Raw genomic sequence first — 87,134 nt, forward strand, 5'->3', positions numbered from 1 at the left:
GACCAGCTCGGCGCGGCGCGCCGGGTCGAGGCCGCCGCGGAGACGGCCGTACAGGTCGATGACCTCGCCGCCCGACAGGTTCCGCCACAGCGTCACGTCCCCGGGGACGTAGGCGATGCGTCGGTGCACCTCGACCGTGTCCGTCCACGGGTCGCAGCCCAGCACCTGCGCGGCTCCGGAGTCGGCGCGCAGCAGGCCGAGCAGGACGCGGAGGGTGGTGGACTTGCCGGCGCCGTTGGGGCCGAGGAAGCCGTGCACCTCACCGGTCTCGACGTCCAGGTCGAGGCCGTCGAGGGCGTGGGTGCCGCCGAACGACTTGTGGAGTCCGGAGACGCTGATTGCCTTCGTCATACTTCGGAACGTACGCTTCTTTCAGAAATTTGTGAAGTTAAGGAAGTGTATGAAGCCCCGTTAGGGTGGTGGCCATGACGGATGCGGTGGGGCGTGACCAGGAGGCGGTCTCGAAGTTCGTGGAGAGCTTCGCCGCACAGCTCGTCGAAGCCGGGATGCAGCGCATGCCGGCCCGGGTCTTCGCCGCGCTCCTGTCCTCCGACGAGGGCACCATGTCCTCCGCCGAACTGGGCGAGCAGCTGCGGATCAGCCCCGCCGCGGTCTCCGGTGCGGTGCGCTATCTCGCTCAGACGCACATGGTCTCGCGCGAGCGGGAGCCCGGTTCACGCCGCGAGCGCTACCGGGTGCACGGTGACCAGTGGTACGAGGCCCTGACCAACCGTGAGGCAGTCCTCAAGCGGTGGGAGGTCGCCCTGCGCGAGGGTGTCAGCAGCCTCGGCGCCGACACGCCCGCGGGACGCCGTATGGCCGAGACGCTCGCCTTCTTCGAGTTCGTCGAGGGCGAGGTCGCGGCCATGATGGAGCGGTGGCGGGTGCACCGCCAACAGCTTTTCGGCGACTAGGAGTTGAGGGGCTACCGCTCCTTGGTCTCCTCCAGGACCGTCCGCCCCAGCAGCAGATACCGTTCCGGTGAGCGTCGCTTCAGGTACTGCGCGTACCCGATGCCCAGTGCCGCGACCGCCGCGACCAGCCACGGCGTGGCCTTCAGGACGAGGGAACCCGACTCCGTACCGGCCGCAGCTCCCATGTTGGACACCAGCAGGACGACCACGGCGAGCATCGCGACACCGCCGACCAGCGGGGCGGTGAACGTCTTGAACCAGTGGCGGCTCTCCGGGTGGTGCGTGCGGAAGTACGCCAGCACCGCGAAGGAGCACACGGCCTGGACGATCAGGATCGCCATGGTGCCGAGGATGGCGAGCAGGACGTACGTGCCGTTGTACGGGTCCTTGCCCGCCGCCGCGAAGGCGAGGAGCAGGAGTCCCGTCACGACGGTCTGCACCAGGCCCGCGATGTGCGGCGAGCCGTGCCGGGCGTGGGTGCGGCCGACCGTGTTCTTCAGCGAGGGCAGGACGCCCTCGCGGCCCAGCGCGTACATGTAGCGGGCGGCGCAGTTGTGGAAGGCCATGCCGCAGGCCAGCGAGCCGGTGATCATCAGCCACTGCATGACGTCGACGGCCCAGTGGCCGACGTACTGCTCGGTCGGCCCGAAGAAGAGCTGGAGGGGGTTGGCGGTGGCGACCTTGACGGCGTTCGACTCGCCGGTGCCCGAGATGGCCATCCAGGAGACGAACACGTAGAAGACGCCGACGCCGAGGACGGAGATCATCGTCGCCTTGGGGATGATCTTCTTCGGGTTGCGGGACTCCTCGCCGTACATCGCCGTCGACTCGAAGCCGACCCACGACCAGAAGGCGAAGAAGAGGCCGAGTCCGGCGGAGGTGCCCTTGAAGGCGTTGACGGGGTTGACCGGGTCGAGGCTGAAGCCGTTCGGGCCGCCGCCGTGGAAGGCGACCGAGATCGCCATCGCGGCGAGGATCGTCACCTCGGTGGCGAGCAGGACGACGAGGAGCTTCTCGGCGACCGAGATGCCGAACCAGGTGCCCATCGCGTTGATCGCGAGCATCAGGATCGCGAACGCCCACCACGGGATGTGGAGCCCCGTCTGGTCCTTCAGCGTCCCCGTCGCGAACGTGGAGAAGATACCGATGAGCGCCGGTTCGAAGACGACGTACGCGAAGGTGGCGAGCAGTCCCGAGGCCAGGCCGACGGTGCGGCCGAGGCCGTAGGAGATGAAGCCGTAGAAGGCGCCCGTCGAGGTGATGTGCTTCGCCATCGAGGTGAAGCCGACGGAAAAGATTGCCAGGACGACCATTGCGACGAGGTAGCTCGCCGGGGCCCCGATGCCGTTGCCGGAGGACACCATGAAGGGCACGTTGCCGGTCATGGCGGTGATCGGCGCGGCGGTCGCCACGGCCATGAAGACCACCCCGAGCAGGCCCACGGCGTTGGCCTTCAGTCGGTGGACCGAGCCGTCCCCGTCCGTGTCCGTCGCCGGGGCGACTCCTTCGTCCACTGCCATCGGATGGCCCCTCTCCTTGCCCGTTCACTGTGTGTCGAACCGGAACTCTGTAGGCCGAATGAGTCGAGCAAGGGTCTCGGGGCGTTAAAAGTTTGTCAACCAGACCTTTAGAAATCTGGCGGCAACACGTGGCTCGTAGCGTCGCCGCATGAGCTATTCGTCCGTGCTCGGTGGCCGACACCACCGCTTCGAGAGCCTCGCCCGTCTGCTCGCCGCCGCGAGCCCCGAACGCTCCGGTGACCGCCTGGCCGGACTCGCCGCCGCGTCCGAACAGGAGCGGGTCGCCGCGCGCTGGGCGCTCGCCGAGGTACCGCTCGCGGACTTCCTCGCCGAGCCGCTGATCCCGTACGAGGCCGACGACGTGACCCGGCTGATCCTCGACACGCACGACGCGGCGGCGTTCGCGCCGGTGGCCTCGATGACGGTCGGCGGGTTCCGTGAGTGGCTGCTGTCCCAGGCGGCGTCCGCGGAAACGCTGGCCGCCGTGTCACCCGGGCTCACGCCCGAGATGGTCGCGGCGGTCTCCAAGCTGATGGGCAACGCGGATCTGGTCGCCGTGGCCCGCAAGGTCAGCGTGGTCACCGCGTTCCGCTCGACGATCGGACTGCCGGGGCGGCTGGCGACCCGGCTCCAGCCCAACCACCCCACCGACGACCCCGCGGGCGTGGCGGCGGCCCTGCTGGACGGCCTGCTCCTCGGCTCAGGCGACGCCGTCATCGGCATCAACCCGGCCACCGACAGCCCCAGGGCCGTACGGGACCTGCTGGAACTCCTCGACGGGGTGATCGGGCGGTACGAGATCCCGACCCAGTCCTGCGTGCTGTGCCATGTCACGACGAGCGTGGACCTGATGGAACGCGGCGCCCCCGTCGACCTGGTCTTCCAGTCGATCGCGGGCACCCAGGCGGCCAACGCCTCCTTCGGGGTGACGCTGGGTCTGCTCGACGAGGCGTACGAGGCGGCGCTGAAGCTGGAGCGGGGGACCGTCGGCACCAACGTCATGTACTTCGAGACCGGGCAGGGCAGCGCCCTTTCGGCGGACGCGCACCACGGGGTCGACCAGCAGACGGTGGAGGCACGGGCGTACGCGGTGGCCCGCCGCTACGACCCGCTGCTCGTCAACACCGTGGTCGGCTTCATCGGGCCGGAGTACCTCTACGACGGCCGGCAGATCCTGCGCGCCGCCCTGGAGGACCACTTCTGCGGCAAGCTGCTCGGGCTGCCGATGGGCCTGGACATCTGCTACACGAACCACGCGGACGCCGATGACGACGACGTGGCGACCATGCTGACCATGCTCGGCGTGGCCGGCGCGTCCTTCGTGATCTGCACGCCGGGCGGCGACGACATCATGCTCAACTACCAGTCGGCCTCTTACCACGACGCCCTGTACCTCCGTGAGGTCCTGGGCCTGCGCCCGGCACCGGAGTTCGAGAACTGGCTCGCCTCGATCGGGCTGCTGGACGAGCGGGGCGGCATCCGCGAGGTCTCCGGAGAGATCCACCCGTTGACGGCGATCGCCGGACGGGAGTCGGCGGCGTGAGCGAGATGACCGTGCAGGCAGACATGACGGATACGGCCGTACAGGCGGAGGGAGTCGGTGGCATGACCGAAGTGGCCGTACAGGCAGGTGAGTTGTGGGCCGAGCTACGGCTGCGCACGCAGGCCAGGATCGGTCTCGGCCGGGCCGGCTCCGCGCTTCCCACCCGGCACCGCCTCGAACTCCAGGCCGCCCACGCGGCGGCCCGGGACGCGGTGCACTCGCCGTTCGAGCCGGACGTCATCGCGGCGGGGCTGGCGGGTACGCCGACGGTACGGGTCCGCAGCGCGGCGGCCGACCGGCTCACCTACCTCCAGCGGCCCGACCTGGGCCGCCGCCTCGATCCGACGGACCGTGCGCACCTCCCGGTGGGGGAGTGGGACGTGCTCTTCGTCGTCGCCGACGGGCTCTCCAGCCGGGCGGTGCACGAGCACGCGGCGGCGGTGGTGCGCGGGACGACGGCCCGCCTCGGGGACTGGCGCGTCGCCCCGGTCGTCCTCGCCGAACAGGCCCGCGTGGCCCTCGGCGACGACGTGGCGGCGGCGATGGGCGCGGCGATGGTGGTGGTGCTGATCGGCGAACGCCCCGGCATGTCGGCGGCGGACTCCCTGGGCGCGTATCTGACGTACGCGCCGAAGCCGGGGGTGACGACCGACGCCGACCGTAACTGCCTGTCCAACATCAGGCCGCCGCTGGGACTGTCGTACGAGGGCGCGGCGGCGAAGCTGGCGGGGCTCATGGGGCGGGCACGGGAGCTGGGACGCACCGGCGTGGAACTCAAGGACAACAGCGATCACGGTGAGGCGGTCGAGCGCCTGCCCTGAGCAGCCCTGGGGCGGCCACCCTGAGCAGCCGTCCCGGAGGGCTCACCGCCTCTGCTCTGACGCGCCCCGCGAAGCTCACCGCGACCGCCGTGACCGCCCCGCGGAGCTCACCGCGACCGCCGTGACCGCCCCGCGGAGCTCACCGCGACCGCCCTCACCCGTCCCGGTCCGTCCCGGTCCATCCCGTCCCGCGGAGCTCACCGCGGGACCGTGAGTCGCAGTGCCCCCTCCCGTACCACCCAGGTCCGTCTCCGTACCGGTCCCGCCACCCCGGTGTCCGCCCGGTAGCGGAAGTCCGCCCCCGTGACCGTCACCGTCCTGCCGGAGGCAAGCAGCGGGGACGCCTCCGCGCCCACCGACAGCGGCCGCACCTCGACCGAGGCCAGGCCGTTGCCGGAGCCCGGGGTGACCGACACCGCTTCCAGCGGCTGGTCCAGGTCCACCAACATGACGCCGTCGACCTCCACCCGCAGATGGGCGGGGCCGGGAGCCGGCACGAACGGCTCCCGGGCGGGCCGGGCCGGCACCAGGGTCCGTACCAGCGACTGGTAGGTCCGCAGCCAGGGCCGTCCGGCCTCCGTCGCCCCGGCGGGCTCCGGGATCCACAGGGGCGGGATGCGCAGCGTGCCAAGCACCACCCCGTCGCTGTCGTCGACCAGCAGGTCAAGCCGCCGCTCGGCGCCGTCCAGCACCGCCCGCGAGGCCGCCACCGCCCCCGTCGGCAGCCCCAGTGCGCGGGCGACGCCCAGCATCGGGCCCACCGGCACCATCGACAACACACATTGCGCCAGTTCCCGCTGCCGGTGCAGCAGTACCACCGCCCGCATCAGCGCGCGGTCGTCACCGACCACCACCGGCCGCCGGGAGCCGCGCCGGGCCAGTGCCCGGGCGAATTCCTCGGGCCCCTCCGGCAGGCACACCTTTGTCGCCGCACCCGCGCTGAGCACGTCTTTCACGATCCGTACGGACTCGCCGTCGGTCTGCCGGGCGACCGGATCGATCACTACGAGCAGCTGATCGGAAGTCGCGGAAGTCGCCACCTCGGCCATGCCTCGCTTCCTCGGGTAGCATCTTTGTGCAAGAGCCCCTTGCGCTATTGCGCCAGGGGCTTCGTCTATTCCGGGGCATCCGGGTCCGACGGACAGCGGCCGACGACGGCCGTTGGTGCACGCGACGGTGAACCGTACGCGTACATCCCTGACCTTGGACATGCCCCGCCCGGAAGGGGTGTACGCGCGTGCCCGCACTTGTGCTGCTCGGTGCTCAGTGGGGTGACGAAGGCAAGGGAAAGGCGACGGACCTGCTAGGTGGGTCGGTCGACTATGTGGTGCGCTACCAGGGCGGCAACAACGCCGGCCACACGGTAGTCGTGGGCGATCAGAAGTACGCCCTCCACCTGCTCCCTTCCGGAATCCTGTCTCCGGGGTGTACCCCGGTCATCGGCAACGGTGTCGTCATCGATCCATCGGTCCTGTTCTCCGAGCTGAACGGACTGAACGACCGCGGCGTCGACACCTCCAAGCTCCTGATCAGCGGTAACGCCCACATCATCACGCCGTACAACGTCACCGTGGACAAGGTGACGGAACGCTTCCTCGGAAAGCGGAAGATCGGCACGACGGGGCGTGGCATCGGTCCTACCTACGCGGACAAGATCAACCGCGTCGGCATCCGCATCCAGGACCTGTACGACGAGTCGATCCTGACCCAGAAGGTCGAGGCGGCCCTCGACGGCAAGAACCAGCTCCTCACCAAGGTCTTCAACCGCCGGGCCATCGAGGTGGAGCAGGTCGTCGAGGAGCTGCTGGGCTACGCCGACCGGCTGAAGCCCTACGTCGCCGACACGGTCCTGGTGCTCAACCAGGCCCTGGAGCAGGACAAGGTCGTCCTGTTCGAGGGCGGCCAGGGCACGCTCCTGGACATCGACCACGGCACGTATCCCTTCGTCACCTCGTCGAACCCGACCGCGGGCGGTGCCTGCACCGGCGCCGGTGTCGGTCCGACGAAGATCAGCCGGGTCATCGGCATCCTCAAGGCCTACACGACCCGTGTGGGCTCCGGCCCCTTCCCCACGGAACTCTTCGACGCGGACGGCGACGCGCTGCGCCGCATCGGCGGTGAGCGGGGTGTCACCACCGGCCGTGACCGTCGCTGCGGCTGGTTCGACGCGGTGATCGCCCGTTACGCGACCCGCGTCAACGGCCTCACCGACTTCTTCCTCACCAAGCTCGACGTCCTCACCGGCTGGGAGCAGATCCCGGTCTGCGTGGCGTACGAGATCGACGGCAAGCGCGTCGAGGAGCTCCCGTACTCCCAGACCGACTTCCACCACGCGAAGCCGGTCTACGAGAACCTCCCCGGCTGGAGCGAGGACATCACGAAGGCCAAGACCTTCGCCGACCTCCCGAAGAACGCCCAGGACTACGTCAAGGCACTGGAGGAGATGTCCGGCGCCCCGATCTCCGCGATCGGCGTGGGCCCGGGCCGGGACGAGACGATCCAGGTCAACTCGTTCCTGTAAATCCCTTTTGTTCGTCAGCTGTTGGGCCGGTCATGGACATCCTTGACCGGCCCATGGCTTGCTCCTGGTTTCGCGCGCAACCGGCGGGACGCGACTATCTACGCGGGTAGTTCCCTCTCTCCTCCCTCGCCACCCCCAGGAGCCCTGCCATGCCCGTCAGTCCCATGAACCGCCGCGCGTTCGTGAAGAAGTCGGCCGTCACCGGGGCGGCCGTCGCCGCCGCGGGCAGCGTCGCGGCGGGGCCCGCCGAGGCCGCCGAGCAGCACCACAAGCCGGAGAAGAAGAACCGCACCTGGACGTTCTCCGTCCTCGGCACCACGGACCTGCACAGCCACGTCTTCGACTGGGACTACTACCTCGACAAGGCCTACAGCGACAAGACCGGCAACTCCGTCGGCGTCGCCCGGGTCGCCACGCTCATCAAGCAGCAGCGCGCGGCCAAGGGCGAGGAGCACGTGCTGCTCGTCGACGCCGGCGACATCATCCAGGGCACCTCCCTGGCGTACTACTTCGCGCGCGTGCAGCCCATCACCGACAAGGGCGCCCCGAAGCACCCGATGGCCGTCGCCATGAACCACATGCGCTACGACGCCGCCGCCCTCGGCAACCACGAGTTCAACTACGGCATCGAGGTGCTCCGCAAGTTCGAGAGCCAGTGCCACTTCCCGCTGCTCGGCGCCAACGCGCTGGACGCGAAGACGCTGAAGCCCGCCTTCCAGCCGTACACCGTCAAGCGGATCTGCGTCCCCGGCGCCCCCGACATCAAGGTCGGCATCCTCGGCCTCACCAACCCCGGTATCGCGCTGTGGGACAAGGACAACGTCAGCGGCAAGATGGTCTTCCCCGGCCTGGTCGAGCAGGCGAAGAAGTACGTGCCCCGGCTGCGCGCGCTCGGCTGTGACGTCGTCTTCCTCACCGACCACTCGGGCCTCGACGGTTCCTCGTCCTACGGCGACGAGCTTCCGTACGTCGAGAACGCCTCGAACCTCGTCGCCCAGCAGGTCCCCGGCATCGACGCGATCCTCGTCGGACACACCCACGTCGAGGTGCCGTCGTACACCGTGAAGAACGACGAGACCGGCGAGGACGTGCTCCTGTCCGAGCCGTACTGCTGGGGCTACCGGCTCAGCGTCTTCGACTTCGAGCTGGAGCTCGTGCGCGGTCAGTGGAAGGTGACCAAGAAGACCGCGCAGACCCTGAACCCCAACACGGTCGACGAGGACCCGGAGATCAAGAAGCTCCTGGAGGCCGACCACGAACTGGTCGTGAAGTACGTCAACACGGCCGTCGGCACCTGTACCGAGGACCTCTCGGCGGCGGAGTCCTGCTGGAAGGACGTCCCGATCATGGACTTCATCCACCAGGTCCAGATGGACACCGTCAAGGCGGGACTCTCCACCGCCGACGCCGCCCTCCCGCTCATCTCGGTCGCCGCGCCCTTCTCCCGCACCGCCGACATCCCCGCGGGCAGCGTCACCATCAAGGACATCGCCGGGCTCTACATCTACGACAACACCCTGTACGGCAAGAAGCTCACCGGCGCCCAGCTCAAGGACTACCTGGAGTACGGGGCGAAGTACTACCACCAGGTGCCGGCCGGCACCGCCGTGGACACCTCGACGCTGACCAACGCCAACAGCTTCTGGGACTACATGTACGACACCGCCGCGGGCGTCTCGTACGACATCGACATCGCGCAGGCGGAGGGTTCGCGGATCAAGAACCTGTCCTACAACGGCACTCCTGTCGCCGACGACCAGGTCTTCGTCGTCGCCGTCAACAACTACCGGGCCAACGGCGGCTCCGGCTACCCGCACATCGCGGCCGCCGACATCGCCTACAGCTCCACCAACGAGATCCGCCAGCTGATGATCGACTACGTGACGTCGAAGGGCGCCCTGGACCCGAAGGACTTCGCGGTCACCAACTGGAAGCTGACGCAGGGCGGTACGGCGGTGTTCTCCTGAGGCCGTAGGCCGCCGAAGCAGTCGTAGTCGTAGTCGCAGTCGTTGAAGTTTCGCCGACTGAAGGCGCGATAAGCGCAACCTGTCAGCAGGCCATGCTTATTTCTTCGATATGCGTCGCACATCTCCCAAAGGGGACGTGGCCCGGACGCGCGCGCATTGAACTGTCAACAATTTTGCTGGTAGTTCTCTCGTTCAGCGCGCGCGTCCCACCCAACCTCGTCCCCAGGGAGTGTTCGTGAGCAGGGAAAGAACCAGTCAGGCGCGCAAGCGGCGCACATGGCGGGCCGTGGCCGGAGTCGCCGCCGGTGTCGTCCTCGTCGGTGGTGGATTCGTGGCGGCGAACGCCGCGACCCCCGGCAACTCGAAGGCTGCGGCCCACTTCGCGGTGGACAAGAAGGCCACCGGTACCGCCGCCGTGGTCAGCGCCGCCAACGCGTTCCTCAACACGCTGGACTCCGACCAGCAGGCGGACACGGTCCTGGACTTCAGCCAGGCCAACGCGACCGCCTGGTCGAACCTGCCGTGCGGCGGCAGCTGCCGTCCCGGCATCCAGACCGGCTCGCTGACCGACGACCAGCTCACCGCCCTGCAGAACGTGCTGAAGGTGGCCCTGGGGTCCGGCAAGGACACCGGCTACGAGCACGTCATGCAGACCCTCGCGGCCGACGACGTGCTCGCCTCCGCGCAGAGCACCAGCTCCTCGTCCGCCGCCCCGACGGACGCCCCCTCGGCGGACCCGACGGCCACCTCCACGGCCACTTCCACAGCCACGGACGTTCCGACCGACGTCCCGACCGGCACCCCGCCCTCGGGCGGCCCCGGAGGCGGTGGCGGCGGTGGCGGATACGGCAGCGGCGTCTACTTCCTGGCGTTCCTCGGCACCCCCTCGGCGACCGGAACCTGGCAGCTGCACTTCGGCGGCCACCACCTCGCCGTGAACATCACCTACAAGGACGGCAAGGTCGCCGGCGCCAGCCCGTTCTTCAGCGGCGTCGAGCCCACCACCTGGACCGACGACGACGGCACCACGTACTCCCCGATGGCGAGGTTCCGCGACGGCCTGCTCAAGGTCACCGGCAGCCTGACGACCGAGCAGCTGGCCACCGCCAAGCTGTCCGAGTCCTTCGGTGACGTACTGCTCGGCCCGGGCAAGGACGGCCAGTTCCCGGCGACCAAGGAGGGCATCAAGGTCAGCACGCTGTCGGCGAAGCAGAAGAAGCTGGTCCTGGAGGCCATCCACCCCTGGGTCGCCAACGTGGACGACGCCACGGCGAAGAAGCTCATGAAGACGTACGAGCACGAGCTGAACCAGACCTACCTCAGCTACTCCGGCGGCACCGGTCTGGACACCCAGGGCGACTACGTCCGGATCGACGGCCCCAGCGTCTGGATCGAGTTCGTCTGCCAGGACGGCGTGGTCTACCGGGACCAGATCCACTACCACACCGTGTACCGCGACCACACCCGCGACTACGGCAGCGAGTTCTCCTTCTCATGACCGGACCGCGAAACTGGCTGACCACAGCGCTGCGCTGGGTTGCCGGGATCGCGATCGCGGTACCGGCGGCGCTCCTCCTCGGGGCGTCGCCGGCCGCCGCGCATCCGATGCCGCACTCCGTGGTCCGGCTCGACGTGTACGAGCACTCGGTCTCCGCCCGCCTGGAGATCCCCGTCGACGAGTTCGCGCGGGCCAGCGGGATCGACGTGTCCGAGAAGACGCTGACCGCCCGCACCGGCGCCGTCCGCGCCTACCTGGTGGCGCACATCCACCCCACCGCCACCGACGGCCGGACCTGGCAGGTCAGCATCGGCCGCCTCAGCCTGAGCCAAGCCGTCCAGACCGGCACCGGCACCTACCGCGAGCTGGCCGCCCGCGCCGAACTCACCCCGCCGGCCGGTGCCGACGTACGTCACTTCACCTTCGGCTACGACGCCGTCGTCCACCAAGTCATCACGCACACCGTGCTGGTGACGGTCCGACAGGACTGGGCGGCGGGGCAGGTCGACGGCGAGGGCACCACCCAGGTCGGGACGATCCGCGTCGACACCCGGACCATGAAGGTCCCGGCGCTCAAGGTCGATCTCGGCGCGGGCAGCGCCTGGCGGGGCTTCGTCGCCATGCTCGAACTCGGCGGCGACCACATCCTCACCGGCACCGACCATCTGCTGTTCCTGCTCATCCTGCTGCTGCCCGCCCCGCTCGCGGCCAGAGCCGGGCGCTGGGACGGACTGGTCGGCGCCAGAAGCGCCCTGACCCGCATCGGCGGCATCACGCTCGCCTTCACCGCCGGTCACTCCATGGCGCTGGCCGCCACCGCGCTCGGCCGCCTGGACATCCCCGGCCGGCCGGTCGAGGCGTTCATCGCGGCCAGCATCCTGGTCGGCGCGATCCATGCCGTCCGACCCCTCTTCCCGGGCAGGGAGGCGCTGGTGGCCGGGGTCTTCGGGCTCGGCCACGGCATGGCGTTCTCCTTCGTGCTCGCCGAAATGCAGCTGACCACAGGCCAGTTGGTGACCAGCCTCCTCGGCTTCAACCTCGGCATCGAACTCGTCCAGCTGCTGCTGGTCTGCCTCGCCCTGCCGTCGCTGCTCGTCCTCGCCCGGCTGCGGGTCCAGCCGGTGCTGCGGCTGACCGGCGCGGTGCTCACCGGCACGGCGGCCCTCGGCTGGCTCGCCGACCGCCTTGGCCTGCCCAACCCGGTTGCCCGGGTCGCCGACAGCGCCGGATCCCATACGGCGGTGCTGCCGGCCGCGCTGACTGCGCTCGCCGTGGCCGCGCTGGCCGCGACCGCCTGGACGCGGGTCGTCCGCAGGCGCACACGGCCCGCCGTGCCGGACGGCATACCGGCACACCCAGAAGCCCCCGCGTCGAAGCTCGCGGGCACGCCGTGAGCACGACGGGTCCCCGGCCGTCCGGCCGGGGACCCGCTCCGTTCACCGGTGCTCAGCAGCTGTTCGCCCAGATGTGGGAGTCACCCCGGTCGTTGGCGACGCCGTTGTAGCCGACCTCCTGGCCGGGGGCCAGACAGATGGTCATGGGGCCGAGCTGCTGGGCGGAGGCGTACACCTTGACGTGGTCCTTGATGCCGGGGCCGGAGATGCCGTGGTTCGCCCACGAGGAGTCCTGGTCGGCCATGTTCCCCTCCCACCAGCCGTCGTCGCCGGTCCACTCGATCTTCTGGCCCTGGAAGTTGGCGTCCGTCCACGCGCAGAAGTTCCCGCTGCCGCAGGCCGCCGCCTGGGCCGAGACCGAGGTGGCGAGGACGACTCCGGTGGCGAGCAGTCCGGCGGACAGGACGGCGATGAAGCGCTTCACTGGTTTCCTTTCGGGTGGGTGCCCGGGTGGCTGCCCGGGTGGGTTGTGCCCGGATGGGTGGTGCCGCCGCCCTTCAGCAGGGCGGTCGCTGTGGTGAGGGCATGGGCGCGCAGCCGTCGCCACTCCGCGATCTCCGCGCGGTGCGCGGCGCGGACCTCGGCGAGCGGACGGCCGGTCCTCGCGGCCTCGGGTTCCAGGTTGTTGACGACGACGGACGTACGGAACCAGCGGGCCTGGTCGCCGTAGAGCTTCTGCTGGGCTGCCGCGAGACAGCCGTCGGTGTGGGCGCGGACCGTGTAGCCGGTGGGCAGCCGGAGCGACAGCTCCGCCTCACCGGCGCCGAACAGGGCCTCGGACACGTGCTGTTGATCCGACGTCGCGGTGAGACCCCGACGGGTCAGGCAGTCGTCGGTGAGTTTGCGGGTGGCCGCCTTGACGACGTCGTCGGCGCTGGGCGCCGGGCGGGCCGTGCAGGCGGTGAGCAGAGCGAGGAGGACGGCCAGAGCCGTCGTCGTACGAGGACGCATGGGCGGATCGGTGGGCGGGTCAGCCGGCCTCGCAGCCCATCGTGGTGTCACTGACCCCGTCGAACTTCGTGGCCCAGGCCCAGTTGTCGGAGTAGTCGTCCGGCCGGATCGCCCGGTACAGACAGGCGCCGCCGCCCTGGAAGCTGATCGCGTACACCGTGCCGGGTGCGTGCGAGTCGAAGGAGTACGCGTGCCGCTTCACCCGGGGCTCCGCCTCCTTGTATCCGGGTGGCGCGTAGTCCCAGGCGCCGCCCGGTCCCATCTGCCCCGGCTCGGCCCAGAAGTAGACATGCCCCGGCGGTACGGCGGCCGCGTGTGCGGGCGGGGCGGCGAGGGGCATGAGGGCAGCGAGGAGGACCGGGATGATCAAGGCAGGGCGCATGCGCGCTGCATGCCCAGCCGATTGTGGGCGTATGCGGACATTCACCCGTTCAGTGGATCATCGTGCCCGGTGTCGGTGAGAGCGCCGGTGCCGATGGCGCACGAAACCCCGGCGTCCACAGGGCAGTTGGCTGCCGGGTGGACACCGGGGTGCGGCGCTTCGAGCCGTGGGGCTTCAGGCCGTGGGGTGCGGTCGACGGCCGCTGATGCTCCGGTACGCCGCCCCGAGCACCGCCGCGTTCACCACGGCGCCGGCGGCGATCCCGGCCCAGGCCAGAGCACCGGGCAGCATCACGAACAGCAGCGAGGCCGGGGCCGTGACCAGGAACGCCCAGACACCGGCGAGGCTCGCGTCGGCGTGCTCGACGAACAGTGCGTCCACACCGACCCAGCCGATGACAGCGGCCACGACGGCCAGGTAGCCGAGGGAGAGCGGGTTGAGGAAGAAGCGCGAGCCGGTCATCTGGACCCCCAGGAAGGCGTGTCGGAGCTTCGGGCCCCGCTTGTGGTCCCCACGATGCCGGGTGACGGGAGCCGCCGCCTGAGTAGCGGTACTCAACCTCCGGGACCGGGTACCCAGGCCCCCCGCTGTGCCCGGCCCCGCAGGGTGAACGTCCGTGCCGCGCACCCCGGCACACCCTCCCCGCCGTCGGCAGCCCCTCCGAACCGCGCTCGCCGTCCGACGCGCGGGAGGGGTCCACACAGGAACCCGCCCGCGCGGGCCGCACGCGCAGGCCGCGGCTCAGGTCCTCGCAGGGGATCGCCGTCCCTGTCACGGCCGTAGCGGACCGGGGGGCGGCCCAACTCGTAGGTGGAACTGACGTGTTCGCACGCGCGGGGGCGGTAGCGGCCAGGCGAGACCGCAGGCCGGATCGATCACCGTCCGTCTGTGGGTGGGAAGACCCCGTCCCGCCCACGAAGGCCGCGTCCGGGTTTGCCGGTCCGCCGCGTCGGCGGGGGCGGGCCGCACGCGCAGGTCGTGGCTCAGGGCGGATGCCTTGGCGAACGGTATGGAGGCACCCCCCGGGGCCAACGAGGGAGAAATGGTGCATATGGGAATACCCTGGGAGCGTGCATCGGCGTGTGTCGATCCGGAGAAGGTGAGTGCGATGCGCGTATTGCTCAAAGTGGTCATGGACACGGAGAAGGCGAACGAGGCCATCAGCCACGGCACCCTGCCGAAGCTGATCGAGGCGTCGCTGGAACAGATCAAGCCCGAAGCGGCCTACTTCACCGCCGAGAACGGCCAGCGCACCGCGTACCTGTTCTTCGACATGCAGGACAGCTCGCAGATGCCGGTGTTCAGCGAGCCGTTCTTCATGAACCTGGGTGCGAAGATCAGCTACACCCCGGTGATGAACTACGAGGACGTCCAGAAGGGGCTCTCCCAGCTGGGGCGTTGACCTCGGTTGACCTCAGCCGACCTCAGCTGAAGATGATCATCGAGCCCTGGGCGAGGCTCCTCGTCGCCGCCGCGTGCAGCCCCAGCCAGACATGGCGTTCACGGGCGAAGGGACTGGGGTCGTACGGCGCGGGCACGGCCGGTTCCTCCAGCTCCGTGGGAGCGCGCGGCGGCTCCGGCGGTGCCGGGGGATTGGCCGGATCGATACCGATCACCGGGGCCACGAGCTCCAGTTCCCGCAGCAGGGTCTGTGAGGAGCCCAACGGGCCGCCCCCCGCGAGGAGTTCGTCGTTGGCCAGCGGGTGCGGGAAGTCGACGGGGACGTACGCGCCCGCGTGGTCGTAGTGCCAGACCAGATGGGACTGCTGGGCCGTCGTCTCGAACATCTCCAGCAACTGCTCGTAGTCACCGCCGAGTTCGTCGACCGGGGTGACCGGGAGCCCGCAGACCTGGAGCAGATAGGCGCGCCGCAGGAAGTGCAGGGCGTCGTAGTCGAAGCCGGCCACCGGGGCGACCTCGCCGGCCAGGCCCGGCATGTACTGGTACACCGGCACCGGCGGCAACCCGGCCTCGGCGAGCACCTTGTTGTATTGCGCGAGTTCCTCGGCGAACGGGTTGTCCGGGGTGTGGCACAACACGTCGACGAGAGGCACCAGCCACAGGTCACAGGCCAAAAGACAGCTCCTCGGATACTCGCGGTGCGCGGATGTCATCACACGGTGGTCATGGCAGGGTAATCGGTGGGGCGCCGGGAGGGAGCCCGTCGTTGGGGAGTCGTATCGCAGTCGTATCGCAGTCGTAGGGACCGGGTGCAGGACCCATACCCGTGCGGGACGCGCTCAGTCGGCGGTGGAGCCCTCGATGAGGGTCAGATAGTGGCCGTTGTAGGTGGTGAGGAGTTCGCGGGCGGTGGCGGTGTCGCGCGCGTGGAGGGCGTCGGCGATCTCGGTGTGCCCGGACCACAGGCTGCCGCGCAGATCGGTGAACCGGCGCAGATGCTGGACCGTGCACACCCAGGTCTGCACCCGCAGCCGGTGCAGGAAGTCGGCGAGGTAGGTGTTGCCGAACAGGATGCTCAGCTCACGCCAGAAGCGCAGGTCGTAGCCGATCAGTACGGTCAGCTCGCCCGCCACGGCGGCCCGCCGGGCCTCCTCGCCGCGTCGCCGTACGCCCGCGACGGCCGCGGCGGTACGGGGCTCGTCGAGCTGCTGGAAGATCCGGTGCCCGGCGTCGAGCGCCTGGAACATGCCGTCCGTGACCAGGCTGCGGGCCTCGATCATGCCCCGGAAGTCGGCGAGGGAGTACTCGTGCACATGGAAGCCGCGGTGCTGGTCGGCCTCCAGGAGCCCCTGCGCGGACAGGTCGACGAGTGCCTCGCGGACCGGGGTCGCGGAGACGCCGTACTGCTCGGCGATCTCCTTCACCGTGAACTCCTGGCCCGGCTGGAGCCGGCCGGCCAGCACCTCGTCGCGCAGTGCGTCCGCGATCTGCTGCCGCAGCGTGCTGCGGGTGACGGTACCGCTGCCAGTGCTGCCGGGCATCGTCGGGGCGCCTCCCTCACGCGAGTGCAAATGGCGTGCTCGTACATATGTCTACGAGCACGCCACCTTACGCGTTCGAAGGCCGGGAAAGTTTACTCCGTGTATTCGTCCGCCACGGAGAGCGCCGTGTCCAACGCCGCCAGCCCCTCCTTCAGCTCGGACTCGCTCACGTTGCACGGGGGCACGACGTGCGTCCGGTTCATGTTGACGAACGGCCAGATGCCCTGCTTCTTCGCGGCGGCCCCGAACGCGGCCATCGGGGCGTTCGCCTCACCCGCCGCGTTGTAGGGCACGAGCGGCTCGCGGGTCTCCTTGTTCTTCACCAGCTCAAGGGCCCAGAACATGCCCACGCCGCGCACCTCGCCGACGCTGGGGTGCCGCTCGGCGAGTTCCCGCAGCGCGGGTTCCAGGACGGCCGTACCGAGGTGCTTGGCGTTGTCGACGACGCCCTCCTCCGCCATGACGTTGATCGTCGCGACGGCGGCGGCGCAGGCGAGGGGGTGCCCGGAGTAGGTGAGCCCACCGGGATACGGCCGCTTCCCGAAGGTGGCGGCGATCTCCTGCGAGATCGCGACGCCACCAAGCGGCACATATCCGCTGTTGACGCCCTTGGCGAAGGTCATGAGGTCCGGTACGACCCCGAACAGGTCGGCCGCGAACCACTCACCGGTCCGCCCGAACCCGGCCATCACCTCGTCGAGGATGAAGACGATCCCGTACTTGTCGCAGATCTCGCGGACCCCGGCGAGGTAGCCGGGCGGCGGAACCATGATCCCGGCGGTTCCGGGGATGGTCTCCAGGATGATCGCGGCGACGGTGGCGGGCCCCTCGAAGGCGATCGTCGTCTCCAGGTGCTCCAGCGCCCGGGCGGTCTCCTGCTCCTCGGTCTCGGCGTAGAAGCGGGACCGGTACAGGAAGGGCGCCCAGAAGTGCACGACCCCGGCGGAGGCGCTGTCGGAGGCCCAGCGCCGGGGGTCCCCGGTGAGGTTGACCGCCTGCTGCGTACCACCGTGGTACGACCGGTAGGCGGACAGCACCTTGGGCCGCCCGGTGTGCAGCCGGGCCATCCTGACGGCGTGCTCGACGGCGTCGGCACCGGCGTTGGTGAAGAAGATCTTGTCCAGGTCCCCGGGAGTCCGCTCGGCGATCAGCCGGGCCGCCTCGGACCGCGCCTCGATCGCGAAAGCGGGCGCGAACGTCGTCATCGTCGCCGCCTGCTCCTGGATCGCGGCGACGACCTTCGGGTGCTGGTAGCCGATGTTCGTGTAGACGAGCCCGCTGGTGAAGTCGAGATAGCGGTTGCCGTCGTAGTCCCAGAAGTACGACCCCTCCGCACCGGCGACGGCGAGCGGGTCGATGAGCTCCTGCGCGGACCAGGAGTGGAACACATGAGCACGGTCCGCGGCCTTCACGGCGGCGCCGACCTCGGGGTGTGGCTGAGGGGTCATACGAGCGAGCGTAAATGTCCGCGATACGGAAGCGGTATGGGCGTCCTGTCTGTGGACGGGGGCTGGATACGACACTCTGTCGATCCCGCCGGGCCTCGGCTGGTCCTCCGGCGGCGGAGTCGCACGAGCTCCGGCTCACCGCGACCGCGACGAGCAATCCCGGAGCATGGGCACCACACTCCCCACCAGCTCAATAGTGTTGGCCCGGCCGCTTGTCCGATGGGGCCTTCTGCTCGATGCTCAGTTCCAGGTGGCCGTTGTGCACCAGGCCTGTTGCCGCATCGCCGCATGCGAAATCGCCGCATGCGCATTGGCAGGGCGCCCCGGTGCAGGCCTTTCACCGCGACGTACACGACGGGGGGACGCAGGTGCCGCTCACAGACCCCGCGCTTCAGCGACGCAAACTGCGGGACCAGTTGCGCCGACTGCGCGAGTCGGCCGGATTCACCCAGCGGGACGTGGCCAACGAGATGGAGTGGTCGCTCTCGAAACTGATCAGGATCGAGTCCGGCCGGAACGGCATTTCCATCACGGATCTGCGGGCCCTGATAGCCCACTACAACGTGACCGACCAGGACCAGGTGGGCCGGCTGATCGCCATGGCCCGGGCGGCCCGGGAACGCCCCTGGTGGGACCGGTACCGGGACATCGCGGACCCGGCCTTCCTGCTCTCCCTGGGGTACGAGGGCGCCGCCTCGATCATCCGCACCTTCGAGCCGATACTGGTGCCGGGCCTGCTGCAGACCGAGGAGTACGCGCACGAGGTCCTGCGGCTGACGAGCACGCCGGAGCAAGTGGACATGCGAGCTGAACTCCGGTTCGAACGACAGGAGCGGCTGTTGCGCCCCGACGGGCCACAGCTGCACTTCATCCTCGACGAGAACACCGTCAGCCGGATGGTCGGCGGCCCCGCCGTGATGCGCCGTCAGGTGAGGCGTCTCAAGGAGCTGGCCGACCACCCGCAGATCTCCTTACGGGTCCTCCCGTTCGGCGCGGGCCTCTACCGCAACTTCCGGACCTCCTATGTCCTCTTCGAGTTCGAGGACCCGGAGGAGGACATCGTCCTGTACATCGAGCGGTCGAACGAGGAGGCCATCGTGCGGGAGGGAGTCGACTGGGCCGAGGACGACGCTCCCGCACGTTTTCTGGAGACGTTCTTCGATATAGAGCAACTTGCCCGGCTGGAGAGCACTCCGCCCATCCTCGACTCCGCCCGCAACCGGATTTCGCAGATCAGCTCCGCGGAGTCCGATCCTCCCGATGTGGAGGAAGCGGGCTGAGGGGTTCAGGGCTCAGGAAAGAATTCCAGCAGTTCGGGGAAAACGTCAGCACGGAACCGTCCGGATCCTTTGAGTCGCGCACCAGGATGGATGCAGAAAAGGCTACCTCTACGCAATTCCCCTGCGCACTCTTGCTGCTCTTGCGCCACTTCAGTGAGGAGTCGGCAGATGTGATCATTAAAGGCTCCGGGAGATAAAACGAGTAACCATACCCGAATGGGCTGGGATATGTGGCCCGCGCGCACGCGCGAGCTGGTCACCCTACAGGCAGAAAGGGGCTGCTGCGTGCCCATTGGTGTGTCGTTTCGATGTCTGTACGGATGTCTGCCCAGGTGACCGAGGGCTTCGGTGCGGGCAGGGGGTTTTCCACCCGGATGCCGAGCTCCACCATGACCCGTCCGGGCGTCAGGCGGGGCCGGGAAGCGGTTCTCGCGGGTGATCATTCTGCGATACGGCCGACTGCCACCTGGCACTTCGCCTGCGCTGTTCACCCCGAGACAGCCGCGCGCCAGCGCGCTGGTGGGCGGCTGGCGTTGGGCGTGACGGCTGAACGAAAAGCAGCGATCTGCCACTTGCCACATAGCTTCGAGGCCTAGATACTGATGGCAGAGATATTCGCTGCTCATGTCGATGGGCGGCCACGGTTCGCGGCGGCTACCGCGGATCATGAGCGAATCACCCCAATCGCCCAGATTGTCGAGCGACTGGTGGTGATTCGCTCTTCTTTTTTTGCTGATCACCTTCTGGCTGCTCTGGTGTAATTCACTTGTGGCGTGTGAAAATTGCATTGCAGGTTCGATTGAAGCTGCAATACGACGGGACGCTTATGTCTCTTGATTCTCTGGAGGAGGTGATTCTGGATGTATAGGGAGCTGGGCAAGGTCGTGGCCGACGCCATGCAGAGCTGGGCCAAGACGGTGCGGCTGTGCCTGTTGATCGCCGTGGTAGCCGCCGCGGCGATGGCTGCCCTGCATGTCAGGTGAGCGAGGGCGGTCCGTCCTCACGGGTAGCGAATATCTCGTCGGCGCCGGGCGAATGAGTCCTCGAGCGTCAACCATTGACAGCATGCTGCCTTTTTGACAGCATGCTGTCGTGTGATTGGCTCGGATCGAGGAGAAGCCGTGAGCGTTAGCCGCAAGCCCGTGCATCTCGCCGTGTACGACACCTTCGCCGACTGGGAGACGGGGTACGCCACGGCGTATCTCGCCCGGGCCGGGTACGACATCCTGACCACCGGCCCCGCGCGCGAGCCGGTGACCTCCGTCGGGGGTCTGCGGGTGCAGCCCGACTACGCCCTGGACGACGTACGGCCCTCCGACAGCTCCCTGCTGATCCTCCCGGGCGCCGACCTCTGGGACACCGGCGGCGACCTGGCCCCCTTCGCCCGCAAGGCGCGGGAGTTCCTCGACGCCGAGGTTCCCGTCGCCGCGATCTGCGGGGCCACCGCGGGACTCGCGCGCGAAGGACTGCTCGACGAACGGGATCACACGGGCGCAGTGTCCTTCTATCTGGCGGCCACTGGGTACGACGGCGGCGAGCGGTACGTCGACGCGGACGCCGTGACCGACGGCGGGCTGATCACCGCCGGACCCACCGAGCCCGTCGCGTTCGCCCGGGAGATCCTCCGGCTGCTCGGGGTGTACGACGGCGAGGTGCTGGAAGCCTGGTACCGGCTGTTCCACGACTCCGACCCGCAGGCGTACGCCGTGCTGGAGAAGGCGGCCGCGCAGTGAGCCGGGAACGGCAGGAACTGCTCAGCCGCAGTGCGCTCGGGGTGTTCCGGCTCAACGGGCAATTCCTCGGCGTGGCCGATGAGTTGGCGGGGCCCGCCGGGCTCACCGCCGCCTGGTGGCAGGTGCTCGGCGCGGTGCTCGGCCAGCCGTTGCCGGTCTCCGGGATCGCCCGGGAGATGGGCATCACGCGGCAGAGCGTGCAGCGGATCGCCGATCTGCTGGTGGAGCGGGAGCTGGCCGAGTACCGGCCCAACCCCGCCCACCGCCGCGCCAAGATCCTCGCGCCGACGGCGCAGGGGCGGGCCGCCGTGCGGCGGATCGACCCGGGGCACACGGCCTTCGCCGACCGGCTCGCGGAGACGTTCGGGGAGGCCGAGCTCGCCGAAGCCGTCGCGATGCTGGAGCGGCTGTCCAAGGTGCTGGACCAGCTCTCGACGGACGGCGGGCGGCCGTAGACACTGGTCTTCCGGCGTGCGGGGGTGCGGTCTCGGGGGAGGGCCTGCGGTGGAGGAGTCCGAGGAGCACGCTGCCGCCGATCCCGAGCACGGTCACTCCCGGCAACGCCCCTCGCCCGGCATGTACCTGACGCCGTACGCGCCCGAACCGGAGGAGGAGCCGGGGTCCCGCAGCCGTCCCGTCACGGCCGCCCTCGTCGCCGTCGCGCTGGTGGTCGCCGTGGGTGCCGGTGGAGCGGTCTACGCCATCCTGGAGGACACAGGTCCCAGCGTGACCCCGACGGCTCCCTCAGTGCCGGTATCGCCCTGAAGTCCCCTCGCGCGCAAGCCGGTTGAATGCCGCGCGACCCTCGTCCAGCCGACCCGGCTCGCACAGCCGTACGGGCTTGGTTCGAGCGCTGAATACCGCGTGCAGATGGACAACCCGATCGGCGACGATGCCCGGCTCGGGCGGCCCGACGTCAGAACTTGGCCTCTTCGACGAAGCACCTGGCATGTCGGACGCCACCCTCTCGCCTACCTCGACGAGGGCACGAGCCGGAGCGTGATCCGAGAACAGCGCACCCATTTTCAGCCCGTCCGGCGTTTGAGGACGAGGCCCTTCAGGGCCGATGGGGGTCTGGGGGCGTAGCCCCCAGGGACGGGACGGGAAGGGGCGGTGGGGGCGAAAGGCCTCGGGCCCGCCCCGAACACCACTGGCGCTCACCGAGGCTCGGGCGGCCGTTGCCGGGGCATGTTCGGGCGGGCGGGTGGGGCCGGAGGCAGGGGGAACCGGCCCTGGGCGGCACCCGGGTCCTGACGGCCGCCGGACGTCACCGCGCCCTGGATGCCCATCGGGGCCGAACCGTTGCGGAACTCCACGATCCAGTCCGCCGTCTCGACGCGGATCAGCTCGGTGACGTCCTCCGAGAAGCGGCGCAGGACGCCCAGACAGCGTTCGGTGGCCTCGGCGGCCGTGCCGTCCGTGGGGCCGAGGACCTCGCGGACGCTCTCCGACGCCCAGTCGAACTGCAGCACCTGCAGCCGGCGCTGCACGGCCTGCGCGGTGGCCACGTCCCTTATCCACCCGGACGTCACCCCGAAATACCGGTCCACGGCCACACAGGCCACCGCGAGCAGCAGCGCGAGGTAACCCCAGGGCGCCACCTCGCCCCCCGTCACCCCCGTCAGGTCCAGCAGCGGCAGCACAGCCCCGGTCACCGCCCCCACCGCGGCCCCGCCCCGCAGGACCCGCGCACCCCGCCGCTTCCACACCCGGTCCGTGAGATACCAGGCCGCCGTCTCCAGCGCCCCGCGCTCCGCCCACCGGTACAGCTCGTTCAGCCGCACGGCGGGCTCGCCCCAGTCCCCGAGCGGAAACGTCCGTCCGGCCAGATCGGCCTGCCCGTCCTGCGGCGGGCCTTCGGGCTGCATCTCCGGCTGACCCACCCGGCGCTCCCTACTGATCGGTCACCCTGCGTGACGCCTGATGCTGATGTGCCGGACCCTTCCTACCGCCCAATGGGTGGCGAAGGGGGTGCTTTGGCCGCTTTTCCGCTCGGAAGGAGGCCTTGATCAGGTATAGGCCTTCACATCGACTCACTCGAAAGAGTGCCGGGGCGACGGCTGCGTGGAACACGTAGGCTCGGAACAGACGGAAGACCAAGGCGGAAAGCACAGGAGCTGATCGTGATCCCCGGTGGTGGCCAGCCCAACATGCAGCAGCTGCTCCAGCAGGCCCAGAAGATGCAGCAGGATCTGGCGAACGCGCAGGAGGAACTCGCCAGGACCGAGGTCGACGGCCAGGCCGGCGGCGGCCTGGTGAAGGCCACCGTCACCGGTGCCGGCGAGCTGCGCGCGCTGAAGATCGACCCGAAGGCGGTGGACCCCGAGGACACCGAGACCCTCGCGGATCTGGTCGTCGCGGCGGTCCAGGCGGCCAACGAGAACGCCCAGACCCTCCAGCAGCAGAAGCTCGGCCCGCTCGCCCAGGGGCTCGGCGGCGGCAGCGGCATCCCCGGACTGCCGTTCTAGGAGCGGGGCCTGCCTATCGGAGACGGGCACCGGCCAACTAGCGTAAGCACCGCAAGGAACCCAGGAAGGACGGCAGTCCGTTGTACGAAGGCGTGGTCCAGGACCTCATCGACGAACTGGGGCGGCTGCCCGGCGTCGGTCCCAAGAGCGCCCAGCGGATCGCTTTCCACATCCTGCAGGCGGAGCCGACCGACGTACGGCGTCTCGCGCAGTGCCTGATGGAGGTCAAGGCGAAGGTCCGCTTCTGCGCGACCTGCGGCAACGTCGCCCAGGAAGAGCTGTGCAACATCTGCCGCGATCCCCGGCGCGACCTCACCGTCATCTGCGTGGTGGAGGAGCCGAAGGACGTGGTCGCGGTCGAGCGCACCCGTGAGTTCCGCGGCAAGTACCACGTCCTCGGCGGCGCGATCAGCCCGATCGAGGGTGTCGGTCCGGACGACCTGCGTATCCGAGAACTTCTCGCGCGGTTGGCCGACGGGACGGTCACGGAGCTGATCCTGGCCACCGACCCGAACCTGGAGGGCGAGGCCACGGCGACGTACCTCGCCCGCATGATCAAGCCCATGGGCCTCAAGGTCACCCGCCTGGCCAGCGGCCTCCCGGTGGGTGGCGACCTGGAATACGCGGACGAGGTGACTCTCGGCCGCGCCTTCGAGGGGAGACGACTCCTAGATGTCTGACGCCACACTGCACGCGACCGCCCAGGACCCCGACGACTTCGCGGTCCAGATCGCCGACCAGGTCGAGAGCTTCCTGGTGGCCACCAGGGAGGTGGCGAAGGGCGACGAGCCGGACTCGGCCGTCCCGTTCCTCCTCCTGGAGGTCTCCCAGCTCCTGCTGGCCGGGGGACGCCTGGGCGCCCACGAGGACATCGTCCCCGACGAGCGCTACGAGCCCGACCTGGGCCCCGAGGCCGACGTGGACGAACTCCGTCTGAACCTCGCCCGGCTCCTGGAGCCGATCGACGTCTACTCCGAGGTCTTCGACCCCTACGAGCCCCGCAAGGCACCCGTGCCGGCCCGGATCTCCGACGACCTCGCCGACGTCATCGCCGACCTGCGCCACGGCATGGCCCACTACAAGGCCGGCCGCACCTCGGAGGCCCTGTGGTGGTGGCAGTTCTCCTACTTCTCCAACTGGGGCTCCACGGCGTCCGCGACCCTGCGCGCCCTGCAGTCGGTGGTGGCGCACGTCCGCCTCAACCAGCCCCTGGAGGAACTGGACGGCCTCGACACCGACCAGGCCGTGGGCGACGAGACGCTGGAGTTCGAGGCGGGCAGGGTGATGGTGGAGGAGATCGCGGGGCCGCTGGGCCTGCGGCAGTCGTCCACATAGCGGCTCCACCCTGTCCGATGTGACGGGCGTCATACAGAAGGCTTCTGAAACGGCGTAATGCGCGGGCCCCTCCGGTGGTCGCACTGCACAACGGCCACACCCGGCCCGTGCCACCGCCCACTTGGAGCCCCGCCATGCACGTCACCCTCCAGCAGCCGACAGGCGCCCGCCTGATCACGGCCAGGGACCAGGAGATCGCGATCCCGGCGACCCTGCGCTACACCTCCGCCGACCCGCCTGCCGTGCACATCGACTTCCCGCCGCATGTCACGGTCGACGGCGAGGTCGCGACCTGGACCTTCGCCCGGGCCCTGCTGGGCGAGGGCCTGCGCACCCCGGCGGGCATCGGCAACGTCCGTGTCCGCCCGGCCGGTTCGGGCCACATCCACGTCGAGTTCCACGCCCCCGAGGGTGTCGCCGTCCTCAGGTTCGCCTCCGCGGACCTGACCCGCTTCCTCGCCCGCACCTACACCGTCGTCGCGCCGGACGAGGAGACCGTGGGGGCGGAACTGGACCACGGGCTGGTGGCGTTGTTCGGGGGGCGGGTGTGATCCGCGTCGGCTCCCGGACCGGCGCGCTGTCGGCCCCGCGGGCGTACGCCCTCGGCCACCAGCTGCGGGGGGTCCGCGAGGAACAGGGCCTGACGCGCGCGCAGGTGGCGGTGACGGCGGACTTCTTCCCGGCGTGGGTCGCGCAGATAGAGGGCGGCGAGATCCACGACCTGGAGACCCTGCGCGAATACGCCCGCGCGCTGGGAGCGCGGATCAGGGGGACGCGCGCCGCGCGCCTACGGCGTCCGTGACCACGGCGGTCAGGAGCCCGGCGTCGACGTACGGGGCAGTCGGCGTCGGCTCGTTGTACCAGCGCGGGGGCCAGGTGTTGCCGTCCGGCGCGGGAGCCGATGTGCGTGACGGTCTGCGAGCCCCGCTCGCCGAAGGCCCGTACGCCGAACCGGACTTCGCACGCCGCTGACGTTCGGCAGCGCACGGGGCCAGGTGTTGCCGTCCTGCGCGGGAGCCGATGCCTGAGGGCCTGCGAGCCCCGCTCGCCGAAGGCCCGTACGCCGAACCGGACTTCGCACGCCGCTGCCGTTCGGTGCCACCGTCAAGCTCCCCGAGCCGGGCCCGCCCCTCAAGGAGTTCGCGGACTGATCACAGGCCCCAGAGCCCCTTCCCGACGGTTGTGATCCCACCCGTCAGGGCGAGCAGCAGCACCAGCAGGCGGGCCCGCTTCTCCGGGGTCCGGGAGGCGAGGCCCCGGCCGATCAGGCCCCCCGTCGCCATCGCCGCGCACACCAGGGCCCACCGCGTGCCGGTCAGTTCCGGCACGCCGTTCGACGCCACGGAGAAGGCGTTCACGATCACGCCGTAGAACATCGCGTTCGGCACGAACTCCCGTACCGTCCAGCCCGCGTTGAGGGCGTAGAGGGAGAACGGCGGGCCGCCCACCCCCGCCGCGGAGTTCATGAAGCCGCCCGCCGCGCCCGCGAACACGGCGCCCCGTGTGCCGCGCAGAGCCGCCGCCCGCGCGCCCCGCATGACGAGCAGCACCGCCACCGTGACCAGGCCGCCCATCACCAACAGCAGCCATGGCTGGGGCAGTCGGCGGGTCAGCCAGGTGCCCGCCGGGACCGTGCAGGCCGCCGCCAGGCACAGGGGCAGCATCGCGCGTGGCCGTACCAGGCGCCATCCGCCGGCCAGGCCGGCCAGGCAGATCACCCCGGCCGCGCAGTTGGCGAGGACCACCCCTTGCGTCGGGCCGAGGAGGAGGACCAGAGCCGGTACGGAGACCAGCGCGAAGCCCATTCCCGTGAGCCACTGCACCGAGGAGCCGAGCAGCACGATCCCCGTCAGAAGTACGTCACCCGTCACCGTCATGGTGTACCGCGCTACACCCCCGGTCCGGGAGAGCACCCCCTCGTGACCGCCCCTCGGAAACGGGATCGTTGATCTCGAAAGCGAACCCCCAGCCGAAGGAAACGACCATGAAGTCCCTGCTCTCCTCCACCCCCGTCCTCTGGTTCCTCTTCCTGTTCAACCTCGTCGTCGCGGCCGCCGCCCCCTTCGTCGTGGACGGCGCGCAGGGTGTCATGACCGCCGTGGGGATGGGCGTGGTGTCGCTCGGGGCCGGTGTCGGCCTGCTGCGCGGAAAGCGACCGGGCGGTCACACGGCGTGAATTGGGTCCGTGCTGTCTCCGCCCTGTATCTGGGCTGCACGGGCCCTAACCGGCGCGAAGAGAGGCTGTAGTCACTTCACCGCACCACCGCACCGCACCACCTCTCACCGCACTGGAGACAGCGATGACCCGTCGTTCCATAACCAAGCGCGCAGCCATCGTCACGGCCACCGCCCTCGTCGCTGTCGGCACCGTCGGCACCGTCGCGGCGACCGCCGGTCCCGAGCACGCGAAGAAGCCCTCCAAGAAGCAGATCGCGGCACTGTTCACCACGTGGAACGCGGCCCTGCAGACCGGTGACGCCGACAAGGTCGCGAACCTGTACGCGAAGGACGCGGTGCTCCTGCCCACCGTCTCCAACAAGGTCCGCACGAACCACGCGGAGATCGTCGACTACTTCGAGCACTTCCTGAAGAACAAGCCGGTCGGCAAGAAGGTCCAGACGATCGTCAACGTCCTCGACAGCAACTCCGCGATCGACACCGGCGTCTACGAGTTCACGCTCACCGACCCGAAGACCGGCGCCAAGCGCGTCGTCGACGCCCGCTACACCTACACGTACGAGAAGCTGAACGGCCAGTGGAAGATCGTCAACCACCACTCCTCGGCGATGCCCGAAGGCTGATCTCCACCTTCAGTCCGCCCCCGGGCGCGTCCGCCAGTGCCACGGTTCCGCCGTCGTCGGTCACCAGTTGCTTGACGACGGCGAGGCCGAGCCCCGAGCCGGAGCGCCCGGTCAGGCCCTGACCGCGCCAGAAGCGGTCGAATGCACGGGACTTCTCCGAGTCGGACATGCCGGGACCCTCGTCCAGCACCGACAGCACCACCGCATCCGCCCGTGACGAGACCTCGACGGTGATCCTCCCGCCGTCGGGCGACACCTCCAGGGCGTTCGAAAGCACGTTGTCCAGCACCTGTTCCAGATGGCCGGGGCTGGCCAGCACAGACGGCCGGCCGTCGACAACACTCCCCCTGAGCGCGATGGTGACACCGCGCTCGTCGGCGGCCGGTCTCCACACCGTCAGCCGTTCGTCCACGATGTCCGTCAGGGCGAGCGGTTCCGCGGCCGTCACCTTCGCCTCGGCACGCGCGAGGACGAGAAGGCCGTTGACCAGGCGGCTCATCCGCACCACCTCGGCCGTCGCCTGCTCCACGTCCTCGCGGACGAACTCGTCGTCCACACCGTCCGCGATGTTGTCGAGCGACAGGCGCAGCGCCGTCAACGGCGTCCGCAGCTGATGCGAGGCGTCCGCCACGAAGATGCGCTGCGAGGCGACCAGTGTGTCCAGGCGTTCCGCGCCCTGGTTCAGGGTGCGGGCGAGGGTCTGGGTCTCCGGTGGGCCGGTCACCGGGGAGCGGGCGGTCAGGTCGCCGTCGCTGAACTTGCTCGCCATGGCGTTGAGTTCGCGCAGGGGGGCGGTGATGCGGCGGGCGGCGAACGCGCCGATCGCGGCGGCCGCCGCGAGGACCAGCACGGCGAGGGCGGCCCGGAAACCCCAGATCTGCCACAGGCGCCTGGTCATGTCCGAGGTCGAGTAGACGATCCGGACGGCCGCGTCCCCCTTCGCCGGGACGGTGACCGTCAGATGCTTGCCCCAGACGAAGTCCGCACCCCAGTCCGTCGTCGCCTCGTCGTCCCGCACGGCCCTGGTCAGGGCCGCGTCCGGAGTGGGCGTCGGCAGCTTCGGGTCGCAGTGGGCGGTGGGGGTCGCCTGGACGTCGCCGTACGCCGTCGCCACCTCGGTCAGCGCCTCGCAGGAGGTGCTGGTGCCGCTGCCCAGCAGCAGTGCCATGGTCGTCGCCTCGCGCTTGACCGACGACTCGGTGTCGTCCCGCAGCTGCGAGGTGAGCGTGAACGCCACCGGCACCGTGAACAGCAGGATCGCCACCGCGACCAGCAGGATGTAACTCCGGATGAGCTGCCGGTTCATGACACCCCGTCGTCCTTGACGATCTCCAGCCGGAAGCCCACGCCCCGCACGGCCTCGATGCCGATCGCCCCGGCGAGCTTGCGCCGCAGCGCCGCCACATGCACGTCCAGTGTCTTGGTCGGCCCGAACCAGTTCGCGTCCCAGACCGCCTCCATGATCTGCTCGCGCGACATCAACGCGCCCGGCTCCTCGGTGAGGAAGGCCAGCAGGTCGTACTCCTTGGGCGTGAGGGGCACCTCCTCGCCGTCGAGGCGGACCCGGGCGGCCTTGCGGTCGACGGTGAGGCGGGAGCCGTACCGGTCGGGGCCCGCGGCGGCCTCGGTACGGGGCTGCGCGCGGCGCATCACGGCTCGTATCCGCGCGATGACCTCCCGCACGCCGAACGGCTTGGACACGTAGTCGTCGGCGCCGAGCTCCAGGCCGACCACCCGGTCCGTCTCGTCGCTGCGCGCGCTGATCACGATGATCGGCACGTCACCGCGGGCGCGCAGTGCCCTGCACACGTCGAGGCCGTCGGTGTCGGGCAGGCCGAGATCGAGCAGTACGACGTCGTAGGGCCCTTCGTGGCTCAGCGCGGCCCCGCCGGTGGAGACCCACTCGACCTCGAACCCGTACCGCACCAGGCCGCGTCTGAGGGACTGGGCGACCGGCTCATCGTCTTCCACCAGGAGTACGCGCACAGCCGCACCCTATTCCTTGAAACTTAATTCACACCCGTCACGCAGGTTCCACATGGGTGCGCGGCGCGGTGTGTGACCTGGTATGCGCTGCGGTGTGTGACGTGGTGCACTTTTCCCGGAGCTCCCCGATGGGCATGCGCTGACCTGGGTGTCCGAAACCGCGATGTCTCACCATGCGGTACCGCGGAAGTGAAAATCGGACACTCGTTAAACTGAGCCGACACACAGGACTGAGCGAGGAGCGCACGTGGGCCTTGTCGTGCAGAAGTACGGAGGCTCCTCCGTAGCCGATGCCGAGGGCATCAAGCGCGTCGCCAAGCGAATCGTCGAAGCGAAGAAGAACGGCCACCAGGTCGTCGTCGTCGTTTCCGCGATGGGCGACACGACGGACGAGCTGATCGATCTCGCCGAGCAGGTATCTCCGATGCCCGCCGGGCGTGAGTTCGACATGCTGCTGACCGCCGGAGAGCGGATCTCCATGGCGCTGCTGGCCATGGCGATCAAAAACCTGGGCCACGAGGCCCAGTCCTTCACCGGCAGCCAGGCCGGCGTCATCACCGACTCGGTCCACAACAAAGCCCGGATCATCGACGTCACGCCGGGCCGTATCCGTACGGCGCTCGACGAGGGCAACATCGCCATCGTCGCCGGCTTCCAGGGCGTCAGCCAGGACAAGAAGGACATCACCACGCTGGGGCGCGGCGGCTCCGACACCACCGCCGTGGCGCTGGCCGCCGCCCTCGACGCCGAGGTGTGCGAGATCTACACCGACGTCGACGGAGTGTTCACCGCCGACCCGCGCGTGGTGAAGAAGGCCCGGAAGATCGACTGGATCTCCTCCGAGGACATGCTGGAGCTGGCCGCGTCCGGCTCCAAGGTGCTGCTCCACCGCTGTGTGGAGTACGCCCGTCGCTACGACATCCCGATCCACGTCCGCTCGTCCTTCTCGGGACTGCCGGGCACCTGGGTCAGCAACGAGAATCCCAAGTCGCAAGGGGACCAGCAGGTGGAGCACGCCATCATCTCCGGAGTCGCCCACGACGTCTCCGAAGCCAAGATCACGGTCGTCGGCGTCCCGGACAAGCCGGGCGAGGCCGCGGTGATCTTCCGCGCGATCGCCGACGCGGAGATCAACATCGACATGATCGTGCAGAACGTGTCGGCCGCGTCGACCGGGCTCACCGACATCTCCTTCACCCTCCCCAAGACCGAGGGCCGCAAGGCCATCGACGCCCTGGAGAAGGCCAAGGGCGGGATCGGCTTCGAATCGCTGCGCTACGACGACCAGATCGGCAAGATCTCCCTGGTCGGCGCGGGGATGAAGACCAACCCGGGCGTCACCGCCTCGTTCTTCCAGGCGCTGTCCGACGCGGGCGTGAACATCGAGCTCATCTCGACCTCCGAGATCCGCATCTCGGTCGTCACCCGCCAGGACGACGTCCCCGAGGCCGTCCGGGCCGTGCACTCCGCCTTCGGGCTGGACTCCGACAGCGACGAGGCCGTCGTCTACGGGGGCACCGGCCGCTGATGGCCGCAACCGTACGGCCGACGCTCGCCGTCGTGGGAGCGACCGGAGCCGTCGGCACGGTCATGCTCCAGATCCTGTCCCAGCACGCGGACGTCTGGGGCGAGATCCGCCTGATCGCCTCCCCGCGCTCGGCCGGCCGCAAGCTGGCCGTGCGCGGCGAGCAGGTCGAGGTGGTGGCCCTGTCGGAGGAGGCCTTCGATGGGGTCGACGTCGCCATGTTCGACGTACCCGACGAGGTGGCGGCGCACTGGGCGCCGGTCGCCGTCGCGCGCGGTGCCGTCGTCGTGGACAACTCGGGCGCCTTCCGGATGGACCCGGACGTGCCCCTGGTCGTCCCCGAGGTCAATCCGCACGCGGCCCGGAAGCGGCCGCGCGGAATCATCGCCAACCCCAACTGCACGACCCTCTCCATGATCGTGGCCCTGGGCGCGCTGCATGCCGAGTTCGGGCTGCGGGAGCTGGTGGTGTCGAGCTACCAGGCCGTGAGCGGGGCCGGGCGCGCCGGTGTCGAGACACTTCGGCAGCAGCTGTCCCTGGTCGCGGGCACCGAGCTCGGCACGCACCCCGGTGACGTGCGGCGGGCCGTCGGCGACAACACCGGGCCGTTCCCGGAGCCGGTCGCGCTGAACGTCGTACCGTGGGCCGGGTCGCTGCGCGAGGACGGCTGGTCCTCGGAGGAGATGAAGGTGCGGGACGAGTCCCGCAAGATCCTCGGACTGCCCACCCTGCCGGTCGCCGTGACCTGTGTGCGGGTCCCCGTCGTCACCGTGCACTCCCTCACCGTCCACGCCCGCTTCGAGGGCGAGGTCACCGTCCGCAAGGCGCGCGAGATCATCGCGACCGCCCCCGGGGTCGTCCTCTTCGACGATCCGGCGGCCGGCGAGTTCCCCACCCCCGCCGACGTCGTCGGCACCGATCCCACCTGGGTGGGGCGGGTCAGGCGGGCCCTCGACGACCCCACGGCGCTCGAACTCTTCGTGTGCGGAGACAATCTGCGCAAGGGCGCGGCACTCAACACCGCGCAGATCGCGGAGCTCCTGGCGGCCGAGTTCGGGTGACCTCCGTCCGGCGGCACATTGCCGGTCCGCACAGGTGCCCACCGGAAAAGCCCTGGCCATGGCCGAAACGCTTTGTAGGATCTGTGGACGACATGTGGTGCGACTAATGGTCCGAACCACTTGATCCCAGGCGCTTCGGCGTCCGAAGATTTTCCTCCCCGTTCTCCGCAACCGTGCGAAGGGCGGGGAGCGTCTTTGCGAACGCCCTTTCAGGGGGCGAGGGGATGCGTGCGAGGCGTGGGGACGCCTCGGTCATTCAGGACACAGGGGAAGAGCGGGTAGGGCATGAGCACGTTTGACGCACGGTCAGTTGTGCTGCCTGAGAGAAGATGGGCGGACGCGTACAACCCTCACCGGGGTGAGCGTGTCCAACTGGCGTGGCTCAGGTACTCGAATTCCGCGCCGCGCCGAGCGGCGCGGCGGTCCTCAGGCCCCGGTTGCCCGGGGCGCCCGGCGGCATGCCGGTGATCGCCCCCATGCCCGCAGCGCGGCCCACGCGCATACCCAGTCAGCGTGACGGCATCGAGGAAGCCGCGGCGGGAACCACCGTCGACCACCTCACCGAGACCTACCGGGCGCACTACCGCTCGCTGCTGGGTCTCGCCGCTCTCCTGCTCGACGACACCGCCTCCTGCGAGGACGTCGTCCAGGAGGCCTTCATCCGCGTCCACTCGGCGCGCAAGCGCGTCCGCGACCCCGAGAAGACGCTCGCGTACCTGCGTCAGACGGTCGTCAACCTCTCCCGCTCGGCCCTGCGCCGGCGCATCCTCGGACTCAAACTGCTGTCCAAGCCGATGCCCGACATGGCGAGCGCCGAGGAGGGGGCCTACGACCTGCTGGAACGCGACTCCCTCATCAAGGCGATGAAGGGCCTGCAGCGCCGCCAGCGCGAGGTCCTGGTCCTGCGCTACTTCTCCGACATGACCGAGGCCCAGGTCGCCGATACGCTCGGCATCTCGCTGGGCTCCGTGAAGGCGTACGGCTCCCGCGGGATAGCCGCGCTGCGGGTCGCCATGGAGGAGCCGGTATGAGCACGGACGGCGACCCCCAGGAACGGCGCCATGAGCCCTACGCGTGGCGAGAGCCGACATGGGCGGGCAAGCAAGAGCACAAGCAATCACACGCTGGGAACGGAACTGTGAATCACGGCCCCGAAGATCAGAGCTCCACGGGGGAGTTCGACTCGGACGAGCTGGCACTGCGACGCCTGCTTCAGCAGGCGGTCCAGGAGATGGAGCCACGGGACGGCACCCTGGACCATCTCCGCAAGGCGGTCCCCGCCCGGCGGGCACGCAAGCGGCAGGCCCTCGTCGGCATGGCGGCCGCGGCCCTCTTCTTCGGCACCGCTGTCCCCGCCGTGGTGCACGTCTCCGCCACCAACACCAATGCCAACACCTCCAACGCCGGGCACACCTCCCAGATGCAGGGCGGCGCGGGCCAGGGCAAGGAGACGGAGGGCGGCGAGTCCACCTCCGGCGGCTCCTCGGGCAAGACCGAGGGCAAGGGCAAGGGCGAGACGAAGGGCGACCAGAAGGGCAAGACCGCCGGCGCCACGAACGGCACCGGTGGCGGCGCGGACCCGTCCGCCTCGACCGAGGCGAGCGCCCCGGCCTGCACGGCCGCAGAACTCGGCACGCCCACCGCCACCACCGACGTGGCCGACTCCGCCGGGACGGTCTACGGCACCTTCCACGTCACCAACGGCTCCACCGCCGCCTGCACGGTCACCGGCCCCGGCACCGTGACAGCCAGCCCGCAGGGCGCGGCGGACGGCAGCAAGATCGGCGCTCTCCGGCATGTCTCGGGTGACGCGGCGGCAGCGCTGCCCGACCCGGCCCAGGAGGTCTCCCAGCTGCTGCTGCAGCCCGGTTCCTCCTACGACGTGAAGTTCGCCTGGGTGCCGTCCTCGACCTGTCCCACGTCGGACCCCTCGACCGAGCCCACCCCCACGCCCACGACCTCCCCGGACACCTCCTCCGGCGAGGGCTCCTCGACCGGCGGCGACACCGGCACCTCCACCCAGCTCGTCAGGGAGGACGGCGCGACCGACGGGAGTGTCCTGGTGACGAACACGACGGCGGTCGGACCGTCGGTGTCGACGACCGTGTCCAACGCGTGCGCGGGGACCGTGTACTGGACGGGCGTGCTGACCTCGTCGTGACGGCGTGAGCCGGCCTCAGGCGGTCGCCTTCTCCTGGGGCTGGTCCCGCTCCTGCCGAGGCTGCTCGTCGTCCGGGAGGATGCCCAGTTCGGCGTCCCGGACGAACTCCACCTCGCGGCGCAGCAGACGGAACCACATGAAGACCACGAAGCCGGCGAAGACGAACCACTCGCCGGTGTAGCCGAGGTTCTGGAACGCCTTCAGGTCCAGCCCGCTGTCGGCGGGCGCCGTCGCCGGTACGGCCGTCATCCCGGCGTCGGCGGTGTTGAGGGTGATCCACGCGTCGTACACGCCGTACGGCACGAGGTTGATCAGCGAGGCCGCGCTGATCGCCGCGGTCTGCCCGGCCGGCAGGCCGCCCTGTGCGCTGACGCCGTTGTCCCCCGGTGTCTCGGACGCCTGGAGCGCTCCGGTGACGGTGACCTCGCCCTTCGGCGCGGCCGGGACCTTCGCCGGATCGGGGGTGCCCGGCAGCCAGCCCCGGACGACGGGCAGGGCCTTGCCGCCGTCAATGCGCAGCAGCGTCAGGACGTAGTAGCCCTCGCGGTCGTCCAGTTGCCGGTCGGGGACGAGTAGTTGCCTTGCGTACCGCCCGGTCGCGGTGACCTGCTTGCCGGACGTCACCTTGTCCACCGGTAGCAGCTCGGCCAGGGGGCGCGGGGTCTCCCGCCCGTCGGTGACGACCGACTGCTCGGCGTCGCGGCTCTCCGTCATCCGGTCCTCGAACCGGCTCAGCTGCCAGGACCCCATGAAGATGCAGAACGGGATGGCGAGCAGCACGAAGACGTTGATGCCGAACCAGCGGGGCGTCAGCAGAAACCGGTACACACTCCCACGGTACGGGGCCGTCCCGGGAGATGGGGGCGCGGGGTCAGTACCGCTCGGTCAGGTGATCGCGGCCCGCGGGCGGCTCGTACGGCTCCGGCCGGCTGTGTCGATATGCGCCTGCCGGCGCGTGGCCATAATGGTGGATATGAGCCCGCTCTCGTCGCCGGTGAAGAACGAGACGGCGTCCATCTCCTCCGGGCCCACACTGAAGCGGGCCCACGTGACGACCTGGCCCGGCTCGGCTCGGCGACGATCCGCTCGACCCGCAGGTGCCAGTCGCCCGGGTACTCCCGGTTGAACTCGACGAACCGCTCCCGGCCGCTGATGCGCTCGCGGGTCTGCGGCAGGGTGTAGACGACGTCCTCGGCCAGGGTTTCGGCGAAGGCACTCCAGTCGCGGGCCTCGGCAAGCGCCCAGAGACTCTCCACGGTCCTGCGCAGCTCGGTCATGGGGACGAGTCTGCACCCCGCCACTGACAACGGGCCCTGGCAGGCCCTCGCGCCCTGGTCGGGCGGGGTTCGGGTAAGCGGGCGGTAGAAGTTTTCCACAGGCTGGGGACCTCGCCTTCGGATTGTCTGTGAGGGCGGGCAGTATGGGGTCATGACTGAGAGCAACGGGTCCGCCGCAGCCGAGCGGAACGACGATGTGCCGGACTGGGAGAAGCGCTTCCGGGCGCCCCGGGTGTCCCTGCCCGACTGGGCGGAGGACGCCCCGGACCGCTCCCTGTTCGTGTCCAACGCCACGGGGACGTACGAGCTGTACGCCTGGGACAGGGCGACCGGCGGGCAGCGCCAGGTGACGGACCGGCCCAACGGCACCACGGACGGCGTGCTCTCCCCGGACGGCGCGTGGATCTGGTGGTTCGACGACAAGGACGGCGACGAGTTCGGCGTCTGGCGCCGCCAGCCCTTCGCGGGCGGACCGGACGAGCTCGCCGCGCCGGGCCTGGACGCCTCCTACCCGGCGGGCCTTGCGCTGGGCCGGGACGGCCGTACGGCGGTCGTGGGCCGCTCGACCGACGACGAGGGCACGTCCATCCATCTCGTGCGCTCCGGCGAGGAGCCGGTGGAGATCTACCGGCACCGCGAGTCCGCGGGTGTCGGCGACCTCTCCCACGACGGCTCGCTGATCGCGGTCGAGCACACCGAGCACGGCGACGCGATGCACTCGGCGCTGCGGGTCGTACGCCCCGACGGCAGGACGGTCGCCGAACTCGACGACACCAAGGGCGGCGCCGAGGAACTGGGCCTGGAGGTTCTCGGGTTCGCGCCCGTCGACGGCGACACCCGGCTGCTCATCGGTCACCAGCGGCGCGGTCGCTGGGAGCCCCTGGTGTGGGACGTGGCGACGGGTGAGGAGACCGATCTCGCCCTGGACCTGCCCGGTGACGTGGGCGCCGAGTGGTACCCGGACGGCACGGGCCTGCTCGTCGCGCACAGCTTCGAGGCGCGCAGCGAGCTGTTCCGGTACGACCTGGCGAGCGGCAAGCTGGAGAAGGTCCCGACCCCGCCCGGCTCGGTCTCCGGGGCGACGGCCCGCCCCGACGGCAGTGTGGAGTACCTGTGGTCCTCCTCGGCCGAGCCGTCGGCGGTGCGCTCGACGACGGGTGAGGTGGTCCTGGACCCGCCGGGCCTGAAGTCCCCCGGTTCGGTGCCGGTGGAGGACGTGTGGGTGGAGGGGCCGGGCGGCCGGATCCACGCGCTGGTCCAGAAGCCGGCGGGAGCGACGGGGCCGCTGCCGACGGTCTTCGACATCCACGGCGGCCCGACCTGGCACGACAGCGACTCGTTCGCGGCGGGTCCGGCGGCGTGGGTGGACCACGGGTACGCGGTCGTCCGGGTCAACTACCGCGGTTCCACGGGGTACGGGCGGGCCTGGACCGACGCGCTCAAGCACCGGGTCGGGCTGATCGAGCTGGAGGACATCGCGGCGGTGCGGGAGTGGGCGGTGAGCTCGGGTCTCGCCGATCCCGCGCGTCTCGTCCTCACCGGCGGGTCCTGGGGCGGGTACCTCACCCTCCTCGGTCTGGGCACCCAGCCGGACGCGTGGGCGCTGGGCATCGCGGCGGTCCCGGTCGCCGACTACGTCACGGCGTTCCACGACGAGATGGAGGCGCTGAAGGCGATGGACCGCACGCTGCTGGGCGGCACGCCGGAGGAGGTACCCGAGCGCTTCGAGGCGTCGTCACCCCTGACCTACGTGGACCAGGTCAAGGCCCCGGTGTACATCTCGGCCGGCGTCAACGACCCACGGTGCCCGATCCGGCAGGTCGACAACTACGTGAAGCGGCTGGAGTCGAGGGGAGCGGTGCACGAGGTGTACCGGTACGACGCCGGTCACGGTTCGCTGGTGGTGGACGAGCGGATCAAGCAGGTGAAGCTGGAACTGGACTTCGCGGAGAGGTATTTGGGGTAGCGGGGGCGGACTTTCGGCTGCGGGTGCGTGGGGGCTGGTCGCGCAGTTCCCCGCGCCCCTGAGTGGGCACAGCTCGGCCGACTTCAAGTGCATCCACCCAGGGGCGCGGGGAACTGCGCGACCGGCCCCCACCGGCCCGCGGCCCGCAGCGAACGGCTATGCCCCCACCCGTCCCCGCCGCCCCAGCAGCTCCGCCAACCCCCGCCGGGTCGCCGCCAGCACCACCCGGTCCGAGCCGCGCAGCACATACGTGTCCGGCAGATCCCACGCCAGCCCGGGGGAGTCCCCCGACTCCTCCCGCGCCAGCACCCGCCAGGACCCGGCCCGGAACGCCTGGCCGACCGTCTTCCCCTCCAGCTGGGGATGCCCGCCCACGTCCACAGCCGCGAACAGCAGCACCCGCCGCTCGACGGGGAACGCGCCCAGGATCTGGCGCCCCATCATCGCCCCGGCGAAGGCGGGAGCCGCCAGATGGGACACACTCCGGCTGCGTGTGGACGCATGGGGGTGCGCCGCCCGCAGGGTGCGGTACACCGCCGTCGCGAAGTCGTCGTCGTACAGCCGCAGGACCACCCGCAGATCGGGCCGCACGGCCCGCGCGTACAGCACGGCCTCCAGGTTCGTCGTGTCCGCGCTGGTCACCGCCATCAGCGCGTGCGCCCGGTGGATCTTCGCGGCCTCCAGGACGCCCTCCTGGGTGACGTCCCCGAGGACCACCGGCACGCGCAGTCGCCGGGCCGTGGCCAGTCCGCGGGCCTCGGGGTCGGACTCGACGCAGACCACGGGGATGTTCAGTTCCCGCAGCCGGGTCAGCACCCGGGTGCCGATCTTGCCCAGCCCGAGCAGCACGACGTGTCCGCCCAGTCCGCGGGGCGGTTTGCGCAGGGAGGACACGGTACGGAAGGTGCCGAGTGCTTCCAGGACCGCGGCGAGGAGCACCGGAAGGAGCAGCAACCCGACGAGCCCGGACAGGAGTTGGAGGATCTGCCGGCCGACGGACTCCCCGATGGCGGGGTCGTCGATCGCGAACAGGTCGAGCAGTGTCAGATAGAAGGCGCTCAGCGGATGGATCCCGGTCACCAGCCACAGGGCGACGGCGAGCGCGAGCACACACCCCGCCATTCCGGCCAGCGACCAGCGCAGCCGCCGCGAGAACAGCGAACCGAACCAGGGCAGTACACCCCGGCCGTCGGGCAGCGAGGGCCCGGCGTACGACACCTGCTCCAGCACGACGGTCGCGCGTCCGTCCCCGGCGCGTACCGCCGCCGCGTCCGGCAGCAGTGTCGGTCCCTGGTCCACGCCGGGCTCGGCGCTGTCGGTCGGCGAGAGCAGGGCCAGCGTGGCCAGTCCGGGAGCGGAGCTCACCCCGTCCCGGGCCGGGGGCCGTTCGACCGCCCGCAGCATCAGCCCGCCGGTCTGGAGTACCTTGCTGGTGCCGGTGAGGGCGGTGGCGGCCAGCGCGGGCGCGGCCGTGTCGGCGTCGGACAGCACGGTCGTGGAGGCGTCGAAACCGGCGCCGCCGTCCGTGCCACCGTCCGTGTCGCCATAGGCCAATGCGGCGGCCTGGTCGAGGAGTTCCTCGATGTGCTGGCCGAGCCGCCGGTTGTAGAGCCGCAGGACGAGCCGCAGCCGGGGGTTGAGGCGGCGGGCGGTGAGGGCGGCGCGGATGTTGGTCTCGTCGTCGTCGTACACGAGCGCGAGCGCGTCCGCCCGCTCCACGCCCGCCCCGGCGAGCGCGGCCTCGTTCGGCTCGGCGGCCTCCATCACCCGTACACCGCCCGGGGGTTCGGCACCGGGGGCGGTGCCGCTGGGGTTGCCGACGGCAGCCGCGCTCCCGCTCCCGTTCCCGTTGCCGGTCAGGCCGACGGCCGCGTTGACCATCCGGTCGAGCAGCGCGGACGCGGCCCGGGCCCGTACGACCACCGGTGGCCGCACGGACCGTTCGGAGGCCGGTACGACGAGCGTGACCTGCTCGCCGTAGACCCCTCTGAGCTCGGCGGCCAGCCGGTGCGCGAGCCCGTCGTCCCCGCACACCACCATGTGCGCGGCCGCGCCGTCCGGCAGCCCTGGACTCTGGTTCGGAACGCTCCCCACGAGGGAGAAGACTGCCTCACCGGGACGGATGGTGCCACGTCCGGGGCCCCGGGCCGCTTCGAACCGTCAAGAAATCCCCAAACCCCCGCGCACACTGAGCAAACGGACCTTCGCCGCCGTACGCACCGGCAGGGGAACCAGCACCTCACCACCGGAGGGATCCCGGCCGTGGCCGTCACCAAAGCACCCCCGCTCACGCGGGCCACCGACGAGGACCGGGGCCCGGCACCCGATCCGGCGCCGGACCCGGAGGAGCGGCGCCTCAACTCCCCTCTCGTGCTGACCCTGCTGATGCTCCTGATGGTGCTGTGCCAGGGCCCGATCCGGGAGGCGCTGGGCGCGCCGGTCATGCAGAGCTGGATGACGGTGTTCGTCGCCGTGCTCGTCCAGGCGCTGCCCTTCCTGGTGCTCGGGGTGCTGCTGTCGGCGGCGATCGCGGTGTTCGTGCCGCCGTCGTTCTTCGCCCGCGCGCTGCCGAAGAACCCCGTCCTCGCGGTGCCGGTGGCCGGGATGGCGGGCGCGGTCCTGCCGGGCTGCGAGTGCGCGTCCGTGCCGGTGGCCGGGGCGCTGGTGCGCAGGGGCGTCACCCCGGCCGCGGCCCTCGCCTTCCTGCTCTCGGCCCCGGCGGTCAACCCGATCGTGCTGACCGCCACCGCCGTGGCCTTCCCCCGCAACCCCGAGATGGTCGTGGGCCGGCTCGTCGGGAGCCTGCTGGTGGCGTGCGTGATGGGCTGGCTGTGGCTGCGCCTCGGCCGTGCCGACCTGCTGAAGCCGCCGGCCCGGGAGTCGTACGAGGGCCAGGGCAGGGGCGCCGCGTTCTGGGGCTCGGTGCGGCACGACGTGATGCACGCGGGCGGCTTCCTCGTCGTCGGCGCGATGGCGGCGGCGACCCTGAAGGCCGTGGTCCCGCAGACGTGGCTGCGCACGGCGGCCGAGAACCCGGTGATCGCCGTGCTGGCCCTGGCCGCCCTCGCGGTGGTGCTGTCGATCTGCTCGGAGGCGGACGCGTTCGTGGCGGCCTCGCTCACTCAGTTCTCGCTGACCGCACGGCTGACCTTCCTGATCGTCGGACCGATGATCGACCTGAAGCTGTTCGCGATGCAGACGGGTACCTTCGGCCGCGCCTTCGCCCTGCGCTTCGCCCCCGCGACCCTCGCCGTGGCGATCGTGGGCTCGGTCCTGACCGGGGCGGTGCTGCTGTGAACCGGCAGGCACAGTCGGCGGTCCTCTTCGTCCTCGGCGCGGCCCTGCTGCACGCGGGCCTCACCGACCTCTACCTCCGCTACGTCAAGGCGGGCCTGCGTCCGCTGGTCCTGGCGGCGGGGGTCGTCCTCATCGTGACGGCACTGGCGACGGCCTGGTACGAGTGGCGCCCGAAGCGAGCCAAGGCGTCCGACGGGGACGGTCCCCACGGCGACCACGACGGTCACGGCGACCAGGGCGACCACGAGGAGCACGCCCACCGTGAACCCCGTGTTTCCTGGCTCCTCGTCCTCCCCCTCTTCGCCCTGATCCTCGTCGCCCCGCCGGCCCTCGGCTCCTACAGCGCCATGCGCACCGGTACGGCCCTTCAGCAGTCGTTCGGCTATACGAAACTCCCCGAGAGCGGCCCCGTGCGGCTGAGCCTCGTCGACTACGCGGGCCGCGCGTACTACGGGCACGGCCGTGACCTCGTCGGCCGGCAGGTCGTCGTCACCGGGTTCGTCGCCCTGGACCACTCCGGCGCGCCCTACCTGGTCCGTATGGCCCTCAACTGCTGTGCCGCCGACGCCCAGCCGGTCAAGGTCGGCCTGACCGGCAAGATCCCGCCGGTACTCCAGCCGGACAGCTGGCTCGAGGTCACCGGCACCTACACGGCCGAGCGGACCAAGGACACGGTGAACGGCGGCCCGATCCCGTATCTGAGGATCACGCAGGCCAAGCCGGTCCCGACACCGCACGACCCGTACGACGAGACCTGGAACAACTGAAGGGTCGTCCTCAGCGACCGCGCGTCGCCGCGAAGGCCTCGTCGAGCAGGGTGACGAGGTCGAGGTGGCCGTCGGACGCGGTCCAGTGGGCCAGGGCGACGTTGAGGCAGTTCAGCGCGGCCCCGGCCAGGACGGTCTGGGCGAGTGTCGGGGGTCCCTCGGTACCGGCGCGGTCGGCGAGGGCCGCGACCAGGGCGGGCCGCCAGCTGTGCTGTTTCTCCAGGTGGCGGGCGCACAGGGCCGGGGTGTCGTAGACGAGGCGGGTGGTGGCGAGGGCGCCGGCCGGGTCCTCGTGGTAGCGCCCGATGACCGCGTCCAGGGCGTGGCGCAGTGCCGTCCAGTCGTCCTCGTCGGCGGGGCGGGCCCGCAGCGCGTCGGCGACCCGTCGGTCGTGGCCCTCGAAGGCGCCGAGGACGGCGTCCTCCTTGGTGCCGAAGTAGCGCAGGAAGGTGCTGCGGGAGACCCCGGCCGCCGCCGCCAGGTCGTCGAGCGTGACCTTGTCGAACCCCTCGCGGCGGAACAACTCGAATGCCACCTGGGCGAGTTGGGCCCGTACGGCGGCCCTGGCGATGTCTCTCGTGGTCGTACGCGCGGCTCCGGTCACCCGCCGATCCTACCGTCCGGGATGAACCGGCCTTGCAGGAGTGGGTCTCGGTCACTAGTGTGACACTGGGTTTCACATCTAGAACTTGGCCCCAGGAAGGCTCGAGCATGCCCCAGACCCTCGGCATCATCGGCAGCGGCATGATCGGCGGCGCGGTGGCCCGGCTCGCCGTCGCCGCCGGACTCGATGTGGTGGTGAGCAACTCCCGCGGCCCCGAGAGCCTTGCGGGCCTGGTCGCGGAACTCGGTGAGCGAGCGCGCGCGGGCACCGCCGCGGAGGCCGCGCGCGCCGGTGACCTGGTCGTGGTGGCCGTACCGCTGAAGGCCCGCGACTGTCTCCCCGTCGCCGAACTGGCCGGGAAGACCGTGATCGACGCGACGAACCACTACCCGGACCGGGATGGCCGCATCGCCGCTCTCGACGCGGGTGAGCTGACCTCCAGTGCGCTCGTGCAGCGGCAGTTGGCCGGGGCGACGGTGGTCAAGGCGTTCGCCACCATCGACTTCCTCCACCTGGGCACCCTCGCCCGCCCGGCCGGAGCCGCCGACCGCAGTGCCCTGCCCGTCGCGGGCGACGACGCGAGCGCCAAGGCGGAGGTGACCCGGCTGCTCGACCTGCTCGGATACGACACGGTCGACGCCGGCACCCTCGCCGACAGCGGGCGTCTCGCGCCCGGCAGCCCGGTGTACGTCCAGCCGTACCTGGGGGGAGCGGCCACAGGGGCTGAGCCCGGAGGAGGCCCAGCGCTGGTTCCTGGCCTCGCCCGGTGTGCCGGTGCCCGCAGCCCGGGTCAGGGAACTGATCGACACCGCCCACTGACACCGCCACTCACGAAAGACCCACGATGACGACAACGACGACGATGGCGATGATCGAGATCCCGACCCGGGACGGCACCGCCGATGCCTACCTCGCCCACCCGGACAACGGCGCCCCGCACCCCGCCGTCCTCCTCTACATGGACGCCTTCGGGCTGCGCCCGCATCTGAAGTCGATGGCGGACCGGCTGGCCGCCGCGGGTCACGCCGTGCTGGTCCCCAACGTCTTCTACCGTTCCGGCCGCGCACCCGTCGTCGAACTCCCCGAGTTCATCAACCCCGCCGAGCGCCCGGAGATCATCCGGGACATCGGTCCCGCCGCGCGGACCCTCACCCCCGAGGGGGCCATGGAGGACGCCGCCGTCTACCTCGACTGGCTGGCCGCCTCCCCGCTGACGGTCGACGGCCCCGTCGGTGTCACCGGCTACTGCATGGGCGCGGGCCTCGCCCTGCGCACCGCCGGGACCCACCCCGACCGGGTCGCCGCGGCGGCCGGGTTCCACGGGGCGTACCTGGCCACGGACGCCCCCGACAGCCCGCACCTGCTCGCCGGTCACATCAACGCCGAGCTGTACTTCGGCCACGCCGACCAGGACTCCACCAATCCCGCCGACCAGATCGCCCGCCTGGAGAAGGCCCTCACCGAGGCGGGCGTCGAGCACCGCAGCGAGGTCTACGAGGGTGCCCGCCACGGCTTCACCCAGGCCGACACGGCGATGTACGGGGCCGAGGCGACGGACCGTCACTGGGAAGCCCTGCTGGACCTGTTCGCGCGGAGGCTGTCCGGCTGATCGCCTGGCCACCGTCGTCCCCCTGCGCCGGGCCGCCGAGGGGTACGACGTCAGCGTCCGCTCCCGCAGCAGCCGGCGCAGGGAGTCGGTGGACAAACCGGAGGCCTTCCGTCAGCGGGACCGGGCGACGGTGGCCGCCACGTCCTGCCGAACCCCCACAAGCCCTTGCCGTCGCAGGACCCTCCCCCTAGCCTGCAATCTGACGACCCATCAGATACCCGCTAGGGGGCAGGCAATGGCCGTCACCACCGAGAGCGGAACCGGATCCGGAACGGGACCCGGAACCAGGGACATCCCCAAAGTCATCAGCGTGGACGATCACGTGATCGAGCCCGCGCACCTCTTCGAGACCTGGCTCCCGGCCAAGTACCGGGACAGGGGGCCGAAACCGCTCACCGCCGGCATCGGGGACCTCGCGTACGTCGGCGGGAAGTACCGGTTCACCACCGATCCGGAAGGCCAGCTCACCGACTGGTGGGAGTACGAGGGCGACCTCTTCCCGTACAAGCGGATCATCGCCGCCGTCGGCTTCTCGCGCGACGAGATGACCCTCGACGGCATCACCCGCGAGCAGATGCGGCGGGGCTGCTGGGACCCGAAGGCCCGGATCGAGGACATGGAGATGAACCATGTCGAGGCCTCCCTGTGCTTCCCCACCTTCCCGCGGTTCTGCGGACAGACCTTCTCCGAGGCCAAGGACAAGGAGGTCGGGCTCGCCTGCGTGCGCGCCTACAACGACTGGATGGTCGAGGAGTGGTGCGGGGACAGCGGGGGGCGGCTGATCCCGCTGTGCCTGATCCCGCTGTGGGACGTCGAACTCGCGGTCGCGGAGATCCGCCGCAACGCCGCCCGGGGCGTACGGGCCGTCACCTTCAGCGAGATCCCGACCCATCTGGGGCTGCCGTCGATCCACTCCGGCTACTGGGACCCGTTCTTCGCCGCCTGCGAGGAGACCGGGACGACCGTCAACATGCACATCGGCAGCAGTTCGCAGATGCCGGCCGCGTCCCCCGACGCCCCGCCCGCCGTCCAGGCCTCCCTCTCCTTCAACAACGCCATGGCCTCGATGATGGACTTCCTGTTCTCCGGGGTCCTGGTGAAGTTCCCGCGGCTCAAACTGGCGTACAGCGAGGGCCAGATGGGCTGGATCCCGTACGCCCTGGAACGCGCCGACGACGTCTGGGAGGAACACCGCGCCTGGGGTGGCGTCAAGGACCTGATCCCGGAGCCGCCCTCGACGTACTACTACCGGCAGATCTTCTGCTGCTTCTTCCGCGACAAGCACGGCATCGAGGCCATCGAGACCGTCGGCGTGGACAACGCGACCTTCGAGACCGACTACCCGCACGTCGACTCGACCTGGCCGCACACCAAGAAGGTCGCCGAGGAGCACGTGGCCGGCCTGTCCGAGGAAGTGACCTACAAGCTGCTGCGGGGGAACGCGATCCGGATGCTGGAGCTCGACTTCGACAAATGAGCGGGAGGTCCACGCGAACGCGAACGTGACCGGCCCCGCGGTGTCCAGGTCAGCAGCAGGCCGGTGTCCTCGGGGGCGGGCAGGACCAGGCACGGAAACGCCCGACCGCTGGCGACGGGGGATGCACCAGCGGTCGGGCTGTGGCCAAGACTAACAAGGCTGTCCGGAGAGCGGGAGCGGACGGCTCGGCTGTGGTGAGAAGTTGTGAGCGGGATCACGTCGCGCGGGTCAGTCGCACGGCGGATCGTACGAGAGCCGCGGCAGGTACTTCTCCCACTCCTCGCGGGTCAGGACGTTCCCGGTCGCGGCGCAGATGTGGCTGATCGCGTCGTCGACGTCGAGGTCCCACAGGCGGACGGTGTCGGAGCCGCTGGACACCCCGAGCATGCGGCTGTTGGGGCTGAAGGAGAGGAAGTTGCCGGTCTTGGCGTTGGGGCTCATCGACTGTCCGATACTGCGGCCCTTTGCCGGGTCGGACACGTCCCACAGCCGGACCGTGTTGTCGTTGCCGCCGCTGGCCAGGGTGCGCCCGTCCCTGCGGTACGTCAGCGACACGACCGCCTCGGTGTGACCGGTGAGCGCGGCGCCCGCCCGGCGGGCTTCGGCCGGGTCGGACACGTCCCACAGCCGGACCGTGTCGTCGTCACCGCCGCCGGCCAGGGTGGTGCCGTCCGGACTGTAGGCGAGCACGTTGACCGGACCGGTGTGCCCGGTGAGCGGCCTGCCGAGGGCGACGGGCGGACGGGTGGCCCCGAGCTTCCACAGCCGGATCGTGCCGTCCGCGCTGCCGCTTGCCAGGGTGGTGCCGTCCGGGCTGAAGGCGAGGGCGTTGATGTAGCCCTTGTGGCCGGTGAGGGGCGCGCCGAGCGGCCGCGGATGCGCCGGGTCGCCGACGTCCCACAGCCGCAGGGTGCGGTCGGTGTAGGCGGTGGCCAGGGTCTTCCCGTCCGGGCTGTACGCCAGCGCGTCGGGGCCCATGAACCGGGTGCGCAGCTCGATGGGGGAGCCGTAGGGGGCCGGGTGGGCCGGGTCGGTGACGTTCCACAGGCGCACGGACTGCCCGCCCGTGGTCACCGCGAGCGTGTGGCCGTCGGGCGAGAACACCTGGGCGCGCCTGCCGGTGTCCCCGGGCAGGAACGGCCTGCTCAGCAGCACCGGCCGGGTGGGGTCCCGGACGTCCCACAGCCGGATCCGGCCGTCGCGCGTGGCCGTGGCGAGCACCTCGCCGTCCGGACGGAACGCCCCGCTGCCGCCGACCATGTCCGAGGTGGGGATCGACCACAGGCGCACCTTGCTGTCGCCGCTGCCGGTCGCGAGCGTACGGCCGTCGGGGCTGAAGCCCAGCGCGTACATCTCACCGCTGCTTCCGGCGAGCGGCTCGCCGACCTGTGAGGGGTACTCCGGATCGCTCACGTTCCACAGGCTCGCCGTGCTGTCCGCGCTGGCGGCGGCCAGCATCGTGCCGCCGGGACTGAAGGCCACGGACCAGACGGGACCGGTGTGCCCGGTGAGCGGCGAGCCGAGGGGACCGGGGTCGGCCGGATCGGCCACGTCCCACAGCCTGACGCTGTCGTCCGCGCTGCCGCTGGCGAGCACGGTCCCGTCCGGGCTGAAGGCGACCGAGTGCACCAGGCCGGTGTGCCCGGTCAGCACCCGGTCGTACGCCGTCGGCCGCCGCGGATCCGTGGTGTCCCACAGCCGGACCGTGTCGTCGTCACCACCGGCCGCGAGCATGTGCCCGTCCGGACTCCATGCCACGGAACGCACGGCGGCACCGGAACCGGTCAGCGTGCGGGGCGGCTCGTTCGCGTCACGCATGTTCCACAGCCGTACGGCGCGGTCCTCGCCGGCGGAGGCCAGCGTGCGCCCGTCCGGGCTGAACGCGATCAGGTAGATCGTGCCGCGGTGCCCGGCCAGGGGAGCGCCGAGGGGCTTCGGGTGGCGCGGGTCGGTGATGTCCCACCGCCGGATCGTCCCGTCGTCCCCGGCACTGGCCAGGGTCCTGCCGTCCGGGCTGAACACGGCGCTGCTCACCCAGCTCGCGCCGCCGACGAGAGGCTTGCCCAGCGCCTCGGGGTGACTGCGGTCGCTGACGTCCCACAGGCGGACGGTCCTGTCGTAGCTTGCGGTGGCGAGGAGCTTGCCGTCCCGGCTGAACGAGGTGAGGTAGACGGCGCCGGTGTGGCCGGTGAGCGGGGTGGCGAGCGGTGCGTTGACGATGGAGATCAGCCGGGTGTTGGTGCCCTCGTCGTCGGGCCTGAGGCCGTGCGCGACCAGGTCGATCCGGGCGGACAGCGACGGATCCGTGTACTGGACGCGGTCGGCCTCCGCGACGACCTGCTCGAACACCGCGTCGTTGCGCTGCTGCCAGGCCACCACCGCGGACCCGACGGCCACCATCGCGAGGACGACCAGCGCCGACACCGCGCCCCGGGCGATCAGGACGGTACGGCGGCGCATCCGGACCGAGGCGGCCAGGAACTCCACCGCGCTGCGGGTCAGCAAGGTGTCCCCGGCGGACTTCGCCCAGGTGCGCGCCTGCTCCAGCCGCGACCCCCGGTACAGCAGCGAGGAGTCGCGGTGAGAACCCTCCCAGGACCGGCCGTCCTCCTCGATCCGCTGGCGCAGCAGATGGTCGCTGCGGTCCTCCTCGATCCACGCGCGTAGCCGCGGCCACGCCGTCAGCAGGGCCTCGTGGGTGATCTCCACGGTCTCCGCGTCCAGGGTCACCAGGCGGGCGCGCACCAGCGCCTCCAGGGACTCCTCCGTCTTGTCCGGGGCCGTCGACTCCGCGGCCAGCTGACGCCGGGTGCCGCGCCTGCGGGTGGCCTGGGTGTCCTCGCCGAGGCGCACCAGGCGCAGCAGCAGCAGCCGGGCCGCCGTGCGCGCCGCCGGGTCCAGCGCCGTCCAGGCCCGCTCGGCGGTCGCCGCGACCGCGCCGTGGATACCGCCGGCCGCGCGATAGCCCGCCAGGGTCAGCCGGCCCGCCTTGCGGCGCTGCCAGGTCGCGAGGAGGGCGTGCGAGAGCAGCGGCAGCACACCCGCGTCGTGCGCTCCGCGCGGACCGCCGGCGCTCACCTCCCGGACGATCAGCTCGGCCAGCCCCGGCTCCAGCTCCAGACCCACGGCCCGGGCCGGACCGGTCACGGCCTCGCGCAGCTCCCCGCCGGTCAGCGGCCCGAGCACCATGTGCCGGTGCTGGAGCGCGTCGGCCAGCTCGGGGTGGTCCAGGCAGCGCTCGTAGAAGTCGGCGCGGATACCGAGGAGCACGAGGGCGGGCGCGGGCGTGTCCGGCCCCTCCGGTGTGCACGCGGCGTGCAGCAGCCGGACGAACGTACGCCGGGCCGTCTCGTCCGAGCAGAGCGTGAACACCTCCTCGAACTGGTCCACGATCACCACCGGCCGGGCGGCGGCGGCCTCGTGCCGAGCCCACGAGGCGACCGCTTCCCGCACGGCGGAGGCGAATTCGGGAGGACGGTCGGGTACGTCACCTTCTATACCGGAAAGGGCGGTTTCCAATTCGGGTATACGACGGGTCAGTTCCGTCATCGGATCGGTACCCGGCACGAGCTGGAGGATCGTGTGGCCGCCGTTCTCGGCGTCACCGCCCAGCGCGCCCGCCTCCAGGGCGGTCACCAGACCGGCGTCGAGCAGCGAGGACTTGCCCGCGCCCGAGGCGCCCACGAGCATCACCAGCCCGCCCGTACCGGACTCGGCCGCCGAACGCAGCAGCTTGACCAGTGCCTCCGCGCTTCGCTCCCGGCCGAAGAACCAGCGGGCGTCCTCACGCCGGTAGGAGGCCAGACCGCGGTACGGGCAGACCCCGGCCGTCGTCGCGGATGTGGCGTCGGCCGGGGGACCTTCGTCCTCCTCCGGCGACACCGCGCGCTCCCACAGCCGCTGCCACTGCCCCAGGTCGTACAGTCCGGGCACGACAGGGGTGGGACTGATGCGCCGCGCCTCGGGAATGAGGATGTGCAGCACGGCGGTCAGCGCGGTGAACTGAGCGGGTACGTTCCGGGCCCGCCGCCAGTCGCTGATCCGCTGCGCGGACACCCGGACGGGCCGCCCCCGTTCGTCGACACGCTGGAGCCGGCCGACTCCCTCCGACACCCGCTTGAGTGGCGGATTTCCGGCCTCCCGGTACAACAGGGCGAGACGTTCCGCGAAGGCTGTGCGTGCCCCTGAGTCGGAACTCAAGGTTCCACCCCTTACTTCCCTCGCGGTAATCCGGACCGGAAAACTCACTTTATACGGCTGACCTGCGGCGACGCATTGTCTCCAAGACCGGGACCCCCTCTGTGGGCCCCTGCCTGGCAGGATCATGAGTCCATGGCGCGGCCACCTGCCACGCCATCACAGGCCATCAGTCCGGCCCCCTGTGTGCCACCCAGCGCGCCGAACGTTCTCGGTCAGATTCCGTCCACGGTCCACCGCTTCCTCCGGTACCGGTCCCCACGAGGGGAGGGACCGGTACCGGACGAAGCGGGACGATCACCGTGCCGCCCTACACTGGGCCGGACACATGCGGCGGAGGACGGAACGGAGCGGACTGTGGCGAAGGTCGTCGGCGCTTTCCAGGACCCGTCGGCGGACGTGCTCGCCGAGGCGGCCGCCGCGTTCGGACTCCTCGCCTCCGCCGCCCGGCTGCACATCATGTGGGCCCTGTCCCAGGGCGAGAGCGATGTCACCCACCTCGCCGACCGCGTCGGCGGCGCACTGCCCGCGGTCAGCCAGCACCTGGCGAAACTGAAACTCGCCGGCCTCGTCCGCGCCCGCCGCGAGGGCCGACGCCAGGTCTACTACGTCGACGACCCCGACATCGTGACCGTGGTCCGCGTCATGGTCGGCCAGCTCACGGCCCGCGAGACCTCCACCACACCGACGGACCGACTGCGCGAGGCCGGTGCCTGAGGAGCCGGAGGCGCGGGAACCGGTGGGCCGGTCGGCTGAGGCGCCTGCGGATTCGGCTCCGGGTGCGGGTGCGGGTGCGGGTGGGGGTGCGGGTCCGGGTTCGGGTCCGGGTTCGGCTCCGGGTTCGGGTCCGGGTTCGGGCTCGGCTCCGGCGGGGACGACTCCCGCCGCGCTCGCTGATCCGGCTTCACCGACGTCTGCGCGGGCCGTCCCGGGTCGCTCGGAGACTGGGCCGACGATTTCGTCCGGGCCGACAGTTCCGTCTGGGCCGACGATTTCGTCCGGGGCGACGGTTCCGTCCGGGGCGACGGTTCCGTCCGGGCCGTCGCCTGCGCCCGGCGTCCTGGCGGCCGAGTCGGCGCCCGGGCTTGTCGTTCCGACAGGGCCCCTGGGCGACCCCGCCGCCCCGGCCGAGTCGCTGCCCGCGTTGGTCGTTCCGAGTGGGACGCCGTCCGATCCCCCTCCTGCTCCGGTCCTGCGGGTCGTCCCCGCTGCGGTCGGCGCCGACCCGTCCGCCCCCCGCCGCGGATCCGGCACGGCCCCTCCCGCCACCGGCCCTGACCAGGCTGTTTCCTCCGCCGCCGGTCTCCTGGAGGTGTTCCGCCAGCTGGGCAGCGGTCCGCGAGGGCTGACCGAGGCGCAGGCCGGGGAGCGGTTGGCGCGGTGCGGGGCGAACGTGGTTCCGGACGGCCGGGCCCCCTCCTGGCCCCGGCTGTTCGCCCGCAGCCTGCGCGAGCCGTTCACCGCTGTGCTGCTCTGCCTGGGACTGGTGTCGGCCGCGGTGCTCGCCTGGGGCACCGCCTCGGTGATCCTCCTGCTGGTCGTCGTGAGCTGCGTGCTGCGCGCCTCCGGCGAACACCGTGCCGGACGCTCCACGGCGGGACTGCGCCGACTGGTGGCCCACACGGTCACCGTCCAGCGCCGGGCCCACGACGACACGCCACCGGTCAGCCGGGAGATCCCGGTCGAGGAACTCGTCCCCGGCGACGTCGTACGGCTCGTCCCGGGCGACCTGATCCCCGCGGACGTACGACTGCTGCGTTCGACCGGACTGACGGTCCACCAGGCCGCGCTCACCGGAGAGTCGGCACCGGTGGAGAAGTCCGCGGACGCCGACACGGATGACGCCGACGGGAACGACGACACGACCGCCAAGGGTGTCCTCGCGCACCCCCGGCTCTGCTTCCAGGGCAGCAGTGTCGCCTCCGGCAACGCCACCGCCGTAGTCACCGCGACCGGCGCCGGCACCCTCTTCGCCACGGCTCACCGCCGTACCGGAAAACCCCCCGCCACCGCCTTCGAACGTTCCGTCCAGGGCGTCTCCTGGATTCTGATCCGCTTCGCCCTGCTGACCCCGCCCCTGGTGCTCATGGCGAACGCCGCCCTCCGCGGCCGCGGCCTGGAGACCCTCCCCTTCGCCGTCGCGGTGGCGGTCGGGCTGACCCCCGAGATGCTGCCGGTCCTCGTCACCGCCTGCCTGGCCCGCGGCGCCGCCCTCCTCGCCCGCACCCACGGCGTCATCGTCCGACGGCTCCCCGCCCTGCACGACATCGGCGCCATGGACGTCCTGTGCGTCGACAAGACCGGCACCCTCACCCAGGACCGCCCGGTCGTGGACCGCGCGCTGGACGCCGACGGCCACGACGACCCCGGCGTGCTGCGCTGGGCGGCGGCCGCCGCCTGGTGGTCCCTCCAGCTCGCCGACCTGCCGGCCCCCGACGCCCTGGACGAGGCGCTGCTCGCCGCCGCCGACGACGACGCGGTCATGGCGTACGACGGCGTCACGGCCGTCCCCTTCGACCCGGCCCGCCGCCTGGCCACCGTCGTCGTCCGCACCCCCGGCCGGCTCGGCACGCACACCCTGATCACGAAGGGAGCGGTGGACGCCGTACTGCTCCGCTGTTCCCTCCCCGAAGACGAACGCACCCGACTGCGCGAACTCGCGGACGCCCTGGCCGCGGACGGACTGCGCGTCCTCGCGGTGGCCACCACCGAACGCCCCGCGGGGACCCTCCCCGACGAACGCGGCCTCACCTTCCGCGGCCTGGTCACCCTCCGGGACGACCTCGCCCCCACCGCCGCCGAGGCCCTCGCCGGACTCGCCGGACAGGGCGTCACCGTCAAGGTCCTCACCGGCGACCATCCGGGCACCGCGGTCCGGGCCTGCCGTGATCTGGGGGTGCCGGTGGCCGGTGTCGTCACCGCCGACCGCCTCGACACCCTCACCGACCCCGAACTCACCGCACTGGCCCGCCGTACGACCGTCTTCGCCCGCTGCACCCCCGACCACAAGACCCGCGTCACCCGAGCCCTCCAGGCAGGCGGCCACACAGTCGGCTTCCTGGGCGACGGCGTCAACGACCTGCCCGCGCTGCGGACCGCCGACGTAGGCGTGGCCCCACCCGACGCGGCCGGGGTGACCAGGGAGAACGCGGATCTGGTCCTCGCCGGGAAGGACCTCACCGCGATCGGCCACGCGGTCGCCGCGGGCCGTCACGCGGGCGGCAACATCGCCACGTATCTGCGCATCACGCTCTCGTCCAACCTCGGCAACGTGATCGCGATGCTCTCCGCGGGCCTCCTCCTGCCCTTCCTGCCGATGCTCCCCGCCCAGGTCCTCGTGCAGAACCTGTGCTTCGACGCGGCCCAACTGGCGTTCGCGTACGACCGTCCCGCCCCGGCCGCGCTGTGCCGCCCGCGCGTGCTGGAGCCCCGGGAGCTGCTCCGGTTCATCGTCGGATTCGGCGCGCTGAACGCAGTGGCCGACCTGGCGACGTTCGGGGTCCTCGCGCTGGCCCTGAGGGGGCCCGGGGACGACGAGGCGCTGTTCCACTCGGGCTGGTTCACGGAGAACCTGCTGACGCAGGCGCTGGTGATGGTGCTGCTGTCACTCGGCCGGCGGGGTGGCGGACGGCCGGGCCCGGTGACCTGGTCCGCCGCCGCCCTGGCCGGGGTCGGCCTGCTGCTCCCCGCGTCCCCGCTGGGCCCGGTCCTGGGCCTGACCCCGCTGCCCGCCGTGTACTACGCCCTCCTGGCGGCCGTCCTCGCGCTGTACGCCGTGGCCCTGCCGAGGGCGAGAGCCCGCTACGAGCGCCGGACGCTCCACCGTTCAAGGGTTGCGCAAACCGCCGACTGACCGCGTCGGGGGCCGCGTCACGGACAGGCGATGTCGAACCCGTACCGCAGTGGCTCGTCCGTCACCCCGTGGTCGAGCCGGTACACGTAGACCCCCTCGACCCGCACCCCGGCCGGCGCGCCGTCCGCCTGGCAGGGATACGTCACCTGCACCACCCGGGGCCGGTCGGCGACCTTGACCCGCATCCCGTCGGCCGGCCCACCGTCGAGGACGGCGACCTCCCACCCGGTCACGTCCGCCACCCGCACTGTCTCCGCTGCTTTCACGCCGACAGTTTAAAGCTTGCGCAATCATCTGATCAGAGAAACAGATCACTGATTCGGCACATCGCATCCATGGCCACCGTGGTGACCGACCTGGCGATCAGGCGGCCGGGGTCGGGGCCGGGCGCGGGCTGCCGCGAAACACCTGCTTGGTGTGCCAGGAGCGGTGAGCCGCCGCGATGGACGGGGTGCCGGGTTGCGGGCCTGTGAGCAAGTGGCCGGCGAGTGCTGTGACCTGCGCGCGAGCAGTTTGGCTGCGGCCGACGAAGCGCTGTGAGACCAGGATGCGATGGCCGTCGCCCATGCCGAGGACGCCCTTGTCGAAGAGCTTGTGATGCAGCGAGCACAGGCACAGTCCGTTGTCGACGTCGTCCGGGCCGTCGAACGCCCACCAGCGCACATGCGCGGCCTCCAGTCCGACAGGCGTCGTGCCGATCATGCCGTCGTAACCGCAGAAGGCGCACTGGTACTCGTACGCGGTCAGCACCATCTCCCGCATCCGCCGGTCCCGTCGGCGCCTCGCGGGCACCGCCAGGGCGTCGGTCTCGGCGAGTTCCAGTTCCAGGCCCACCGCGTCGCACAGGTCCTGGTGCAGCGACGCCGGGAAGTGCAGATCCAGCAGCACCCTCGCCATACGGCCCAGCAGCGACGGTTCCCGCCGGAGTGCCACCCGCAGATCCGGGGGCCAGCCGCCCGGTGGCCCGACTGGCCCGTAGTTCCCGCACCCCGGTGCCCGGACTGCCGACGCCGTGCCCGGTCCGCACTTCCCACACCCCGTCGCTGACCAGATGGTGAAAGGGATAGGCGGGCGTGGTCCCACGCGACGGTCCGTACTCCACCAGCAGTTGCTTGAGATCCGCCTCCACCGCGCTGTACGACAACTCGTCAGCGGCGTCCGCCTGAAAACGGCCCAGCGCGTACAGCAGCAACGGCTTGTGCGGCGCCCGCACCCCGTCCCGGCTCCACTGCCTCAACTTCGCGGCACGCTCCAGCCAGTCCATGACGGTGATCGTAGTGATGCGTCGCCACACGTCACGCCGTCCTCCTGCTCAGCCGGCCGGAGGCCTGCGCGATCCTCGGGGCACACGCGGCGCGCGGTGGCGTTTCAGCATCCCAGGACGGCGTCTCAGGCAGTACCTGTTTGCGCAGCTCAGGGTGGGTGGGACGGTTGCGTCGTTGCGGGTTGGGCGGTGGTGCTTGCGGTGGGTCCTCGGTGTCTTCGAAGCTGTGGGTGTCGCACCGGCCGGGGTGGCTCGAACGTCCCGTTGGCAGCCTGGTGACGACTCCACCTGTGCCTGAGTACCGGGCATCCGTGTGCTCGGCTGCCCGCTCGGGCAGTCAGGCCGCCTCGTCCTCGGATCGGACTCCGATCGGACAGGCGGCGACACGTCAGCGCGCATTCGGCGAAAGAGCCGGCACAGGCCGCAGGCCGCAGTGCCCCCGACGGACCACACCACCGACCACTAACCAACTAACCGCTGACCAAGAAGGAAGACCCGACATGAGCAGCAACGCCCACACCCGTCGTCTTACGGGCCGCCGTGCGGCCCTCGCCACCGGTCTCGTCCTGGCCGTCGGACTCGGTGTGTCGACGCAGGGGGCGGCACAGGCCACCGTCTCCGCCCCGGCCCCCGCCAAGACATCCGCGAAAGCGTCCGCTGCGCCGCGGTCGATCAGCGGCTTCAACGGCGACGTGGTGACCCAGGTCGCCGACTTCTACGGCGCGTACATCGACGCGAAGGACGACGCCGCGGGCCCGGACACCGCACTGGTCAAGGCACTGCGCGCGCATTACCTGACGCCCGCCTTCGCCAAGAGGCTGCAGGCCTGGGAGAAGAAGAACAAGGTGGACGGCCTCCTGCGCGCACAGACCGTCCCGGTGCAGTGGACGGTGAGCGAGGTCGGCGACGGCCTCAAGGTCGTCGTCACCCTGACCTTCGGCGGCGGGGAGTCGCCGTCGACGACGACCAGGTTCGTCGTGGAGCAGGAGCCGACCGGCCAGATCACCGACATCCGCAGCACGAGCACCGCTTCCGCGAGGGCATCCGCCGCGGGGCGGTCGGTCAGTGGCAGGACCGGTGAATCGCTGACCCAGGTTGCGGACTTCTTCGGCGCGTACGTCGACGCGAAGGACGCCCCCTTGGGCCCGGACTCCACACTGGTCAAGGCGTTGCGGGCGCACTACCTGACACCCGCCTTCGGCAAGAGGCTGGAGGCCTGGGAGAAGAAGAACAAGGTGGACGGTGTCCTGCGTGCTCAGAATGCTCCGGTGGACTGGACGGTGAGCGAGGGTGCCAACAGCCGGGAGATCGACATCACCCACGCCTTCGGTGGCGGGGAGTCGCCGACGGTGACGACCAACCTCGCAGTGAAGCTGGAGCCGGTGTTCGGCGACGTCACCGACATCCGCACGACGAGTGCCCGCTGACGACGCGGCCGCTCCGCCTGTTCCGCTTCCGGCTTCGGCCGGGGCGGCACGGGCAGCGCTGGTGGCTCACAGGCTGGGCGGTCTGCGTGACCTGTTGCTTCGTCAGTCGCCGGTTGTCGCCAAGTTGGCGGCGGGGATCGGGACCCAGCGGCCGGGGTGGTAGTAGAAGCGGTCGTACCGGTAGCCGTGCAGCCCTTTGGTGCTGGTGGTGCGGAAGGGGTGGCCGTGGTCGTCGATGCGGACCGTGCCGGTACGGCCTTGTGAGGACCAGTCGAGGTCGAGGTACCAGTCGCAGGTGCAGGACTCGTTGAGCGAGGAGACCACCAGGACTTCGGGTTCCTGCAGGGACACGCGGTAGGGGAAGTCGATCGCGGGGATCGGCGTGCCCTCCGCGTTGTCGCCGGGCATGGAACGGACCAGGGGCTGGTGTGCGTCGAGGTCAACGGAGAAGAAGCGGGGGATGATGCCGGCGCCGCAACCGTCGCTCAAGGAGTAGAGGATGCCCCGGTCGGCGGCGGGGGTGACGCGGTTGACCACGCGCACATGCAGAGCCTCCAGGACGACGGCCGCGGAGCCGCGGCCCTGCACCGTGATTCGCACACCGGTGGGGCCCCCGTGCACCGCCCGCTGGGAGGTGGCCCACGCTGCGATGTCCTCCGGATGCGGCGGCGGTGGGACCTGTCGCGGTGGCTTGGCGACGACGTAGTCTTCGCCGCATCCGCCGAGTCCCGATGTGTGGGAGTTGGCGGTCCAGGTGAGGGGGGCAACCGGTGGGGCCGTGCCGGCGTTCGCCGGGTTCTGGGGGCTGCCGCCGCTGTAGGCCGGTGATGCCCCGCCGTCGGAAAGGGTTCCGGCAACGGAAGTTGCGATGCCGACGAGCGCGATGGCAAGCGAGACCGCCAGCACCGGCGATCGCACGGGCCGTCGTCGGAGGCGTCCGGTGTGGGGCTGCGAGCCCGCTGGTGGGGTCGGTTCCGGTACCTCGGCGGACCCGGCTGATGCCGTGGTGCTTGTGGTGACGCGGGTCGTCGCTACCTGCTGGGCATCGGGCGAACGTGGTCGCTGCCGTGCCGCAACCGCCACGATCCACCGGCGGTGCAGCTCCGTGCGTTCCGCGGGGGAGGCGCCGCAGAGTACGGCGAACCGCTCGACTCCCGCGAAGTCCTGCGGGACTGCTTCTCCGGAGCAGTAGCGGTGCAGGGTGGAGGCATGCATGCCCAGTCGGCGGGCCAGCGCCGCGTAACTGCGGTCGGCGCGCTCCTTCAGAGACGTCAGCAGCGACGCGAACTCCGCTACGTCATCGTGGATCGAATCCATGTCGTCCGTACTCGTATCCGTGTGTCGGCCCACGCAGCCCTGTCGCGGTGGAGCTCCCCCCGTATCTGCACGCCAATACGCCTGGGATGGTTCCAGGGCCACGAAGCGCGCTCGTGTTCACGCCCAGTCCACGATCTGCGTCAGCGCTATCGACGAGCCCACGCAGGTGACTACGCACGGAAGACTTCCAGCGCAGCGAAACACCCAGCAACGCCACAGGGCCCTCACCGATTCGATGAGGGCCCTCTGAACTGCGAACCAACTGTCGGGGTGGCGGGATTTGAACCCACGACCTCTTCGTCCCGAAGCAACTTGCGCGGTCGCTCTGCCTTGGGCAGGAGTGCCTTTCACCTGCGCCGATAGTCCGTGGGTGTCCGTGCTTGTTCGCCGCTGTCTGTCGGCGTTGTCACCAGTTAGACACTCACCTGAAGTTGGCCCTTGAGCCCGCCTTCAGGGACCGAGCACGCCCAGCGCGCCGAGTATGAGGCAGACGGTACCGAAGAGAAAGAACCCACCTACGCCGATCACGGCTGAGCCGAGCCTCCTGGCGCCGGCACTCTTGCCCTCTTGCGGAACCAGCGAGCCCAACGCCTTCTGCCCGAAGTCGAGATACGCAGGTAGCCGTCCGGTCCGCCGCAGCATCCGCCCGACGCTGATGAGCGCTACGCCAAAGATCAGCGTGAGCAGGCTCGTCTGGAGCTGGTAGGCCGGTTCGTATCCGTCCGAAACAGCGGTGATCACGGGAGTCCCCCCAGGATGTGCCGGACGGCACCGCTGTCCGGCGGAAAGAAGGGCCCCATCTTGCCTGAGGTCCACCCTCGGGTGGTAACCCGTTTGGTCGGGGGGCTGTGACCTGGGGGTTCGTCGTCGACGGCGGTAGCTCGACTGTCACTGTCGGTCGTCGCCGGTCGGCTTCGGGCACCCTCGCACGGCCCAGGGACGGCCCAGGGAACGATCACTCGGCAGACGTCCGCCACTCCTCCAGGCGAACCCTCACCTGGTGGTTGTGGGCGTGCCAGAAGACCTCCCCCTCGACGGAGGCCCCGAGGGCGGGCAGCTCCATCCCCTGCGGCATTGCCGTGATCTCGGCCAGGGCCACAGCCGCGGGTACACCGTCTATACGTATGAAGACGCCGAAGGGCTGGCGGCCGATGACCTCTCCAGTGATGTGGGTTCCCACTGGCAGAGCTGCGACGGTTGCGGCCCAGCGCCCGGGAACTACGTCTGCGGCCGGCAGGTCCGGGCCCGTGGGCCACGCGTACTCATCCATCAACAGATCATGACCCAGTGAGCGACCTGGATCGAGCGGACCTACAACCGACGCCGCAGACAAGCCTCACTCGCCCGACTGACCCCCGTCGAATTCGAGACCGTCATGACCACGCTGGCCCTCCGGGCCGCGTGACCGGACCTGACCTGTCACCCGAACCTGCATCAGACCCGATCGTGGCGTCCCGCTGGAGGAGATCTCCCGGCTCGTCGGGCACTCTGGAACAGCGGTCACCGAGGAGGTTTACCTGAAGCAGATCCGGACCGTGATCCAGACCGGCGCCGTGGTCATGGACGGCATCTTCAAGCGGGATCCGAAGCGTTAGTCACGCAGATAGACACGCACGCAGAAACAGGTGAGGCACCTAGGAACGTTCCTAGGTGCCTCACCTGGTGTTACCGCTGTCGGGGTGGCGGGATTTGAACCCACGACCTCTTCGTCCCGAATAATGTGCGGAAAGATCGCTGACCAGGACCGCTGAACATATGGGCAGGTCAGGGCATTGGTGTGCGTTGGTCAGCCTAGGCGCCGCGCGGCATGATTTCCTTGATCCACTCCCCGTTCACTCCCCGGGGCTCAACCTGAGGTGAGGTCCGTACTAGACCTACGCATTACGAGTTGTTCGATCTTGGTCTGGGGATGTCCAGGGTCGTCCAAGAACCGCCCTACGTGGCAGCTCAGAGAGGGTTCCGGACCCTTCCAGGCATGAGCGGATGGTCGTGGAACTGGCAGCAATAGAGACCAAGAATGAGACCACGCCCAACGGGGGTCTAACCGGCGGCGTGAACTAGCCGATTCACAGCGGGCTCTGCCCACCGTCTGCGACAGTCTCGTCAACGTTGCCACCGTCGCCTCGCTCCACCGATGAACGACCTCCCCTTTTCTGTCCGTGCCGCTCGCTGCTCGATTAGCCTGGCTACGACAGCGGATTTAATTAACTCCGTTAGCAATGCTTGAATAATCACATCGTTCGCTTCGCGGGCGCGCTCTACCCCTCGGATCAGGAGCGCAATAGACACGCTAAGCCCCAACAGGAACCACGGGCTGGCCGTGGCGCTCGCAGACACAAAGAGCGATGCCATTCCTATGCCAACATTCACGCGAAGATCAGCCTCAGAATCCAACCGATCGTGGTCCCCGTAAAGTTCTCCACTGGCCGCATGCAGGCGTGTTCGCAACTGGTTAAGCTCCTTTAGTATCTCGTGCGCCAACGGCCCTGAATTCCCCTCCAAAGGGGAATCATCAATCCGAGGATCAACCGCGGAAACGAAATTATTCAATTGCCCATACATCGGTCCACTGATTAGGTGTCGATTCCACGGCTGGCGACCCAAACCCCTTTTTATTCTATAAGGTCGAATTATTCGCGCCATCGAATTACTGGATATCGCGAGCACAGAACCGATCAAATACGCAGTGAACACTAGTGTTGCCATCGCAACGGGTTGCCCCAACTGACTACCGAGGGCGTAGGAACGTTGTAGCAGCCCAGTCGCTTCATTCTCGTCCGGAATTCGATCACCGATGAGAACCCAAGCCGCCAGCATCCAAAGTATGCCGGTGGCGAGAGGGGTGCGCAGTTCCCGGAGGCCGGGCAAGAGGTTGACCAGCATGTCGGCATCATCCTGCTACCCGAGCGCTACCGAAAGCCTGCGTGCGACCCCGATATTGACTTGGCGCTGTCGCGGGTCACATTCGCCACGAGAACCACCCTGGCCGCGCGATGCTCCTATTTCCCGTTCCGGGGCCTGCTCCCGACCCTCGGGCAGTTGGAGAAGATCGCTAGAACGAGCCTGCCATTGCCCTTGCCGTCCGGAGCCAACTGAGCTCAAGCGCCTGGTTGCCAGCACGCTAGCCCTTCCTGAACGACTCTTCGGCGCGTGAGGTCACGTCGCCGTGCGGGCCCCTTGGTTCCCCTGTGGCGGCGCCAGGGTTCGAACTTGGGCTGAACCGTCCGCAAGAGGTGCTCGCCGGCCTGGTCGGGCGTAGCACCGACTGGTTGGCGAAGATCGAGACGGGGCGCCGGAAGTCTCCCCGGATCGACATGCTCGCGGAGCTGTCGCGAATCCTGCGCGTGCCTCTCGGGGACCTGCTCGGGCAGACCGTGCTCATGGAGGACGAGCGGCAGCAGGACGACGTTCCAGCCGTGCGCGACGCGCTCATGAGTAACTACCAGCCCGGGTTGGTGCAGTGGTAGACGCCGCTCACCTGTACGCATGCGCGGGCGAGGTGGCGCCGGTCGTCGAACGTCCCGGTGTAAGCCGAAGGCGCATTGTTCGACCGTCCGTACGGGCCGTACCAGTTCTGACCGCCGTCATAACTGAAGTCCAGATATACTCGCGAGCTGCTGGCCCCGTTCCAGAGCCCCCAGACACAGCGCGATGGACGGTTGTACCGGAGCTCTACCTTGTTAAGGTACTGCTTCCTGATGAAGCCACCTCCAGGTGCAGGTACCCATAGCGAGACGTACCACGCGTTTGTGCCGTGGGTTTCGAACTGTCCGTTTGCAGCCCAGGCTCGCGCCTCGGCTTTGTTGTTTTGACAGTGTTCGGTCACGGCCGCAGATGCCGGGGTTGCCGACGCCCCGACAAGTGCTCCCGCCAGCAGAACAAATGCCGCCACAGTCCCCGTCAGCCTGCTCCGCACCCTGGCCGTAAGGCTCATCATCGTCCCCCTTGCGTTGGTGAAGTTCCGACGCTATCGATGGCGACCGTGCCTGAGGAGGGCGTGCGGGGCACTCCGCGGGGGCGCCAAGGCGTGCGCTGAGACGTGGAGGTCGCGACAGCGCCTCCCAAAGGAACAACCCGGGGCGTAGCCCCGGGCTGGATTCTTGCGCTGAGGTTCATCGTGGCATGAAACCGGGTTTCTCCTGTCCCAGCGCGTGAAGTCGTCCGAGGTAGGCCTGTGCTGCCGGTTCGGAGTTGTACCGGCGCCGCATCTCGGCAGCAAGTTCGCGGCTGGTCATGATGAGCGACGGCACCGACTGGCGGTCCCCTTCGAGGGCCCGGTCGCCCATGATGAGTGCCTGTTCCAAGTCGCCCTCACGTGCCGCTGTGACGCCCAACGTGACGCGGGCTTCAGCGTTCCGCATAGGCGAGCGCTCGGTGCCGTCGAAGTCCGTCCCTGCCCTCAGTACCTCTTCGGCGAGCGTGCGCGCAAGCTTGTCCTCGCCGACTAGGCGGTAGCAGTCCATCGCGTAGAAGTCGAACTTGGCCGGGTCCACCACGAAGTGGTTATCCAGGTTCTCCGGGTATGGCATCGCTTCGAGCAGTCGCCGTCCCTTATCCAGCGCTACCTCAACTTGCCGGCGGTCTCCGAGCCGCGCCCACGCCTTGGCTTCCTGGCCCGCGAGCTGCACGGCCACGCCGTGGTGCGCCGCCGTCTCGGCTCCGGCCCGCGCTGCCGCGATGACGCCGCGGTAGTCGCCGGTCGTGAGGGCGAACCATGCCCGCATCTCGTGCGCCCACCCGGCCACCTCCGCATGGTCAGCCTCGGTTGCGAGTGAGAGTGCGGCCTGTCGGGTCGACTCGGCTGCATGACGGTCGCCTGTGTCGTACTCGACGCAGCCGACTAGTAGCGCGAGCCAACCGGATAGCGCGAGAACCTCGCGATGCTGCGCGAGCGTGAGGCTCTTCTTGTGGAGGTCAACGACACGGCGGAGCCACTGGCGCCCCTCGATGAGGAGCTGTTCGCTCGGCATGAACGGGTACTCCGAGGAGAGCCGGTCTGCTGTGATCCGCAAAGCATCGAGGGTGGCGTTGTCGACGTCGGATCGGTTGAGACGGCTCACGATCTCCAGCGTCTCCATGCCGGAGGCTGCCAGGATCTCCCCATCCCCGTCTCGCCGTGAGGGCGCAGGGAAGAGCGCGTGCGTCACCGTGCCGAAGAGGGCCGCAATGATCGGTTGGTAGAAGTCGTTCGGCATCTGGCCTGACTCCCAGCGCTTCCACTGGCGAATCATGCTGTCTTCCGCGGGCAGCTCCGTGGGAGCGTGCGCCCGCATAGCCCTGACCGCGTCGCGCTGCGACCAGTCGCGAGCCATCCGTTCAGCCGCGATGCGTCGCGCCCATGCGGGCCTGTCGTCGGTCATGCGCCCTCCTCTGAGTGCCTACTCCGAGTCTCGCGCGCCGGCCGGGGGGACAGGGAAGGGGACACAGGGGTGTCACTGGACATGTCCCCACCCCCGCCTCGCCGTCCCCTGGCTGTCACTTACGTCACACCTTCCGTTCCTCGCATGCTGGTTGCAGATCACACACCACCCAGGGCGGAGCGTTCTTCGAGCGCTGCGACCCGTTCAGCCAACGCCTGAATCTGGGAGCGGATTTCCTTGATGTCGTCGTGCACGTCGTTGCTGGCGGAAGCCCCGTCACTCACGAAGTTACCGAGGTTCCCGGCCGAAACAATGAGAAGAACTGATCACTAGGGGTGGAGGCCAGCCATGGTCTCCACCCCTTGCTTGTTGCGAGAGGTAACCATGGGCTACGGCGAGAAGCGCGCCGATTACTACCGAGGCCGGTACTGGATTGCACCGGGTGTGCTCCGAACTGTGGAGGACGCCAACGGTGCCACGATCAGATTCGCCACCAAGCGCGAGGCCGCGAAGGCAGCGAACGATGCGGAGGCCAAGGTCCGAGAGGTCGGCTATCGCGACCCGAATGCAGGGAAGGAGACCTTCGGCGCGTACGTGAACCGCTGGTATGCGGCACAGGAGTTGGCCGCATCGACCATGCAGAACTACAAGCGGCACATCGAGGAACACCTCCTCCCTGCCTTCGAGGACAAGGCCATCGCCGATATCCAGCCCACGGACGTCGGCGCCTGGGAGAAGAAGGAGCGGACGCTCTACGCCGCGTCGAGCGTGAAGACCTGGCACGGCACGCTGCACCTCATCCTCGCCGATGCCGTGGATGAAGGACTTCGCGATTCCAACCCGGCAGCCAAGCGGCGCGGCCGAGGCAAGCGCGCCGGACGCTCTCGGAACCGCGGCCCCGAGAAGGTGGTGACCGACGCTCTCGGAATCCTGCTGACAGCCGAGCGCGCTTCGCTGCTGTCCGGCCGTGACGACGAATTCGTAGCCGTGGTCTTGAAGGGCTACACCGGCATGCGATGGGGCGAAATCGTCGGCCTGGAGCGCAAGTTCGTCCGCTCCGCGTCGGTGCGGGTGGAGTGGCAGCTTTACGAACTCGACTCGGGGGAGTTCGAGCGCTGCCCGCCCAAGGACGACTCATACCGGACCATCGACACGCCAAAGTGGCTGTCTGCCCTTGTCGCAGGCCATATCGCCCGGACCGAGTCGGCACCCTGCCCGTGCCACGAGCACACCTACGTGTTCCGGGGCAACGGTCCCGCCAACGGCGCTGCCCGGCACGTCGGCGCAAAGCTGGTCGACGTCGCCCGCCGCGCCGAAGTCTCTGCCGCAACGGTCTCGAACGTGCTGAACCGCCCGGATACGGTCGCGGAGCGAACGCGGATCAGGGTGGAAACAGCGATCGCGGAACTCGGCTACGTCCGTGCGGGTCAGACGGGAGAGACGGCCGCGCACTGGCGTCGTACCGGTTTCGCGACCTGGCTGTTTCATCCGGCCACGACGGGGTGGTACCCGAAGAAGGCTCCGCAGGAGGCTCGCCCCGTACCCGTGATGGCGCACCCCTGGCCAGGAGTGCCGGCGCGGGGCCGGAATGCCTCGGGCCGTGCCGACGCTTGCTGGCTGCCAATCGCACGTGGCCTCACACCGCATGGGCTCAGACACTCCCACAAGACGGTCATGGAGGAACTCGGGATCCCGCCCAAACTCATGGATGAACGGATGGGACACGAGGATGGCTCGGTGCAAGCCCGCTACTCGCACATCACGGCGCGAATGAGGAACCGACTCATGGACGGGCTGACCGAACAATGGGAGGAGTCGTTGAACGCACGGGCGTCCATGCATCCGCGATCTCCGGTGCGTGCGCTCGATGCCGTGCTGGGTGGTCGTCAGGATTGACGGATGGGGAGTGCATACTCTTGATTCACTCCCCGTTGCCTCCACAGAGACCCCATACAACGAATCAGGGTCGGTCTTCCTTGACGGAAGATCGACCCTGTCCTGGTGTTACAGCTTCGAACTCTTCGTCCCGAAGTAACTTGTGGCAGTGCGCCAGTCACCTGTATGTGGGAACTTCTGGGCAAACCCTAAATCTTCATTACTTTCGGCCAAACAGAGATAGCCGCATCAAGTAGCTCCTCCATGCGCCTATTCGCGACTGTATTACCCCATGTGCCCAGATCGATCTGCTTTTGTAGAATGAGATCTTTACTATTTACCCACTGTGCCAGCTTGGGCGCCTTCCCCGAGAAAGCGGAAGGTAGCGCGCTGTTAACCTCCATGGGTAGGAGCATGAGATTGCCTAGCTTCCCCACCCAGAAATTCTGGTTGGAATTGATTGACTTGGCTCCCTGAGGCTCAATATGCTCAAGGGTTACAACTTGATTGCGTGAGAGTTTTGACGAGCCCCAGAATTCATCAATCTTCTCTAGCGTATACCGAACACGATGAACATCTTGCGGTCGCCGAGTAAAGTACGTTAGCTTCTTAAGTCCGTCTTTAAACTGCGCATCGGTGGGCATGAGGGAATTCGCGTCACGCTTGAATTGCTGAAGAGCCTTGACTATGTCGTTTGCTGTAGTTGAAGAATCCACCGAATAGGCCGCCCGCCGGTATGCTCGACGGATTGTTGAAGTGGAAGGGCGTTGGGAAATAGACCATCTGAATTGCAGATTCTCGATTGCCCTCAGGAAGTCGACCAACCGAGCGTTAGAAATCGTGCCACGGGGGCCATGGATGTAGTTCCGAAGCAAGGAGAAGAGAAGATTCAACGGCAGATTTGATCCCGGTACCAGGCAGCCATACAGGGAGTGGTCGACGGCTGCATACCGGTCGGGCCGCCAACGTCCTGCGGGAACCACACTTGCCCAATGCTTTCCATTGGGGGATGCGAGGCACTCGTCGAACTCCTTGAAGATCTCTGCCGTCTCACTGAAGAGACGGATAAAATCACGCGCACCCTGCTCTACGTTTGTTCTACTACGCATGAATGCATCAACAGATCGACGAATCCTATTCACTGCGACGATCTCGTCGTCTTGCTGGTGCGAAGTTGAGTTCCAAAGATAACCCAGGAAATCCTCCACCTTGATCTTCGACCAAGAAATGGATTCAATTTCGCCCACACTTTTTACCCAGAGGCGCTCTTCTTCCTGGGCCGCCGTTGCCGGAATAGATGAGATTACTTGGTTCTTCACCAAATCAACTTGATTCAGACTCTTTCCGCGATCATTAAGAGTCTCAAAGATTCTAAATGCGTCCTGACGATCATCAACTCGTACGTAGACCACAGTTGAGCGGATAAATCGATCGCGGATCGCGTCGATAGTTTCTACATCAGGGCCTGTCGACTTATCTACTTCTGCCTCGATGTTTTTCGCGAAAATTTCGTAGGCGGAATACTGTGCTTTGTCTGCGTTGCTTTTCGGATCTGCCTGCCGGATTGTAGATTCAGGTTCCGAGAATAGGCTTAGGTGTAGAAATCCAGATTCGGCTCGATACTTAAGACGGAAGGTGGGTTTGCCGGACAAGTCGACGCGCTGCAAATAATTGGCCAGTCCTTGCGCCCTTCCCTGCTCGCCGATTTTTTCGTACGCGTCTTTGATTGCCCTGATCGCGATAAGCACAGTCGTGAGCCGCTGCTGGCCATCAACGAGGTCCCAGCTGTCGCTACCTGAGGGATGTACGACCATGTTACCGAGGAAATGTCCTTCTGGATTATCCCTTAGGTCATTCCAGAGATCCAATACATTCTCGTCGTCCCACGCGTACGGCCTTTGGTAGCGAGGGACAACATGCTCCCCGATAAGAACGATCTCCCCAATGGTGCGTTGAACCGCATCGAATGTCAACTCTTATCCCCTTTTGGTGACTACTGATGCTCGGCATTCTACGGACAGGAATTCCTAGCTGTTGAGTCCGGCGTTATACCCCACAACTTGCCGGCACGAAGCCCTAGTTGGTTACCTATCCTGGCGCACTCGATGCCTCGCACGAGGTCGTTGAGCCATCACGATACGGATCGTCATCCACGCGAGTGACCATTTGCGCGAACTTCCGCCTCGCCAGCGGTCGCTTGCAGTGATGGTGTACCTACGGAGGAGCGGCACTCTTGCGCAGCTCGCCGGTTTCGGGATCAGTCGCGGAGTGATGTGTGACTGCGCGAACCGTGAGATCGAGCTGCTGGCCCGGCCGGGCGGAGGCGGGACGGAGACCGGAGCGGCGGCCCAGGGAGCGGGGCGAGCCGCCCTTGATGAAGTAGAAACTCGTAACAGCTCTCAGGCTGTGGGCGCGCGTCCCGTCCCGCCCGGAAGGCGAAGCTCCCTGTCACTCCCCGGAGCGAGATCTCCATGATCCACTCCCCAGTCGCTCCCCAAGCGCCCCCGGGTAACGAGTCAGGCCCGGTTTCCTTTTGTGGAAACCGGGCCTGACCTGGTGTTTCAGCTGTCGGGGTGGCGGGATTTGAACCCACGACCTCTTCGTCCCGAACGAAGCGCGCTGCCAAGCTGCGCTACACCCCGATTGTCGCTGCTGCTGCTAGCCGCGGCGACGTCGTTTACTTTAGCCCACCGGTGGCTGGAGACGAAATCCGGTTTTGGGGCGGTGACGGATGGGGTTCGGGCGGGCGTGGTCGAGGGCGACCAGCACGATCGCGAGGGCGTAGAAGGCGAGGCCGAGTAGGAGGGCGTTGCCCAGGACGCTCTTGTAGCCGTGGAGGTCGACGTCCAGGAAGGGGTAGAGATAGCGGCCGCCGGTGCCCGGAGGGATCAGTTCGCCTCGGGTGAAGGAGAACACCAGGTAGGCCAGGGGGTACAGCATCCAGGTCGCCGCCCGGCGCAGGTGCAGGCGGCCGGGGGGTGTGAGGAGCAGCCAGTCCAGGACCGCCGCCGCGGGGATCGCCGTGTGCAGGACATGGGCGGTCACCGCGTGCCAGCCCGTCGGGGCGGCCGCTGTCCCCGTCAGGGAGAACGGGCTCGACGCGTTAGCCAGGAGCAGGTGGTACACCAGGGCGGTGATCGTGGAGTAGAGGAGAGCCGCGCCGGTCAGGGCCGACGGCAGGGGGTGGCGGGCGGTCCAGGCTCGGCGGGCCGAGAGCAGGAGCACCGCGGCCAGGAAGATCGCGCTCTGGACGGAGAAGTAGCTCAGAGCGCGGACCGGGCTGGTCTGCAGTACCTCGACGGTCACGGTCGCCGCGGCCGCCATGGCCACCAGTACGCGGTAGGCGGCCGCCACGGGATGCCGTACGGGAGCCACCACCGCCCTGGCGGGGACGGGGCAGGGCAGGAATGTGGGCATGCCCGGCACTGCGGGGAGGTCCGGGATGTCCCTGGGTATCGGCGCGGTCATGCCCTCACGCTAGGCAGGACCGACAAAAGGGGCGATACGGGCGGGCCGTGCGGGTTAATCCCCCCTTCCCCCGCACGACGGTCACCAGAGTGAAGGTCACCGGAGCGAAGACGCCGAACGCCCAGCAGGCAAGGGAACAAGGAGGTGCCGGCGCGCGAAACCCCTACACCGCCAGCGTGCGCATCCCCTGCACCGCCCGTGTGCGAAACCCCTACACCCGCCCGCGCGCGAACCCCCTACACCCCCCGCTCCACCAGCGTCAGCAACGTCACCTCCGGCGGGCACGCGAACCTCACCGGTGTGTAGCGGTTCGCGCCGCAGCCCGCCGACACGTGCAGATACGACGTCCTGCCCTCCGCCGTGTGCGTGGACAGGCCCTTCACGCGGTCGGTGTCCAGATCGCAGTTCGTCACGAACGCGCCGTAGAAGGGGAGGCAGAGCTGGCCGCCGTGGGTGTGGCCGGCCAGGATCAGCTGATAGTCGTCCGCGGTGAAGGCGTCCAGGGCGCGGAGGTACGGGGCGTGCACCACGCCCATCGAGAAGTCCGCGGCGCCGGACGGGCCGCCGGCCACCTCCGTGTACCGGTCCCGCTTGATGTGCGGGTCGTCCAGGCCGGTCAGCTCCACCGACGCGCCCTCGATCTTCAGCATGCCCCGCGTGTTCGTGAGGTTCTGCCAGCCCGCCGCGTCGAAGCCGTCCCGCAGGTCCTCCCACGGATTGTGGACGACGTCCACGGCGGGCGCGTTGCCGTTCAGGCCGTGGCGGCCCTGGGCCTTCTCGTACAGGTAGCGGGCGGGGTTGCGGAACGAGGGGCCGTAGTAGTCGTTGGAGCCGAAGACGTACGCGCCCGGGAACTCCATCAGCGGGCCGAGCGCGTCCAGCACCTCCGGCACGCCCTGCGGGTCCGACAGGTTGTCACCGGTGTTGATCACGAAGTCCGGGCGCAGGCCGGCCAGTGAGCGCAGCCAGCGCTGCTTCTTGCGCTGGCCGCCGACCATGTGGATGTCGGAGACCTGGAGCACCCGCAGCGGGCGCATGCCGGCCGGCAGGACGGGGACCGTCACCCGTCGCAGACGGAAGGAGCGGGTCTCGAAACCCGCGGAGTAAAGCAGACCGGCGGCGCCAACCGCCGCGATTCCCAGGGGAACTCCGTATCGCGCGCGCATACGTCCATCGTGTCAGACCCGGCGGACACCGACTCCCGGCGGTCGCCGACGATGCCACCGCGCTCGCTAAATGCGCGGGCGCCGACCGTCGTGCACCTGCGACAATCAAACCCATGACCACGCTCAAGTCGAAGCTGCAGGAAGACCTCACCGCCGCTGTCAGGGAGCGCGACGAGCTCCGCTCCTCGACGCTCCGGCTGACGCTCACCGCGATCACCAAGGAGGAGGTCGCGGGCAAGGAGAAGCGCGTGCTCTCCGACGACGAGGTCCTCAAGGTGATCACCAAGGAGGCGAAGAAGCGCCGCGAGGCCGCGGACGCCTTCGAGCAGGGTGGTCGTGCCGAGTCCGCCGCGCGGGAGAAGGCGGAGGGCGAACTGCTCGCCACCTACCTGCCGAAGCCGCTCGGCGACGACGAGCTGCACACCATCGTCGTCCAGGCCGTCGAGGAGGCGAAGGCGGCCGGCGCCGAGGGGCCGCGGGCCATGGGCGCCGTCATGAAGATCGTGAACCCGAAGGTGGCGGGTCTGGCGGAGGGCGGCCGGGTCGCCGCGGTGGTGAAGAAGCTCCTGGCCGGCTGAGGCCAAGCAGGCAGCACGTACGTGGCGGGGCGGCAGCCGTAGCAGCGCCTCGCACCAGAGCCCCGCCCCGCATCTCTGCGGGGCGGGGCTCTGACGTGTCTACGGCGTCCGGGCCGACGTGTCAGCCGCGCCCACCCCCGTTGCCGTTTCCGTTCGTGTTCCCGTTGGTCGTGCCCTGGATGAAGTTCTCCGGGATCGAGAAGGTGGGCGTCGGGAAGGTGGTGTTGCCCCCGTTGTCGTTGCCGCCGTCATCGGTGCCGCCGTTGTCGTTCCCGCCGTTGTCACCGTTGCCGCCGTCGTTGTTGCCGTCCCCGTTGCCCTTCTCCTTCTTGGGCGGGTCCGGGATGTTGACGAGGGTGAAGTTCGGGGCGTCCTTGCCCTCCAGGGCGCCGCTCATCATGTCGCGCCAGATCGGTCCGGGGACCTCACCGCCGAACACCTTGGCGTGCCAGACGCCGCCGATGGTGATCTGCTGCATCTTGCGCTTGTGCGCGGGGTCGCCGACCCAGACGGCACCGGCCATGTTCGGGGTGTAGCCCACGAACCAGGCCGCGTACCGCTCGTCCGTCGTACCGGTCTTACCGGCGCTGGCGCGGCCGCTGAGGCCCGCCTGGGTACCCGTGCCGTCCTCGACCACGCCCTTGAGGAGCGTGTTGATGGTGTCCGCGGTGGTCTCCGACATCGCCCGCGAGCAGGTCGACTTCGGAACCTGTAGGGACTTCGACTTCTCGCCGACCCGCTGGGTGATCGACTCGATGGCGACCGGGGTGCAGTACATCCCGCGCGAGGCGAAGGTCGCGTACGCGTTCGCCATGGTCAGCGGGGACATCTCCTGGGTGCCCAGGGCGATCGACGGGGCTTGCTGGATCTTGCCGCCATCGGCGCGCTCGACGCCCATCTTGGCGGCCATCTCCGTCACCGGGCAGATGCCGATGTCGCTGATCAGCTGCACGTAGTAGGTGTTGACCGACTTCGCGGTCGCGGTCTTCATGTCGTACGGGCCGACCTCGGACTCGTTCTCGTTGGAGACCGAGACGCCCTTCTCGTTCCAGACCTTGCCGTTGCACTCCTGGACCGGGGCCGGATAGTCCATCTCGTACGGCGAGGGGTACATCTGCGTCGCCGGCGTACCGCCCTCGATGGCGGCCGCGGCCACGATCGGCTTGAACGTCGAACCGGGCTGATAGCCCGCGCCGCCGCCCATGGCCGCGTTGACCGAGAGGTTGAGCGTCGTCTCGTTCTTCTTGGTGTTGATGCCGTACGGCCGCGACTGGCCCATCGCCAGGATCTTGCCGGTGCCGGGCTGGACGATGGTGGCCGCGGTGGCCACGTCGTCCTTCTGGTAGACGTGCTCCTTGATGGAGTTCTGCGCCGACTTCTGGGCCTGCGGGTCCATCGTGGTCCGGATCGTCAGGCCGCCCTGGTTCCAGACCTTGGCCCGGGCCTCCTTGGTCTTGCCGAAGACCGGGTCGGTCAGGAAGACCTCACGGACGTAGTCGCAGAAGAAGCCCGCACCCTTGACCGCCGTGATGCAGCCGTTCTTGGGCTTGCTGACCTTGAGACCCAGGGGGGCCTCCTTGGCCTTGTCGGCCTCGGCCTGGGAGACGTCGCCGACCTCGGCCATGCGCTGGAGCACGATGTTGCGCCGCTTGGTGGCCTCGGCCTCGTCGTTGACCGGGTCGTAGCGGCTCGGGGACTGGACGATGCCCGCGAGCAGCGCCGCCTGCTGGAGGCTGAGGTTCTTGGCGTGCTGGGAGAAGTAGCGCTGGGAGGCGGCCTCGACGCCGTAGGCCTGCTGGCCGAAGAAGGTGATGTTGAGGTAGTTCTCGAGGATCTTCTTCTTGCCGAGTTCCTCTTCGAGCTGGATCGCGTACTTCAGCTCGCGGATCTTGCGGCCGATGGTTTGCTGGGTGGCCTCGGCGACCTTCGTCGGGTCGTCACCGGCCTCCTCCACCGCGACGTTCTTCACGAGCTGCTGCGTCAGCGTGGAGGCGCCCTCCGAGACGCCGCCGCTCTGCGCGTTCTTGTTCAGCGCGCGCAGGACGCCCTTCAGGTCGACCGCGCCGTGCTGGTAGAAGCGCGAGTCCTCGATCGCGACGATCGCCTTCTGCATGTACGGCGAGATGTTCTTGAGGTCGACCACCGTGCGGTCGCGCGAGTACACCGTGGCGATGGTGCCGCCCTCGCTGTCGAGGATCGTGGTGCGCTGACTCAGCGGCGGCGTCTTCAGGTTGGTCGGGAGTTCGTCGAAACTCTCCACCGACCCCTTGGCGGCGAGCCCGAGCGCGCCCGCCGCGGGCAACGCGATGCCGGCCATCACCGCTCCCGCGAGAACACTGACTCCGAGGAACTTCGCGGCCTGCTGCGTGGGCGACAGACCGCCACCCGAGCGCTTCTTCGACATAGGGGCAGCCTAATCCGTACTCATGAGGGTTCCGAGGGAGCCCATGTCACGGCACGGCGACGGAAGCGGGCACCAGGGCGTCGGAGCGGTGGCAGGACGGCTCGGAGCGGGCATGACGACAGGAGCGCCCTACCTTCTCATTCACCGGACACGCGCACAGGCCTTGGCCTAAGCTGCTCTCAACTGTCACAGCAGTAGGGCTACGTATCAATACGTCCGCCGACCCCGAATCGTTGCGGTCGTTCCTCATTTTTTTGGTGGGGTCGTGTCCGAATCCGCCTTGTGTGTCACCAGGTGCCCGTTGTGACGCAAGACAAGTATCCCGGTTTGCCGGGATAGTCATGTATGTCGCGGGCTCACTCCCCCGGGTGATCTGCCGCTTACGCATAGTCCGTTCGGGCCATTCAAGATTGGGCCCGAAGGGGGTGTTGCGCTGTGCCTGCCTTCCGTAACGTCCTCAACTGGCAGCGGTGAATATGCCGCTGCCGCCGTGGGGGAGCCTCGATTCGGGAGAGGACGGCGCCGGTATGGGCTGGGTAGTCGACTGGAGTGCGCAGGCGGCCTGCCGCACTACCGATCCGGATGAACTGTTCGTTCAAGGAGCAGCGCAGAACCGGGCGAAGGCAGTGTGCACCGGATGTCCGGTGCGCACGGAGTGCCTCGCCGATGCGCTGGACAACCACGTCGAGTTCGGCGTGTGGGGAGGCATGACGGAGCGCGAGCGCCGCGCACTGCTGCGCAGGCGTCCAACGGTCACCTCGTGGCGGCGGCTCCTGGAGACCGCGCGCGTCGAGTACGAGCGAGGGGTCGGCATCCTGCCCCTCGACGACGACGAGGTGTACGAGAACTACTTGGCGGTGAGCTGAGGGGGGCACCCCCCGGTTCAGTCCCCGGCAGACTCGGGCAGCTCCGGCTGTCCGGCCGCGAGCCGGCTTCCGATGTCCCGCAGCCCCGCGAGGTCGTGCACGTCGCCGGGCAGCGCGGCCACTTCGGCCACCGGCACCTCCGGGTGGAGCGCGGTGAAGCGGTCACGTGTGCGCTGCTCGCGGGAGAGCAGATGCATACGGTCGGCATGCAGTCTCAACAGGCCTGCGGTGAGTTGGTCGACGGACCGGTCACCGGGGTCGGCGGACCGCTCCTTGTCCGTGCGCTCCGAGACGGTGTTCTCCGAGTCGGCGGGGGAGCCTTCGTCAGGAGCCGGTGCTTCGGAAGCGGGAGATTCTGAACTGCCGTACGTGTCGGGAGAGTTACGAAGTCCAGCTTTCCCGCCCTCCTGATCGACAATGCGGGGCTCTTCAAGATTTTCCACGGCCTCGAGATTTTCCACAGCTTCGAGATTTTCCGCGGCGGCGAGCGCCCGCTCGGCCGAGAGCCGGGCGGCGCCGCTGCCGTGGACCCGGTTGAGCACCAGCCCCGCGAACGGCATGTCCTCCGCGGCCAGCCGCTCCACGAAGTACGCGGCCTCACGCAGCGCGTCCCGCTCCGGGGCCGCCACCACGAGGAACGCCGTCCCGGGAGCCTGGAGCAGCTTGTACGTGGCGTCCGCGCGGGTGCGGAAACCGCCGAAGGTCGTGTCCATGGCGGCGACGAACGTCTGGACGTCCTTGAGGAGTTGGCCGCCCAGCAGCTTGCCGATGGTGCCGGTCATCATCGACATCCCGACGTTCAGGAACTTCATGCCCGCGCGGCCGCCGAGCTTGGCCGGGGCGGTGAGCAGCCGGATGAGCCGTCCGTCGAGGAAGGACCCGAGTCGCTTCGGGGCGTCCAGGAAGTCCAGCGCCGAGCGGGACGGGGGCGTGTCCACGACGATCAGGTCCCACTCGTCCCGGGCCCGCAACTGCCCGAGCTTCTCCATCGCCATGTACTCCTGCGTGCCCGCGAAGCCCGCCGAAAGCGACTGGTAGAACGGGTTGCCCAGAATCGCGGCCGCCCGCTCGGCGTCCGCGTGCGCCTCGACGACCTCGTCGAAGGTGCGCTTCATGTCGAGCATCATCGCGTGCAGCTCGCCCTCGCCGTCGACGCCCTTCACACGGCGCGGGGTGTTGTCGAGCGAGTCGATGCCCATGGACTGGGCCAGGCGCCGGGCCGGGTCGATGGTGAGGACGACGACCTTGCGGCCCCGCTCGGCGGCGCGCAGGCCGAGGGCGGCAGCGGTCGTGGTCTTGCCGACGCCGCCCGAGCCGCAGCACACCACGATGCGGGTCCCCGGGTCGTCGATCAGGGGGTCGAGGTCGAGCACGGGTGCGGGGGAGATGCGGTGGGGGCGGTCCGGGCGCGGATTCTGGGAGGGTCGGTTGTGCCGGTCGGCGTCCGGGCTCATGACATCCCCTGCTTCCGCAGCTCGGTGGCCAGTTCGTACAGACCCGCCAGGTCCATGCCCTCGGCCAGCAAGGGCAGTTCGTGCAGCGGCAACCCCAGTTCGCCTAGGACCGCGCGCTGTTCGTGCTCCAGCTCGTACCGCTCGGCGTACTCCTCGGCCTGCCGGACCAGCGGGCCGACCAGCTTCTCGGCGTTGCCCCCGCGGCGGGCGCCGCCGAGGCCGGCCGAGGACAGCGACTTCGCCACGGCCGCACGCGGGGTGGCCCGTACGAGTTCCAGATCTGTGCCGTCCAACACCTCCGGGCGCACCATGTTCACGACGATCCGTCCCACGGGCAGGCGGGCGGCCCGGAGTTCGGCGATGCCGTCCGCGGTCTCCTGGACGGGCATCTCCTCCAGGAGGGTCACCAGGTGGACGGCGGTCTCCGGGGACTTCAGCACCCGCATCACGGCCTGTGCCTGATTGTGTATCGGGCCGATCTTGGCCAGCCCGGCGACCTCGTCGTTGACGTTCAGGAAGCGGGTGATACGGCCGGTGGGGGGCGCGTCCATCACGACGTAGTCGTAGGTGAAGCGGCCGGACTTGTCCTTGCGGCGGACCGCCTCGCAGGCCTTGCCGGTCAGAAGGACGTCTCTGAGGCCGGGCGCGATGGTGGTGGCGAAGTCGATCGCGCCGAGCTTCTTCAGGGCGCGTCCCGCTCCGCCCAGTTTGTAGAACATCTGGAGGTAGTCCAGAAGGGCCAGTTCGGGGTCGATGGCGAGGGCGTACACCTCCCCGCCCCCCGGAGCGACGGCGATCTTCCGCTCCTCATAGGGCAGCGTCTCCGTTTCGAAGAGCTGCGCGATTCCCTGGCGGCCCTCTACCTCGACGAGAAGCGTCCGCTTCCCCTCGGTGGCGAGGGCCAGCGCTAGGGCTGCGGCGACCGTGGTCTTACCGGTCCCGCCCTTGCCGCTGACGACCTGGAGCCTGCTCACGTATTCGAGCGTAACCAGTCGGCGGCGAACCTAAGCAGGAGGCTGTGGATAACGCGGGTACGGACTGTGGGTGAACGGCGATTCCTGGCCAGCGCGGCGGCTCACGGCCGGGCGGCGGGCCCTGGTCGGGCAGCGGCTAAAGTCGGCCGCATGACCAAGAAGTGGGAATACGCGACCGTGCCGCTGCTCGTCCATGCCACGAAGCAGATCCTTGACACCTGGGGCGAGGACGGCTGGGAGCTCGTGCAGGTCGTGCCCGGGCCGAACAACCCCGAGCAGCTGGTGGCCTACCTGAAGCGGGAGCGGGCGGCGTGAGCGCGGTGGAGGAGCGCCTCGCGGAGCTCGGGCTGACGCTGCCGGAGGTCGTGCCGCCGTTGGCCGCATATCAGCCGGCCGTGCAGTCGGGGGCGTACGTGTACACCTCGGGCCAGCTGCCCATGGTCGACGGCAAGCTTCCGGTCACCGGCAAGGTGGGCGCGGAGGTCACGGCCGACGAGGCGAAGGCGCTGGCCCGTACCTGCGCGCTGAACGCGCTGGCGGCGGTGAAGTCGGTCGCGGGCGACCTGGACCGGATCGCGCGTGTGGTGAAGGTCGTGGGATTCGTGGCGTCGGCCCCGGACTTCACGGGCCAGCCGGGTGTGATCAACGGCGCGAGTGAGCTGCTGGGCGAGGTGCTCGGCGTCAAGGGCGTGCACGCGCGGAGCGCGGTGGGTGTCGCGGTGCTGCCGTTGGACGCGCCGGTCGAGGTTGAGGTGCAGGTGGAACTTACCGGGGCGTAGTGCCGTGCGGCGGCTGGGCGGCTGGGGGTGTTGTTTGGCTGCGGGGCGGTGGGGGCGGGCGTTTTTGCGCAGTTCCCCGCGCCCCTGATGCCTGCGGCGGCCTGTTTCGGTTCGGTGGGGGTTTGTGTAGCGCGTGCGGTGTGTTGTGGGTCGGGGCCGGGGTGGGGGGTGTCCGTCCTCGGTCCGGCGGGTGCTGTTGCTTCGACAGTTCTGGACAACGGACGCCGGACGCTGCGGGCGGGCACCCCCCACCCCGGCCCCTTCACGCCGTACGCGTCCAAAGGTGCGTTCACCGTCCCCACTCAGAGGCGCGGGGGCCGTGCGTGTCCAAGGTGCGTTCACCGTCCCCACTCAGGGGCTCGGGGAACTGCGCGACCGGCCACGACGGGCCCGCAGTCGCCGGACGGCATCATGTGGCACGGCCGCCGTGCCGTACGCGGGCGACTGCACCTCCCGAGGGGCGCGGGGAACCGCGCGACCAGGTCACCGCCTGACGCGCCCGGCTCTCGAACATCTGCAGCACACGAGTTAGCCTCCGCCCATGGCAAACGGGCAGTGGTACCCAGCGGAGTGGCCGGACCGTATCCGCGCGCTCGCGGACGGCACGCTCCAGCCGGCCGTGCCGAGGCGTGCGGCCACCGTGATGCTGCTGAAGGACACGGCGACCGGGACCGTCGTGCACATGTTGCGCAGACGTGCATCCATGGCTTTCGCGGGAGGCGCGTACGCCTATCCCGGCGGCGGTGTCGATCCCCGTGACGACGAGCACCAGATCCGCTGGGCCGGCCCCACACGCGCGTGGTGGGCGACTCGGCTCGGGGTGGACGGGACCATGGCGCAGGCGATCGTGTGCGCGGCCGTCCGGGAGACCTACGAGGAGGCGGGCGTCCTGCTCGCCGGGCCGACGTCCGATTCGGTGGTCGGGGACACCACGGGCCCCGAATGGGAGGCCGACCGTGCCGCTCTCGTCGCCCGGGAGCTCTCCTTCGCCGAGTTCCTGGAGCGCCGGGGGCTCGTCCTGCGGTCGGATCTGCTCGGGGCCTGGACACGCTGGATCACGCCCGAGTTCGAACCCCGTCGCTATGACACGTGGTTCTTCGTCGCCGCCCTCCCGGAGGGACAGCGCACCCGCAACGCCTCCACCGAGGCCGACCGCACGGTGTGGATCCGGCCCGGGGAGGCGGCGGAGGGCTACGACAAGGGCGAGCTGCTGATGATGCCGCCCACCATCGCCACCCTGCGGCAGCTCACCGCCTACGGCGCCGCCGACGCGCTCGCCGCCGCCGCCGACCGCGACCTGACCCCCGTCCTCGCGCGGGCCCGGCTGGTGGACGACGAGATCGTGCTTTCCTGGCCGGGACACGACGAGTTCACCAAACACATCCCGACCGGTGGAGCCTCCGCATGACCGACGCCGCAGCCCTCCCCGGCCGGCCACGGGGCGGGGTCCTCACGGGCCCCGCCACCGCACGGGCCGTCAACGTCCTCGCGCCCAACGCCTCCGCGATGACCCTGGACGGCACCAACACCTGGATCCTGTCGGAGCCCGGCTCCGGGCTCGCCGTGGTCGTGGACCCCGGCCCGCTCGACGAGGGGCACCTCCGTGCCGTCGTCGACACCGCCGAGGCGGCCGGCAAGCGGGTCGCCCTCACGCTGCTCACCCACGGCCACCCCGACCACGCCGAGGGCGCCGCCCGCTTCGCCGCACTGACCGGCACCGCGGTGCGGGCCCTGGACCCGGCGCTGCGGCTGGGGGAGGAGGGCCTGGGCGCCGGGGACGTGGTGAACGTCGGGGGGCTGGAGCTGAGGGTCGTGCCGACGCCCGGGCACACCGCCGACTCGCTGTGCTTCCATCTCCCGGCCGATCAGGCCGTCCTGACCGGTGACACCGTCCTGGGGCGCGGGACGACCGTGGTGGCCCACCCGGACGGCCGTCTGGGCGACTACCTGGACTCGCTGCGGCGGCTGAGGTCGCTGACGGTCGACGACGGCGTCCACACGGTCCTGCCCGGCCACGGGCCCGTCCTGGAGGACGCCCAGGGGGCCGTCGAGTTCTATCTCGCGCACCGCGCCCACCGGCTCGCCCAGGTCGAGACGGCCGTGGAGAACGGCTACCGGGCGCCCGAGGCCGTCGTGGAACGTGTGTACGCGGATGTGGACCGCTCACTGTGGCCGGCCGCCGAGCTGTCGGTACGGGCGCAGCTGGAGTACCTGGAGGAGCACGGGCTCATCTAGGCGCTTTCGTGCCGTGCACACGCGTGTACTCGTCCGCCAGCCACGGACCCAGGTCGTCGACGTACCTCCGCAGTACGGCCGGGTCGGCGGTCGGGGCGAGGCCCAGAACGGCCGCCGCCCGCAGCTCGTCGGCGCGCTGCGGGTAGTACCCGGCGAAGATCTCCGCCATCTCGCCCAGGTCGCTCGTCCAGCCGTTCCAGCGGGGCATGACCAGGGTGAACGCGGTGCGGACCAGGTGGCGTGACATGAAGCGGACCAGAGGGCGCCGCATCCCGTCGGAGTCCGCCGCGGCGATCCGCTCGCGCCAGCGGGGCAGCAGGAGGGCGAGGCCGCCGTTCGTCTCGCGGGCGAGCAGCGAGTCGGGGCGGTAGCGGGGCAGGTACTCGGCCAGGTCCTCGCCGAGCAGCGGGGTGCACAGACACGCCACGAACCAGCCCATGTCGTGGCGTTCCAGCTCGCTCAGCAGCAGCCCGCGGCCGTACAGCAGCGTTCCGACGCCGTCGATCTGCGGGAACTCCTTGTCGAGCGCCTCGTCGAGCGCCCGTACGCCCTCCCGGTCCGCGTCGGTCGGTTCGTCCCGCAGGGCGAGCAGGAGGTCGAGGTCGCTGCGGCCCACGCGCGCGGTGCCGCGCGGGATCGAGCCGTACAGGTAGGCGCTGTGCAGCCGCGGTCCGAACAGGTCGAGCACCCGGTCCCGGGCAGCTGCGACGACCGGGCGGAAGGGGCGGGGGATCCTCCCGAGGGAACCTTCACGCTCGATGAAGCCCTGGGTGTCGAGTCCTCTGGAGGCGACGGGGCGAACGGGTTCGGAGGCCATGGGATCACTGTGCCCGGGAGCGGGCCCGGGGTCAGGTCATTTACGGCCCTGGGCGGGCCGTGTGGGGCCGAACGTGATCAGCACCGCCGAGGGGACGGGGAGACTGCGCGTGTGCCTGTGTGTGCCTACTGAGGCATCGGAGAACCCACCCGCGGTCGTACGCGAAGGGCCCCGCCGTGTGGCGGGGCCCTCTACGTCGTTCGTACGTTCATGCGCTCACCGGGAGCGCTTGGCGAGCCTCTCGACGTCCAGGAGGATCACCGCGCGGGCCTCCAGGCGGAGCCAGCCGCGCTGGGCGAAGTCCGCGAGGGCCTTGTTGACCGTCTCGCGGGAGGCGCCGACCAGCTGGGCCAGCTCCTCCTGCGTGAGGTCGTGGACGACGTGGATGCCCTCCTCGGACTGCACACCGAAGCGGCGCGAGAGGTCGAGGAGCGCGCGGGCCACGCGGCCGGGGACGTCCGAGAAGACCAGGTCGGACATCGCGTCGTTGGTGCGCCGCAGCCGGCGGGCGACGGCGCGCAGCAGTGCGGTGGCCACCTCGGGGCGGGCGTTCAGCCAGGGCTGGAGGTCGCCGTGACCGAGGCCCAGCAGCTTGACCTCGGTCAGCGCGGTGGCGGTCGCCGTGCGCGGGCCCGGGTCGAACAGCGACAGCTCGCCGATGAGTTCGCCGGGTCCGACCACGGCGAGCATGTTCTCGCGGCCGTCGGGGGAGGTGCGGTGGAGCTTGACCTTGCCCTCGGTGACGACGTAGAGCCGGTCGCCCGGGTCGCCCTCGTGGAACAGGGAGTCGCCTCGCGCGAGGGTCACCTCGCTCATGGAGGCGCGCAGTTCCGCGGACTGCTCGTCGTCAAGTGCCGCGAAGAGCGGGTTGCGCCGCAGAACGTCGTCCACGAGTTCTCTCCTTGTCGACCTGCTCAGGGGATCTTGTTCCCCCTTGGTACCAAGGGACCGTGGTGCCCATTTTGCCGGACGGTCCAAACAGTGTGATCTGTCACAAGGATGCCGTACACCTGTCCACGGGTAAGCGGCAGGGGTCCAATCGGGGGCCGATCTTTCGGGTCCGGGGCGATTGTCAGTGTCGGGCCCTAGGCTGGCCGGGTGTCCAAAACGCCGGTGAGAGCGCAGGCCGAGGGGGCTGGGCGGGTGGTTGAAGGTCGGGATTCCGCCGTGGGCGAACAAGCCTCCAGTGGTGGAAAGAAAGCGGCAAAAGCGACGAAGAAGGCTGTGGTGAAGAAGGTTCCGGAGGCTGTGCAGACAGCCACCACGAGGCAGGGCGCCACGGAGCGGAGCGCCGCGAAGAAGGGCGCGACGGAGCGGAGCGCGACGGAGAAGGGCGCCGCCAAGAAGGCTGCCGCCAAGAAAGCCGTCGTGAAAAAGGCGCCGCTCAAGAAGGTCGCCGTGAAGCCGCCGGGGGCCGAGTCGCCCACCGCCCTGGTCCGCCGCGCCCGCCGGATCAACCGCGAGCTCGCGGAGGTGTTCCCGTACGCCCACCCCGAGTTGGACTTCGAGAACCCCTTCCAGCTCGTCGTCGCCACGGTCCTGTCCGCGCAGACCACCGACCTGAGGGTCAATCAGACGACCCCGGCGCTCTTCGCCAAGTACCCGACCCCCGAGGACCTGGCCGCGGCCAACCCCGAGGAGGTCGAGGAGATCCTCCGGCCGACGGGGTTCTTCCGGGCCAAGACCAAGTCGGTGATAGGGCTGTCCAAGGCTCTGGCTGAGGACTTCGGAGGCGAGGTGCCGGGGCGGCTGGAAGACCTCGTCAAGCTGCCCGGCGTCGGCCGCAAGACCGCCTTCGTCGTGCTCGGCAACGCCTTCGGCCGGCCCGGCATCACCGTGGACACGCACTTCCAGCGGCTGGTCAGGCGCTGGCAGTGGACCGACCTGAGCGAGCCCGAGAAGATCGAGGCCGCGGTCGCCGCGCTCTTCCCGAAGAGCGACTGGACCGACCTCTCGCACCACGTCATCTGGCACGGTCGCCGTATCTGCCACGCCCGCAAGCCGGCCTGCGGCGCCTGCCCCATCGCCCCGCTCTGCCCGGCCTACGGCGAGGGCGAGACCGACCCGGAGAAGGCCCGCAAGCTCCTCAAGTACGAGAAGGGCGGCTTCCCGGGACAGCGGCTGAATCCGCCGCAGGCCTACCTCGACGCGGGCGGGAAGGCCGCGCCGCCCCTGGGGGCCGGATGACACACCGGAACACCTGCCGGGCGACACGCCGTTGGGTACGTTCCCAGGAACGATCACAGGGGCGTCGGGCGTTGGAACCGGCAGAACGGGGGTGGCGATGACACGCGCGAGCCATACCAAGGGCGTGACGATCGACAAGGACGGCCTGCCGGGCTGGCTGGAGCCGGTGGTGCGCGCCGTGGAGACGGTCGAGCCGCGGCAGCTGAGCCGCTTCCTGCCGCCGGAGAACGGCACGGGGCGGCAGTCGGCCGTGCTGGTCCTGTTCGGCGAGGGAGAGCGCGGTCCCGAACTGCTGCTCATGGAGCGGGCGAGTTCGCTGCGCTCGCACGCCGGGCAGCCGTCGTTCCCCGGTGGCGCGCTCGACCCCGAGGACGGCGACCCGAAGGGCGACGGGCCCCTGAGGGCCGCCCTGCGCGAGGCCGAGGAGGAGACCGGCCTCGACCCGTCCGGCGTCCGGCTCTTCGGCGTGCTGCCCAAGCTGTACATCCCGGTCAGCGGGTTCGTGGTGACCCCGGTGCTGGGCTGGTGGCGCGAGCCGAGCCCGGTCGGAGTCGTCGACCCGAACGAGACGGCGCGCGTCTTCACCGTTCCCGTGGCGGATCTCACGAACCCCGACAACCGTGCGACGACCGTCCACCCCAGCGGTCACCGAGGTCCGGCATTTCTGGTCGAATCGGCCCTCGTCTGGGGCTTCACCGCCGGAATCATCGACCGGCTCCTCCACTACGCGGGCTGGGAGCGCCCCTGGGACCGCGAGAAGCAGGTCCCGCTCGACTGGCGCGCATGACAGGGTGAACTCCGTGTCGTGTCGTCCCGGGGGACGCTGTGCCCGATTGCCGCTTCGCGGCGGGCCGGACCCCGGCCGACCCGTGGTGAAGGTGAAGTGGATGAGGCGAGGCTCGAACCGGTGAACGTGCTGGACATCCTGTTGCTGGTCGCCGCCGTGTGGTTCGCGATCGTCGGCTATCGCCAGGGCTTCGTCGTCGGCATCCTGTCGGTGATCGGGTTCCTGGGCGGCGGTCTCGTCGCCGTCTACACCCTTCCCGTCATCTGGGACGCGGTGACCGACCACGCCGAGGTCGGCACGGTCGCCGCCGTGGTCGGGGTGGTCGTCGTCATCGTCTGCGCCTCCATCGGCCAGGCCCTGACCACCCACCTCGGCAACAAACTGCGGCGCTACATCACCTGGTCCCCGGCCCGCGCCGTCGACGCGACCGGCGGCGCCCTGGTGAACGTGCTCGCGATGCTCCTGGTCGCCTGGCTGATCGGCGCCACCCTCGCGCAGACCACGATGCCGACGGTGGGCAAGGAGGTCCGCGGCTCCAAGGTGCTCCTCGGCGTGCAGGAGGCGCTGCCCTCCGACGCCGACACCTGGTTCAAGGACTTCACCTCGGTCCTCGCGCAGAACGGCTTCCCGCAGGTCTTCAGCCCGTTCTCCGACGAGCCGATCAAGGAGGTCCAGCCGCCCGACCCCAAGCTCGCGAACAGCGCGGTCGCCGCCCGCGCCCAGCGCTCCATCGTCAAGGTCATGGGCACCGCCCAGAGCTGCGGCAAGGTGCTGGAGGGCTCCGGCTTCGTCTTCGGCGACCGCCGCGTCATGACCAACGCCCATGTGGTCGGCGGCGTCGACGAGCCCACCGTCCAGATAGGCGGTGAGGGCCGCAAGTACGACGCCACGGTCGTCCTCTACGACTGGCGGCGCGACATCGCCGTACTGGATGTGCCCGATCTGAAGGCGCCCGCCCTCCGGTTCACGTCCGAGGACGCGGGCAGCGGCGACAGCGCGATCGTCGCGGGGTTCCCGGAGAACGGCTCGTACGACGTCCGCTCCGCGCGGGTGCGCGGACGCATCGACGCCCACGGACCGGACATCTACCACCGCGGCACCGTCAGCCGCGACGTCTACTCCCTGTACGCGACCGTCCGCCAGGGCAACTCCGGCGGCCCGCTGCTGACCCCCGAGGGCAAGGTGTACGGCGTGGTCTTCGCGAAGTCGCTCGACGACGCCGACACCGGCTACGCGCTCACCGCGGACGAGATCCAGGAGGACATCACCAAGGGGCGCACCGCGAACCAGCAGGTGGACAGCGACAGCTGCGCGCTGTGAGAGATGTCGGGCCGGGCGCGTCAGCCGCGGGGATGACGCAGGCGCACCGTGACCCAGCGGGCCCGGCGGCGCAGGATGCGCGGGATGCCCACCCTCAGGTCCGTGCCGCCCGCCACTTGCGGGGCACCGCCCTGATGAGGGGAGCTCAGGCCACCGCCCGAGCGTCGGTTGCGTGCTACGTCACTGTAGTCGTGCGTCCAGCCCATACCCCGACGTCTGCCCCTGCCCCAAGGTCGATAACCTCCCCCACCCCCCTCAATTGGCCTATGCGCCGGGCAAGTGGCCGTTCGTAGGACAGGTGTTCGCTGTTCGGATACCGGGCGCGGTGGGACGGTCACCGATCGGGCTCGGGATCCTTCAGCCAGTTGATCAACTCGGTCGAGAACGCGACCGGATCCTCCTCGTGCGGAAAGTGCCCGAGACCGTCGAACAGCCGCCAGCGGTACGGCGCTTCGACGTACTCCCCGGACCCGGCGGCGCTCCGGGTGCGCAGCACCGGGTCGAGCGAGCCGTGCAGATGCAGCGTCGGCACCCGCACGGGCCGCTTCATGCGCCGGTTGAACTGGATCCCGTCCGGGCGGGCCAGCGAGCGGACCATCCAGCGGTACGGCTCGACCGAGCAGTGCGCCGTCGAGGGGATGCACATCGCCCTGCGGTACGTCTCCAGCGCGTCGTCGTCCGGCAGGCGCGGGCCGGACCAGTCCCGGATCAGCTCGGCCACGAGCGCTCCGTCGTCCGCGGTCAGCCGGCGCTCCGGGATCCAGGGCCGCTGGAACCCCCAGATGTAGGAACCGGCACGCGTCTGCTTGACGTCCGAGAGCATCGCCGAGCGCCAGCGCCGGGGATGCGGCATCGAGGCGACCGCGAGCCGCCGTACGAGCTTGGGACGCATCGCGGCCGCCGTCCACGCCAGGTAGCCGCCCAGGTCGTGGCCGACCAGCGCGGCGTCCGGCTCGCCGAGGGAGCGGATCACCCCGGTGACGTCCAGAGCGAGGTTGGCGGGGTCGTAGCCGCGCGGGGTGCGGTCGCTGCCGCCGACCCCGCGCAGGTCCATGGCCACGGCCCGGAAGCCGGCCTCGGCGAGCGCCTCCAGCTGGTGGCGCCAGGTCCACCAGAACTGGGGGAAGCCGTGCAGGAACATCACCAGGGGTCCGTCGCCCAGTTCGGCGATGTGGAAGCGCGCGCCGTTGGCGGCCACGTCCCGGTGCGTCCAGGGACCGTCGGGCCGTACGAGAGACGCGGGCTGCTGCGCCGGAGAAGGGGCGGGATCCGTCATGACGACGAGCGTGCCACAGCCTCGATGGCCTTCGTGTTTCGGACCCGCTCCTCCAGGACCTTGGTGTCGTCGCCGGGCCGCGGGTGGGGCTTGGCGTTCTGCAGTACGCCCGCCGTCTCCTTCATCGACGCGGCGACCTTCTGCGGGCCCTTGCCCTTCTGAGCCTTCTTCGCGAAGACGACGCCGACCAGGGCGAGGACGAGCGCGACGAGGACGTTGGCCGCGAAGGACAGCAGGAAACAGACCGCGAGGTTCCAGTCGCTCCAGGTCCGGATGCCGTACGCCAGCGCGAAGTTCAGCATCGGCAGCGAGAACACCAGGACGGCGCCGGCCACGCTGAACGCGCCGCCGCTCATCGCGCCGCGCTTGACGTCATGCTTGAGCTGGGCCTTCGCCAGTGCGATCTCGTCGTGCACCAGCGCAGACATCTCGGTCGTCGCCGAGGCGAAGAGCTGGCCGATGCTGCGTTCGGCGCCGACCGGGCTGCCGTCGGGTGCGCTCATGTCGCGGTCTCCCTGCTTCCGACCAAGTGCGTATGGTCTCGTCTTTTTGTACCGTCCCGTCAGATCATGCCGGACGGTCGTCGTCCTCGCCTGCCCCGCCCGCCACTTCGGCAAGCCGCGCGCGCTCTGCGGCCTTCAGTTCGGCGATCCGGCGGTGCTCGGCGGCCTTGCGTTCGAGGATCGCCGCCATGCGCAGGTGGTACGCCGGATCGTCCTCCTCGTAGATGTCCGGGATGCCGTCGAGGTCGTCGTCGCGCTCCTCGGCCTCATAGAGCCTGCGGTACTTCGCGTTGCGCAGCTTCAGCAGCACGGTCGCCAGGGTCGCCGCGATGAGCGAGCCGAGGAGTACGGCGGCCTTGACTTCGTCCGTCATCGTGGCGTCGCCGTCGAAGGCCAGCTCCCCGATGAGCAGCGAGACGGTGAACCCGATACCGGCCAGGGTGGCCACCGCGAACACGTCGGCCCATTCGAGGTCGTCACTGAGCGAGGCCCGGGTGAAACGGGCCGTCAGCCACGTCCCGCCGAAGATGCCGACCGCCTTGCCCACGACCAGCCCGAGGACCACGCCCAGCGTCTCCGGCTGCGTGAACACATCGCCGAGCGCGCCGCCGGAGAGGGAGACACCCGTACTGAACAGGGCGAACAGGGGCACGGCAAGGCCCGCCGAGAGCGGTCGTACGAGATGCTCGATGCGCTCGCCGGGGGAGTGCCGCTCGTCGTCCCGAGTCGTGCAGCGAAGCATCAGGCCCATGGCGACGCCCGCGATGGTGGCGTGGACCCCGCTGTTGTACATCAGCGCCCAGTTCACCAGCGCGAGCGGGACGTAGACGTACCACCCACGTACGCCCTTCCTCAGCAGCGTCCAGAAGACCGCGAGGCCGGCCACCGCGCCCCCGAGCGCGGCGAGGTCGATGTCGGCGGTGAAGAAGACCGCGATGATCAGGATCGCGAAGAGGTCGTCCACGACGGCTAGCGTGAGCAGGAAGGCGCGCAGCGCGCTCGGCAGCCAGGTGCCGATGACGGCGAGTACGGCGAGCGCGAAGGCGATGTCGGTGGCCGTGGGTACGGCCCAGCCGCTCAGGGAGCCGCCGCCGGTGAGGTTGGTGAGTGTGTAGACGAGCGCCGGTACGGCCATGCCGCACAGGGCCGCGACCACGGGCAGCGCGGCCGCCCTGGGGTCCTTCAGGTCGCCGGCGACGAGCTCGCGCTTGAGCTCGATGCCGGCCACGAAGAAGAAGACCGCGAGGAGCCCGTCGGCGGCCCAGTGGGCGACGGAGAGGTCGAGTCCCAGGGCCGCGGGGCCCAGGTGGTAGTGGCTGACGCTCTGGTAACTGTCGTGCAGCGCGGGGACGTTCGCCCAGATCAGCGCGGTGAGCGCGGCGACGAGCAGCAGCACCCCGCCGACCGTCTCGGTGCGCAGCGCGTCCGCGACGTAGGTCCGCTCGGGGAGGGACAGGCGTCCGAGGACCTTGCGGGTGGGCGCGGGCATGAGGGTGACCTCCGGTCGGGGGCAGGGCGAAGCTGTTCGCCGACCAGACTTCCCGGCACACCTTGAGGATCACGTTGCTTTGTTTAGTTTACCTAAGAGGGGTGGGGGGGGGGGGGGGGGGGGGGGGGGGGGGGGGGGGGGGGGGGGGGGGGGGGGGGGGGGAGGGGGGGGGGGGGGGGGGGGGGGGGGGGGGGAGGGGGGGGGGGGGGGGGGGGGGGGGGGGGGGGGGGGGGGGGGGGGGGGGGGGGGGAGGGGGGGGGGGGGGGGGGGGGGGGGGGGGGGGGGGGGGG

At 69.6% G+C, this 87,134-nt stretch carries 82 protein-coding genes, 1 tRNA gene and 2 pseudogenes (1 of these 85 only partly in view); 44 read left to right on the plus strand and 41 right to left on the minus strand.

All coding sequences use genetic code 11. The annotated features are described in order from the left end of the window. A protein-coding gene (locus ACZ48Z_RS37330; protein ID WP_468740347.1) for an ABC transporter ATP-binding protein crosses the window boundary here: on the minus strand, positions 1-351 show its 5' end (the start). Its footprint begins 546 nt before the window's first position; only the first 351 of its 897 coding nucleotides appear in the window; it begins with the start codon at positions 349-351; its stop codon lies off the left edge, out of view. A 74-nt stretch (positions 352-425) separates the two neighbouring features. Here ACZ48Z_RS37330 and ACZ48Z_RS37335 point away from each other — a divergent pair, with 74 nt between their 5' ends. Next, positions 426-914: a GbsR/MarR family transcriptional regulator gene (locus ACZ48Z_RS37335; protein ID WP_468740348.1), complete on the plus strand. Its 489-nt coding sequence runs from the start codon at positions 426-428 to the stop codon at positions 912-914. Positions 915-925: 11 nt separating this feature from the next. Here the strand turns inward: ACZ48Z_RS37335 and ACZ48Z_RS37340 are convergent, their stop codons facing one another. Further along, a complete protein-coding gene (locus ACZ48Z_RS37340; protein WP_468740349.1) occupies positions 926-2,434 on the minus strand; it encodes an APC family permease in 1,509 nt (502 codons plus the stop codon). Between the two features lie 148 nt (positions 2,435-2,582). On the opposite strand from ACZ48Z_RS37340, the gene ACZ48Z_RS37345 reads away from it, so the two are divergent. Together ACZ48Z_RS37345 and eutC are read left to right on the plus strand one after the other, a co-directional pair. Then, the gene (locus tag ACZ48Z_RS37345) at positions 2,583-3,977 is read left to right on the plus strand and encodes an ethanolamine ammonia-lyase subunit EutB (protein ID WP_468740350.1); all 1,395 of its coding nucleotides are present in this window, start codon (positions 2,583-2,585) and stop codon (positions 3,975-3,977) included. Positions 3,978-4,039: 62 nt separating this feature from the next. Beyond that, positions 4,040-4,798: an ethanolamine ammonia-lyase subunit EutC gene (eutC, locus tag ACZ48Z_RS37350; protein ID WP_468740420.1), complete on the plus strand. Its 759-nt coding sequence runs from the start codon at positions 4,040-4,042 to the stop codon at positions 4,796-4,798. Between the two features lie 197 nt (positions 4,799-4,995). Here the strand turns inward: eutC and ACZ48Z_RS37355 are convergent, their stop codons facing one another. After that, positions 4,996-5,847 carry a diacylglycerol kinase catalytic domain-containing protein gene (locus tag ACZ48Z_RS37355; protein ID WP_468740351.1) on the minus strand — a complete coding sequence of 284 codons (852 nt, stop codon included), beginning with the start codon at positions 5,845-5,847 and terminating at the stop codon, positions 4,996-4,998. 188 nt (positions 5,848-6,035) lie between these two features. Between ACZ48Z_RS37355 and ACZ48Z_RS37360 the strand changes: the two genes are divergently transcribed. The 4 genes from ACZ48Z_RS37360 to ACZ48Z_RS37375 all read left to right on the plus strand — a co-directional run bounded on the left by ACZ48Z_RS37360 (position 6,036) and on the right by ACZ48Z_RS37375 (position 12,178). Beyond that, on the plus strand, positions 6,036-7,319 hold the full coding sequence (locus ACZ48Z_RS37360; RefSeq protein ID WP_468740352.1) for an adenylosuccinate synthase: 1,284 nt from the start codon (positions 6,036-6,038) through the stop codon (positions 7,317-7,319). A gap of 149 nt (positions 7,320-7,468) precedes the next feature. Next, positions 7,469-9,286: a bifunctional metallophosphatase/5'-nucleotidase gene (locus ACZ48Z_RS37365; RefSeq protein ID WP_468740353.1), complete on the plus strand. Its 1,818-nt coding sequence runs from the start codon at positions 7,469-7,471 to the stop codon at positions 9,284-9,286. A gap of 235 nt (positions 9,287-9,521) precedes the next feature. Continuing rightward, positions 9,522-10,784 carry a DUF3500 domain-containing protein gene (locus tag ACZ48Z_RS37370; protein ID WP_468740354.1) on the plus strand — a complete coding sequence of 421 codons (1,263 nt, stop codon included), beginning with the start codon at positions 9,522-9,524 and terminating at the stop codon, positions 10,782-10,784. Beyond that, the gene (locus tag ACZ48Z_RS37375; RefSeq protein WP_468740355.1) at positions 10,781-12,178 is read left to right on the plus strand and encodes a HupE/UreJ family protein; all 1,398 of its coding nucleotides are present in this window, start codon (positions 10,781-10,783) and stop codon (positions 12,176-12,178) included. The genes ACZ48Z_RS37370 and ACZ48Z_RS37375 overlap by 4 nt, the downstream gene beginning before the upstream one ends. Positions 12,179-12,230: 52 nt before the next feature. Here ACZ48Z_RS37375 and ACZ48Z_RS37380 read toward each other — a convergent pair whose 3' ends face one another. The 4 genes from ACZ48Z_RS37380 to ACZ48Z_RS37395 form a co-directional block, all read right to left on the minus strand. Further along, on the minus strand, positions 12,231-12,602 hold the full coding sequence (locus tag ACZ48Z_RS37380) for a peptidase inhibitor family I36 protein (protein WP_468740356.1): 372 nt from the start codon (positions 12,600-12,602) through the stop codon (positions 12,231-12,233). Continuing rightward, on the minus strand, positions 12,599-13,129 hold the full coding sequence (locus tag ACZ48Z_RS37385; protein ID WP_468740357.1) for a hypothetical protein: 531 nt from the start codon (positions 13,127-13,129) through the stop codon (positions 12,599-12,601). The genes ACZ48Z_RS37380 and ACZ48Z_RS37385 overlap by 4 nt, the downstream gene beginning before the upstream one ends. A gap of 19 nt (positions 13,130-13,148) precedes the next feature. Further along, a complete protein-coding gene (locus ACZ48Z_RS37390; RefSeq protein ID WP_468740358.1) occupies positions 13,149-13,511 on the minus strand; it encodes a hypothetical protein in 363 nt (120 codons plus the stop codon). 174 nt (positions 13,512-13,685) lie between these two features. After that, positions 13,686-13,973: an SCO4225 family membrane protein gene (locus ACZ48Z_RS37395; RefSeq protein WP_468740359.1), complete on the minus strand. Its 288-nt coding sequence runs from the start codon at positions 13,971-13,973 to the stop codon at positions 13,686-13,688. Between the two features lie 646 nt (positions 13,974-14,619). Between ACZ48Z_RS37395 and ACZ48Z_RS37400 the strand changes: the two genes are divergently transcribed. Then, a complete protein-coding gene (locus ACZ48Z_RS37400) occupies positions 14,620-14,913 on the plus strand; it encodes a hypothetical protein (RefSeq protein ID WP_468740360.1) in 294 nt (97 codons plus the stop codon). A gap of 22 nt (positions 14,914-14,935) precedes the next feature. On the opposite strand, the gene ACZ48Z_RS37405 is transcribed toward ACZ48Z_RS37400, so the two are convergent. The 3 genes from ACZ48Z_RS37405 to ACZ48Z_RS37415 all read right to left on the minus strand — a co-directional run bounded on the left by ACZ48Z_RS37405 (position 14,936) and on the right by ACZ48Z_RS37415 (position 17,901). Beyond that, on the minus strand, positions 14,936-15,586 hold the full coding sequence (locus ACZ48Z_RS37405; RefSeq protein WP_468740361.1) for a hypothetical protein: 651 nt from the start codon (positions 15,584-15,586) through the stop codon (positions 14,936-14,938). Between the two features lie 165 nt (positions 15,587-15,751). After that, complete coding sequence (locus ACZ48Z_RS37410) at positions 15,752-16,453, minus strand: GntR family transcriptional regulator (protein WP_468740362.1); 702 nt, start codon at positions 16,451-16,453, stop codon at positions 15,752-15,754. Positions 16,454-16,545: 92 nt separating this feature from the next. Continuing rightward, positions 16,546-17,901, minus strand: a complete 1,356-nt coding sequence (locus tag ACZ48Z_RS37415) for an aminotransferase class III-fold pyridoxal phosphate-dependent enzyme (RefSeq protein ID WP_468740363.1) — start codon at positions 17,899-17,901, stop codon at positions 16,546-16,548. Between the two features lie 368 nt (positions 17,902-18,269). Between ACZ48Z_RS37415 and ACZ48Z_RS37420 the strand changes: the two genes are divergently transcribed. Beyond that, on the plus strand, positions 18,270-19,181 hold the full coding sequence (locus ACZ48Z_RS37420; RefSeq protein ID WP_468740364.1) for a helix-turn-helix domain-containing protein: 912 nt from the start codon (positions 18,270-18,272) through the stop codon (positions 19,179-19,181). On the opposite strand, the gene ACZ48Z_RS37425 is transcribed toward ACZ48Z_RS37420, so the two are convergent. Next, positions 19,135-19,359 (minus strand): DUF397 domain-containing protein, encoded by a 225-nt coding sequence (locus tag ACZ48Z_RS37425; RefSeq protein ID WP_468740365.1) that lies wholly within the window; start codon positions 19,357-19,359, stop codon positions 19,135-19,137. The genes ACZ48Z_RS37420 and ACZ48Z_RS37425 overlap by 47 nt on opposite strands. Before the next feature lie 682 nt (positions 19,360-20,041). Between ACZ48Z_RS37425 and ACZ48Z_RS37430 the strand changes: the two genes are divergently transcribed. From ACZ48Z_RS37430 to ACZ48Z_RS37445, 4 genes are all read left to right on the plus strand, one after another. Continuing rightward, positions 20,042-20,164: a hypothetical protein gene (locus ACZ48Z_RS37430; RefSeq protein WP_468740366.1), complete on the plus strand. Its 123-nt coding sequence runs from the start codon at positions 20,042-20,044 to the stop codon at positions 20,162-20,164. 138 nt (positions 20,165-20,302) lie between these two features. Continuing rightward, on the plus strand, positions 20,303-20,914 hold the full coding sequence (locus ACZ48Z_RS37435; RefSeq protein ID WP_468740367.1) for a type 1 glutamine amidotransferase family protein: 612 nt from the start codon (positions 20,303-20,305) through the stop codon (positions 20,912-20,914). Then, on the plus strand, positions 20,911-21,369 hold the full coding sequence (locus ACZ48Z_RS37440; RefSeq protein ID WP_468740368.1) for a MarR family winged helix-turn-helix transcriptional regulator: 459 nt from the start codon (positions 20,911-20,913) through the stop codon (positions 21,367-21,369). Before ACZ48Z_RS37435 ends, ACZ48Z_RS37440 begins: the two co-directional genes overlap by 4 nt. A gap of 49 nt (positions 21,370-21,418) precedes the next feature. Continuing rightward, positions 21,419-21,679, plus strand: a complete 261-nt coding sequence (locus ACZ48Z_RS37445) for a hypothetical protein (RefSeq protein ID WP_468740369.1) — start codon at positions 21,419-21,421, stop codon at positions 21,677-21,679. A 392-nt stretch (positions 21,680-22,071) separates the two neighbouring features. Here ACZ48Z_RS37445 and ACZ48Z_RS37450 read toward each other — a convergent pair whose 3' ends face one another. Next, the gene (locus ACZ48Z_RS37450; RefSeq protein ID WP_468740370.1) at positions 22,072-22,797 is read right to left on the minus strand and encodes an SLATT domain-containing protein; all 726 of its coding nucleotides are present in this window, start codon (positions 22,795-22,797) and stop codon (positions 22,072-22,074) included. A gap of 240 nt (positions 22,798-23,037) precedes the next feature. On the opposite strand from ACZ48Z_RS37450, the gene ACZ48Z_RS37455 reads away from it, so the two are divergent. From ACZ48Z_RS37455 to ACZ48Z_RS37475, 5 genes are all read left to right on the plus strand, one after another. Next, complete coding sequence (locus ACZ48Z_RS37455) at positions 23,038-23,382, plus strand: YbaB/EbfC family nucleoid-associated protein (protein ID WP_355752985.1); 345 nt, start codon at positions 23,038-23,040, stop codon at positions 23,380-23,382. Positions 23,383-23,462: 80 nt separating this feature from the next. After that, positions 23,463-24,062, plus strand: coding sequence for a recombination mediator RecR (gene recR / locus ACZ48Z_RS37460; RefSeq protein WP_266400725.1), 600 nt, complete (start codon positions 23,463-23,465; stop codon positions 24,060-24,062). Further along, positions 24,055-24,717 (plus strand): DUF5063 domain-containing protein, encoded by a 663-nt coding sequence (locus ACZ48Z_RS37465; protein WP_468740371.1) that lies wholly within the window; start codon positions 24,055-24,057, stop codon positions 24,715-24,717. Before recR ends, ACZ48Z_RS37465 begins: the two co-directional genes overlap by 8 nt. Before the next feature lie 134 nt (positions 24,718-24,851). Further along, a complete protein-coding gene (locus ACZ48Z_RS37470; protein ID WP_468740372.1) occupies positions 24,852-25,268 on the plus strand; it encodes an SsgA family sporulation/cell division regulator in 417 nt (138 codons plus the stop codon). Then, positions 25,265-25,519, plus strand: coding sequence for a helix-turn-helix domain-containing protein (locus ACZ48Z_RS37475; RefSeq protein WP_468740373.1), 255 nt, complete (start codon positions 25,265-25,267; stop codon positions 25,517-25,519). Before ACZ48Z_RS37470 ends, ACZ48Z_RS37475 begins: the two co-directional genes overlap by 4 nt. A 349-nt stretch (positions 25,520-25,868) precedes the next feature. On the opposite strand, the gene ACZ48Z_RS37480 is transcribed toward ACZ48Z_RS37475, so the two are convergent. Beyond that, a complete protein-coding gene (locus tag ACZ48Z_RS37480; protein WP_468740374.1) occupies positions 25,869-26,594 on the minus strand; it encodes a TSUP family transporter in 726 nt (241 codons plus the stop codon). 107 nt (positions 26,595-26,701) lie between these two features. Here ACZ48Z_RS37480 and ACZ48Z_RS37485 point away from each other — a divergent pair, with 107 nt between their 5' ends. Further along, positions 26,702-26,893, plus strand: a complete 192-nt coding sequence (locus tag ACZ48Z_RS37485; protein WP_468740375.1) for a hypothetical protein — start codon at positions 26,702-26,704, stop codon at positions 26,891-26,893. 124 nt (positions 26,894-27,017) lie between these two features. Beyond that, positions 27,018-27,518, plus strand: coding sequence for an SgcJ/EcaC family oxidoreductase (locus ACZ48Z_RS37490; protein WP_468740376.1), 501 nt, complete (start codon positions 27,018-27,020; stop codon positions 27,516-27,518). On the opposite strand, the gene ACZ48Z_RS37495 is transcribed toward ACZ48Z_RS37490, so the two are convergent. Both ACZ48Z_RS37495 and ACZ48Z_RS37500 read right to left on the minus strand, forming a co-directional pair. Continuing rightward, positions 27,484-28,824, minus strand: a complete 1,341-nt coding sequence (locus tag ACZ48Z_RS37495; RefSeq protein ID WP_468740377.1) for a sensor histidine kinase — start codon at positions 28,822-28,824, stop codon at positions 27,484-27,486. The genes ACZ48Z_RS37490 and ACZ48Z_RS37495 overlap by 35 nt on opposite strands. Beyond that, positions 28,821-29,504, minus strand: a complete 684-nt coding sequence (locus ACZ48Z_RS37500) for a response regulator transcription factor (RefSeq protein WP_468740378.1) — start codon at positions 29,502-29,504, stop codon at positions 28,821-28,823. The genes ACZ48Z_RS37495 and ACZ48Z_RS37500 overlap by 4 nt, the downstream gene beginning before the upstream one ends. 247 nt (positions 29,505-29,751) lie before the next feature. Between ACZ48Z_RS37500 and ACZ48Z_RS37505 the strand changes: the two genes are divergently transcribed. From ACZ48Z_RS37505 to ACZ48Z_RS37520, 4 genes are all read left to right on the plus strand, one after another. Then, entirely contained in the window at positions 29,752-31,032 is a 1,281-nt protein-coding gene (locus ACZ48Z_RS37505; RefSeq protein WP_468740379.1) for an aspartate kinase, read from the plus strand. Beyond that, on the plus strand, positions 31,032-32,090 hold the full coding sequence (locus ACZ48Z_RS37510; RefSeq protein ID WP_468740380.1) for an aspartate-semialdehyde dehydrogenase: 1,059 nt from the start codon (positions 31,032-31,034) through the stop codon (positions 32,088-32,090). Before ACZ48Z_RS37505 ends, ACZ48Z_RS37510 begins: the two co-directional genes overlap by 1 nt. Before the next feature lie 377 nt (positions 32,091-32,467). Then, the gene (locus tag ACZ48Z_RS37515) at positions 32,468-33,121 is read left to right on the plus strand and encodes a SigE family RNA polymerase sigma factor (RefSeq protein ID WP_468740381.1); all 654 of its coding nucleotides are present in this window, start codon (positions 32,468-32,470) and stop codon (positions 33,119-33,121) included. Positions 33,122-33,228: 107 nt separating this feature from the next. Further along, positions 33,229-34,251, plus strand: a complete 1,023-nt coding sequence (locus ACZ48Z_RS37520; RefSeq protein ID WP_468740382.1) for a hypothetical protein — start codon at positions 33,229-33,231, stop codon at positions 34,249-34,251. Between the two features lie 15 nt (positions 34,252-34,266). Here ACZ48Z_RS37520 and ACZ48Z_RS37525 read toward each other — a convergent pair whose 3' ends face one another. Beyond that, a complete protein-coding gene (locus ACZ48Z_RS37525; protein WP_468740383.1) occupies positions 34,267-35,079 on the minus strand; it encodes an SURF1 family protein in 813 nt (270 codons plus the stop codon). A gap of 43 nt (positions 35,080-35,122) precedes the next feature. After that, positions 35,123-35,528 (minus strand): annotated as a pseudogene (locus ACZ48Z_RS37530) (nuclear transport factor 2 family protein). Positions 35,529-35,679: 151 nt separating this feature from the next. Here ACZ48Z_RS37530 and ACZ48Z_RS37535 point away from each other — a divergent pair. Further along, on the plus strand, positions 35,680-37,494 hold the full coding sequence (locus ACZ48Z_RS37535; protein WP_468740384.1) for a S9 family peptidase: 1,815 nt from the start codon (positions 35,680-35,682) through the stop codon (positions 37,492-37,494). A gap of 156 nt (positions 37,495-37,650) precedes the next feature. Here ACZ48Z_RS37535 and ACZ48Z_RS37540 read toward each other — a convergent pair whose 3' ends face one another. Continuing rightward, positions 37,651-39,534: an NAD-binding protein gene (locus ACZ48Z_RS37540; RefSeq protein WP_468740421.1), complete on the minus strand. Its 1,884-nt coding sequence runs from the start codon at positions 39,532-39,534 to the stop codon at positions 37,651-37,653. 222 nt (positions 39,535-39,756) lie between these two features. On the opposite strand from ACZ48Z_RS37540, the gene ACZ48Z_RS37545 reads away from it, so the two are divergent. Then, entirely contained in the window at positions 39,757-40,791 is a 1,035-nt protein-coding gene (locus ACZ48Z_RS37545; RefSeq protein WP_468740385.1) for a permease, read from the plus strand. After that, positions 40,788-41,558, plus strand: a complete 771-nt coding sequence (locus tag ACZ48Z_RS37550; protein WP_468740386.1) for a TIGR03943 family putative permease subunit — start codon at positions 40,788-40,790, stop codon at positions 41,556-41,558. The genes ACZ48Z_RS37545 and ACZ48Z_RS37550 overlap by 4 nt, the downstream gene beginning before the upstream one ends. A gap of 10 nt (positions 41,559-41,568) precedes the next feature. On the opposite strand, the gene ACZ48Z_RS37555 is transcribed toward ACZ48Z_RS37550, so the two are convergent. Continuing rightward, positions 41,569-42,162, minus strand: a complete 594-nt coding sequence (locus ACZ48Z_RS37555) for a TetR family transcriptional regulator (protein WP_468740387.1) — start codon at positions 42,160-42,162, stop codon at positions 41,569-41,571. Positions 42,163-42,269: 107 nt separating this feature from the next. Between ACZ48Z_RS37555 and ACZ48Z_RS37560 the strand changes: the two genes are divergently transcribed. From ACZ48Z_RS37560 to ACZ48Z_RS37570, 3 genes are all read left to right on the plus strand, one after another. Then, positions 42,270-43,010: an NADPH-dependent F420 reductase gene (locus ACZ48Z_RS37560; RefSeq protein WP_468740388.1), complete on the plus strand. Its 741-nt coding sequence runs from the start codon at positions 42,270-42,272 to the stop codon at positions 43,008-43,010. Continuing rightward, complete coding sequence (locus ACZ48Z_RS37565) at positions 43,007-43,771, plus strand: dienelactone hydrolase family protein (protein ID WP_468740389.1); 765 nt, start codon at positions 43,007-43,009, stop codon at positions 43,769-43,771. Before ACZ48Z_RS37560 ends, ACZ48Z_RS37565 begins: the two co-directional genes overlap by 4 nt. A gap of 235 nt (positions 43,772-44,006) precedes the next feature. After that, positions 44,007-45,248, plus strand: a complete 1,242-nt coding sequence (locus tag ACZ48Z_RS37570; protein WP_468740390.1) for an amidohydrolase family protein — start codon at positions 44,007-44,009, stop codon at positions 45,246-45,248. A gap of 228 nt (positions 45,249-45,476) precedes the next feature. Here the strand turns inward: ACZ48Z_RS37570 and ACZ48Z_RS37575 are convergent, their stop codons facing one another. Beyond that, positions 45,477-49,448 (minus strand): nSTAND1 domain-containing NTPase, encoded by a 3,972-nt coding sequence (locus tag ACZ48Z_RS37575; RefSeq protein ID WP_468740391.1) that lies wholly within the window; start codon positions 49,446-49,448, stop codon positions 45,477-45,479. A 354-nt stretch (positions 49,449-49,802) separates the two neighbouring features. On the opposite strand from ACZ48Z_RS37575, the gene ACZ48Z_RS37580 reads away from it, so the two are divergent. Both ACZ48Z_RS37580 and mgtA read left to right on the plus strand, forming a co-directional pair. Next, a complete protein-coding gene (locus ACZ48Z_RS37580; RefSeq protein ID WP_468740392.1) occupies positions 49,803-50,162 on the plus strand; it encodes an ArsR/SmtB family transcription factor in 360 nt (119 codons plus the stop codon). A gap of 475 nt (positions 50,163-50,637) precedes the next feature. Continuing rightward, on the plus strand, positions 50,638-53,298 hold the full coding sequence (gene mgtA / locus ACZ48Z_RS37585; RefSeq protein ID WP_468740422.1) for a magnesium-translocating P-type ATPase: 2,661 nt from the start codon (positions 50,638-50,640) through the stop codon (positions 53,296-53,298). A 17-nt stretch (positions 53,299-53,315) separates the two neighbouring features. On the opposite strand, the gene ACZ48Z_RS37590 is transcribed toward mgtA, so the two are convergent. Beyond that, positions 53,316-53,546 carry a hypothetical protein gene (locus tag ACZ48Z_RS37590; RefSeq protein ID WP_468740423.1) on the minus strand — a complete coding sequence of 77 codons (231 nt, stop codon included), beginning with the start codon at positions 53,544-53,546 and terminating at the stop codon, positions 53,316-53,318. Positions 53,547-53,661: 115 nt separating this feature from the next. Next, a pseudogene (locus ACZ48Z_RS37595) lies at positions 53,662-54,562 on the minus strand (phosphorothioated DNA-binding restriction endonuclease). A gap of 500 nt (positions 54,563-55,062) precedes the next feature. Here ACZ48Z_RS37595 and ACZ48Z_RS37600 point away from each other — a divergent pair. Continuing rightward, positions 55,063-55,989 carry a hypothetical protein gene (locus tag ACZ48Z_RS37600; protein WP_468740393.1) on the plus strand — a complete coding sequence of 309 codons (927 nt, stop codon included), beginning with the start codon at positions 55,063-55,065 and terminating at the stop codon, positions 55,987-55,989. Between the two features lie 102 nt (positions 55,990-56,091). On the opposite strand, the gene ACZ48Z_RS37605 is transcribed toward ACZ48Z_RS37600, so the two are convergent. From ACZ48Z_RS37605 to ACZ48Z_RS37620, 4 genes are all read right to left on the minus strand, one after another. Continuing rightward, the gene (locus tag ACZ48Z_RS37605; RefSeq protein ID WP_468740394.1) at positions 56,092-57,306 is read right to left on the minus strand and encodes a helix-turn-helix domain-containing protein; all 1,215 of its coding nucleotides are present in this window, start codon (positions 57,304-57,306) and stop codon (positions 56,092-56,094) included. A gap of 450 nt (positions 57,307-57,756) precedes the next feature. Further along, complete coding sequence (locus ACZ48Z_RS37610; RefSeq protein WP_468740395.1) at positions 57,757-58,047, minus strand: hypothetical protein; 291 nt, start codon at positions 58,045-58,047, stop codon at positions 57,757-57,759. A 214-nt stretch (positions 58,048-58,261) separates the two neighbouring features. Beyond that, a complete protein-coding gene (locus ACZ48Z_RS37615; protein WP_468740396.1) occupies positions 58,262-58,576 on the minus strand; it encodes a hypothetical protein in 315 nt (104 codons plus the stop codon). Positions 58,577-59,409: 833 nt separating this feature from the next. After that, on the minus strand, positions 59,410-60,189 hold the full coding sequence (locus ACZ48Z_RS37620; protein ID WP_468740397.1) for a hypothetical protein: 780 nt from the start codon (positions 60,187-60,189) through the stop codon (positions 59,410-59,412). Between the two features lie 350 nt (positions 60,190-60,539). Between ACZ48Z_RS37620 and ACZ48Z_RS37625 the strand changes: the two genes are divergently transcribed. Continuing rightward, complete coding sequence (locus tag ACZ48Z_RS37625; RefSeq protein ID WP_468740398.1) at positions 60,540-60,773, plus strand: helix-turn-helix domain-containing protein; 234 nt, start codon at positions 60,540-60,542, stop codon at positions 60,771-60,773. Positions 60,774-61,418: 645 nt separating this feature from the next. On the opposite strand, the gene ACZ48Z_RS37630 is transcribed toward ACZ48Z_RS37625, so the two are convergent. Then, the gene (locus tag ACZ48Z_RS37630) at positions 61,419-62,666 is read right to left on the minus strand and encodes an XRE family transcriptional regulator (protein WP_468740399.1); all 1,248 of its coding nucleotides are present in this window, start codon (positions 62,664-62,666) and stop codon (positions 61,419-61,421) included. Positions 62,667-62,824: 158 nt separating this feature from the next. Further along, on the minus strand, positions 62,825-62,950 hold the full coding sequence (locus ACZ48Z_RS37635; protein WP_468740400.1) for a hypothetical protein: 126 nt from the start codon (positions 62,948-62,950) through the stop codon (positions 62,825-62,827). A gap of 100 nt (positions 62,951-63,050) precedes the next feature. Here ACZ48Z_RS37635 and ACZ48Z_RS37640 point away from each other — a divergent pair, with 100 nt between their 5' ends. After that, entirely contained in the window at positions 63,051-64,562 is a 1,512-nt protein-coding gene (locus tag ACZ48Z_RS37640; RefSeq protein ID WP_468740424.1) for a LacI family DNA-binding transcriptional regulator, read from the plus strand. 188 nt (positions 64,563-64,750) lie between these two features. Here ACZ48Z_RS37640 and ACZ48Z_RS37645 read toward each other — a convergent pair whose 3' ends face one another. The 4 genes from ACZ48Z_RS37645 to ACZ48Z_RS37660 all read right to left on the minus strand — a co-directional run bounded on the left by ACZ48Z_RS37645 (position 64,751) and on the right by ACZ48Z_RS37660 (position 69,175). Continuing rightward, positions 64,751-66,514 (minus strand): DUF262 domain-containing protein, encoded by a 1,764-nt coding sequence (locus tag ACZ48Z_RS37645; RefSeq protein WP_468740401.1) that lies wholly within the window; start codon positions 66,512-66,514, stop codon positions 64,751-64,753. Between the two features lie 595 nt (positions 66,515-67,109). Beyond that, positions 67,110-67,183, minus strand: a tRNA-Pro gene (locus ACZ48Z_RS37650). 40 nt (positions 67,184-67,223) lie between these two features. After that, positions 67,224-68,009, minus strand: a complete 786-nt coding sequence (locus ACZ48Z_RS37655; RefSeq protein ID WP_468740402.1) for a Pr6Pr family membrane protein — start codon at positions 68,007-68,009, stop codon at positions 67,224-67,226. A gap of 236 nt (positions 68,010-68,245) precedes the next feature. Next, the gene (locus ACZ48Z_RS37660; RefSeq protein ID WP_468740403.1) at positions 68,246-69,175 is read right to left on the minus strand and encodes a metallophosphoesterase; all 930 of its coding nucleotides are present in this window, start codon (positions 69,173-69,175) and stop codon (positions 68,246-68,248) included. 113 nt (positions 69,176-69,288) lie between these two features. Between ACZ48Z_RS37660 and ACZ48Z_RS37665 the strand changes: the two genes are divergently transcribed. Next, positions 69,289-69,753: a GatB/YqeY domain-containing protein gene (locus ACZ48Z_RS37665; protein ID WP_468740404.1), complete on the plus strand. Its 465-nt coding sequence runs from the start codon at positions 69,289-69,291 to the stop codon at positions 69,751-69,753. Positions 69,754-69,874: 121 nt separating this feature from the next. Here ACZ48Z_RS37665 and ACZ48Z_RS37670 read toward each other — a convergent pair whose 3' ends face one another. After that, a complete protein-coding gene (locus tag ACZ48Z_RS37670; RefSeq protein ID WP_468740405.1) occupies positions 69,875-72,157 on the minus strand; it encodes a transglycosylase domain-containing protein in 2,283 nt (760 codons plus the stop codon). Positions 72,158-72,684: 527 nt separating this feature from the next. On the opposite strand from ACZ48Z_RS37670, the gene wblA reads away from it, so the two are divergent. After that, positions 72,685-73,023, plus strand: coding sequence for a transcriptional regulator WblA (gene wblA, locus ACZ48Z_RS37675; RefSeq protein ID WP_328749084.1), 339 nt, complete (start codon positions 72,685-72,687; stop codon positions 73,021-73,023). Positions 73,024-73,040: 17 nt separating this feature from the next. Here wblA and bagB read toward each other — a convergent pair whose 3' ends face one another. Both bagB and bagA read right to left on the minus strand, forming a co-directional pair. Then, positions 73,041-74,477, minus strand: a complete 1,437-nt coding sequence (bagB, locus tag ACZ48Z_RS37680; protein ID WP_468740406.1) for an ATPase BagB — start codon at positions 74,475-74,477, stop codon at positions 73,041-73,043. Further along, positions 74,474-75,451 carry an ATPase BagA gene (gene bagA / locus ACZ48Z_RS37685; protein WP_468740407.1) on the minus strand — a complete coding sequence of 326 codons (978 nt, stop codon included), beginning with the start codon at positions 75,449-75,451 and terminating at the stop codon, positions 74,474-74,476. Before bagA ends, bagB begins: the two co-directional genes overlap by 4 nt. A gap of 150 nt (positions 75,452-75,601) precedes the next feature. Between bagA and ACZ48Z_RS37690 the strand changes: the two genes are divergently transcribed. The 4 genes from ACZ48Z_RS37690 to ACZ48Z_RS37705 all read left to right on the plus strand — a co-directional run bounded on the left by ACZ48Z_RS37690 (position 75,602) and on the right by ACZ48Z_RS37705 (position 78,465). After that, on the plus strand, positions 75,602-75,766 hold the full coding sequence (locus ACZ48Z_RS37690) for a DUF4177 domain-containing protein (RefSeq protein WP_389103235.1): 165 nt from the start codon (positions 75,602-75,604) through the stop codon (positions 75,764-75,766). Continuing rightward, entirely contained in the window at positions 75,763-76,230 is a 468-nt protein-coding gene (locus tag ACZ48Z_RS37695; RefSeq protein ID WP_468740408.1) for a RidA family protein, read from the plus strand. The genes ACZ48Z_RS37690 and ACZ48Z_RS37695 overlap by 4 nt, the downstream gene beginning before the upstream one ends. A 541-nt stretch (positions 76,231-76,771) precedes the next feature. Next, positions 76,772-77,638, plus strand: coding sequence for an NUDIX hydrolase (locus tag ACZ48Z_RS37700; protein WP_468740409.1), 867 nt, complete (start codon positions 76,772-76,774; stop codon positions 77,636-77,638). Then, a complete protein-coding gene (locus ACZ48Z_RS37705; RefSeq protein ID WP_468740410.1) occupies positions 77,635-78,465 on the plus strand; it encodes an MBL fold metallo-hydrolase in 831 nt (276 codons plus the stop codon). The genes ACZ48Z_RS37700 and ACZ48Z_RS37705 overlap by 4 nt, the downstream gene beginning before the upstream one ends. Here ACZ48Z_RS37705 and ACZ48Z_RS37710 read toward each other — a convergent pair. Next, entirely contained in the window at positions 78,458-79,282 is an 825-nt protein-coding gene (locus ACZ48Z_RS37710) for a nucleotidyltransferase (protein ID WP_468740411.1), read from the minus strand. The genes ACZ48Z_RS37705 and ACZ48Z_RS37710 overlap by 8 nt on opposite strands. Positions 79,283-79,498: 216 nt before the next feature. Then, positions 79,499-80,173, minus strand: coding sequence for a Crp/Fnr family transcriptional regulator (locus ACZ48Z_RS37715; RefSeq protein WP_015658871.1), 675 nt, complete (start codon positions 80,171-80,173; stop codon positions 79,499-79,501). A 252-nt stretch (positions 80,174-80,425) separates the two neighbouring features. Between ACZ48Z_RS37715 and nth the strand changes: the two genes are divergently transcribed. The 3 genes from nth to ACZ48Z_RS37730 all read left to right on the plus strand — a co-directional run bounded on the left by nth (position 80,426) and on the right by ACZ48Z_RS37730 (position 83,576). Beyond that, positions 80,426-81,469 (plus strand): endonuclease III, encoded by a 1,044-nt coding sequence (gene nth / locus ACZ48Z_RS37720; RefSeq protein ID WP_468740412.1) that lies wholly within the window; start codon positions 80,426-80,428, stop codon positions 81,467-81,469. 97 nt (positions 81,470-81,566) lie between these two features. Next, positions 81,567-82,256 carry an NUDIX hydrolase gene (locus tag ACZ48Z_RS37725; protein WP_468740413.1) on the plus strand — a complete coding sequence of 230 codons (690 nt, stop codon included), beginning with the start codon at positions 81,567-81,569 and terminating at the stop codon, positions 82,254-82,256. A gap of 120 nt (positions 82,257-82,376) precedes the next feature. Continuing rightward, positions 82,377-83,576 (plus strand): MarP family serine protease, encoded by a 1,200-nt coding sequence (locus ACZ48Z_RS37730; protein ID WP_468740425.1) that lies wholly within the window; start codon positions 82,377-82,379, stop codon positions 83,574-83,576. A gap of 20 nt (positions 83,577-83,596) precedes the next feature. On the opposite strand, the gene ACZ48Z_RS37735 is transcribed toward ACZ48Z_RS37730, so the two are convergent. The 4 genes from ACZ48Z_RS37735 to nhaA all read right to left on the minus strand — a co-directional run bounded on the left by ACZ48Z_RS37735 (position 83,597) and on the right by nhaA (position 86,844). Then, a complete protein-coding gene (locus ACZ48Z_RS37735; RefSeq protein WP_468740414.1) occupies positions 83,597-83,782 on the minus strand; it encodes a hypothetical protein in 186 nt (61 codons plus the stop codon). 128 nt (positions 83,783-83,910) lie between these two features. Continuing rightward, positions 83,911-84,852 carry an alpha/beta fold hydrolase gene (locus ACZ48Z_RS37740; protein WP_468740415.1) on the minus strand — a complete coding sequence of 314 codons (942 nt, stop codon included), beginning with the start codon at positions 84,850-84,852 and terminating at the stop codon, positions 83,911-83,913. Beyond that, positions 84,849-85,355, minus strand: coding sequence for a phage holin family protein (locus ACZ48Z_RS37745; RefSeq protein WP_468740416.1), 507 nt, complete (start codon positions 85,353-85,355; stop codon positions 84,849-84,851). The genes ACZ48Z_RS37740 and ACZ48Z_RS37745 overlap by 4 nt, the downstream gene beginning before the upstream one ends. Positions 85,356-85,419: 64 nt before the next feature. Beyond that, entirely contained in the window at positions 85,420-86,844 is a 1,425-nt protein-coding gene (gene nhaA, locus ACZ48Z_RS37750) for a Na+/H+ antiporter NhaA (protein ID WP_468740417.1), read from the minus strand. Between the last annotated feature and the right edge of the window lie 290 nt (positions 86,845-87,134).

The sequence above is a fragment of the Streptomyces sp. NPDC031225 genome (genome assembly GCF_055570355.1).

Excerpts from the sequence above, each read along its gene's own strand:
- ACZ48Z_RS37335 (WP_468740348.1), top strand. The coding sequence starts at position 426 with ATGACGGATGCGGTGGGGCGTGACCAGGAGGCGGTCTCGAAGTTCGTG.
- ACZ48Z_RS37340 (WP_468740349.1), bottom strand. The coding sequence starts at position 2,434 with ATGGCAGTGGACGAAGGAGTCGCCCCGGCGACGGACACGGACGGGGAC.
- ACZ48Z_RS37345 (WP_468740350.1), top strand. The coding sequence starts at position 2,583 with ATGAGCTATTCGTCCGTGCTCGGTGGCCGACACCACCGCTTCGAGAGC.
- eutC (WP_468740420.1), top strand. The coding sequence starts at position 4,040 with ATGACCGAAGTGGCCGTACAGGCAGGTGAGTTGTGGGCCGAGCTACGG.
- ACZ48Z_RS37355 (WP_468740351.1), bottom strand. The coding sequence starts at position 5,847 with ATGGCCGAGGTGGCGACTTCCGCGACTTCCGATCAGCTGCTCGTAGTG.
- ACZ48Z_RS37365 (WP_468740353.1), top strand. The coding sequence starts at position 7,469 with ATGCCCGTCAGTCCCATGAACCGCCGCGCGTTCGTGAAGAAGTCGGCC.
- ACZ48Z_RS37375 (WP_468740355.1), top strand. The coding sequence starts at position 10,781 with ATGACCGGACCGCGAAACTGGCTGACCACAGCGCTGCGCTGGGTTGCC.
- ACZ48Z_RS37385 (WP_468740357.1), bottom strand. The coding sequence starts at position 13,129 with ATGCGTCCTCGTACGACGACGGCTCTGGCCGTCCTCCTCGCTCTGCTC.
- ACZ48Z_RS37390 (WP_468740358.1), bottom strand. The coding sequence starts at position 13,511 with ATGCGCCCTGCCTTGATCATCCCGGTCCTCCTCGCTGCCCTCATGCCC.
- ACZ48Z_RS37395 (WP_468740359.1), bottom strand. The coding sequence starts at position 13,973 with ATGACCGGCTCGCGCTTCTTCCTCAACCCGCTCTCCCTCGGCTACCTG.
- ACZ48Z_RS37400 (WP_468740360.1), top strand. The coding sequence starts at position 14,620 with ATGCGCGTATTGCTCAAAGTGGTCATGGACACGGAGAAGGCGAACGAG.
- ACZ48Z_RS37410 (WP_468740362.1), bottom strand. The coding sequence starts at position 16,453 with ATGCCCGGCAGCACTGGCAGCGGTACCGTCACCCGCAGCACGCTGCGG.
- ACZ48Z_RS37415 (WP_468740363.1), bottom strand. The coding sequence starts at position 17,901 with ATGACCCCTCAGCCACACCCCGAGGTCGGCGCCGCCGTGAAGGCCGCG.
- ACZ48Z_RS37425 (WP_468740365.1), bottom strand. The coding sequence starts at position 19,359 with ATGATCACATCTGCCGACTCCTCACTGAAGTGGCGCAAGAGCAGCAAG.
- ACZ48Z_RS37430 (WP_468740366.1), top strand. The coding sequence starts at position 20,042 with ATGTATAGGGAGCTGGGCAAGGTCGTGGCCGACGCCATGCAGAGCTGG.
- ACZ48Z_RS37465 (WP_468740371.1), top strand. The coding sequence starts at position 24,055 with ATGTCTGACGCCACACTGCACGCGACCGCCCAGGACCCCGACGACTTC.
- ACZ48Z_RS37470 (WP_468740372.1), top strand. The coding sequence starts at position 24,852 with ATGCACGTCACCCTCCAGCAGCCGACAGGCGCCCGCCTGATCACGGCC.
- ACZ48Z_RS37480 (WP_468740374.1), bottom strand. The coding sequence starts at position 26,594 with ATGACGGTGACGGGTGACGTACTTCTGACGGGGATCGTGCTGCTCGGC.
- ACZ48Z_RS37485 (WP_468740375.1), top strand. The coding sequence starts at position 26,702 with ATGAAGTCCCTGCTCTCCTCCACCCCCGTCCTCTGGTTCCTCTTCCTG.
- ACZ48Z_RS37490 (WP_468740376.1), top strand. The coding sequence starts at position 27,018 with ATGACCCGTCGTTCCATAACCAAGCGCGCAGCCATCGTCACGGCCACC.
- ACZ48Z_RS37495 (WP_468740377.1), bottom strand. The coding sequence starts at position 28,824 with ATGAACCGGCAGCTCATCCGGAGTTACATCCTGCTGGTCGCGGTGGCG.
- ACZ48Z_RS37510 (WP_468740380.1), top strand. The coding sequence starts at position 31,032 with ATGGCCGCAACCGTACGGCCGACGCTCGCCGTCGTGGGAGCGACCGGA.
- ACZ48Z_RS37535 (WP_468740384.1), top strand. The coding sequence starts at position 35,680 with ATGACTGAGAGCAACGGGTCCGCCGCAGCCGAGCGGAACGACGATGTG.
- ACZ48Z_RS37540 (WP_468740421.1), bottom strand. The coding sequence starts at position 39,534 with ATGGTGGTGTGCGGGGACGACGGGCTCGCGCACCGGCTGGCCGCCGAG.
- ACZ48Z_RS37560 (WP_468740388.1), top strand. The coding sequence starts at position 42,270 with ATGCCCCAGACCCTCGGCATCATCGGCAGCGGCATGATCGGCGGCGCG.
- ACZ48Z_RS37565 (WP_468740389.1), top strand. The coding sequence starts at position 43,007 with ATGACGACAACGACGACGATGGCGATGATCGAGATCCCGACCCGGGAC.
- ACZ48Z_RS37570 (WP_468740390.1), top strand. The coding sequence starts at position 44,007 with ATGGCCGTCACCACCGAGAGCGGAACCGGATCCGGAACGGGACCCGGA.
- ACZ48Z_RS37600 (WP_468740393.1), top strand. The coding sequence starts at position 55,063 with ATGAGCAGCAACGCCCACACCCGTCGTCTTACGGGCCGCCGTGCGGCC.
- ACZ48Z_RS37605 (WP_468740394.1), bottom strand. The coding sequence starts at position 57,306 with ATGGATTCGATCCACGATGACGTAGCGGAGTTCGCGTCGCTGCTGACG.
- ACZ48Z_RS37615 (WP_468740396.1), bottom strand. The coding sequence starts at position 58,576 with ATGGATGAGTACGCGTGGCCCACGGGCCCGGACCTGCCGGCCGCAGAC.
- ACZ48Z_RS37620 (WP_468740397.1), bottom strand. The coding sequence starts at position 60,189 with ATGCTGGTCAACCTCTTGCCCGGCCTCCGGGAACTGCGCACCCCTCTC.
- ACZ48Z_RS37630 (WP_468740399.1), bottom strand. The coding sequence starts at position 62,666 with ATGACCGACGACAGGCCCGCATGGGCGCGACGCATCGCGGCTGAACGG.
- ACZ48Z_RS37640 (WP_468740424.1), top strand. The coding sequence starts at position 63,051 with ATGGGCTACGGCGAGAAGCGCGCCGATTACTACCGAGGCCGGTACTGG.
- ACZ48Z_RS37655 (WP_468740402.1), bottom strand. The coding sequence starts at position 68,009 with ATGACCGCGCCGATACCCAGGGACATCCCGGACCTCCCCGCAGTGCCG.
- ACZ48Z_RS37660 (WP_468740403.1), bottom strand. The coding sequence starts at position 69,175 with ATGCGCGCGCGATACGGAGTTCCCCTGGGAATCGCGGCGGTTGGCGCC.
- ACZ48Z_RS37665 (WP_468740404.1), top strand. The coding sequence starts at position 69,289 with ATGACCACGCTCAAGTCGAAGCTGCAGGAAGACCTCACCGCCGCTGTC.
- ACZ48Z_RS37670 (WP_468740405.1), bottom strand. The coding sequence starts at position 72,157 with ATGTCGAAGAAGCGCTCGGGTGGCGGTCTGTCGCCCACGCAGCAGGCC.
- wblA (WP_328749084.1), top strand. The coding sequence starts at position 72,685 with ATGGGCTGGGTAGTCGACTGGAGTGCGCAGGCGGCCTGCCGCACTACC.
- bagB (WP_468740406.1), bottom strand. The coding sequence starts at position 74,477 with ATGAGCCCGGACGCCGACCGGCACAACCGACCCTCCCAGAATCCGCGC.
- ACZ48Z_RS37690 (WP_389103235.1), top strand. The coding sequence starts at position 75,602 with ATGACCAAGAAGTGGGAATACGCGACCGTGCCGCTGCTCGTCCATGCC.
- ACZ48Z_RS37700 (WP_468740409.1), top strand. The coding sequence starts at position 76,772 with ATGGCAAACGGGCAGTGGTACCCAGCGGAGTGGCCGGACCGTATCCGC.
- ACZ48Z_RS37705 (WP_468740410.1), top strand. The coding sequence starts at position 77,635 with ATGACCGACGCCGCAGCCCTCCCCGGCCGGCCACGGGGCGGGGTCCTC.
- ACZ48Z_RS37710 (WP_468740411.1), bottom strand. The coding sequence starts at position 79,282 with ATGGCCTCCGAACCCGTTCGCCCCGTCGCCTCCAGAGGACTCGACACC.
- ACZ48Z_RS37725 (WP_468740413.1), top strand. The coding sequence starts at position 81,567 with ATGACACGCGCGAGCCATACCAAGGGCGTGACGATCGACAAGGACGGC.
- ACZ48Z_RS37735 (WP_468740414.1), bottom strand. The coding sequence starts at position 83,782 with ATGGGCTGGACGCACGACTACAGTGACGTAGCACGCAACCGACGCTCG.
- ACZ48Z_RS37740 (WP_468740415.1), bottom strand. The coding sequence starts at position 84,852 with ATGACGGATCCCGCCCCTTCTCCGGCGCAGCAGCCCGCGTCTCTCGTA.
- ACZ48Z_RS37745 (WP_468740416.1), bottom strand. The coding sequence starts at position 85,355 with ATGAGCGCACCCGACGGCAGCCCGGTCGGCGCCGAACGCAGCATCGGC.
- nhaA (WP_468740417.1), bottom strand. The coding sequence starts at position 86,844 with ATGCCCGCGCCCACCCGCAAGGTCCTCGGACGCCTGTCCCTCCCCGAG.